This is a genomic window from Mucilaginibacter mali, from assembly GCF_013283875.1.
Lineage (GTDB): Bacteria > Bacteroidota > Bacteroidia > Sphingobacteriales > Sphingobacteriaceae > Mucilaginibacter > Mucilaginibacter mali.
Window position 1 is genome coordinate 1,667,322 of record NZ_CP054139.1, and the last position, 115,343, is coordinate 1,782,664.

A 115,343-nucleotide genomic window follows, 5' to 3' on the forward strand; every position below is an offset into this window, starting at 1 on the left:
GCCGTTTACCAGGACGATGTGCATACGCTTGCCATGCGCGAACAATGGTTTGCCGATAAACTGAAGTTAGGCCATCCGGTGTTTGTGGCTGCTGAAGCCGGAAAAGTGACCGGCTTCAGTACTTATGGCCCGTTCCGCAATTGGCCGGGATATCGTTTTACGGTAGAACATTCGGTGTATGTTGATACCGGCAGCAGGGGTAAGGGCGTAGGTAAAATGCTGGTGCAGGCAGTAATTAACCATGCAAGGGATAAAGGAATGCACGCGCTGATAGCCGGCATAGACAGTTCATCGGCGGGGAGCTTACATTTGCATCAATCGCTTGGTTTTACAGAAGTGGCTCATTTTAAGCAGGTAGGCTTTAAATTTGGTCGCTGGCTCGATCTGAAGTTCCTTGAATTATTGCTAAATGAAAATATTTGAAATATTTTTTAAAAAAGATGCGGTGGTAAACAGAAAATTCTTTTATTTTTGAGAGGTTATTTTAATAGGGGTATTGAATAACTATCACCGAAACCGGGCCACAAGCCCGGTTTTATTTTTTTTATGCTATTTCGTCATATCCCTGGGTACTCAGGTACTCGTTGGTGATGAGCATAAACAGGCGGTCGTCGTCTATACTTTCATCAAAACTTTCCAGCAGCAGTTGCTCCATATCTTCCAGTTTTAAAGCTTTGGCCAAAATGCGCAACATCCTGAACGCGTTGATATTGATATGTTCTATCAATTGCATATACAGCATAATGTTCATATCGCCCAGCAATTCCATGCCGATACCTTTTTTTTCCAGCGCGAAGGTTTCTTTAAAAATGGCCTTTACCGGGATGCATTCTTCGTCGGATGGCGTGATGTTCATCACCTTGTATATTTCTTCAAGACGGGCCAGGTGCTTTTCCACATCATCATGCAGTTCCTGCAAAGCCAGTTGCAGCGCTTTAAATGACGCTGTTTCTGTTAAATGCGGGAGATTGTTTTTGATGTACAATTTACCGTAGTATAACTTATTAAGATTATGGGTAAATAAATGCTTAAGTACAGCCGGATCGGTGCGATGTGAAGGTTCAATAGCCATTTTTATCAGGGTTGAAATTTGATAACAAATATATTCCTTGTACGAATAACTAAGCGCGCCTGTTACGTAATTATATTGCTACCGCCACAAATAACAATATGATAAACGCGCGATATTAAAGCCGCCCCATCGGTGTATATTTGCCGATTGAAATCTACAGGATATGAAATATAAATTAGGTGATTTTGTGCGCTTTGTTGATGAGAACATGGAGGGCTATGTTACCCGCATCATTAGCAATGATATGATAGGCGTTACCGGGGCCGATGACTTTGAAATACCTGTTTTAGTGAGTAAGGTAACATCGGTACATGGCCACCAGACTGCTGACGACAGTGTGCCGCAGGCAAGCAACGCTGGCGCCTCCGAAGACGCTAACTTTAAAGATAAAGGCATTTACCTGGCCGTAGTGCCCGACCCAAAAACCGGCGCCGTGGTGCACTTTCATTTAATTAACGAGACATCGTACCAGTTGCTGCTAACCCTTATATCGCAGCAAAACCAGCAATATAAAGGCGAGTTTGCCGGTATCATCGCCCCGGCATCGCAGCAAAAGATCTATTCGGCGCCATTGGCCGATCTGCAAATATGGCCGGCACTTAATTTACAGGTGTTGTATTATACCAATCAGAATAAGAAAACGCCCGATGCGTTAAACATCACCGAGAAGTTTAAGGCTAAGGACTTTGCCGGCAGCAAAAAGAACATCCCGCTGATGAACCAGCAGGGTTGGCTGATACGCCTGGATGAAGATGAGGTAGTTATAGATGCCGAAAAGCTAAAGGAAAGCTTTTTTAAACCCGCCGAAGAAAAGCAACTGGTAGATAAACCAACCGGCGAGGTTGACCTGCATATTGAAAAGCTAACGCCCGAACACCAGTTTTTAAGCAGTGCAACCATATTAAACATGCAGCTTACCCATTTTAAAAAAACACTGGATGCCGCTATTGTACATCAGCTGCCCGAGATCACTTTTATCCATGGGGCGGGTAACGGTACCTTACGGCATGAACTGCATAAACTGCTCGGTAAGAATAATCGCATACAAACCTTTATGGATGCCCGCAAGGAAAAATTTGGTTACGGCGCTACTAAGGTGATACTGAAGTAAGAGTGGTACATCAGCGTGCAGGCGGCAAAAAGTGTAGCCTGAAATTACGCAACCGGTTGATAAAGGCTAATTTTGTATGCTAATTGGTATATCAGACTGAATTTTAGATGTATTATATCTGATAATTTGGCCTTACCAATTTATTATATCGATGAAAAACTTCCTGACTACGGGCCTTTGCCTGCTTGTTTCGCTTGCCGTAAACGCTAAGGTTTACAAAGTGGCTAATCCCGATGAATTTCAAAAAGCGGCTGCCACCGTTAAACCGGGCGACGAGATCGTTATTGCTAATGGCAATTACAGCAATTGGGCGCTGGTTATCCCTACCAATGGTACGGCCGCTAAGCCGGTGATCATTCGTGCCGAAACTCCGGATAAGGTAGTTTTCTCAGGCGATGCAAGTAAAGCCATCTTTCAGCTGACGGGGAGTTATACCCAGCTATCAGGCATTAACTTTACAGGCTGTAATATTATTAAAGCAGCCGGCAGCAGCGGGATACTGGTAGAGATGGATAACAGCAAATACTGCCGCCTTACTAATTGTACCTTTAGTAAAAATGCCGCTAAAACGCAGTTTATGCCTATTGTGGTAGTAGGCGGTAACGGCGAGGGTAACCGGGTTGACCATTGCAATTTTATCAGTAATATAGATAACCAGGAAGTACAGATAAAGATAACCGATAAGGAAGTGCCTCAGCATACTTTGGTAGATCATAACGTCTTCCGTGATAAGGCGAAGGTTGCCTGGCCGGTATTTAACGGTGGCGAATGCGTGCAGGTAGGGCAGGATCCAATATTGCTGGGTAACCAGGCTGCCAATTCTTTAGTGCGCGATAACCGCTTTATCCACTGCGATGGCGAGCCCGAGGTGATCAGCAACAAAAGCACCGGTAACCGGTACATCAGCAATTATTTTGAAGATTGCCAGGGCGAACTGGTAATGCGCGGCGGGCATGATTGTTTGATAGACAGCAATGTATTTAAAGGCGGCCTGGGTGGCATCCGCATCAACGGAACGCATCATACCGTTACCCATAACCAAATTGATAATATCAAAACCGCCATCCGCCTGATGTATGGCATGGCCAAAGGAAAAGTGGAGACCGGCTTCTATATAGCCGCCGGCGATTGCGTGATAAAAGATAACCGCATCAGCAATGCAGATGTGGCGATATTGGTAGGCGATAAGAAGAACCAGGACTGGACCGGCAAGTTTGATACCAAACGCTACCCATCACGCACCATGCAGGATGTTGCGCCCTATGATAACAGCATTGGTAAAAATATCTTTACTAATGTGAAGACAGAGATGGTGACGAATTAGTTCCCTTGCTTGTCATTTGCGCGAGGAACGAAGCAATCGCTATCCTATACCGATCTTTGGGCGTGCGATTGCTTCATTACAACACTGACAAGCTCAATTTTAAGCGTTAGGGAGTGAAGCGGATACCGGCCAATGTCGTTAAGTTAAACGTTATGCAGCATCGTTAGCGGTTGTAGTTTTGTAGAAAACGATTACATTTCGCATCAATGCTTGGCCTAAGGCCTGTGTAGTATGAGCGGAAAGCCTGGCCGCAGGCAACGCCTGTGAAATCAAAAAATATAATTATTCCTTACCCTTATTGCCCAGCATCCAGGTAACCAGCTTAAAAATAGGGTAAACAGCTACCGGGGCTACCAGTACATCCATGGTATAATGCACGTGTTGAACCAGCAATAAAACCATTACAGAAGCGGTGGCTATAAAGCCGATGACCTTGTCCGACCGTTTCTCCAGTGTAAGATAGATCAAACACAAGGTAGCGGTATGGCCCGAGAAGAAAAGATCTTTGGTGATGGTGGCATTACCGTAAAAAATGCCGGTCAAGGGGTCTATCAGGTGGATCAGCCCGGCAGGCGGATCTAACTTTATTACGCTGATGGTGAAAAAGCGCAGTAAGATAATGGCCGAATATGACCATACATAAGTTACATACATGGCAGGCTTGCGCGCCGCGCGGTAAAAAGCCAGCAGGCCCATACCCCATATAATAGCGAAAATGGCTACCGATACATTATGGGGAGGGATTTGGTTAAGCACCCAATCATTTATCTGCAAACCTTTTCTTTGTTCGATAGTGTTGAAAAAGAAAGGCATTACAGCCAGTAATATAGCGATGAGGATAGAACCAAATATGATCTGGAAACGGGCCGCGGACGAGCTCCAAAGCATTTTCCAGCTTTCTTTGGTAGATATGGTAGTAGTTTTATTCAATGCAATAAATTATATAGTGGCCGCAAAAATAAGCGATATGTTTTAATTGTTAAACAAATTTTAAGCCATCATTATCAAAAAACGCCAAATATGTTAAGTTATTGCAAACAAAACGGGCCCGAGGTGGTATACCGCGGGCCCGTTTTAATAAAGGAGGCTTAAACTTAAGCCATAATAAAATTATTGTTTAACAAATTCAGCGTTAGCGTTCAGGGTAACTTCATCGCTTACGGCAGCGCTTGGGAAGTTAGCACCGATACCAAAATCCTTACGTTTAACGGTACCGCTTACTTTAAAGCCGGCAACAGTTTTCTTGTTCATTTGGTTAGTGTAAACACCACGGAAGGTAGCATCTAAGGTAACTGGTTTGGTAACTCCTTTTAAAGTAAGGTTACCGGTAACTTTGTAAGTTTTGTCGCCGGTTTTTTGGAACGAAGTGCTTTTGAAGGTCATTTTAGGGAACTGGGCAGCGTTAAAGAAGTCGGCACCTTTAATGTGGTTATCGCGGGCATCGTTATCAGTGCTTACCGAAGCAACGTCGGCGCTCAGGTCAACAACAGCATCGCTAAAATCATCTTTTGATGAAGTAATGGTAGCTGTAAAGTTTTTAAACGAACCTTCAACGTCGGATACCATCATGTGGGTAACAGTAAAGGCTAATTTTGAGTGGGCGTTATCCACGGTCCAGTTACCATCGGCAATAGGTTTAAATGCAAGTAAAGCTACTGCTGTAAATAGGGTGATCAGTGTTTTTTTCATTGTTTTGGTTATTTATATTTTAAATTAAATGTTTAAACATGCAAATGTTGTCATTTTTAGTTTATCGAACAATTGATATATATCAATAAATTGTAATAATGTCAGTTTGGTCAAATATACGGTTTAATAAACAGTGGGGTTGCCACGATAAGCCTTATGTATGTTAAATTAATAAGTAGAGCGTAAAACCAAAATAAGTGTATTTTTGAAGAAAGAAACCTGAAGCTAAATATGAAGATCGCCCTTTTCCCCGGCTCGTTTGATCCTGTTACCAAAGCCCACGTTGATATTGTAAAGCGTTCGGTTGGTCTGTTCGATAAACTTTATATAGGCATAGGGGCCAATAGCACAAAACCTGGTTTTTTGCCTATCGAAAAACGGGAGCAAATGCTGCGCGCCGTTTTCCAGGACGAGCCGCGCATCCATATTATCGCTTATGAAGGGTTAACGGTTAACTTCTGCAAAAGCATTAACGCTACATTCATGGTACGCGGTATCCGTACCGTATCCGATTTTGAGTATGAGAAAGCCATAGCGCAAATGAACCACGCGCTGGCGCCCGATATCGAGAGTATATTTATTGTGAGTAAGCCCGGCTATTCGTCCATCAGTTCAACCATTGTGCGCGAAATTATGAAGCACAATGGCGATGTAAGCCAGTTTATCCCTTCAGCGGCTTTGCCGTATCTTTAAGCAGGTCCACCTTTTCCAATACATCCATTATTGATGGAAAGGTATTGCTTTTTATCTCGTCCATATGGCTTTTATTAAACCATTGCACGTCGGTAATGCCTTCTTCAAGCTGTGGTTTTAGCTTTTCGCTGCCTTTATACTTCATGCTGTACCAGTAGGTTTTCTTCAATACAATTTCGCCTTTGCTGATATAGGTATGGTAGGTGCTGATGATCTTTTTACCGGCTTTACTAACGGTAATGCCGCATTCTTCCTCCACTTCGCGCACACCGCCTTCTTTTTTCTTCTCGCCTTTTTCAAGTTTGCCTTTTGGCAGGTCCCATTTATCGTTGCGGTAGATAAACAGGTAATCGCCGGCCGAATTTTTTACCAAACCGCCCGATGCTTCGATCACGAATGCCGTTTTTACCACCTTTTTCAGGAAAGCTTTGGCATCATCGCACAGGATAAAAAAGCGTTTATACTTATGCTGATTTGTAACTTGTGCATAAATTGTTTTGAAGTCAAAAAACTGATTGTCAAGCTTCTGGAAGTTTTCAGGATGGTTTGGTTGTACAGATGTAATGAGTAAAACCTTTTCGTTGATATAAATTCTGTATTTTTGAGCCATGTTTAATAAAACTGAGACTGAACAAAAAGTAGCCGAGTTTCTGCTGCAAATTAAAGCAATTAAATTACAACCTAATAATCCTTTTACATGGGCATCGGGTTGGAAATCGCCTATATATTGCGATAACCGGGTAACGCTTTCGCATCCGGCCATCCGTACCTACATCAGGCAACAGCTTACGCAAATTGTGCAGGATGAGTTTGGTTCGGTTGGTTGTATTGCTGGTGTAGCTACGGCCGGTATACCGCAAGGCGTATTGGTAGCGCAGGAACTGGGATTGCCTTTTGCTTACGTACGGTCTAAACCTAAAGAGCATGGTACCGGCAGCCTTATTGAAGGCGAAATTAAAACCGGCGAACGTATTGTGGTGATCGAAGACCTGATATCGACCGGAAAAAGCAGTTTGCAGGCCGTTGAAGCCCTGCGTGCCGCCGGGCATGATGTGGCAGGTTTGGCAGCGATATTTAGCTATGGCTTTGACGTTGCCGACGAGAACTTTAAAAAAGCCAAATGCCGCTTTGTTACATTATCAAATTATAATGCCCTTTTAAAATTTGCCGAAGAAGGCCAGTATATACTGCCCGATGATGTGGAACTGCTAAAGAAGTGGCGCGAAGACCCGGAGAACTGGGGCAGATAATAAAGAAAAAAATCCGCAGGCGCGTATGATGATATGCACTGCGGATTGAAATATATAATAGTCCATCAAAAGTTTAATGTGCCATGCGCCGGTTTAGTGGCGGTACGCAGGCTCATATACTTACTATCAACCAGGGAAAAACTCTTCTTCCAGCGGTCAATTAAAAAACTTTCCTGTTCTCAACGTTGCGGATTGTTAATACACCGTTGATGATAATTAAACTGATAATTAAAACTGCCATAACATTAAATCATTAAAAGGTTGTTGCGTTGCTATAACTAAGGCAAATGTTATACCAAGGCGTTATAATTGGTAAATTATAATCTTTTAACGCAAGAGCAGGGTAAATAGTTTCGTAATTAGAAAAAAATGTAGAACTAATTTCCCAAATCATGGGGAAAACCGGGAAGTTTACACAGATATTACACAGTGGCTCAGTATATTAATATTAGCTATTAATTAATCAAAAATAAACAGGAATAAGCGTACCTTTGCGCAAAATATTTTCGATATATGATAACGGTATCTAATCTTTCCTTACGTTACGGCAAGCGCACTTTATTTGAGGATGTTAACCTGAAATTTACACAGGGTAACTGCTACGGCATTATCGGCGCTAACGGTGCGGGTAAATCTACTTTTATGAAGATCCTTTCGGGTGAGATTGACCCGACAAGCGGATCGGTAGCATTTACACCCGGCGAGCGTATGGCCGTATTGACACAGAATCACTACGCTTTCGACGAGTTCCCGGTGATTGAGACCGTGATGATGGGCCATAAAGAATTGTACGATGTGCGCCAGGAAAAGGATGCCATTTACATGAAAGAAGATTTTACCGATGCCGATGGCGAACGCGCCGGCGAACTGGAAAACCTTTTTGCCGAAATGGACGGCTGGAACGCGGAAAGCAATGCCGCTACCTTACTCAGCAACCTGGGCATTAAAGAAGACCTGCATTATAAACTGCTGAAAGAACTGGACGGTAACCAAAAGGTGCGTGTGTTATTAGCGCAGGCCCTGTTTGGCAGCCCTGATATACTACTGCTGGATGAGCCTACCAACGATTTGGATATCCACACCATCAGCTGGCTGGAAGATTTCCTGGCCGGATATGAGGCCATTGTACTGGTTGTATCGCACGACAGGCACTTCCTGGATACCGTTTGTACTCATGTGGTAGATATCGACTTTAGTAAGATGACCATTTACACCGGTAACTACACCTTCTGGTACGAATCGAGCCAGCTGGCTTTGAAACAACGTGCCGACCAGAACAAGAAGATGGAAGACCGTGTGAAGGAACTGCAGGAGTTCATCCGTCGCTTCAGCGCTAACGCTTCAAAATCTAAACAGGCTACCAGCCGTAAAAAAGCGCTGGATAAGATCAACCTCGACGAGATCAAACCATCAAACCGTAAATACCCGGGAATTATCTTCAACAACCAGGGCCGCGAGGCCGGCGACCAGATCTTGCAGGTTGAAAAACTGGGCAAATCATCAGCCGGCGAGGTGTTGTTTGGCGATATTAACTTCACGGTTAATAAAGGCGATAAGATCGCTATCCTGTCGCAAAACAGCCTGGCCACGACCGCCTTTTACGAAATTCTGACCGGTCGCGATAAAGATTTCAAGGGCGAATTTAAATGGGGAGTAACCATTAACATTGCCGATATCCCGATGGATAACGCTGAATATTTTACCGGTAAGGATGATAACCTGATCGACTGGCTGCGTGAGTACTCGACAGGAGAGAAGGACGACCAGTTTATCCGCGGCTTTTTGGGCCGTATGCTGTTCAGCGGTGAAGAGGTAATGAAGAAAAGCAATGTACTATCGGGCGGCGAGAAAATGCGCTGCATGTTTAGCCGAATGATGCTGCAGCAAGCCAACCTGCTGCTGTTTGATGAGCCAACCAACCACCTGGACCTGGAATCGATCACCGCGCTGAACAACGGCATGAAGGATTTCCGTGGTACCATCCTGTTCACTTCGCGAGATCATGAATTAACATCAACTGTAGCCAATCGTATTATCGAACTGACCCCCGGCGGTATCATCGATAAACTGATGACCTACGACGAATACATCAACAGCGACGCCGTAGAAAAGCAACGCGCCGAACTGTATGCCATGGCATAAATTAACCTGACAAAGATTTGAATTTTATAAATTTCAATTTTAAAATAAAATTCGTTTCTTTGTCGCCCCGGTAATTTTACCGGTTACCCGACTCGGTAGCTCAGCTGGTAGAGCAAATGACTCTTAATCATTGGGTCGAGAGTTCGAATCTCTCCCGGGTCACCTGATGGGTCAAACGTGAAATTCACAGTTTGGCCCATTTTTGTTTTCTATAACAGACCATAGTCTGGTAGGTGAAATTTGCTCCCTATTTTGTGGTTCAGTATCAAATCATATATTTGAGTACCAATAATCTTTTTAAATGTCATTGAATCTGTGTCCAGCCTGTAACGGCGCTCTTAAGCCTAAATACAAGTTAAAGTTCGATATTTTTAAATGCCGCGAATGCGGATTATACATTTCTGATGCCAGTTTTGATCATTCCTTTGTTTCCGACATGGATAATGATATGCGGGCGGTGGGATTGGAGAAATTGCGTATTACTAATTTTAAATTTATTGCCGATAAAATAAAACAGGTTTTCGGGACGGGTATAAAAAATGTTAAAGGGCTGGAAATTGGTTGCGGCAACGGGTGGTGGTTAAAAACCTGTCGCGAGGAGGGCATAAACTGTTCAGGGATTGAGCCGGAACGGGCGTTCAGCCCCATATACGAGGCCAATGAATATGATGTTGCTTACGGGTTTTACCCGGCTACAAAAAGCGATACCCAATACGATTTTATTATAATGAATGATGTTTTTGAACATATTCCTGACGTTGACAGCCTTACGGCTTCCTTAAACGCCGACTTAAAGGATGGGGGATACCTGATCATTAACATCCCCATGAGCGATGGCTTTTTTAGCGTAACCGCGCGTTTGTTAAATAAATTAGGTGTTAAAAGCATTTTAAACAGGATGTGGCAGTTTGATTTTCACAGCCCGCATTATACCTATTTTAACGCGGCTAACCTAAACCTGCTGGTTAGCAAACACGGTTTTGTAAAGGTGAACGATTTTAGGCTAAATACGCTGGATCTGGGCAGTACAAAAGAGCGGATAGTAACGGACAAAAAATTCAATAAATTAAGCGCTGATATCATGGCGGGGGTGCTTACCCTGGCTATGCCTGTTATTAACGCCGCAAAGCCTGATGCTAAAGTATTCTTTTTTAAAAAAGTGGCTACAAATAACAATGCAGCCGGCAACAGGGAATAGTAGTATTAGCATCTCATGCGTCTGCTAATAATTTAATGCCATAATTTACAAACACGCAATTTCCCTCAAATCCACAAGGAGAAAAGTTTTAGAGATGGATGATATACAGATCATATAAGGAAACATCCTGCCCCGGATGTTTCCTTTTTTTAACCTCCTTAGCTTTGCTCTATCTCTTTTAAACTATTCATTTTTTTGTAGGCCAGGAACCCTTTAATATCCTCAAAGTGTTCGCGTACCCGCTTGTTCCCAAACTCGAATACTTTTTTAACCAGCCCGTCCAGGAAATCACGATCGTGCGATACCAGGATCAGTGTACCATCAAAGTCGCGCAGCGCGTCCTTAATAATGTCTTTGGTCTTCATATCCAAATGGTTGGTCGGCTCATCCAGTATCAACAGGTTTACAGGCTCTAACAATAACTTGATCATGGCTAAACGGGTACGCTCCCCACCCGAAAGTACCTTTACTTTTTTTGTCGTGTCATCGCCGCTGAACATGAACGCGCCTAACAGGTCCCTGATCTTAAGTGTGCCATCGCTTAAAGGGATCTGGTCAATGGTGTCGAATACGGTCAGGTTTTCATCCAGCAAGGCCGCCTGGTTTTGGGCAAAGTACCCTATCCTGGCATTGTGGCCTACTTTTAAATTGCCTTCAAAATCGATCTCGTCCATAATGGCTTTGATCATCGTCGACTTGCCTTCCCCGTTTTTACCTACAAAGGCTACTTTCTCGCCCCGTTCGATAGTCATGGACGCATTTTTGAATACCACATGATCGCCGTAGCTTTTACTCAGGTCTTCAACAATTAAAGGATATTGTCCCGAACGCGGCGAAGGGGGGAACTTCAATCTTAAGGCCGAGGTATCCACTTCGTCAATCTCGATGATCTCCAGTTTTTCCAGCATCTTAACCCGCGATTGCACCTGCAGGGTTTTAGAATAAGTCCCACGGAAGCGTTCGATAAATTCCTGGTTATCCGCAATAAAGCGTTGCTGCTCTTCGTAAGCTTTCAACTGGTGTACACGGCGGTCGGCACGCAGTTGCAGGTAATGGCTGTATTTGGCTTTATAGTCGTAGATACGGCCCATGGTTACTTCAATAGTGCGGTTAGTGATGTTATCTACAAAAGCACGGTCGTGCGAGATCACCATTACCGCCTTGGCCGAATTGACCAGGAAATCTTCCAGCCATTGGATACTTTCGATATCCATGTGGTTGGTTGGCTCATCCAATAAAATAAGGTCTGGTTTCTTCAACAGGATCTTTGCCAGTTCGATGCGCATGCGCCAGCCGCCCGAAAATTCGGAGGTTGGCCGGGTGAAGTCGCTGCGCTCAAAGCCCAATCCTTTCAGTACTTTTTCCGCCTCAGCTTCGTAATTGGTATCTTCAATAGTATAAACCTTCTCGCTCAGCTCCGATACGCGCTCGATCAGCTTCATGTACTCGTCGCTCTCGTAATCAGTTCGCGTATTCAGCTGCTCGTTCACCTCATCCAGTTCCTTTTGCATTCGGTTGGCCTCGGCAAAGGCTTTCATGGTTTCCTCAAAAACGGTAACCTTGTCTTCGGTTAGCAAATGCTGCGGTAAATAAGCGATGACCGCCTCTTTAGGGCCGGTTACATTACCGGTAGTGGGTTTGGCCACACCGGCTATAATTTTAAGGATGGTAGATTTGCCGGCGCCATTTTTCCCCATCAGCGCTATTTTGTCGTTCTCGTTTATCGGGAAAGTTACATCGCTAAACAGGGTGGTTCCGCCAAATGAAACCGAAATATTATTTACATTGATCACAATAGGAGCGTTTTAAATTGGCCGCAAAGATAAACACTGTTAGGGATTTCGCCGCTGTAGTTAAAAAATTAGTAGTAGCATAATAATTACTATCAAACAAATTGCTGTTAGTACTTTATGCCTGGCGCAATTTATTCACATCCCGTTTTTCACCACGCCGCTTTTGTACCTTAGCCGCTGATATGGAGAACCCTTTACTGGAACTTGCACGCGCCTATGTGGAAACCACAAACACCATTGTTTTCCTTACAGGTAAGGCAGGAACGGGCAAGACAACACTGTTGAGGGAAATTCGCCAAACATCAAAAAAACGACTGGCCATTGTAGCGCCAACCGGTGTAGCGGCCATCAACGCGGGCGGCATGACCATTCACTCGCTGTTCCAATTGCCTTTCGGCCCCATGCTGCCCAATCAGCCCGACAGGCCCGAGCAAAGCTATAACGCCGAAAAGCGCGAACTGCTGCAAAGCCTGGAATTATTGATTATCGATGAGATCAGTATGGTGCGGCCCGATGTGCTGGATCAGATCGATCTCATCCTGCGCAACCTGCGCGGTAACCGGTATTGCTTTGGCGGCGTGCAATTGCTGCTGATTGGCGATCTGGCGCAGCTAAGCCCCATAGTGCGTGGCGAAGAATGGGCGCTGTTGAGGCCTTATTACGCCACGCCCTACTTCTTCAGCGCGCGGGTGCTTGCGCAAAACGCCTTTGTGCGTATTGAACTGGATAAGGTGTACCGCCAAAGCGACCCCGTATTTGTCGATATCCTGAACGCCATGCGCGATCAGCAAGTATCGGCAGATAAGCTGGCCCGCCTGAACGAACGTTATATCCCGGCTTTTGAACCGGCGACTGATGAGCCGTATATCACGCTCACTACCCACAACCGCATGGCGCAGCAGCTTAACAGTGAGCGGCTTGGGGCATTGCCGGGTAATGTGATGGATTATAAAGCTACCATCCGCGGAGAATTCCCGGCTGATGCCTATCCCACGGAAACCAACCTGGAGTTAAAGACCGGCGCGCAGGTGATGTTTGTAAAAAACGATAGTTCGGCCGAGAAGCGGTATTATAACGGCAAGATTGGCACGGTTATCAAGCTTGAGCCGGATACCGTTTACGTGGCTACGCCCGATGGCCGGGAGATAGCCGTGCAAGCCCTGGAGTGGACCAACGTAAAATACCAGGCCGATGGCGAGCAGATAAGCGAGAGTAATGCCGGCAGCTTCGCGCAGATACCGCTGAAGCTGGCCTGGGCCATCACCATCCATAAAAGCCAGGGCCTTACTTTTGATAAAGCTATTATTGATGTGAGCGAGGCTTTTACGCATGGACAAGCCTATGTAGCGTTGAGCCGCTGCCGCTCGCTGGAGGGCCTGGTGCTGCGCAACCCGGTAAACGACCGCAACATAATAGCCGACCCGGCCGTGCTGCGCTTTAACCGCGAAGCCGAACAGCATCGCCCGGACCAGAATACGTTGGCGCAACACCGTGAGGATTACCGACTGTTTTTGCTGACGGAACTATTTAACTTTAGCGAGTTGAGATATCGGCTAAAAAAATTTGAAGCCCTGCTGCCCGATTTCGAACAGGCAGTTTTTGCCGTAGCTGAAAAGCTACCCGCCAAACTTCCGCAATATGCAGATGAGCGCATCCGCAACGCGGCGGGTTATTTCGACGATAAGTTTAAGACAGCTATTACCAAGCTTCATGAACAGCTGACTGCCTTTGTTGGTACATCAAAGGAAATGGCCGGCAAGGCTGATGAACTGCTGCGCTGGCTGCTGACGAGATCGGAGCAATTAGAAGTATTTTGCCAATTACCGTTTACGGCAGAGGCTTACCTTAATTTACAGCGTAAAGGCAAGGCCAGCCTCAGCTTTTCGTTACTGAAGCAACTAAACGCCAAGTCCAACGAAGCGCTTGCCGAACAACTCATCAACTGGCGGAATGAAGCCGCGCAACAGGAGGGGGTACTTGCCAATATGCTTTTCTCCGAACAAACGCTATTTGCCATAGCCGCTAAACTGCCGCAAAACCTAAAGGCGCTTGGCGCGATAAAGGGCGTTGGCGCGGAGAAGTCGGCCCGTTATGGCGCGGCCATTTTAACGCTTATTCGTGCTTACCAGCAGGAGGGGACCGGCGCGGCCGACCAGGTTAGCTTGTTTTAAAAGCGCGCCCGGCATTGCCAATCTTTTGATCTGTTATGGCGCGTGCGCCAATTTTTGAGCTATAACTAAATTTTTCTTATTGTATCATGCATGAACTAATTCTGCGTTTATTTGTTTAACTAAACATATCTACCATAATAATGAGCAAAGTATTTACGATAACAGACGGACTTGAGAATATGGGTGCCCTGCGCACCGGCGGACAAGGTTCTGTATATAAAGGGCGACGGATAGGCCCCATCATCTCGGCCGTAAAAATTTTGCCCACGCCCATACATACCGAAAGCACCGACGATAAAAATTATCGCAATTTTTTAAACGAGGTTGAAAAGCTGAAAAAGGTGAACGAAGTGCCCAACCCAAATGTGGTTAAAATACTAAACTCGGGCATTACCGAAAGCGGGTCGTTCCCCTTTATCGAGATGGAGTTTATTGAAGGGCCTGATCTGGGCGAACTACTGGCCGAACCGCACGATAAGATCTTTACCCTGAAAGAAGTGGTAAAACTGGCAGATCAGTTATCCTGCGCGCTGGCGCATTGTCATGGCGTGGGTGTTAAGCACGGCGATATTAAAAGCAATAATATCAAATTCAACGTGCACTCGGGCAATTATGTGCTGCTTGATTTTGGCTTGTCCATCATGAGCGACGAGCAGCGTCGCAGTAGCATGCGCCATGCCGGGGCTATCGAGTTTATGGCGCCTGAGCAAAACGAGGGCAAAATGGAGTTCCAAACCGATGTGTACAGCTATGGAGTGATCTTATACGAACTGATAACCGGTACGGTGCCCTTTCCGTTGCACGATAACGGGGAAACATCGCGCAATACGGTAATGCTGGCGCACATGGAGTCGCCGGTGCCCGATATGCTGAAGCTGCGCAAGCAAAATATGCCTAAAGATTGGCCTCAAAAGCAGCGCGACCGCGAAATGCGGGTGCCCGCCTGGTTGCTTGCTTTAGTTTATAAATGCCTGGAGAAAAAGCCAGAAAACCGTTATGCCAATGGCGATGAACTGCACGATGCTATTATTGAGAACAGCATTGCCGACATCCGCTGGGAGGAACCTGCCGAGGTAACTCCAACCGTTACCGAACAGGAGGCCAAAGCCGTTGTCGACGCTGGTTATGTGAATAATGAAGCGGACAGCAATATGATGCAGATATCCAAACCCGTGTTTTGGGGTTTGATGCTGTTGCTTATCGGTTTTATGAGCTTTACGGGCTATGCCTTGTTTAAAAACAAGTCGGGGCAAACAGACATGGTGGCTAAACTAAGGGCCGATTCGATACGGGTGGCCGATAGCCTGAACAACGAAAATAACAAGGCTTTAGCCGAGCAACAGCAAAAAGACAGGCGCGACTCGGCCATACGGGCTTCCATCAGGGCCGATATTGAGAAAAGGAAAAAGGAGATGGGCGAGGCCGATACCTCTACTGTCGACAGTTTGCAGGAGCAGCCGCCGCAATAAAACATCTTGCCGATTTTATTGGTATATTAAAGCAATATTTCAAACATCTGCGCCCCTAATGGGTTAAAACAATGTTCAACACAAAAAAACCTGATCAGGATACACATGGAACCTAAAACTTCTTTTTGGCAACGCATAGGCATACAGGATTGGTTTTTAACCAACGAAAACACCTCCGGTGCTAAAAAGCAGCAAGCGCTTACACCTAACGATGTTTACAACTACGTGGTAGATAAGTTTAACGATTCGGTGAGGCAGCTTTCCTTTGCCGACCGTATTGTTTTTTACCACGAATATATCATCAGCTTCAACCCCGAAGATTACCAGGAGTTTATGAATAATAAGCAGGGCATCCTGGGGCTTATCGTAAACGAAACGGTAAAGAAGTTTTACGAGCATCTGAAACAATACCGCCAGGCCGGCAAAACGGTTGTGCCGTCCAGTTCAAAATGGGTGTTCCGTTTGGTATCGCACCCCGATTATAAGCGCGGCGATATCGGCTTTATTGGTAAACTGCTGCCCGGCAGCACCAAAAAAGATGAGAACCTGCGGGTTACCTTTATCCCCCGGCAAACCGGCATTGCCCAAACCTTTGATGTAAGCCAGGACGTGTTGAAAGGCTTCACTTATTACAGCGAGGGCTATTATGAACTGCCTTATGTGGATGACCTGGGCGGAGAAGAAGCCCCGGTTGATAACAAGAAGAAAAGCTTTGCCCGTTTTGAAACCATTTTGCCCGAGCAGCAATTTGCCGGTAAAAAGGTGGAATACATCATGAAAGACCTGGAGATCATCGTATCGGGCGATGAGGAGGAACGCGACGACAGTAACATCTTTAAAATACCTACCGAATGGGTCAATACGCCGCACCTGCATATCCGGTATAATAAGTCTGACGGTAAATTTTACCTGGCATCCTTTGGCGAGCGGACCATACTGAACGAGAACGAGGTGCCCAAAAGTGATGTCAATTCGCCATCGTGGGTAGAGTTGCCCATGAACTCGAAAATATTACTGAACGGGATAGTGGGGGTTAATATTTTTAAACCGTAAACGTATGTCGCAACTACTATCCGCAGGTTTACTGGTTATTGTGGTGTTGCTATTGATAACTCATTTTTACGATATTAAAAACTCGCGCAAAAACAATGGCTGATCAATTTTACGGCCTGACCGATACCGGTAAGGAACGCAGCAACAACGAGGATGCTTTTATCGCCCGGCAAAGCCCCGACGGCCGCTTTATTATTGCCTGCGTTATTGACGGGGTAGGTGGTTATAAAGGCGGCGAAGTGGCGGCCGCGCTGGCCAGGGAGGCCATACTGCAAAGGCTGGCACAACCATCTGGCGAGATCATCCCCATGCTGCTGGATAGCTTTAACCAGGCCAACCAAAGTATACTGGCCGGTAAAAAGGAGGTAAAGGAGCACGATAGCATGGCCTGTGTAGCCACGCTTGCCCTGGCCGATACAGAAAAGAATCAATTTTACTACGTGCACGTTGGCGATACCCGCTTGTACCTGCTGCGCGACCGCTCGCTGGTGAAGATCACGCACGATCAATCATTCGTGGGTTTTTTAGAGGATTCGGGTAGATTGGATGAAAAAGCTGCCATGGCGCATCCCAAGCGTAATGAAATTAATAAAGCCCTGGGCTTCGAGATCAATTTATCGGGCGATACGGATTATGTAGAGACCGGGCAATCGCCGTTTTTACCGGGCGATATGCTGCTGCTTTGCAGCGATGGCTTAACAGATATGGTGCCCGCCGGCGAGATCTCGGATATCCTGAACAATAATGACGGTTTAAAAGACAAATGCCACGACCTGGTTGCCGCGGCCAACCATAACGGCGGCAAGGATAACATTACCGTGGCGCTGGTGAAAAACGCCAAACAGGCATCATCGCACGAGGCTACCAGGCCGGTAAGCGGTCAAAAAAAAACGGAGCTAAAAGCTGCTAACGAACCCGCCATAACCAATGTGCCCTTAACCGCCGAAAGGGGGGCGGCTAAAGTGAAAGGCAATATCCCGGTACTCATCTTCGCCCTGATGGCGCTGATATTTTTGTGTACCACCATTTGGCAATATATACAAAGGCAAAAGGCCACGCAACCCGGAGCAACGCCGGCACAAACAGATACACCCGTGATAAAACCGGCCAATGCGCAGGAGGCGAAATTGCAGGCCACTATTAATGGCTTAAAGGGAAATGTGCTGTTGCTGGTGGATACCGCCTTTAAATCGCCGGTTAAGATCAGTAGGGCAATTGTGATAGATAAGGATAGCCTGTTTATTAAAACAAAGGGAAATGTGCAGCTATTGTGCGATAGCGGCTACACCGGCGCGGCTATATCGCTTACGCCCAAATGTAAACTGGTGATGCTGGACAGCCTGGCCATCACTGGCTTTAAAACAGGGGTCGTTGCCTATAATACGGCCTTGTTGCTGAAGAATATGAGGTTTACCAATTGCGGCACTACGGTTCAAAACAGGTTTACCGCGCAGGGTAAGTACACCAACGGCGGTGTACCGGCCAATGTTTTTAAAGTTGATTCCATTCCTGTAACACCCCATAAGCAAAAATGATGGAGCAGGAAGCGAAGCCCTTAATTGGCCGTAAAAAGGAACGCATGTTCCTGTTGTTGATAGCCGCAGTATTAGGTTTGCTGTTTGTGCGCCTGTACATCATCGAACAAAAAAACTTTGCCGATGTAGACAAGCGCTTACAGGATGGCACCATGGTAAACCTGAACGCTAAAAAGCCCGCGAAAAGCATCCGTGGCCTTTTGGAAAAGGGTTATTATTTTGAAGATAAGCGGGATATAGACCTTGTTGAAGATGTATTTGCCGACCGCCTGACCGCCGGGTATCAGTTTGAAAATATTGGCGATATCAACAAAAAGAAGTTTTACGTAGATGCCGACGAGGCGATGGCTAAGGGCGGTAAATCGTTTCAGCAAAGGGTATTGGTATCAAGGTCGCTGCTGGGTTATACGGGCGATGATTCCCTGCGCTTTATCCAGGAAAAAAGAAAGCCGCCTGTTCTACCCGCGGTTACCGATGTGGAGATGGATGGGAATGCCATTAGTGGTAAGGTGCTGGAGAAGAAGACGCCGCTTGCTGGTGTGTTGGTGCGCCTGCAAATGATATTACCGCAGGACAGCACCTATAATGATGAGGAAGCCGGCGAATTAAATAAAAGAATAGAAAAGGGCGGCGGCTTTAAAAAAGAATACGTGCTGGATGCGCAAAAAAAGCCGCACCTGCAGGCCATGACTGCCTTTGCCCGTACCGATGAGCAGGGTAATTACACCTTTAAAAACCTGCCCGCTGGCAAAGCCTTCGAGGTTTTGCCCTTGCAGCCTGGTTTCCAGTTCGGCCGTTCATCGGGCACGCAAAATTTGGATAACGATGAGGTGTTCAACTTCTCGCGTTCACCACATACCATCAGGCTGTTTTCTACCCGCGATTTTAATATCCTGAAGAAGGAAAAGGCGCTGATTATCCGTACCCCGGCGCAGTTTAATTTTTGGTACCTCATGGTGGCGGCCTGCTTCTTCGCTTGCTTCGCGCTGACGCATCTAATATTAAGCTGGAAATTCAGCACCACCGACCAGTTGATATTGCCCTTTGTAATGGTGCTGACGGGTTTATCGTTTTTAACCCTGCTCAGCTTGCAGGACCCTCTGCGCGACCGCTTCCTTGCGAAAGATTCGCTGGTTTATCTCGGTATGGGTTTTGGGGCTTTGCTCATCACGCTGATATGCAACCTGCGCCGCTTCACGGTCGATTCGGCCTTGTACCGCCTGCTGGTATTTAAAAACAACCGCAAGGCGGCCAACGGCTGGCCCTGGGCGGTTATCGCTATCGGCTTGTTGGCTATGACTATCCGCTTTGGCACCGGCCCGGAGGGGAGCGGGGTTAAGGTAAATTTGATGGGCTTTCAACCCAGCGAGATCGTGAAGTACCTGGTCATCATCTTCCTGGCGGGGTTTTTTGCCACTAACGAGAAGTTCATCAGCGAATATGTTACCTGGAAAAAGCGCTTCTCGTTCTTTTCCTTCGCGGTTATCGCCATAGGGATAACCCTTTTCCTGTTCCTGATGCTGGGCGATTTGGGTCCGGCCATGGTGATCTGCTTTACGTTTATCATCCTGTTCTCTTTTTCGCGCGGCGATTTTATGTTCATGGCCGCGTCGGTCATTTTTTATATCCTCATTACCTGGGCATTTAAAAACGTATGGATCTCGGCCCTTGCAACTGTGGTGATGCTGGTTTTAGTGACGCTTTTACAGCGCAGGCAACTCAGCGAATCGGCCATCATGGCTTTGATCATCATCGCCGGGTTTTTAACTATCGATAAGATCCCGCATCTGGATAAACTGATCCCTGGCCCTGTGCAGCGTTTGGTCGACCGCAAGGCCATCTGGCAAAACGCCTGGGATAACGAAGTTTACGGCGGCGACCAGGTGGCGAACGGCCTTTGGGCCATCGCGGGTGGCGGCCTGACCGGGCAAGGCATAGGCGAGGGTTTTGCCAAAACCATCCCCGAAGCGCATACCGATATGATCCTGCCCTCCATTGGCGAGGAGTTTGGCTGGACGGGGATCGTCTGTATCTTCCTCATCTTCCTGCTCTACCTGCACCGCGCCATTATCATTGGGCGGCAAACGGGCACGCCCTTCCTGTTTTATTTATGCGCAGGCATTGGGGTGTGTACCTTTGTACAATTCCTGCTGATAGCCGGAGGATCAACCGGTGCCTTGCCGCTTTCGGGGGTTTCGTTGCCTTTCCAGAGTTATGGCGGCTCGTCGCTGGTGGCTAATTTTTTGGCGGCGGGCTTTCTGCTGTCAGCATCAAAGGTAAAGGGTACGCCTGTACAAATGAGTTTTATCACCAAACAGCAGGACCGGAATTTAGTCCCCGCGCTGATGGTGGCCTGTATCGGCATATTATTGTTAACCATCAATGTATCGCGCTATGTGCTTAGCAATAGTAAGTGGGTAGTAAAGCCATCGCTGGTGGCCGACAGGAGCGGCGCGCGCATGTTCAGTTATAATCCACGCATTACCATCCTGATGAATAAGCTGCAGGCCGGTACTTTGTTTGACAGGGACGGGCGTATCCTGGCAACCAGCGACCCGAAGCTGATACAAAAACAACGAAGCATGCTAAACGCCGCCGGTGCCGGTAATTACGATCTGGATTCGGCTATGCATAAGCGTTTGGATAGGTATTATCCTTTTGATGAGCAGATGTTCTTTTGGGTAGGCGATGCCAATACCGGCGTATTTAACGGCAGCACCAACGGCTATTTTGCAGAGTACGAGCACGCCGCCGAGTTGCGCGGCTTTAAAATGCCCATTACCAGTTATAATACCCACGCCAGCCGCTACCAGGAAGACCGCTTCCTGCCACGCGGGGTAAAGGAAATGTCGGTGGCGAAAAAGGATCACAGCGCGTTGGCGCCATTGCTGATTGCCGGTATCAACAGCAGCGAAGTGGAAGCCTTTAAAAAGCGCAACCGCGATGTGCAATTAACCGTGGATGCCGAATTACAGACCAACATCCAAAGATCGGTGGCTACAGATACCTCGCTGTATGATAACCGCGTATCGGTAGTGGTGATGCAGCCTAATACCGGCGATGTACTGGCCTCGGCTGTGTACCCGTTGCCACCGGTGCACAACTGGGATCAGATGACCATGCCCGTGAGCGAGCAAAACAAGCTGTCGCAATGGATCACCACTGCCGATCTGGGCTTTACTTACGCCACGCAGCCGGGTTCTACAGCTAAGGTATTAACCACCATGGCGGCCTTCAATAAGCTGGGGCTGGCCGCCGCCGATAAAAAGTTTACGGTGGAAAGTTGGGAGCGGATTCGTACCAAAGGCATCGAACCGGATGAGACCGGCGTAATTACTTTGGAAAGAGCGGTGGCAAAATCAAACAATGTTTACTTTATTAAGTTAGCTAACCAGGAACATTTAGAAGAAGACATGGCCACCTTATATCTTAAAACAGGTATGTTTTTGCACGGCGTGGGCGGCTACTTTTATGGTAAGCAAACCGATAATGCCGAGCAGGAAAATAAATGGCGCGAGCTATGGCGTAAAACCGAGTTTAACACCAAACCCCGGTACGATCCTAACAACATCCGCCGCACCCGTGCCAAGGGTATATCGGGTATGGCCTGGGGGCAGGGCGAATTGATCGCTACGCCGGCGGCGGTAGCAAGGCTGGTATCGGGCGTGGCCAACAATGGCAATTTGGTGGCCAACCGCTTTGTGCTGAAGGTAAGCGATACAGCGCAGGCGGTTAAGGGCAGTATTAAGCTGGCTAACGATCCGCAATACGCGTCGCTGATCACGCAATATATGATCGAACAAAGCGCGCCCAAGGTCCCGGTGTTAGGTTTAAGCGTAGCCGGTAAAACAGGCACGCCCGAACGCATCTGGAAAAAAGAGAGCATTAACGATGGCTGGTACGTATTCTTCGCGCCGATGGCTAAGGGAACGGGCAATATCGTGGTTTGCGTGCGTATCGAATCGACAAAGGGATCGGCCGACGCGGTGCGGTTGGCGGGCCGGCACGTGATCCCGTTTTTAGTGAAGAAGGGCTATATCAAAAGCATTGTTCCGCCAAAGGAAAAACCGGTAAAGGAAAAGCCAGCAGATGAAGAAGTAGTAACGGAAGCTAATTAATCCAATTTGCGGGTTAACAAATAGACGATTTAACCACAAAGCGCACAAAGATATGCCCGATGTTGAAGCACAAAGTTCACAGAGGTTTTGGTACTTAAAAGAAAAAGAGAGGCCACAAAGCTTTGTGGCCTTTAAAAAAACTTAATCTGCTGATTGATTTGCTCTTTGTGACCTTTGTGTCAATCGATATTGCAAATCTTTGTGCACTTTGTGGTTAAATAACTAACAACTGAAGTTAATTAAACAAAAAAAGGATGTTCAACATATTTAGTCAAAGCAATAGCCAGCCAACTGATGTAAAAGGTGTACGGGAGGCTTTGCTGCGCGCTGTAAAGGAGGAATTGCAAAAGGCCGAAGGTGGCGAAGGCCGCAATATTAAGGGCATCAATATATTTATCAACGCGCCCGCCGGTAACGAGCATATGTACGAATCGGCCGTGTACCTGGATGAACCGCAAAAGTTTAAGGACGAGATCCAGCGCATTGCCGACGACTTTGACCTGGGGCTGCCCGATAACTGGGAACTGGAAGTTAAGTTCGATACGGAATTTCCGCCCGAAGCCATTAAACTGAATGATGTTAACGCCGCTATTTTTATCCGCACAAAAGATCATGTCATCCAGCGATCGGGCGATGGTTACCTGCGGGTATTAAACGGCGTAGCCGAGCAGGCCGAATATCACATTACATCGCAGGATGGCAAACTGAATATCGGCCGCGACCGTAAGGCGCAAATTGAGGGCGGTTTTTTCCGCACCAACGATATCGCCTTTCCCGGCGACGCGGGCGATGAGGCCAATAAATACATCAGCCGGCAGCATGCCCATATCGAGTGGAACAATGAAAAGGGCTGCTTTATGTTTTTTGCCGATGAGGGCGGCATCCCGCCGGGTAACAAGGTAAAGGTGCTGTCGGCAGCTACGGGTACACTGTTCAAGCTGCATTCAAGCCATATCGGGCACCAGTTGGAAGAAGGCGACCAGGTGATATTGGGCGAAACCGCCGTAATGGAATTTAGTTATAAAACAGGGAAGTAAAGATAAATGAGCAAGGTATTTACCATAATGGAAGGGCTGGAGAACATGGGCGCCATACGCACAGGTGGGCAAGGCTCGGTTTATAAAGCCCGGCGCATGGGCCCCATTTTAAGCGCGGTAAAACTTTTGCCTACCCCCATCTTTACCGAAGATACCGACGATAAAAACTACCGCCGCTTTTTAAACGAGGTAGAAAAGCTGAAGCGGGTGAACCAATCGCCCGACCCTTATGTGGTGAAGATCCTCAGTTCGGGTATTACCGAAAGCGGCTCGCTGCCCTTTATCGAGATGGAATATATAGAAGGCCCCGATCTGTGCGAACTGCTGACCGAACCACAAAGCAAAGTATTTACCATACAGGAGGTGGTTAAGGTAGCCGATCACCTGTCGCGTGCGCTGGCACATTGCCATAAGGTAGGGGTGAAGCACGGCGATGTTAAAAGCAATAACGTAAAATACAATATCAATAACGGTAACTACGTGCTGCTGGATTTTGGCCTGTCGATAATGAGCGACGAGGAACGCCGCAGCAGCTTGCGCCATGCCGGAGCCATAGAATTTATGGCCCCCGAGCAAAACGACGGCGAGATGCTTTTTCAAACCGATGTTTACAGCTACGGGGTAGTGCTTTACGAAATGTTGGCCGGGCAGGTGCCGTTCCCGCTGGCAGGTAATGGTGAAACGGCACGCAATACGGTAATGCTGGCCCATATGGAAGTGCCGGTACCTGATGTTTTGGAAATAAGAAAACAAAACCTGCCCAAAAACTGGACCGCCGACCAAAAGGAAAGGGAAATGCAGGTGCCGGCCTGGCTGCTGAACCTGGTTTATAAATGCCTTGAAAAAATACCTGATAACCGTTATGGCAACGGTATGGACTTGCACGATGCCGTAGCATCCAACGGTGTAGTAGCGGCGGCTGATAGTTATACCGACACTTTAAAGGCCCAAAACCAAGACCTGCAAAACCAATTAACCCAATTGCGTGATGCAGAGGTGGCGACTCAAAGATCAAGCATAATCGTTTCCAAACCCATTGCTATGGCTGCCGTAGGTTTGATGGTTATATTGCTGATCTTCGGCATCTACAGCCATTCTTCAAAGGAGGTGGTATATTATCCAGCGCCTAAAACCTCAAATTATATACCCCTTGTTTTACAAAAGCCTTATACCCCGCCCAAGCCGGTAGTGCATACGGTTAAGCCAACCGATAGCATCGAAAAGGCGCATGCGAAGACTCCGGCCCAGGTAAAACCTAAACACAAGCGCAAAAAGTTTTTGGGGATATTTTAGTTAAGTTGTTCCCACAACTTTTACCCCGAAATAGCCATCAGATAAGCCATATCCTGTTTAGAACCACTCAGGCATAAGGTATCGGCATAAGGCTTTCCTGCTAAACGTACATCCTGTTCTGCCGAAATGCCTTTTAAACTTACAGTTTGCTGGCTCAATACCGGGCGACTGTTATCTAACAGGCTATATACTTTTTCCGATATCAGCAGGTCGTTGTTCAGCTCCTTTGTTTTGGCCTGTAATCGTGAAGCGACGTTTACCGGTAAGCCCATTACCGATAGGGTTGGTGCTGCATCAAGGCTAAACTCGCCAATGAACACCTTGCCGGCATGCAGGCCCGCCCCAATTTCCAGCGGTTGGCTGTTATAGGTGGTGGTAAAGGCATCGTTAAATAAATTAAGCGATTGGAATATGGTTTTAATAGCCATGTAAGCCTGGTTGGCCGCCTCGCGCACATCGGTTTGCAAGCCGAATACAGCGTAAAGGCTATCGCCCGCCATCTCCACCACGCGCCCCTGGTAGTTTTTAACAATGCGGTTAAAGCCGGTAAACAGGTAGCGCACCAGTTGTATAACCGACTGCTCGGCCCGGGTTTCCATCAGCCGGGTAAAGTTACGGATATCTAAAAATAAAATGGCCAGCTCCTTTTCAACCCCAACACCGGCCACAGTGTTTGGGAGGCTATCGTTTAATGTAATGTAATCGTTTTTCATAAGTAAAATATATCGCGTTTACCAGTTCAGACGAACGGGTGGGCGAAACATTTCAAAAGAAATTGAGATTTTGCACTTCGTGACATATTCATGACCTGCCAGTTCCGGAGGAGCCAAAGTATTGTAGAAAAGTGCAAGCCCTTTTTGAGAGTGTCGCAGGTATTCAACAAAAAGGAGTTCAACACCTACGGCGTTGATGGGAATGCTGCTGTTTTGCTACAAAGCTTCAGCCTCTAACGAAGTTGCGGCTGACTTTATCGACTATTTCCCCTTATCCAAAACCTCAAACCGGGTTTGCAGCCGGTTGCCATTGGCATCTACCAATGTTAGCGTGTGCTTGCCTGCAGTCGGGTTAAGGGCCATTTGATGATAATCCCGGGTCTGCCCGATGTACTGATCATCCAAATACCAAAATATCTTCATACCCGTTTGCCGGTGCGCCGCGTTGCAGATCATGCGGCCACGGGTGCCGTCTGCTTCCAGGGGGACGTAAACTTTCGACCCATCTTTGGGATAGATCTGCTCCATGGGCCTTTGCAATGTAGCCGCGCAATCGGGCCGGAAAGGGGGCAGGGGTTTATACTGATAGTTGCGGCTTTTATAATAATATTCCATGGATGGCGGTAACACAAACCAGGCGGTGTGCACCATGTTGGCCGGCGTTTCACAGGCCGACGTTACCTGCCATTTGCGGCTTGCATCTAAATGCACTAATTGGTGAAAGTGGCAAACAGGTGCCTTTAGTCCGCTTTTGGGCATGAACAAGGTATCGGGATGATCGCAATTTTCGCCCGCGCGATAACCGCTTTCGTGGCAAACCGACATCAGCGTCATCTCGCCCGATGGCATGGTGAACCAGTCGCGTGCTACGGGCAACTGCCTGAAGATATCGAACAGGATAGGGGCGGCGGTATTCACACCAATTAGCCCCAGGCGGCCTTCGCCGTTGGTATTGCCCACCCAAACGCCTACCACATATCGCGGTGTAACCCCAATAGCCCAGCCATCCCTGAAGCCGAAGCTGGTCCCGGTTTTCCAGGCGATGCGTTGGGTAGAACTGAACTGCTGCCACAGCAACTCATCGCCGGGGCGCATCACCTCCTCCATCGCCTGGAAGGTATAATAGATGGATCCCGCGTCCAGCAGACCGCCCTTCTCCAATTCGGTTTTGCGGGGTTCGGCGGCGGTGTATACGGGGTTATGGTAATCGGCGGCGTTGTACTGGCCTTTGTATTGATGATAATGGTTCAGCACCCGCGCCATATCCGCATAAGCGCCGCTGAGTTCCCAAAGGGTATTTTCGCTACCGCCCAATATCAGCGATAAGCCATAATGATCGGCTGGTTGGTTGAGTGTCGTCATCCCAATATTGCGCAACAACGAGTGAAACCGATCGTACTTATACTGCGACAGCATTTTAACCGCCGGGATATTCAGTGAACGGGCTAAGGCCTTTGATGCAGGTACGGCCCCATCATAACCCAGATCGAAGTTTTGTGGATGATAGCCGGCTATCTGCGTCGGGATATCGGGTATCAAACTATTGGGCAATATCAAACCATCATGCAGCATAGCAGCATAAAGCAGCGGCTTCAACGTACTGCCCGGACTACGGGGCGCGGCGATCACATCTACATCGCTCTCTATATCGCGGTTTTCGGGATGGGTAACGTTGCCTACGTAAGCCAGCGTTTGGCCCGTCTCTACATCCAGCACAATGGCGGCGGCGTTGCGGATATCGTTGGCCTTTAGCAGTTGGTGGTGTCTTTCGATAATATCCGTAACGTTTTGCTGCAATACGCTTTTGACAGATGTTTTGATGCGCCCGCCGTTGATATGCTTCGCCAGGTTATCCATCTTAAAGCGCTGCAATAAATGCGGCGCAAGCGAGGGCAAGGTTACCGGCTTTTCGGGCACGGGTTCCAGCTTGGCCAGTGCGGCGGTGGTGGCGTCGATGATATGCTGTTGCTGCAGGCGGTCGATCAGCAGGTTGCGCTTGCGCAAAAGTATACGGCGGTTTTTACCGGGATGCACCAGCGATGGTGAGTTAGGTAATACGGCCAACGCCGCCGTTTCTCCCCAGGATAATTTATCGGGACTGCGGCCAAAATAGCGCCAGGCAGCGGCATCTAATCCCACCACATTACTGCCGAATGGCGCGTTGCTGCTGTACAAGGCCAGGATCTCGCTTTTAGAATGCGTTAGTTCCAGCCGCATGGCTTTAAAGATCTCCGTAAACTTTTGCCAGATGGTGCGGTTCTTCCGGGTGGATAGGCGTATGACCTGCATCGTAAGCGTGCTGCCCCCGCTAACCACATGCCTTGCCCTGATGTTCTGCTTTATGGCCCTGCTAAACGCTATGGGATCGAACCCGATATGGTGCTCAAAGCGCTTATCCTCAAAGGCGATGATGCAGGCCTTAAATTTATCGGGCACCTTAGGGTTATAAGGGAAACGCCACTGCCCGTCGGAGGCGATGGCCGCGCCCAGCAGTTGTCCCTGATCGTCATCTATCACAAACGATGTTGGCGAATGGAATAACCGCCGGGGGATGCAAAACCAAAACAGCAATAGCAAAGCTAACAGGATGATTCCCGCTACCTTTGCCTTTGTGGATTTAAATATCGTTTTTAAGCGTGTTAATTTAAGCATGTCTTTTTCCCGTAGCTAATCATCCAGTTGTAGTCGACAGCCTCGCTTTTTAAATTGGGCTAAAGCCCCATCTCCCTTTTTAAAAGGCCGCCCCCTAAAGGGGACGGCAATGAATTTGGAAACTTATTTTTCTTCTATTCACCCGTTGGCTTTAGCCAACGGGTGAATAGAAGAAAAAATGGCTTTAGCCAAAATATCAACCATGATAAAAAACGACTTCCCCGCCTATTTCACCACCTCAACCCATTGCCCTTTGGCCAGCGCGCTGATGCTGTTGTTATACATCGCATCGCAATAAATGGCCGGCAGGTAATACTTGCCTAAGTACGATGCATTCAGCATTACATAATAGGTTACCTCCTTGTTTTCGGTCACGCTGAAATAGGTGTTCACCCGGTCGTCCCTGATGTCGCGGTAGTCGGATGGCGACGATTTGTAGGCTTCGTCGCTCTCCATCATCCGCGTATTCAGGATCTCCCAACCCGAAGGGAAGATCTGTGTAAGCGCCATATTATCATAATTGCCGCGCTTGCCGGGATTTTTGATATTCACCTGGGCAATAAAATCGGTACCCTGTTTTAGCTGGGCCGGGTTAACCGGCGCGCCCTTCAGCGTAAAGTAACTGATGCGCATTTGCAGCACATCGGGGTTGCTGATCGGCTTCACATCTTCACCCGTAACCGGCTGACCGTATTGGATGAGCCTCACATACAACTTCGCGCTGCTGTTATTCTTGATGCTGAGGTTACCCGAGTGATTGCTAACCGCTATTTGCGATATGTACGACGCCGAATTGACCGCACCCCGCGAAGCCCCCACCTGGTAATTGAACATCAGCTTGCTGCGCGATGTGTTTTTGCCGCAATATTGCGATATGGCAATGAGGCTGTAAGCCGTAGTTTGCGTGCTGTACCAGTCATCGTGCGACAGGTGTGCCGCTACCGTGCGCAACATGCTGGCCGCTTCGGCTTTTTTGCCCAGCAGCGTAAGGGTTTCCAGTATCATAGCCTCATCACGCAGGTCGGAGCCGAAAGTGCCCCACATGCTGTTGTATGGCTTAACAATTAAGGGCAAACCTTGTATCATCCGCAAGGCTATTTCCGGCTGACCGGCCAGTTTATAAGCCGCCGCCAACCGCCATTTAGCTTCCGGTGAAATATATGGGAACTCCTTTAAGCGGTTCATGGCACCTAACTCCGGCGCATGTGCAAGGGCCAGCAGGTACAGGCGATAAGCCTGATCAAGGTCGGCGCCGTAGAAGGTGCGGCTGTTTGGCGCCCATGATAAGGCTTGCTGGCGCTGGTACATTTTCCAATGCTCTATAAAGCCAACCGGCAGGGCATAGCCTGCGGCCTGCGCGGCCAGCATAAAGTGCCCGGCATAATTGGTACCCCAATCGTTAGCCTCGCCGCCATCCGGCCAGTAGCTCAGTCCGCCCTTTGGCAACTGGAAGCCGGCCAGCTTGCGGATGCCTGCCTGTATGTTGCGGTCTACAGTAGCTTTTTGCCCCGGCGAGAGGTCGGTCAGCTGCTCTAAATACAATTGCGGGAACACCGATGAGGTGGTTTGTTCCACGCAGCCATGCGGATATTCCATCAGGTAATTCAAGCGCTTGGCCAGGTTTAATGATGGGATGTTGGATGCCTCCAGCGTGGTTTTGTTGGTGCCGTTCATACCCACGGCAGTATACGGACTGCCCCAGCTTTGGCCTGGCTCCAATTCTTTTTCCAGCACACGGGTAATGCCCGGGTTGGGGTTGCGCACGGATAGTTCTACATCGTAAGCGGCGGTTTCGCTGCCGCTTTTGGCCACTACGCGCACCTTACCAATGCCAATAAAGTTCTTCACCTCCAGCGGGAAGGTCACCAATTGATCGCCCGGTTTGGTGAATGTTAAGGTTTGATGCGAGGTTACATTCGTAAACGCGTTCGACTGGATATCCACGCTCACCGTTTTGATATTATTCTCGGTAGCGAAAACGGTAACCGGTAGTTCTATCTTTTCGGTCGGGCCTAAAACCCGTGGCAGGGTAGCCAGTACCATCAACGGCTTTTTCACGGCCACGGCCTTATCGGCGAAGCCATAAGCGCCCTCGTGTCCGGCAATCACCATCACCTTAACCGAACCGATATATTGCGGCAGGGTAAAGGCGTGTGTTTGCTTTTCGCCCGCGCCCATGTGGAACGGCCCCATAAACTTCACCACCGGCTTAAAGCGGTTTACCGAGATATTACGGTTCAGATTGCGCCCCCCGGCATCACCACCGATGCTCAGGATGCGTTCCAGGTCGCCGCCATAAGCGCCGATCACGTAGTCGAACAGGTCCCAGGTCTTCACACCCAAAGCCTCACGGGCGTAAAAGGTTTCGTGCGGGTTAGGCGTATTATAATTGGTAATATCCAGCAGGCCCTCGTCAACAATGGCCAGCGTATAGGTCATCTCCTTGCCCGATGCTTCGGATACCGTTACCGCCGATTTTGTCTCAGGCCTCAGCTTATCCGGCATGCTGATCACCGGCTTCAGGATGGTGGCGGGGTTATCTACCAGCAGCGGTATCGCGCCGTACATGCGTATCGGCAGGTCGTTCACGGTTTGCGAATGGGGTTGCAGCAGCGTAACGTTCACAAAAACGTTGGGGGCCATGGTTTCATCAACCTTAAAATGATATTGCGTTTGGCCCTTATTGGTGTTTATCCAATCGGTTTTTAAAACCTTGGTGCCGTTCTCAAAGCTAATTAAAGCCCTGCCATTAGCCGGGGTAGGAATGGTGAGCGTAGCTTCCTCGCCAACCTTATAATTCTTTTTATCGGATGTGAACGATAGCATGGCCGCCTCGCTCGGGTTATCCTGTTGCAGGCGCTGCGCCCAGTTCGGCCAATCGATGTATACCTCGTGGCCGGTGGTATGGCCGGTCTCCTCGTCCTTAACCTTTACAATGTACTGGCCCCATTCGGGCTGATCGATGTGCATGGTCCAGGTGCCGCGCCCATTGTTAAGGGTGATGGTTTGGGTTTTGATCAGCTTGTTGTATTTATCCTGCGTAAAGTTGCTGCTTTGGTTACCGGTATTATCCCACCACCAATGCCAGCGCACCTTGTACAGCTCAACCTGCACCTCGCGCTTGCCCGGCAGCGGGTTGCCTTTGGTATCCACATCTACAATATCAAAAATATGGTCTTTGCCGGTTACCAGCATCCCAGAAAGGGCGTTACCCTTTGGCGCCTTAATACCCACATAGCCCGGGTACATATTATAAGGCAAACTGGTTTGGTGGATGCTGAAATTGCCGCCCGGTTCAAAAACCTTTACTAAAAAATTAGCGCGTAATTGTCCCGGCGCTTCCATCTCCGATGATATGTTGGCGTTGATGCTGGTATTGCCATCGGCATCTAAATGCCCATCGAACACGGTAGAGACTTGTGTCTTGAAATCGATCTTCGGGTCGTCAAAATCGTAACCGTCGAAGTTTTTAAAAGATGTTTTTTGCGATGACAGGTAGGCATCAACCTTGGCCTTAAGGTTTTGCGCCGTACCGCCGAACAGCCATTTGGCATTCAGTGTGCCGCGGGTATCCTTGTCTTTGGTCAACTCCGTTTGCCCGTTAAAATCGAGTTTCAGCTTCAGGCGGTTCGGCATAATGGTCTCCACCTTAATGTTTTTGCTAAAGGTAGCGCCGCCCACTTTTATCTTGGCTGTCCAGTTGCCGGTAACATCGGTAGTTTGCGTGCCGGTGTGGAAGCTGTAAAAGCCATCAACCGATTTGTTTTGCACCAACCTGCTGTATAATTGCCCCATCGGGTTGTAAAAATTGAACTCTACCGGCATATCCGCGGGCAGTTTCTTAGCCTTATCCTCCAATATAAATGATAGGTAGATGCTATCGCCCGGACGCCATACGCCGCGTTCGCCATAGATGAAGCCCTTTAGGCCGGTTTGCACCTGGTCTCCGCCCACATCAAAGCGGGTGAGGGGCAGGGCATTGCCGTCGTCAAGCTTCAGGTAACCGCGTTCATCGCCGCGTTTGGCCACCAGCAGGTAAGGCTTGCGCTTGATATCAAACTTGGCCAAACCGTAGCTATCGGTCGTGGTTTTCATGATGACCTGCCGCTGGTAATCCTGCAGATCAATTTCCACGCCCGATATTGGTTGCGCTGTTAAAATATCGGTAGCTACAACCATCATGCTGTTATCGGTACCGCGCTTGGCCACCAGGCCAATGTTTGATGCGATGATGTTGCGGGTAGCCCATTTAGTTTTGGTGAAATAAGACGGTGTGCAGGGATTATCCTTATCGGCCCAATTGTAATTGGTAGGGTAGTAGCTATCGTACTTACTCCAAAAGTCATCGTCTTCGTCGCTTACGCCGCGGCCACCGCCGCCTTCTTCGTCATCGCCATAATACTCGTTATCGTTATTATCGGTTTTTACAGGGCCACCGGCGCTGCAATTGTACAGCGAATACTCTTGCCTGAAGCCGATGATGACCCGGTAGATAGCGCCCGGCTCGGTGCGGATCAGCTTATCCAGATCAAGCATAAAGCGGGTCTTTTTATTCAGATTAACCGATTTGTCAGCATCCAGCCGGATGGTTTTCTGCACAACCGGCTTACCTACGCGGCGCAGTTCGCTGCCGCCATCGTAATCGTTCTCCTGGAAGTATTGCGCCACATTATCCTCGTAAACCTTAATAATGCTCACATCCACCGCGTTAAGGTTTACGGCTTCAAAAGGCATCAGCAGTTTACCGGCGCTTGGCAGCACCACGCCCTTGCCGGGGATGGTTACGGCAGGCAGCTTATTCTCGAAGAACACGTTGGCCTTATAGGTTTTGGTGATCTTTTGATGCGACATATTCTCGATGCCGGGATTCACAAACACATCGTAATTGCCATCCAAACGCTCGGCGCTGTATACTTTGACCATGCTGCCCTCAATGGTGTACGATGGTTCGGTGGTGTTACCGATACCGATGAGACCGTTCAGTTCCTGTCCAACCATTATCGCATCCGAAAACTGCACTAAAACGTATTGCTCCTGGTCCTGCACGGCACGCACATCCAGCACGCGGAAATCGCCAACGGCGGGTACGTCATAAGCTTTCGATCCCTTTTTATCCACGTTTAGCGGACTACCATCCCAGTTGATGGTGAGCGGGGTGATGTTATCCGCCGCGCGGGTGATCTTATCAATAGTGAATGTATGTGTATGATTATAAGCATTATGCTGCCAGCTGATATGCGTTTCGGACGGGTAGCTGACCGATATCAGCTTCTCTACCAGTTCGTTCTTCTCGGCATCGGCGGTTTGGATCACGCCGTCCAGCTTCATTTTATCTACCGAATTCCGGGGCGAGGTTTGCAGGCCGTTATACGTTACGGTAAAATCGGGCTTCATGGTTTGGAAGCCGAACTCAAATTCCTGGTAGCGCTCTGGCACGTCGATCACCTTGCCCAGCTTAAATTTCGCCTGGTAGGCTTTATCGGGGTCCAGCTTTTGCGCGGGGCGAAACTCGATGGTCAGCGCGTCCACCCAAAAAGCTTTGCCTTTTATGGCCGGACTAAAGCTAAAAATGCCATCGGGCAGGGCCTCGTTTTGCACGTGGGTGCCCTGTACCTGACGCACCAGTTTAATGCGGATGCTGCTCTCTTTGGAGATCATCCCGGCTGTGTACGATTCGATGTACTTGCTGAACGAGCGGTCGACAGGTTGAGGCTTTGAAAAATGTTTTACCGCGTAGGCAATAGCTGCCACGCAAACCAACGATACGGTGGTGATGATAATGCCTTTTTTACTTGAAAAAAAGCCTGTTATAGCTGACATGTTTTGGGGGGAGATTTGTATCGAAATTTATGAAATAAATTGCAAATCCTAATTTATTGCAAAATATTTTTTATGACGGATTGGTATGTTTTTAACCATTCATCACGGTTTTTAGCTAAGGTGTATTCACCCCAAAAATCTGTGGTAGCTACGGAAGCTCTTGCCGGAGGAGGTGGAGGCGGAAGGCCACCTGAATTCATGGGGCTTACCAGTGCTTCTACATTTGTATTGTTACTTTCTTTTTCCGCATTTAATTTAATATGATAGCTGAATGCATCTAAACCGTTATTAGGCAAGTCGAAATATCTTAAAGGAACAGCCAATTCGTAAACGTAGACTAAAGGTTTATCAAATTTCGAGACCGCTTTTATGCCCTCATCATTGTAAACAGAAATATCATCGTCGGGTATGTTTTTAATACCCTGTACATTGATGGATTTTGATTTGGTTGACAATAAATTGTTTAAGCCTTTAAGCGAATTATCCACTCCGGCAGCATCATTATGTGTGCCAATTTTACTATTAAGCAGGTTGGATACGGAGTTGGCATCAGCACGCTTTAAAACAGGATAGGTGATAGTAACCGGGGAATCATCTTTTTTCTTTAAGGTATGATTTATTGTAAGGCTAATATTGCCTTTAATTATTTTATCTATAACAAAGGCTCTTGTTATTTTCAGTATAAGGTAAATGTTTTCACTGTCATTTGATATGCTGTAATAAATATCAGTAGCGTTGTTGTGGGCTTGATATTGATCATTCCATTCATCCGCTTTTCCATCTATTTTAATATTGGCTGGCGCCCAAACGCTGGCCTTTTGTACGTTAGGTAATTTCTGGGCGTAAGTTGTGTTTATGGCAAACAAGCTGGCAAGTATGATAAATAGCCACTTCATTTTATAGTTATGGTTTTTTTGCTAAGGTGTATTCGCCATTGAAATACGTAGCTGATTGCCCAACCTGAGCATTGGCCCCCCCTTTAAAAAGTGTGATGTTTCCTGTTTCATCCCTGTTAATGGTCATGCCGCGTTCTTCTACCTCATTTATTTTTATTTGGTAATTAAATTTATCCACCTTATCAGCCGACAAGTTTAGGCGCTGCAATGATATAGCAAACTCAATGGTGTAAAACATTTTGTTATTAAATAATGATGCCGCTTTGATCCCTTCGTCATTATAAACGGATAATGTAGAATCCAGCCCCTCTATATTGGCAACCTTGATGGTTTTTGACATTTGCGTAAGGCGAAGATTACTTGCCCTGACAAAAGAATCCAATTGAAGCAGTTCGGTTTTGGAACTATCCAGCACTTTAGGTTTAGCCCGAAAATTTACATACATGGGTAATCGGGGATCATATACAGGGTAAGTAACGGCTTTCCCATAATCTGCTTTATTGCCAAAACTTTTAACCGCAATAGTTACTCCCCCACTAAACATGCTTGAAATAATATGCGGGTCTCTTTCCTGTATTACTATATACAGGTATTTGTCATCATTCGCCATAGTATAAAAAAAATCGGTAGCGCTGTTGTGTGCCTTAAAATCGGCAGGCCAATCCTTTATATTCCCATCGATTTTGATATTGGCAGGTGCCCACAGATTGGTTGTTTGCACATTTGGTAATTTTTGGGCAAAAGTTTTAATCTCGAACAAAATTAAAATATTCAAAATAATGTTGCATTTAAGAAATAAGCGGATAGCTTTTGGCTTTGTTAACTTCATTTTCGTATATAAAATAGTTTATTTAAAAAAAGTAAATGTGGGCCAAACTTGGCCCACATAACACAACCTGATTAAAGGGGCCTTTCGCAACCCCCATCGATGCTTCCGTTACAATGTGATCTCATTTCATCTTCTACATCCTTGTCAGACCAGCCACTGCAATCGGGAATTGCCCAATTTTGTCCAGTTTGATTACACCAACAAATTAAAATACAATCACTGCCACTTCCCCCTGTAACATTTTTCATTTGCTCTTTTGTTAGACTCTCTAAGCCCCACAATTTAGAATTTAATTTTTTCATTGTTTGTTAAATGTATTTTTGCCTCTATTATTCGGGTTTCGGCGTTTTTCCCTATCCTGTTTTACCCAAGACAGGCATCTCCCTTGTTCGCGAAACAATATTTTGATTTAAGTGAATGCCTGGATTTTTGATAAATGACAGTTAATAAAAAACGATATGTGGCACATGTGGAACTGTAGTTGTGAAAAAGGCATAGGTAATAGTTAATTGATATTAAACTCCCGGTGGAATTTTTTAATACTTAAACCTAAACAGGGAGGATATGAAATTGCAAATTATTTACACCAATTGTCGTAAAGTCGGGACACATAGTGTTTTGCTATAGATGAGTGATTTATTTTCATTGAAGACGTGAAATTTAAAAATTCATCATCCCAATTAAACTATAATTAAAAAACTTAATCAAATTGTGGATTGCGCTGTATTTGATTAAGTATGAAAGACTTCTACTACATCCTGGGCACCGAACGCGACTGTACACCGCAGGAGTTGAACTCGGCTTACCGCAAACTGGCCCGCAAGTTGCAGCCGCCCGGGCAGGAGCAGGACGATTTTCTTGACAGCCATTTCAGGGAGGTAACAGAGGCTTTCGAAATACTAAGCGACCCTGTTCGTCGCCGCAAGTACGATATGGCCTATAAAAAGCATTATCAGCGACGGTTATACTATTTCAAACTGAAGCACCTGAACATTGCCGTTACGCTTTCCCTTATTTTACTGACGGGCCTGTTCGGTATGTACGTTTATAGATCGATGAACGGCGGGAAGAAAAAAGCGGTGGTAAAACCGGTAGCGGCCGAAGTTGTCAAACCCAAATATCGCCATAAAAAGCATCGTTTAGTTACAGCCAAACCCATCGCCAAAAAAGCCTTTATAGCCCATGTTGATACCATAAAGCCTGTCGCTGTAAAGCAGGTGAATACTTCGGCCATGGTTAGCATGCCTGTCCCCGGTGTTGCCAAACCAAATGTCCCGGTAAAACCCGCGCCTGAGATTATCCCGCCACCAACTATTGCCCGCCAGGCAGATAAACAGCCACCTGTGGATGATAATACTTACACAACTTACCTAAAAGCAAATATGACGGGTGTAGTATCGCTGCACGAACAGGCCAGCTACCGGTCGGCGGTGCTGGCCAATATCCCTGGAAATGCCAAGGTGCAGGTGCTGGAAAAGGGCGCGGGGTTTTATAAAGTGGCGTTTAATAATCAAACAGGCTATGTGCCGAAATGGACGATAGGGGAGCCGTGATAACGGGTATACTCACCCCGAGACTACGCTTCGCTGGTCGGCCCTCTCTCCGCTGCGCGAAAAGAGGGCAGGAGCATTAAGATTGAAAGACTTACGAAGTTTTTAAAACTTCGTAAGTCTGTTTCTATACCGTAGCCGATTCCCTACTCATACCTCAACGCCTCTATCGGATCCAATCTCGATGCTTTCTGCGCCGGGTAGTATCCAAAGAAGATCCCCGTAATGGCACAGACAATAAATGATACGACGATGGATGTTTGCGAGATGATCGTCGGCCAGCTTAAGGTAAGCGTAACAATATGACTGGCCAGTATGCCCAGCAGCACGCCGATAATGCCGCCGATGATACTGATAATGATGGCCTCGATCAGGAATTGCAGCATGATATCGATCCCGCGGGCGCCAATGGACATGCGCAGGCCGATCTCCTTGGTACGCTCCGTTACCGATACGTACATAATATTCATGATGCCGATACCGCCGATAACCAGCGAAATACCCGCTATGGCGGTAAGCAGGGTAGTTAGCAAACCGCTGGTAGAACTCAGCGTGCTGATCAGCTCGGCCTGGGTGCGTACCTGGAAGTCGTTATCCTCGGTATCGCGCAAGCGGTGCGAATCGCGCAGGATATCGGTCATTTCGTTAACGGCCGCGTCGGTGGCATCGGCGCTGGCGGCAGAGGCGTAAATGTTTTGATAATAAATGGTAGCCAGGATCCGCTTCTGTACGGTGGTGTAGGGGGCGATGATGATATCGTCCTGGTCTTGCCCGAAGGCATTTTGGCCTTTTTGGTTCAGTACCCCGATGATCTGGAAGGGGATGCGGTTAAAACGGATCACCTTGCCGATAGGGTTCTCGCCGTTGGGAAAAATGTTGTCGATAACGGTTTGACCGATCAAACATACCTTGGCCGATGTCAATACATCCTGGTTGGTGAAAAGTATACCGTCCTTTAATGATAGTTTACGGATATCCAAAAAATCGGGACTAACGCCCTGTATCTGCGTTGGCCAGTTGAGCGCGCCGTTTATGGCCTGCCCGCGCGAGGTTACTGACGGCGATAACTCGGTGATATTTTCGGCGCCCCGTTGCAGGGCCTTTATATCCTTTTCGGTTAATGTTTGGAAGCTGGTACCGGCAATACGCACACCGCCATTGATATTACTGGCAGGGGATACGGTGATCATATTGCTGCCCATGCTGCTCAGTTGCGACTGGATACTTTCCTTTGATCCCTGCCCGATGGCTACCATGGCAATAACCGCCCCCACGCCGATAATGATACCGAGCATGGTGAGGAACGCCCTCAGCTTATTGCGAAGCAGGGCGCGGAAGGCGATGCGTACCAGGTTAAATATATTCATGGTTTAATAATCGTCTGTGGTTGGCAGGCTGGCCAATACCTCTTTGGCCGACTTTAAGTTTTCGTTGATGTTATCCTTCTGTATGATACCATCGCGCAGCATTACGGTACGGCTACTGAACGAAGCGATATCCGGCTCGTGTGTAACGAATACAATGGTCTTGCCCTGGTTTTGGTTCAGGTCCTGCATCAGGGCCATTATCTCGTACGATGTGCGCGAATCAAGGTTACCCGTAGCCTCATCGGCCAGGATCATCACCGGCTCGTTTACCAGCGCGCGGGCAATGGCCACACGCTGCTGCTGTCCGCCCGATAGCTGGCTGGGCGTATGGTCGTGGCGATCGGCCAGTCGCACAGCTTCCAGCGCATGGATGGCCCTGTCGCGGCGTTCGCTGCTGCTAATGTCTTTATTATAGAGCAGGGGCAGTTCCACATTCTCCAATGCCGACGTACGTGGCAGCAAATTATACGCCTGGAACACGAAGCCTATCTTGTGGTTACGCAGCGTGGCCAATTCATCTCGGCTTAGTTCCTTTACATTTACATTATCCAGCAGGTAAGTGCCGTCGCTGGGTTTATCTAAACAGCCCAAAATATTCAACAGGGTGGTTTTTCCCGAACCACTACTGCCCATAATGGTAACGAACTCGCCGGCGTTTACATCAAACGAGATGCCTTTTAGCGCGCGCACGGTTTCGCTACCTACCTTAAACTCGCGTTTCAGGTCGTGTAGTTCCAATATTTTTTTTGCGGTTTTGCTCATCGCCTGCCTCCTCCGCCACCACCGCCACGGCGTTGCGGCATAAACGGGCTACCTGCCGTACCGCCTGCTTTAGCAGTGGCCGCTGTTTCCGGCATGCTGGTCACCACCATATCGTTCTCTGTAAGGCCCGATAGTACCTCTACCTGGGTATTATCGTTCAGGCCTATCTTAATCCGTTTCTGGATCAGCTTTTTGCCCTGCAATACCCAAACGGTAGCATGCTGGGCGGCTACGCCGCTGCTGTCCTTACGGCTTTTGGCGGTATGCGTAGCGCCGCCGGCGGCATTAGCATTCATGCCACCGCCTGATGCGCCGCCTCCGCCACCACCCGGGCCACCGGCAGCTCCCGTACGCTTTTTGCCTTTCCCTTTGCCGCCAATTTTACCAACTATCTCGTAATCCTTCATCAGCGATGAATCTGGTGTAAATTTCAGTGCTTTGGCCGGTATCAGCAGGGCGTTGTTTACCTCTTTGGTGTAGATGATAATATTGGCAGTCATGCCTGGCTTCAGCTTTTCGTCATCGTTAGGGGCATCGATAATGGTGGTGTAAGTAACCACATTGGCCGATACGCTGGGGTGCAGGCGGATATCCAGCACTTTGCCCTTAAACTGATCGTTGATAAAGGCATCCACCGTAAAGCTTACACGCTGGCCGGCTTTTACATCGCCAATATCGGCCTCATCTACATTGGCCTGCACCTGCATTTTGGTAATATCCCTCGCGATGATGAACAGGGTAGGCGTGTTGAAGCTGGCCGCTACGGTTTGGCCTACGTTTACGTTACGGTTAAGCACCACACCATCAATAGGCGAATAAATATCGGTATATGATAAATTCTTCTGCGCCGACCGCAACTGCGCCTGCGAACTGGCCAGTTGCGCCTTTGAGGAGTTGAAGGTAGCCAGCGCGTTATCATATTCGGCCTTGCTGATGGCATCGGTTTTATACAGCAGGCTTTCGCGGCCAAAGTTGGCGGTTTGTAATGCCACCTGCGCCTTGTTGTTTGATACATTGCCACTGGCCTGGTCTACCGTGGCCTGTAGCAGCGAACGGTCAAGCTCGGCTAATTTCTGGCCCTTCTTTACCTTCGAGTTAAAATCAACATACAGTTTGCTGATAATGCCCGACACCTGCGAACCCACCGTAACCGTATCCACCGGCTGGATCCTGCCTGTGGCCGTAACGCTAAGGGCGATGTAGCCACGTGTAGGCTTTTCACTTTGCAGCACAATGGGTTTTTCGGGCTTGCGGATAAAGAACCACCAAATGAGCAGCAGGCCCGCTATTATGGCGGCAACTATCAATATTTTTTTATACTTATTGTCCATCTCTATAGGCGGTTATAAGGTAATGGGTATCCCTTTGTAAAAGTCATATATCTTTAAACTGAGCAGCGTGTTGTACTTAGATTGTATGTACGATTGCTGGGCCTGTATATACAAATTCTTCTGTTGCAGAAACTCCACCATGTTGGCCACGCCCACCTTCAATTGCTCGTTGGCAATGCGGTAGCTTTCCTGGTTAAATTTAAACTCTTGCTGGGCGGCCTCGTACTGGCCCTGCGCGTTTTGCACGTTAATGTAGGCCCGCTCTACCTGTTGCGATAGCGTGATCCTGGTATTGGTAAAATCCAGTTTGGCCTGGTCTACACCAATTTTAGCCTCTTCTACCTGCGTTTTTACCTGTCGCTTGGTGAAGATGGGGATCGATAAATTCAAACCTATCTGCTGGTTAAAATTGCGGTTCAACTGCGAAAAGTAATCCCCGTTACCGGTAACGTAACTGGCGCCAACGGATCCGCCTGCGCTGAGGAAAGGTTTATACCCGGCGTTGGCCTTGGCCACATCGTACTGTGCGATATCAACCGCCAGCTGACCGCTTTTTATTTCGGGGCGGTTCTTCAGGGCTATTTGCTCGGCATCGTGCAGCGGTGTGTTGGTGTTAACCGGGGCAATGGTATCGGGTTTTACCACGTCGAATGTGGCATCGGTTGGCAGCAGCAGCAGTTGCTTGAGTGTGAGCAGGTCTTGCCGCTCCTGGTTTTTGGCAGTAACGAGGTTGTACTGATCGGTAGCTACCTGGGCCTGTAATTGCACCAGATCCTTACGGGCGATGGCGCCTACATCAAATTTTTGCTGATACTGCTTCAGTTGTGCTTGCGATGTGGTAACCACGTCGCTATTGTAAACAATGGTCTCCTTATCCAGCAGTATGGTTAAATAAGCCTGGGTAATTTGCAGTGTGATATCGTTTTCCTGCTGCATTACGCTCAGGTTGGCTACCTGCTGGGCCAAATTCTTTTGGGCGATGTTGTTGTTGATGTAATTGCCGTTATACAGCGTTACAGATGAACTCAACCCATAATTGCCCGAAGCCGTAAAGCCCGAGCGGCCGCTACCTGAACCCGCGCTATTGCTATGCCCGAAATTTTGCGAAGCCGAGGCCGACAGATCGGGCAGGCGGGAGGCTTTGGCCAGCAAAAACTCCTGCTCACTTATCTTTTGACTAAGGCGCAGGCTATTGATCTGGATATTGTTCTTTTTAGCGTATTCGATACATTTTTGGATATCCCATTTCAGCGGAACACCGATCAGGGTGCTGTCCTGCGCCAGCACAGCGGCACTGCTGCAGGTGCAAATAAGGGCGGTAAGCAGGTATCGGCAAATATTCATCCTCATCTGTTTTGTGGAAGGCCCGGCTGAACAGGCTTTCCGCGTTTTTTGAATAGGATAATACCAGGATGGAGGAAAATGTTTGAGAGATAGGGGATTAGGGTTGTAAAATGTTTTTTACAAAGGGGAGCGAAAGACTTGCGAAGTTTTGAAAAATCGTAAGTCTGGGAGATCGGTCATAAAACCGCCAACAGGTTGAAATAACGTTTAAACATTACGAATTTTTCAAAACTTTACCGCCCATTGAAGCGTGGACGCTTACACCTTTTGGTATCTGGGCGTGGATGCCCGCCCGGATATGCGTTTAATACGCCATCACCGCTAAAGTGTTGCTTGGGACGCAATAACTTTCAGGACGAGACACCAAACAAAAAAGCCCTGCTGGGTTATAGGCAGGGCTTCTAAAATAGCAGGTTAAATCATTGATAAAGTATGTCGTTATAAATATAGCCAGGGCCTACTCCAATAAAGAGCCACACTCCCAAACAATCATGGCTCAAACCATAATCTGTTCCCCACGTTCCAAAAAAAGTAGTTACTGGTCCGTTATCATCTTCAAGGTACGTGACATTTCCTGCACTATCTCCATAAACATAATAATTTTGACCTGTAGGGGCATAATAAAACTCACCGATGAATGGATCAGTCTGTTTTTTTAACTCTTTGATTTGGAAATTTTTTGCCAGAACATAGTCCGACTTGAATGAGGATAGTGGCAATATAAAAAACACCACCATTACACTTAATAGTACTTTTTTCATAATTTATTGGATAAAGTTTATTAGTTAGATTGATTTGATCAAAAACCTTATTCAAATATAATAAAACATTTATATTTTAAAGTGTTATAAATGAATCATATAAACTACGATATAGTTACCGTTTAAACAGTTGTACCGCAGTTGTCATTCACTACACCTAATGCTGTTGAAGTAATAGCCCACAGGTCTCACTCACCGCTGGCTTACTTCACTATGTAAGTAAACGTTTTCCTCACCAGCCCGCCCTTGGTATCCATGCCTTCCAACGTAACCCGATAGCTACCTGTTCCGTCAGCATTGTAAAACGATATATTGGCTTTGCCGTCGGCCCCGGTAACCACATCGGGGTTCCAGTAAATGGTGGAGCGGAGATCAGCTTTGTTAGTTTGATCGTTTGGCGTATCGTAATTGGGCGAGTAGAACTCTTTCACCGTCGAATACCCCTGCGAAAGATTATGGTTGATATTAAAAACAAGGTTAGGCGCGTCATTTTCGCCGCCGCGCTTGGTGGTGATGATAATAACACCTTTATTGCCGGCTTCACCGTAAATTGTTTTACCTAAACCCGTTAATACTTCAACACCTGTCAGGTCTTGCGGATTAAGGGCTTTAAGCACAGGAGGGGCGGACAGCGCGTCTAATTGTGCCCCGTCTATCACAATCAACATACTTCGTCTTTTTTCGTCGGTACGCGAAAAAGATGTGCCGCTTGCCCGTACCGAATATATATCGATCCCGGTTTTGCCTTCAACAATATCAATACCGGGTATACGGCGCATGGCGTCCGAAAAATAAGTTTCCTTTTCCAGTTGCTCTTGTTTAAGTACATAATCGGCCGAGCCCGGATCAAGATTGGCGGAATTCGGTATCATTTTGGCCTTTACAAACTTATCACGGTCGCGTAAGCCTTTAACTGCCACTTCCTTTAGTAGGGTGTTGCCCTTTGTAAGCCCCAATTTATTAAGTTCGGCAAATTGCCCGCGGGTTTGCTTCAGGTAATTATCAAGCGCGAGGCCGGTGTTGTTAATTTGCATATTTCCATTGGCTTGCAGCCTGGCAAACCTTGGCTTAGGGTCTATCACCGTTTTTACCTGTGTGCCATTGTTGGCTTTTGTAGCTTTCACCACCACTTTAGCAGTATCGGCCAGGTACAGGTTGTTAAAAACAAAATGCCCCTTCTCATCAGCAACGGTATCTAAAATAAGCGGGCCATCGGCCGATTTGGCAAATAGCATCACCTTGCCGTTAGGCACCGGTTTATTTCCCAGCGTAAGGATCCTGCCGCTTACTGTAAGGCTTTGCTCGTGCGGGTATTTAATGGTTGGGAATTTATTGGCTTGCAGATCGGCCCAGCTAAAACGCCGCCAGCCCTGGGTTAATAACAGCTGATCCAGGTGCTTCAGCCTGTCGGGGTTTGCCGGGTTAAAGTAATACCCCGGCTGCTCTATATGTCCTTTAATGTCTGATGTTAGCAGCAAGTTTGTCAGGATAGAGTTACCGCTGTCCTCATCGGTTATCACCTTGCCCGCATCGGTTACCGCGACAGAGAAACTACCTGTTACCGGTTCGTCTAAAGCGTTTTTTACGGCAATGTCTAAAGCTACTTTGCCGCGTTTGGCATATTCAGCCTTGTCTGCCTTGATATCGGCATTTATGGTGCTGCCATGATCTATAAAAACCAGCCGTTCGGCAACCGGTAAATAATCGGGCGAGAAAAGGGTAAACTGCACGATACCTGTCCGGAAATTTTTAGCGGAGACATAACTGGTGTTAGATGCCTTATCCAGTTTTACCTTAGCTGCAAACTGTACCACGCCATTGCACTGAGCTATCACCACCGCTTCCCGGCTGTTAAGCAGATCGGGACTGGCGGATACCCTTATGGAGAGACTGTCCTTACCGGTATGATTGACATTTAATACGTATCCGCTTGCTTCGGCCGTAGGAAGGGGATAACGCTTTTCAACACCATCGGCATGTTTAATTACAGCCGCATAATTTTTACCTACAGCGGGCGCCAGGGCAAAAATACCCATACCCGCATGTCCCGATTTAAATTCGGCTACATGCTCGCTGCTCCCGTCTGCAATTACATAGCCCGAAACATCTTCGCCAAAACCATCGGGCTTTAGGGCTTTAAAGCCTATTTTGGTGCGAATGCCGGTAACCAAATGCCCGCCCTCGGCAAAAAATTGTATATCGGCAGCTGATACCGGCTTTCTGTTATTATCTAAACTGCTGCTCCCCGTGCTTTTCAGCGCGTTTACAATAGAGATATGCTGGGTGAAAAAATATTCGCTGCTAAAATTGGCCATCCATTTGGTGTACGCGCAAATGCGGTAATTACCGGCACTGAGCAGCGAATCGCTCAGGTACATATTGCCGCGCGCCAGGCCATTCTCTACCGGTAGCAGTAATGTTTGGCGCACCGAATCGCGACTGTCGATCAGATCGACATATAATATTTTGCTTTGGACGGACAGGTAATTTTGGCGTGCGTCAACAATATAAGCTTTAAACCACATATCCTCGCCTATGCTGTAGTATGGTTTATCCAGTTGCAGGTGGATCTTTTCCTGCGGATAATCGGCAGCCCGCTTTTCTATCTTTGCCAGCAACGCGTCTAACAGATCATCGGCCGGGCTAAATGCCGATAAAATAACTATCGATAAAGCGGTCAGCAACTTAACGCAGATGGTAAAGGTTTTCATGGTAGTTAAATCTACAAAAAAAATATTGAGGATTTTTTACCGGCGTATACTTGCCCCAAAATTAGTTGTTGAATATAAATTATTCATTCGCGCAGCATTGGCAGGCCACTAACAGCCAGTTTTGTGGTGGCATAAGGGCCTTTTCGTATCTCACTTCACCACATAAGTAAATGTTTTGCGTAACAAGCCGCCTTTAGTATCCATCCCTTCTATGGTAACCTTATAAGTACCTGTACCATCGGCATTGTAGAACGAAAAATTGGCTTTGCCATCGGATCCGGTAACCACATCGGGGTTCCAGTAGATGGTGCTGCGCAAATCGGCCATTTTGGTTTGGTTGGGGGTATCGTAGGCGGGGGAGTAGAATTGTTTAACTGCTGCGTAGCCCTGTGGGGTGTAGTGGGCAATGTTGAAAATATTGGGTGGAGAGTCGTTCTCGCCACCGCGTTTGGTGGTGATGATAATAACTCCACTGCTGCCTTCTGAACCATATATTGCTCTGGATGCCCCGACGAGCACTTCTATACCAGCCAGATCAAAAGGGTTGATGGAACTCATTACTCCCGCTGGGATTCGAGCTCCGTCAAGAATTATCGCCATTGGTTTCGCTCCACCTAACGAAGATGCACGCGTAGAATATATCCCATTTTTTTTGACTTCGAGACCCGGAATGGTTGCTAATGCGTCTGTTAAATAAGTTTCTTGCTCCAGTTTATCTTGTTTGATCACATAATCCGCATTTCCCGGATCGAGGTTTGAGGAGTGCGGAATCATTTTTGCCATCGTAAATTTGTCTCTTTCCCTCACGGCTTTAATATTTACCTCTTTTAGCGCGATGGCGTTTTTTATCAGCCCCAATTTAGACATTTCGGTAAATTGATTGCGGGTTTGTTGCAAGTAGTTATCCAATCCTGTGCTATTTATATAAAGAGCGCTATAATTCCCGGCATAATTTAAACGCGGTTTCCGGTCGATAACTGTTTTTACCTGGGTGCCATTGTTGGCCCTGGTGGCCTTTACCATTACCTTAGTGCTGTCAGCAATATCCAGCCCTGTAAAAGCAAAATGGCCCTGGTCATCAGCTACCGTATTCAGCATAATAAGACCACCGCCAGAACGCGCAATTAAGTTTACTTTGGCCTTGGGAACAGGTTTGTTACCGAGGGTAAGCACACTTCCGGTAACCGCCAGGCTTTGTTCAGGCTGATATTTAATTGCGGGGTATTTATCAGTCAGCAGATCGGCCCAGCTAAACCGTCGCCAGCCTTGGGTTAATAACAACAGGTCAAGATATTTTGACCTGTCGGGATTTTGCAGGTTAAAATAATAGTTGGGCTGTTCGATATAGCCTTTGATATCCGAAGTTAAAAGCAGGTTGGATAGAATGGTAGTTTCGTTATTCTCGTCCGTACTAACTTTGCCTTCATCGGTTACCGCTACCGAAAAGCTGCCTATAACCGCTTCCTCATAAACATTAGTTACATCCAAACCGATGTTTACCTTGCCTCGTTTAGGATATTCGGGCTTATCGGTCTTGACGTCGGCACTTAGCTGATCATTGTGCTGCACAAACACCAGTCTTTCCGCTACGGGTTTCATCTCTGGGCTAAACAAGGTAAACTGTACGATACCCGTAGGGAATTTTTTAGTGGAGATATAGCTAAGGTTGCCTGTGTTATCCAACTTCGGTTTGGCCGCCAATTTCACTATGCCATTGCACTGGGCGATCAGGATAGCTTCTTTATCGGCAATCAAGCCTGTACTGGTTGATATTTTTACCGAAAGGCTATCCGCCCCCACATGGTTCATGTTCAGCACATAACCACTTTCATCGGCTTTTGGTAGTGGATAACGCTTTTCAGAACCATCTGCATGTTTAATAATAGCGTTATAGGATTTACCGGTAACAGGCATCAGGGCGAACACGCCCATACCAGCATGTTCGGATTTAAAGTCGGCCACATGCCCGGTGCTACCTTCTTCAACAATATATCCGCTGATATCTTCGCCCAAACCATCGGGCTTTAAAGCTTTGAACCCAATTTTAGTGCGGATGCCTGAAACTAAATGCCCACCTTCGGGGAAGAACTGCACATCGGCAACGGTAGCCAAATTTTTGTTGTTTATGCGTTTCTCAGAAGCGCTATTGACCACTCCTTTCAGTGCGTTCACAATAGATATGTCTTTCCTGAAAAAATACTCGCTGCCGAAGTTCTGCATCCATTTGGTATAGGCGCAAATGTGATATTTACCCGCCGAAAGCAGCGAATCGTTTAAATGCACATTGCCGCTGGCAGTGCCGTTCATTAGCGGCAGTAACAGCGTTTGTTTTACACTGTCGCGATCATCCAGCAGATCTATGTATAATATCTTGCTCCGGTCGGATAACATATTGCCTGCCGCATCTACTACGTAGGCTTTAAACCACATATCCTCGCCTATGCTATAATAGGGTTTATCTAAATGCAGGTGGATCTTTTCCTGCGGATAATCGGCAGCCCGCTTTTCTATTTTTGCCAGCAACGCGTCTAACAGATCATCGGCCGGGCTAAATGCCAATAAAATAACTATTGATAAAGCGGTCAGTAACTTAACGCAGATGGTAAAGGTTTTCATGGTAGTTAAATCTACAAAAATTGTCATGATTTACTAATGCGCATTCCCCCAAAAAAACGGTGTGCTTGTTATTTTTTGTTTCAAGTAAATAAAACTTAATTTTTTACTAAAAATATTAGTAAGTTTATATATTTGTTGCAGAATTCATCCACCAACGATGGCGACAAAAACATACCTCTGCACGGAAGCAAAAGCGTGGCTAAAGCGCAAAGCCGGCCCCGATGAAGTGATAAAAGTGATACCCGATGTGATAAACGGCAGCAACGGCCTTTGCTACCACCTGTACACCGCTTTTGAAGACAACCCCGACTACCTTGGCCGCGTGTTGTTCGACACGCAGGGTTACTGGATCTACGATGGCAACGACCTTAGCATTACCGAGCAGGAGCAGGTGGCCCGCTTCATTATCAACTATGTGGAGGTGTTGTAGTTAAACAATAATATGAGATGATCTGAGCACATAGAAAGCCGGGGCGAGGACCTGTTTACTTGTTGACTCACCCGGTCAGCGCTTCGCTGTACCACCCTCTCTCCGCTACGCGGAAAGAGGGAAGCAGTAATGAAGAATGTGTAATGGAGTAAACATAAATTTTTCTACCTTCAACTGATATATGATCAGGAAGATATTTGGCGTAATTGCCGGCTATTTGATATTTGCGGTTTCGGCGGTGGTGCTTTTCCATTCAGCCGGGCTCGATCCGCATAAACCGCAATCCACCGGATTTGAACTGCTGACCGGCGTTTACGGTCTTTTCTTTTCTGTATTAGCCGGGATAGTGCTGCAATCCATAGCCCATACCCGCAGCCTTACGGTAAATTATGTGTTAGCGGGTATGATGGCGGGCTTCGCGGCATTATCTATGCTGATGTCGGGCGGCAGCCATTGGACACAGTGGATGGCAATACTCATCTTCGCGCCGGCATCATTAGTGGGCGGTTGGTTTTACCTGCGCCGCAGGGAATTTTAAGTTAACTTAAACGCCGTACACGCCGACTAAGTTTTGGATAGCCCGATTATTTTTGCTATATTGTATAGTCCTAAATGCCCGTTGGGCTTAAAAACCACCCCGATTGTTATTTTATTGTACTATCCTGCAAACCAATTTTTAAAAATCGATTAAAAAACAATAGCTTTTTTATGGAAAATGAGCGGAATAGACTCCTTTTTAGGCCGATGCATTAGTCGATTAATAAGTGAGATTTAGACATAGCCATTAAAATTAAGTTCAATAAATCGTTCTTTGGTATCCTAAACGCTCATCAAACCGGGAAGAAAGTACCTATAAAAGAAAGTCTTTTTAAAAACTTGTTTTAAAAGGACTTCATGATAAGATTCTACAATTGGCTATACCAGGCCCAAGGCCTTACTGGTGCGGTTACGTACTTCGGCGCTCAAAACGGCATCCTTAGCTAAAGATTGACCATAAGATGGGATCATCTCTTTTAGCTTAGCCTGCCACTCAGCTGTTTTAACCTGCGCTTTAAAGCAACGCTCTATTAATTGTATCATGATAGGAACCGAGGTTGACGCGCCCGGCGAAGCACCCAGCAGTGCGGCTATACTGCCATCAGCAGCGGTAACCACTTCGGTGCCAAACTCCAGTACGCCACCGCGCTTCGGGTCTTTTTTGATCACCTGCACACGCTGGCCGGCTATCTCCAGTTCCCAGTCTTCCTTTTTAGCTTCGGGATAATAATCACGCAGCGATTTCACCCGGTCATCCTGCGATTGCATTACCTCACTGATCAGGTATTTGGTCAACGGGATATTATCTATACCGGCGGCCATTAGCGGGCGGATATTGTTTAGTTTGATCGACCCGAACAGGTCCCACAGCGAACCACGCTTCAGGAAGCGGGTGCTGAAGCCCGCATAGGGCCCAAATAGCAGCGAACGCTTGCCATTGATAACCCGTGTATCCAAATGCGGTACCGACATTGGCGGCGAGCCTACCGATGCCTTACCATAAACTTTAGCCTGGTGGCGTTTAATAATATCGGGGTTGTTGCAAACTAACCACTGCCCGCTCACCGGGAAACCGCCAAAGCCCTTGCTTTCTGGTATGCCTGATTTTTGCAGCAGGGGCAAAGCGCCACCGCCGGCGCCAACAAACACAAATTTGGCGTTCACCTTGCGGCTGCCCCCGTTTACTTTATCTTTTATAGTTACCTGCCAGTCGCCGTTTTTGCTGCGTTTAATATTGGTAACATCATGACTTAGGTGCACATTAAAACCCGATTTGGTTTTAGCCACCCCGATCAGGTCCTTGGTCAGCGCGCCGAAGTTAACATCGGTGCCCAGATCCATTTTATTAGCCGATACCTTTTCGACCGGATCACGGCCAACCATTACCAGGGGCATCCAGGTTTTTAGTATGGCAGGGTCTTCAGTGTATTCCATTTCGGCAAAGAAATGGTTCTTCTTCAGGGCTTCGTAACGTTTGCTTAGGTACGATACGTTTTCATCGCCCCAAACAAAGCTGATGTGCGGAACGGTATTGATGAACGTTTTAGGATCGGTAATGTATTTTTTATCGATAAGATAAGCCCACAGTTGCTTTGAAATTTCAAACTGATCGGCAATTTTAATAGCCTTGCTGATATCAACCGAACCATCAGGCAATTGGGGGGTGTAGTTCAGCTCGCAAAAAGCCGAGTGGCCGGTACCGGCATTGTTCATGGCGTCGCTGCTTTCGGCGGCCATCACGTCAAGGCGTTCAAAAAGTTCGATCTTCAGGTCGGGCTGCAATTCCTTCAGCATAAAACCTAAAGTGGCGCTCATGATACCCGCGCCTATTAAAACTACATCAACATCAGAATTTTGACCGCTATTGCTCATCATTATTATATATGGTGACAAAAATTACAGGCGATAACCATGCAATTTTTGATCTTTGGCAGTATAAACACCAGGCGAATGCCCCCGTATCGCTCAGTCCCCGCGAAAACAGGGCAAGTTTACTGATTTTTTTTGAAAGCCTATTTGGATATTTTCAAAACACTAAGCCCTTGCGCCTGTGCAACCTATCTTTTACAAAATCAATTAACCGGCATTGTTCTTTTTGCCGCTTTTATGTGTGGATGCGCGGGTGATCAGTTGCGTTTCCAGCGTCTCGGTAACAAACTCGGTAACCGGGCGTTTGCTTTCTATCAGGTTGATCAGCATTTCGGTAGCTATCTGGCCTATCTGGAAAGCGGGCTGGCGCACTACCGAAAGCGGCGGATCAAAAAGTTCGGCAACATCGCTATTGGTAAAACCGGCAATGGCGATATCCTCGGGTACGCGTAAACCCAGTTTTTTTAATATATACAGGCAATTGGTGGTCAGCCTGTCGCTGGTGATGAACAGGGCATCGGGCTTATCATCCAGGTTTAGTAATTCCTGGATGGTGGTTTCCACCTCGTGCTGTATCATGCCACCATGGTTGCAATGTTTAAGGTATTCGGGGTTGAAGGGGATGCCATGTTTTTCTAACGCCGCCTTATACCCGTTCAAACGTTCCTTGCTGATCAGCAGGTTATAGGAATTGGTCAGATGCGCAATCTTCTTATAGCCGGTTCTGATCAGTTCCTCGGTAGCCTCAAATGCGCCCTGGAAGTTATTTACAGTAACCTTATGAGTCTCGATGTTAGGTGCTACACGATCGAAGAAAACAATAGGGAATCCCTTATCATGCAAATATTGGTAATGGCTCAGGTCGGTGGTCTCGGCTGATAAAGATACCAGCAAGCCATCTACATGGCGCGATATCAAGTGCTGCACGTTGGCCGTCTCCCGCGCGTACGATTCGTGCGTTTGGGTAATAATAACGTGATATCCCCGGTTATACGCGATGGATTCTATCCCGTTGATAGCCTGCGAGAAGTAGTTGTTGGCTACCTCGGCAACTACAACACCTATCGAGTGACTTTTTTGCTCCTTTAAACTAAGGGCGATAGGATTGGGGCGGTAATTTATTTTTTCGGCGTATTCCAGTACCAGTTTTTTGGTTTCGGCCCCGATCTCGTAACTGCCGTTTAAAGCTCTTGATACGGTTGAGGTAGACAACCCAAGTGCTTTTGCAATATCTTTTATAGTGTACGATTCGAACATTCTGCCGCTAAATTAGTATTTTATATAGTACAATATCCTAATAATTACTACGCTAAATTAGCTATTTAATCAGATTTATCGGCCTTCCTGTTTTGCGCAATCGTTTCCGGGAACGATTGCATTGATTTAATCGTTGATATACTTTTTTTATTTCCGGCTTGTCCTTAATCTTGCCTTTGTAATCGCCCTGTTTTAGTGATACGGGCCGATCTTTTGACCAATTTATAATTAAGTACTGAAAATTTTTTTAACCGGTGATATGCCTTTTACGGCATGTTATGGCTGTATGTTTTATGCGAAATAAACCGCTATCATTTATAAACCAATCCAAACTATGAATAAATTTCTACAACAGTTTTGCTTATTGCTTTTCCTGTGCGGAACGGCATTTGCACAAACCCGGCAGGTTACCGGCCAGGTAACAGAGAAGGGGACAAGCGATGGTATCCCGTCGGTTACTGTGCTTGTTAAAGGCGCATCGGGCGGTACACAATCTGATGTTAACGGTAACTACAAAATAACTGTGCCCGATGGCGCGGTTACGCTGGTGTTCCGTTCGGTGGGTTACAAAACCTTAGAGGTTAAGGTGGCCGCCGGCGCCACAAAGGCCAATGCCGGTTTAGAAACCGATGCTACGCAACTAAATGAAGTTGCTGTTGTGAATATCGGCTACGGTACGGTATCGCGTAACGCGGTAACCGGTTCGGTATCATCGGTTAGCGCTAAGCAACTGAAAGATCTGCCCATCAACTCAGCCTCCGAGGCTTTGGAAGGCCGCCTGGCCGGTGTGCAGATCAACCAGTCGGAAGGTTCGCCAAATACTACAGCTACCATTAAGGTGCGTGGTGGCGGTTCTATCAGGTTGGATAACGCGCCATTATATGTGGTAGATGGTATACAGGTTGAAGACGCTTTGACCGTGTTGGCCCCACAGGATATCGAAACCATCGACGTGCTGAAAGATGCCGCATCGACAGCGATATACGGCGCGCGCGGCAGCAACGGTGTAGTACTGATCACTACCAAAGGCGGCCGGGTGCAAAAACCAACTGTTACTTATAATGGTTTGGCCGGCTGGCGCCATATCCGCCGTAAGCTTGATGTGTTTAATACTTACGATTTTGTAAAATATCAATACGAACGCGCTTTGTTAAACGGCGGTACAGAGTTAAGCACCTTTACCAGTGCTTATGGTGCGTTTGCCGATCTTGATCTTTATAAAGAAGCCCCGTTTGTTGACTGGCAGGATGAAATGTTTGGCCGTAATGCTTTAATGCAAACCCATAACTTAAGCCTTACCGGCGGTACCGAATCTACCAAATATAACCTGAGTATTTCATCAAACGGCGAGCAGGGGATTCAGCAATTGTCCGATTATAACCGTAAGATCATCAACTTTAAACTGAATCAAAAGATAAACGACAAGTTAATGGCCGATTTTGCGGTTCGTTATAACAATACCATTGTAAATGGTGCCGGTACTTCAGATCCGGGTTCATCATCAAGCAACAGGTTACGCCAGGTTATCAGGTATAAGCCTATTTTAACTGGTGGTAAAGACCTGCTCGACTACGACCCCGATTATGCTTTGCAAACCAATGCCAATAGCTTATCGCTGGTTAACCCGCTGCTGCTAAACCAGGCAGAATACCGGAAGAACTACAATAGCACGGCTAACTTTAGCGTGAGCCTGGCCTACAACCCCATAAAAATGCTGACTCTGCGGTCGACCCTGGGCTACGATTTGATCAATAACCGTATGAACGCGTTTAACGATACTATTACTTCGGTAGCGCGCCAAAATTCCAATCAGCCAACGGCATCTATCAACACGCTAAACCGCTACACGCTGGATAATGCAAATACCATTACTTTTGATATGAATAAATCGGGCAGCCGGTTTAGCAAACGCAATAACCTGACTATACTGTTAGGCGAAGAGCTTTATCAGAACATTGCCCGTAATTATGGTACCAGCGCTTTGTTGTTCCCAATAGGCATATCGGCTAATAGCGCCATTAATAACTTTAGCCTGGGCACAGTGCCGGTGGGCGGCGCAACTTCGTCCGAAGCTACCAACCGGGTGTTCTCGCTGTTTGGCCGTATCAATTACAGTTTTGATAATAAATACCTTATCAACATATCTATGCGCAGCGATGGTTCATCGTTGTTTGCCAACGGATATAAATGGGGCGATTTTCCGGCCACCTCGTTCGCGTGGCGTATATCTGAAGAGAAGTTTTTCAGTAAGCTGAAAAATACTTTTGACGATCTGAAGTTCCGTATCAATTACGGTAAGGCAGGTAATAACCGTGTAGATCCGTTCCTGTACCTTACCCAGTTTAATGCCAACTCTGGCGGCAACACTTACAGCCAAAACGATGTGAATGTGGTAGGCTACCAGCCAAACGCGCTGGCTTTTAACAGCCTTACCTGGGAAACCACCACATCTAAAGGTTTGGGTTTAGATTTTGCCATCCTAAAAAACCGTTTGCAGGTAACGGCTGATGTTTATGATAATTCGATAACCAACCTGTTGTTGCAAAACCAATTAGGTACACAAACGGGCTACGGCGAACAATTACGTAATTCCGGAGCTACATCAAACAAAGGTTTCGAGCTGCAAATTAACGCTACCCCAATAAGCACTAAGAAATTTACCTGGACCGCCAACTTCAACCTATCGCATAATGATAACAAAATTGTTAGCCTGGGCGGTATTTCTACTTCAAGGTTATATTCATCGGGTTGGGCAGGCGGCAACCAGCCTTCAGACTACCTGACACAGGTAGGCCAGCCGGTAGGTGTTATCTGGGGCCTGCAAAGCGATGGTTTTTATACCATAGATGATTTTAATTACGCTTCGGGTGTATATACTTTAAAATCGGGCGTGGCTAATAACCAGTCGGTTACTTCAACGCCTCCACAGCCTGGTGTTATTAAATATAAAGACCTGAATGGCGATGGCGTTGTTGACGATAAAGACCGTACCAACCTGGGCAGTACGCAGGCGAAAATTTATGGTGGTTTAAACCAGCAGTTTAGGTATGGCGATTTTGACTTCAGCGTATTTGTAAACTTTCAATACGGCAACAAGGTATTAAATGCCAACAAGTTGGAGTTTAGCAGCGGTTATACCCCCAATGCCAACCTGTTATCGGTAATGGAAGGCCGCTGGCGCAATGTGAACGACCAGGGCGTGCGTGTTACCGACCCAACCGCTCTGGCCGCGTTGAATGCTAATGCCACTATCTGGTCGCCGCTTACTACAGCCAGCTCATTTTATGTAAACTCATGGGCGGTAGAAGACGGATCGTTTTTACGCTTAAGCAATGTTACACTGGGTTATACCATCCCCAAAAGCTTGTTAAGCCGTGTAAAAGTGAGCAACTTAAGGATATACGGTACCGTAAATAACGCGGCGGTGTGGACTAAGTACAGTGGTTTTGACCCGGAGGTGAATACCCGCCGTTCAAGCCCTGTTACCCCGGGTGTAGACTACTCGGCCTACCCGCGCAGTACAGCGTTTATTTTCGGTGTTAACCTGACATTGTAAAAGCATTAAAAATTTAAAGAAATGACAACAAATCAAATCATAAAATATACATCGGGCATTTTGCTGGCGGCAGGTATCATTGCCGCGATACCGTCGTGCAAAAAATCTCTTGAAATAGACCCGGTTTCTACCTTCGGCCCCGATTACGTTTTCAGTAATACCGGTAATGCCGAGAAGGCTTTAATAAGCGCCTATGCATGCCTTGGCGGTGATGCCGGTTACGGTATCAGGCTCAGCATGTACTATCCGTTAGATAACGATGAGATGATGGGGCAGGGCGCTACGCCGTACCCGGATAACGAACGACGCGATATTGCCCACTACAATGTGCAGCCCAGTAACACGCAGTTGCCTAACCCGTACGCCCAGCTTTATGCAGGAGTGGAACGCTCAAACCTGGCTATTTACTACATTCCTAAAATGGATATGTATAACAATGGTTCGGCAAGCGATAAGGCTTTACTAAAGCGTTTTTATGGCGAGGCGCTTGCTTTGCGCGCCCAGTTTTATTTTGAATTGATCCGTAATTGGGGTGATGTACCTGCCCAGTTTAACCCATCGGCTTTTGAGGATAACTTATTTAAACCCAAAACCAATCGCGACAGCACTTACGATCATATCCTGGCCGACCTGGCCATGGCCGAAACCTTAGTGCCGTGGCGTACCGAAGCTACCCAATACACCAACGAAAGACTTTCGCAGGGAGCAATCCGCGCGCTTAGGGCACGTATAGCTTTGTTTAGAGGTGGTTACGCTTTACGTTCAGACGCTACAATGAAACGCGATGAAGCTAACTACAAAAAATACTACCAGATAGCACGCGACGAGTGCAGCGCCATCATGGCCCGCAGCGATCACCGCCTGAATGCCAGCTACCAGTCGGTTTGGAAGGATTATATCTGCCAGCATAAGCAGGAGCCTAATGGCGAGATACTTTGGGAAGTAGGTATGTCTGGCGGTAACAGTTCGCTGGGTGATAGCAAACTGGGCTATTACAACGGCCCGCGCTATAATGGCACAGGCAACGGCGCTTTAACAGTGTTGCCTACTTATTTCTATTCCTTCGACCGTAATGATACCCGCCGCGACGTGATGTGCGCACCATATGATATTAGCCCCGGCCCTGTATTGGTAGCCCGCACATTGCAATCAATGGTTGATGGTAAATTCCGTAGAGACTGGACCACCCAGTTAACATCGGCCGCGCAGTATTTCGGTACCAACTGGCCGATCGTCCGTTATTCAGACGTTTTGCTAATGTTTGCCGAGGCTGATAATGAAATAAATGGCTCGCCAACCGCCGCTGCCATTACCGCTTTCGAAACTGTTCGCAAAAGAGCTTTCGGCGCTGCTGCTATTGGCACTACGCCAACAGACAAAGCGGGTTTCTTTACCGCCATTGTGAATGAACGCTCGTGGGAGTTGGGTGGCGAAGGTATCCGCAAATACGATTTGCTGCGCTGGAATATGCTGAAAACCAAGTTGGACGAAGCTAAAGCACGTATGACGGCTATGTACCAACGGCTAAGGTATAATAACGAAACTACACCTGTAGATTATTCAACACTGCCTACCACCATTTATTATAAACCAAGTTTGCCGGCCCCGCTTACATTCTACACCACCACATCTTTTTATGATGCGACTGTAACGCCTGCACCGGCAGGTTATACCGCTGTATCCTGGGTGGGCACAGGTATTAATACTACCATATTAACCTATTTTGCGGTAGCATTTACACCGGGTAAAAGCGAGTTGATGCCATTCCCGCAAAATCAGATAGACGTTAACCCTAACCTGGTACAAAACCCCGGTTATTAACAGAACAGCATATTTTTTTAAATAGATATGAAAATGAAGATCAATAAAAAATATATCGTGTGGCTGTTGTTGCCGGCTTTAGGGGCAACAATGCTCACCTCGTGCAAAAAGAACGATACTGCGACAACTTTTACCCCATCGCGGGCATTTACCCCGGCAGGTTTAAGCACTACGCCATCGGGCGCCACGGTGAAAATAGACTGGAAGGCTTCCCTGTTTTCAAATGGCACCGGCCTAACTTATACGGTTGATGTATCAAAGGATAACACCTTCGCCACGGTAGATTACACCACCAGTACCAGCGCGGTAACGCTTACGCTAACCGATCAGCAATTATTGGTAGGGCAGCCTTATTTTGTGCGCGTTAAAGCTAATGCAACAGCAACAGCAGCCGGTTCAAACGCTTATGTGGTTACCACCAGTAGCTTTACTATGCCAGGTATCCTGCAAACAGTACCTAATGCCGATCTGTCTTCAAAAACAGCAACGCTTAGATGGCTGGCGGACGCCGGCGTAACCAAGATCACCATTACACCGACAGCTCCGGCAGGCACCCCGTTTGACGTAACACTTGCGGCTGCCGATGTTACCGCGCAATCTAAACTGGTTACCGGTTTAACCGCTAACGTAACTTACCGTGCTGATTTGTATGGCGGTACAAGGGTAAAGGGCTTCACTACATTCACCACACCTTTATATACCCGTGTGCTGAGCGCTACCGAAAGCATTGTAGACGCGGTTACCAACGCGGCTAATGGCGATATCATTGGCTTAAATGCTGGTACTTATGATGCCAAGGATGCTACATCGGCCTTTGTAAACTTTACGCTTGCGCAAAAAGCCATCACCCTGCAATCAATATCAGGTAACCCTGCCGATACTAAGATAAACTTCAAAGAGTTTACCCTGCGCGGTACCGGTGCAGGTATTACCCTTAAAAATATCGGTCTTGATGGTACGGCAGGCGCGGCTGCATACTTAATTAATTTTACCGGTGTAGCTGCCGATGCAGAGAAATGTAACTACGCTAACGTTAGTGTTGACGGTTGTACCGTAAGCAACGTTACATCAGCCCTGATGAGGGGCAACCGTGGCTCTGCCGCTACTGATTATAAGATCGGCAATATCCTGATCAACAACTCGGTTATTAGCAGTATCAATACAGCAGTTACCGGTTTCAATACCATCGAACTGAGCAAAATGCAGTTTACCCGTATCGATATTACTAACAACACTTTCTACGATTTTGGCCGCGCTCTGGTGGTAGCCAGCACTGCGCTGGGTACAGGCGTACCGATCCCGGCAGTAAATATCGACAAGTGTACATTTAACTTCTTTGGCGGTAACAATATGTATACCCTGGTTGACGGCAATACCAATCCGCTTGCTGTTACCGTTACTAATAATATTATTGCCAATACACCAAAAGCGGGTAATACCACTGCAGGTTTATTAAGGGGTTCTGGTTCGGGAAGCACCTTCTCGTTCAATAATAACAATACATTCGGTTTAAATAATGGTTCGGGCGGTGCTGCGTTGATTAATGCCACAAATACCACCGTTACTACCGGCGCCAATACCACTACCGATTTGGGCTGGATAGCAACCACCACCAACTTTACCTTACCTGCGGGATCATCCTTACGCACAGCCAGTACAACCGGCGGCGCCATAGGCGACCCACGGTGGGCTAAGTAAAATCAGGATACTAAATAAAAAGGCTGCTTCGGCGGCCTTTTTATTTAATGGTATATAGGTTACGCAAACGATTGCATTGATTTATTAGGGCAGTCCCTTTTTTTATTTACACGTTGTGCTTAATCTTGTATAGCGTATTTAGTGGTTGTGATACCTTGTATTAACCATGATGGCTTAGGAAAGAGATGTGCATAATAATATCATATTTTAGCCGGGAATTAACCAACCTGTTTTAATAACCAATTATGAAGAAACTTTTTTTTAACAGGAATGCTGTTTTAATAATGCTGATTTTCAGCGTTTTTACGCTGTTCTCGTTTGCTTTAAAGCCCGATAATATTACTGTTTATATGGCCGGCGACTCCACCATGGCCGATAAGGATGTAAGGACTTATCCCGAGACCGGCTGGGGCATGCCGTTTAAATTTTACTTCGATAAAACGGTAACCGTGGTTAACGTAGCCAAGAATGGCCGCAGCACTAAAAGCTTCATCACCGAGGGCTTATGGCAATCGATTGTGGACAAACTGAAGGCCGGCGATTATGTACTGGTGCAATTTGGTCATAACGATGAGGTGCCGACCAAGAAGACCGCCACTACTGAAACCGAATTTCACGATAACCTGGTGCGTTATGTAACCGAGACCCGCGCTAAACAGGCCATCCCCATATTACTTACCCCGGTAGCTCGCCGCAAGTTTGATGCAAACGGCAAGGTGCAGGGTACGCACGATGTATATTCGGAAATTGTGCGCAAGGTGGCCGCCGAACAGAAGGTGCCGCTGATAGACCACGACCGCGAAAGCCAGGCCCTGCTGCAAACGCTTGGCCCGGAAAGTTCAAAGCTGCTTTACAATCATTTGCAACCCGGCGAAAACCCTAATTATCCTGACGGTAAGATTGACGACACTCACTTCAGCGAAACAGGCGCGCGCAAGATGGCGCAAATTGTGCTTAACGATATCAAAGCCTTAAAATTAGACCTGGCCGACAGGATTGTAAAAGGGGCTAACGCGGCCACCGTAGCGCCGGCAGCGAAGTAAATTATTAAACAGATACCAATAAAAACCTATATATGAATATCAACGCGACTAAAAATACTTGTTTGGCCATTATGCTTGCGGCTTGCGGCTTCGGCGCATCGGCACAGCAAAAAGAATATAGCTGGACAAACTTGCCTAAAATTGCAAAGACTGCATTTAAAAAGGATACCATAAACATCCTTAAATACGGGGCCAAAGCCGATGGCATCACCCTGAACACCAAAAGCATTAACGATGCGATAACCGCCTGCAGCAATAAAGGCGGCGGCGTGGTTTTGATTCCACAAGGTATCTGGATGACAGGCCCCATCGTATTAAAAAGCAATGTAAACCTGCATGTAAGCCGCGCGGCCCTGCTGCAGTTTACCGATGATAAAAGCCAGTACCCATTGGTGGCCGGCAATTACGAGGGTCATCCGTCTCCGCGTAACCAATCGCCTATATCGGGCACTAATCTAACCAATATCGGTATCACCGGCGAAGGTATCATCGACGGTGCCGGCGGCGTATGGCGGGCTATTGGTAAAGACCGCCTGAGCGAGAGCGAATGGCGGAATTTAGTGGCATCGGGTGGTGTGGTAAGCGAAAATGGCAAAACCTGGTATCCTTCGGCCAGTTATGTAAAAGGGCAGAGCGAAAAGGACGCCATTTACCTGAAACCCGGTAAAGCACTGTCTGACTACGAGAGCATGAAGGACTTCTTCCGCCCGAATATGGTGGTGCTGACCAATTGCAAAAGGATCTTATTGCAGGACGTAACCGTGCAAAACTCACCAGCCTGGTGCCTGCACCCGCTACTGTGCGAAGACCTGACCCTGCGCAACGTGCACGTGCGCAACCCGTGGAACGCCCAGAATGGCGACGCGATAGACATCGAATCGTGCCGTAACGTGTTGTTAGAGGGTAATACTTTCGATGCCGGTGACGATGGTATCTGCATTAAATCAGGTCGTGATGAAGAGGGCCGTAAACGCGGTAAACCAACTGAAAACGTAATTGCCCGCAACAACGTGGTATACCGTGCGCACGGCGGCTTTGTAATAGGCAGCGAGATGAGCGGCGGAGCGAAGAACATCTTTGTAACAGACTGTACGTTCATCGGTACCGATATCGGCCTGCGTTTTAAAACTACCCGCGGCCGCGGTGGCGTGGTAGAGAAGATCTACGTAAAAAACATTGCCATGCGCGATATTTTAGGCAGCGCTATTTTATTTGATATGTACTATGGAGGTAAATCCGTAGCCGAAGGCGAAGGCACTAAAACCACTGCCACTAAAACTTATACCGCTGATGTAAGTACCCCACAGTTTAAGGATTTCTATGTAAATAACGTAGTATGTAACGGTGCAGCCAGTGGTCTGCTGATCCGTGGCTTACCGGAGATGGCAATCAAAGGTATCCATCTGGAGAATGTGATCCTGAAAACCACCAAGGGTGCCGAGATCTCTGAAGCCAGCAACATCACCCTTAAAAATGTGCACTTTGAAAGTAAGGATACCAAGCCGGTAATTATTGTAGAAAACAGCAATAATGTAAAGCTTGACGGTATTAAATATACCAACGGCGCCGATCTGCTGTTCAGCGTTACCGGCGAGCGTACCAAGGATATCAGCGTAAGCAATACCGATGTATCGAAGGCTAAGGATAAGGTTGATTTTAAATCGGGCGCGGATAGCAAGGCCATCAGCTTTAAATAATATATCGATATGAAAAAATTGTTGCTGCTTATTGGTGGGTTGGTGATAGGGGCGCAATTATTAGCGCAGCCAATTAGTAAGGTATATACAAAGATTACCGTTGCCCAGGATGGCAGCGGCGATTTTAAAACCATACAGGAGGCCGTAAACAATGTGCGCGACCTGGGTAAAGTGCAGGTGCCTATCTATATAAAAAAAGGCGTTTATCACGAAAAGCTGGTGATCCCCTCGTGGAAGACACATATTTCGCTGATAGGTGAGGATAAGAATAATACCATCATCACTAACGATGATTTCTCGGGTAAGGCAGTACCGGGTGGCAAGGATGCATTTGGTCGGGATAAAATGTCGACCTATACCTCCTACACCGTTTTAGTGGCGGGAGATAACTTTGTAGCCGAAAACCTGACCATCGCCAATACAGCCGGCAGGGTAGGCCAGGCCGTTGCTTTGCATATCGAGGGTGATCGCAGCGTGATAAAGAACTGCCGCATACTGGGTAACCAGGATACGCTTTACACCGCAACCGCCAGTTCGCGCCAGTTATACCAGGATTGTTATATCGAAGGTACTACAGATTTCCTTTTTGGTGAAGCTACAGCGGTTTTCCAACGCTGCACTATCAAAAGCCTGGTTAACTCGTACGTTACCGCCGCCGCTACTACCGACCTGCAGCCCTTTGGCTATGTACTGATGGATTGCAAACTGATAGCCGATACAGGTGTAACTAAGGAGTTTTTAGGCCGGCCATGGCGGGCATACGCGAAAACGGTTTATATCCGTACCGAAATGGGCGCGCACATTATACCTGAAGGATGGAACCCATGGAAAGGCGATGCCATGTTCCCTGATAAGGAAAAGACGGCTTATTATGCCGAATATCAAAGTACCGGTCCGGGTGCCAATGCCAGGGCAAGAGTAGCCTGGTCGCACCAGTTAACGGATAAGGAAGTGAAGCAATACACACTGAAAAATATTTTAGGCGGCAAGGACAACTGGGATCCGGAAGCGAAGCAGTAAACAGCTTGCAGGATACGACAGGACGGTTAGCTTATATATAAATATAAACTTTGATACCGGTTTGACGGTACGATCTATCGGTAACGTTGCCGGGAACGTTTGCATAGTTTTAACCGGGCAGAATTGGTTCGATAAAGCTAAAATCTGCTTAAAATTGTATGCTGAAATATTTTTTGAACAATTAGGTTAAGGCTGAATTTTAATAACGACCAACACAAAACCAACATAAATGAGAAAAGTATTTTTAACCGGCCTGCTGTTAGGCACAATGCTAAAGGCCTCGGTTGCACAAGAGGTCCCTTATTCGCAGCGCATGGCCGCGACGGCAATGAAGCTATGGCCTGATACGGCAGCTAACATGCGCTGGACGTATGAACGTGGCGTTGTATTGAACGGTATGGAAGCCGTGTGGGCACAAACCGGTAATGCCGATTACTTTAAATATATCCAGCACAGCATCGATAAGTTCGTTGCCCCCGATGGTACCTTGAACGGTGGCTACAAAGCCGATGTGTATACACTGGATAACTTGCTGCCAGGTCGCAGTGTGGTGCTATTATATAATATATTAGGCAGCGAAAAATATTACAAAGCCGCCAATACCCTGCGTGCACAGCTGAACGATCAGCCGCGTACGGCTTCGGGCGGTTTTTGGCATAAAAAGATCTATGTTGACCAAATGTGGCTGGACGGTCTGTACATGGGCGATACGTTCTACTCAAGATATGCCACCGCCATGGGCGAAACGGCTGACTTTGACGATATCACCAAGCAGTTCATCCTGATGGAAAAAGCCGCCCGCGACCCTAAGACCGGACTGATCTATCATGGTTGGGACGAAAGCCGCAAACAAAAATGGGCTGATCCTAAAACCGGTCTGTCGCCAAACTTTTGGGCCAGGGCAATGGGCTGGTATGGTATAGCACTGGTTGACGCGCTGGATGATATCCCTAAAGACCATCCAAAACGCGCGGAGATCATCGCCATTTTGAACCGTTATGTGGCAGCAGTGCAAAAATACCAGGATGTAAAATCGGGTACATGGTGGCAGATACTGGACAAGCCAAACGAGAAGGGGAACTACCTGGAATCGTCGGCATCGTGTATGTTTGTTTACACATTGGCTAAAGGCGTGCGCGAGGGTTATATCCCTGCATCCTACAAAGCCGTGGCCGAAAAAGGCTTTAACGGTATTATTAAGGAATTTATCACAACCGATGCTAATGGTCAGATCAACCTGAACAAAACCGTTAGCGTAGGCGGCCTTGGCGGTAACCCGTACCGCGATGGTAGCTACCAATATTACCTGAGCGAAAAGGTAGTAACCAACGATATGAAGGGCGTAGGCGCATTCATCTTGGCGGCTACCGAAGTGGAAAGACTGGCTACAGCGCCGGTAGCTTTGGGTAAAACGGTGTTACTGGATAGCTATTTTAACAATGAGCACCTAAAGGATAAACTGACCGGCAAATCTGTTTCGTTCCATTACAAATGGGAAGAGATGGATAACAATGGCTTTTCGATGTTCGGGCATATTTTTAATACCTACGGCTTTAAAACTCAAACGCTTTACAGTGCTCCAACGGCTGATAACCTGAAAAAGGCGTCGGTATATGTAATTGTCGATCCGGATATCCCGAAGGAAAACCCTGATGCTAAATATATCGAAGAACCGCATATCAAATCGATAGCCGATTGGGTAAAAGAAGGCGGTGTATTATTGGTATTAAACAACGATACCGGCAATGCCGAGTTTGCGCACCTGAATAAGCTGATGAGCAAATTTGGTATCACCTTTAACCTGGATAGCCGTAATCACGTAACCACTCCGCATTTTGAGACTGGCGCAATTATGGTGCCTGCCGATAACGCCATCTTTAAAACCGCTAAGAAGATCTACATTAAAGAGATCAGTACTTTTAAAGTACAGGCGCCGGCTAAATCGGCCCTTACCGACAAAGGCGACATTGTAATTACCACGGCCAAATATGGCAAAGGCACCGTGTTTGCCGTTGGCGACCCATGGTTTTATAATGAGTATACCGATGGCCGCAAGTTGCCGGCCGACTATGATAATTATAAGGCAGCGACTGACCTGGTGAAATGGGTAACGCAACAACTGCCCGCAAAAAAGTAATTGAACACCCCCCTGATTAAATAAACTAAAGAGACAACAGCGCACATGATATTATCTAAATATAATTTAAAGAAGGTTAACGCCCCGGGTTTGATAGTGCCCGACGAGCGTTTGTTTAACCTGCCCGAAAAGGTACTGCAATTTGGCACCGGCGTATTGCTGCGCGGCCTGCCCGATTATTTTATTGATAAAGCCAACCGCCAGGGCATCTTCAATGGCAGGGTAGTGGTAGTAAAATCTACCGATACCGGTTCGGCCGATGAGTTTGATAAGCAGGATGGCTTGTATACCTTATATATTAAAGGTATAGAAGAAGGTAAAGAAGTGAACGAGCAAATGGTATGCTCGGCCATTAGCCGTGTACTTTCTGCCGGTAAGGATTGGGAAGCGATATTGAAGTTTGCGCACAGCCCGCACCTTCAGGTGGTAATATCAAACACTACCGAAGTAGGTATTCAACTGGTTCAGGATGATATCCGTAAGCACCCGCCGGTTTCGTTCCCGGGAAAATTATTGGCTGTACTGTACGAGCGTTACAAAGCTTTCAACGGCAGCGAGAAGAGCGGTTTGGTGATCGTACCGACTGAACTGATTGTTGATAACGGTAAAAAACTGGAATCGATCATATTAGAGCTGGCTCATCTGAACAAACTGGAACCTGCATTTATGGATTGGCTGGAAAACTGCAATCATTTCTGCAATTCGCTGGTAGATCGTATCGTGCCTGGCAAACCGGATGCAGCTACGACTAAGGAGATGGCTGCCGATTGCGGTTATGAAGATGATCTGCGCATCGTATCGGAAGTTTACAGTCTTTGGGCTATCGAGGGTGGCGAAAAGGTATCATCTGTATTAACTTTTGCCCAGGCAGATAAAGGCGTGGTGATCACCCCGGATATCGAAAAATTCAGGGAGCTGAAATTACGATTGCTGAATGCTACGCATACGTTGAGTTGCGCGGCGGCTTTCCTTTCAGGTTTCAATACCGTTAAGCTGGCTATGGATAATGATGCATTTTCGAATTTCATTAGTCAACTAATGAAGAGCGACATCGCTCCGGCTATCCCATACGAGGTTTCAGTTGCCGAAACCGATGATTTCGCGGCTAAGGTATTGGATAGGTTTCGTAACCCTAATATCGAGCACCAATGGATCAGCATATCGGCCCAATATTCATCTAAAATAAAAATGCGTGTATTGCCTTTGCTGCTGAACCATTATAAAAAATCTACATCAGTTCCTGAACTGATGGCCCTGGGTTTCGCGGCTTTCATCAGGTTTATGAAAGTGAATAAAATTGATGGTAAATTTGTTGGCGAAATAAACGGCAGCGAATATACCGTGACCGACAGCCAGGCCGATATTTTTTACAAAGCCTGGACAAATGCCGATGCACAAACCGCCGTTAATAACGTTTTAAGTAACAAAACACTGTGGGATGCCGACCTTACCCAACTGCAAGGTTTTGAAACCGCGGTTACAGGCTACCTTGCTGCGATAGAAGAACAAGGTGCGCTGCAGGTGTTAGAAAATATCGAATTGAAAAGTTTGGCTAAATAAAAATGAAACAAAGCATTTTAAAAGTACACCCTAAAGATAATGTATTGGTTGCCCTGCGCGATCTGCAAGCCGATGAGCAGGTACATTACGAGGGTGTGAACTATACCGTAACCGAGTTTATCCCGGCTAAGCATAAATTCGCGATAAATACCATTGCCCAGGGCGCCGATATTATTATGTATGGCGTTTTGGTAGGTAAAGCACAAAGCGAGATACAAGCCGGTGGCCTGTTATCGACCAAGAACGTGAAACACGCGGCCAATAGCTTCCTAACCGAAGGCCATCACCACGAATGGCATACGCCGGATGTAAGCAACTGGAAAGACCGCACCTTTAACGGTTTCCACCGCGCGGATGGGAGTGTGGGTACCGCCAACTACTGGCTGGTGATCCCAATGGTTTTTTGCGAGAACCGTAACGTTGAAGTGTTGCAGGAAGCGCTGGTGAAACCTTTAGGCTACGGACGTAAACAGGTTTACGAAGTGAAAGCCCAGCAACTGATCAACATGGTGCAAAAAGGCGTAAGTGTTGATGAAGTATTATACACCGAAATTGAAAGCGAAGCCGAGGGCGAGAAAACGCCAAAGGTATTTCCCAATGTAGATGGTATCAAATTCCTGACCCACGAAGGTGGCTGCGGCGGTATCCGCCAGGATGCGGTTACCCTTTGCGGATTGCTGGCCGGGTATATCACGCACCCTAACGTGGCAGGTGCAACTGTTTTAAGCTTAGGCTGCCAAAACGCGCAGGTAAGCATTTTGCAGGAAGAAATTTCTAAACGGGATGCTAATTTCAGCAAGCCGCTGTATATTATCGATCAGCAAAAAACCGGTAAGGAATCGGTAATGATAGAGCAGGCTTTACGCCAAACCATGGCCGGTTTGATCCAGGCTAATCAGAATGAACGCAAAGCTGCACCACTGAGCAAGATTACTATCGGTTTAGAATGCGGTGGTTCGGATGGGTTTTCGGGGATCTCGGCTAACCCGGCTATCGGTTATACTTCAGATTTATTAGTAGCACTTGGCGGCTCAGTTATTTTGGCTGAGTTTCCTGAGTTGTGTGGAGTGGAGCAAAACATCATAGACAGATGCGTTGATAGCGAAAAAGCAAGTCGTTTTACCAGTCTTATACGCACGTATGCCCAAAGAGCCGAAGAAGCAGGTTCCGGATTTGATATGAACCCGTCGCCAGGCAATATTAAGGATGGTTTAATTACCGATGCCATCAAATCTGCTGGTGCTGCTAAAAAAGGCGGCACATCTCCGGTGGTTGACGTGTTGGATTATCCTGAAAAGGTGACCAAACCCGGCCTTAACCTGTTATGCACCCCGGGTAACGATGTGGAATCGACCACCGCTGAAGTAGGTTCGGGTGCTAACGTGGTGTTATTCACCACCGGTTTAGGTACCCCAACCGGTAATCCTATTACCCCTGTAGTGAAGATAGCCAGCAACACGGCCCTGTTTAACCGCATGAGCGATATTATGGACGTAAACACCGGCGGCATTATTGAAGGTGACGAAACCATACAGCAAGCCGGCGAACGCATATTAGATTATGTAATTAAAGTAGCCAGCGGCGAAATAGAAGTAAGCGCGGTAAGCCACGGCCAGGATGATTTTATCCCCTGGAAGCGGGGAGTGTCGCTGTAAACCGCAAGTCCGAAAGTCGGAAAAGACCGAAAGTCCGGGAGAGAATTTCTTTTTCTTCCGGACTTTCTTTTTTGTGTCGATAAACAACTTCCGGACTTTTCCGACTTTCCGTCTTCCGGACTAAATTACTTCACACTTTCTTCATAAAGAAACAGCAGTTTTACAGCGATTAGGTTTTGGTTAGTATGTTTTGTGCAAAGAACATACTATGATTCCCCCGCCGCCCGGTGGGGGATTTTTTTTGTCGATTTTATAAAAGTTCCGATAATTTATGTTTTTGATGTCTTAAAATTCTGTGTTTTGCTGATTTTGCCCTTGTTTGTGGTTTATTTTCCACATTTTCTATAATTATTTAACATTATCTGATTTTTTTTAAAAAAAATACAACAATTGATAAAAATTTTATAATTTAGTCGAAAATATCAGGTTTCAATATTTAAAAAGCTAACTAAACTTATAAAACCTTAGAAAATTAGATTAAAAAATGGCAAAATTAGAGTACATCTGGCTGGATGGCTACAAACCAACCCAAAGCCTGCGCAGCAAAACAAAAATTGTTAAAGATTTCGGTGGTACACTGGAAGAATGTCCGGATTGGAGCTTTGATGGTTCATCTACCGAGCAAGCATTAGGCGGTTCGTCAGATTGTATCTTAAGGCCGGTATTTATTTGCGCAGATCCTCAACGTAAAGATGGTTACCTGGTGATGTGCGAAGTTTACGCAGCTGATGGTACTCCACACGAGTCTAACGGGCGTGCAACCATCCAGGATGATGATAACGATTTCTGGTTTGGTTTTGAGCAGGAGTATTTCCTGTGGGATCCAAAAACTAACAAACCACTTGGTTTCCCTGAAGGTGGCTACCCTGCACCACAAGGCCCATACTACTGTTCGGTAGGCGCTAACAACGCTTTCGGCCGCGAAATTGTTGAAGAACACTTAGACGTATGTTTAGAAGCTGGCCTGAACGTTGAAGGTATCAACGCTGAGGTTGCTGCCGGTCAGTGGGAGTTCCAGATCTTCTCTAAAGGCGCTAAAGATGCTGGCGACCAGATTTGGGTTGCACGTTATTTATTAGAGCGTATTGGCGAAAGCTACGGTGTATCAATCAACTGGCATTGCAAACCGCTGGGTACTTTAGATTGGAACGGTTCGGGTATGCACGCTAACTTCTCTAACACTACGCTGCGTACTGCTGCAAGCAAAGAGAAATTCACCGCTATTTGCGAGTCTTTCCGTCCGGTTGTTGCTGAATGTATCGCTGTTTACGGCGCCCATAACGAGCAACGCTTAACCGGTAAACACGAAACCGCTTCTATCCACGATTACAGCTACGGCGTATCAGATCGTGGTGCTTCTATCCGTATCCCGCTGTACTCGGTACAAAAAGGATGGAGCGGCTACCTGGAAGATCGTCGCCCTAACTCGGCTGCCGATCCATACAAAGTAGCTTCGGTTATCATCAAAACTGTAAAATCAGCAAAATTATAATTTAGCTGTCCAGCAGATACAGAAATGCCCTTGTGAAAGCGAGGTCACTGAAAAAGTAGCTCAATAAAACGGCGCACTTAAAGCGATCAAGAGAAAGGCAACCTTTACTTGGTCGCTTTTTTATTTGAGTTTACAGGAGGAAGATTATTTGTCGTTGATGATACAGGCCAGTTAGGGTAGCGATGTGCGGCTAAGCGCTATTTTAGCTAAGACTTAGCTCATCAATTTGATGATCCTTTTCAGATTGACGGTGAAGATAGCCAAGGCGCCCTGCATCTGCATATTTTCGATTCCGTAGGCTATTGCCCGGTCATAACCATGAGCATTTTTCAACTCGCTGTTCTTGGCTTCGATCTTATACCTGTGTTTGCTGCTTTGTTTATACTCGTCAGTTTCCTGAAATGCCATTTGCTGTTGGTGCAGACCTGATTTAATGCTAACGGAATAGGTTTTGGTTTTGGCCCCAGGCTTATAGCAACCATCTCTCAATGGACATACCTTACACTTTTCAACATCAAAGTAATAAGTATCAACCTGATTCTCTCCGATATCCTTTTTACCCCCGCGCGCCTTCCGGATAGCCAGATGCCCGGCCGGGCAGACGAACCGATCAGCATCTTTATTGTAATCAAACTTATTTTCATCTTTTCTGAAGCCCTGGGTGATCGACGGGTTGAGTTTAGCCACCAGTTTGATATCTTGTTCATTTGTCATTTCAAGGTTCTCTTTCCCTGAATAAGCAGAATCCCCGATGATCGTTTTTACGTCAATGCCATTCTGCTGACTGATCTCCAAAAGCTTAGGGAGTTCCGGGCCATCGCCTTTTTCACCCGAGGTGACCACCGCTGCGGTAATGATGCGTTCTTCGGTCATCGCCAGATGGGTCTTATAGCCAAAGAAGGAGCTATCAGCCGATTTATGGCCGGTTTTAGCATCCTTGTCTTTGGATAACGTATAGTGCTCCTGCGTGTCTGCTACCGTCTCCTTCAACAGGTTCAGCTTTTCTTTTACCGCAGGTATCTGGCTTAACGGCGGGTCGGCTTCAATATACTTTTCCAATGCACTGCAATAGGCAAGTTCTTTTTCCAGTTCATCCGTGGTGTTCTTTTCCGGCATCCCTGCCTTCATATCTTCATCTATGGCATACACCGCTTTGCGAAGCCGTTTCGAGCGCTCCCTTAATACTTCTAAGGCTGAATACGGATTTGATCTTGACAGGGAATGTGTAGCATCAACTGTAATGGACTTTGACCGGATGATCCCCTTTTCAATGGCGATGGTTACCGTTTTATTGATGAGCAGGTTTAACAGATCGTTATCCTTCAGCCGAAGCTTTCTGAACTTGGTCAATGAGCTCGGATCGATAACCCCTTCCTCTGGAGACATCTCCAGAAAATATTTGAAGGACATGTCATACTGCGAACGTTCCACCACATCTACATCTGAAACCGTATAGATCGTTTTCAACAGCAGATATTTGAACATCCGTACAGGGCTTTCGGCTGTCCGCCCATTGGTTGTGCAATATTTGCTGATCAATTCCTCGTAGATAAACGTAAAATCTATCAGGTCATTGATCTTCCGCAGAAGATTATCTTTCGGAACGATCAGGTCATATAACCCTGAGTATGCACTGAACTGGATCTGCTGTTGCTGAATGAGCATCTTAGTGTCTTTCTTTTGACACTTTAATATACTAAAAAAGGAGCAGAAAACTTTCGCCTTCTGCTCCCTTTTCCCTATTGGACTTTTTCAGTGCCCTCGTGAAAGCAAGGGCATTTTTTATGGCTGATATTTTCCGGATGGGATCAGTGGGAAGCCGTCAAGCGGTAAGTTATACAGGTAAATCCAGCAGTCAACAATACCCTGGCCGGTATTTATGGCAAGCATTTTCCTGATAAACAGGTTGGGTTGTTCCTCATCTTCGCCGAAGCCCTCGTACGCATCTATCGTTTTTAATACGACCGGATCATTGTTTAGTTTAACAATGATTCCGTAAACGCGGCTGTTTGTCTGGGGTTGATGGATGGCGCCGGGATACTCGCCTAAATCATACAATAAGCCGGCAAAGTTACCTTTAGCAAAAGGTGTAGAGTTGGCCCTTAAATACGCGCCAAACTCGTTACCGGCCACCAATAAGGTGCCGTAAATAAACAAGTATTTGCAATTGCTGTTCATTTATTAGTTTTGCCGCCCATTTAAGCAAAATAATAAATAGGATACGGCAACACAACATTGCGGCTTTATTTTTATTTTGCCTAATTAACTCAAGTTGCGGGTTAAAAGAAGGATAAAGAGTAAGCATCAAAAGTAAGAACTTTGGTTTACCACAACTAAAGGATACAATGATGCTTACCAAGGATAAAATTATAGGAATATTTTGTTTTATAGATGACCTGTTGAAAACGAGCGGTCATCATGAAGATAGCCGCAGGCAGGTTAGTGATAGCGAGGTCATCACAACGGCGATAGTTAGTTCTTTATATTTTGGAGGGCACCAGGATAGGTCGCGGTGTTTTATGAAGATGATGAATTTCGTTCCCCGGATGCTGGACAAGAGCCGGTTCAACCGCAGGCTGCATGCACTGGCCGAATTGATCTGCAGTTTGTTCATGCAGATCGGCTGGTATTTTAAATATATCAGCTGTGAGATGAGTTACGTATTGGATTCGTTCCCAGTAGCGGTTTGTGATAATATCCGGATCAGTAATTGCAAACTGCTCCAAGGCAAACAATGGCGGGGTAAACAGAGCAGTATGCGAAGGTATTTTTATGGCATCAAGGTCCAACTGCTGGTCACTAAAGACGGCATACCGGTAGAGTTCGGTTATGTACCGGGGAGTGAGAACGATTCGGTAAGCTTGAAGAAGTTACCGATGAACCTGCCTGCTGAAAGTGAGGTATTTGCAGATTCGGCCTATACCAACTATGAGATCGAAGACCAATTAATGGAGTGCGACCAGATCGCATTAAAAGTGCACCGTAAATCAAATGCAAAAAGAAAAGACAGCGCAAGCGCTGCCTTTATTAAAGAATATATGCGTAAAAGGGTGGAGACCACGATCAGTGAGATCAAGGGCTTGTTCCTAAGGAAAATTCATGCCGTTACTTTCAAAGGTTGGCTACTGAAGATCACCCTGTTTATCTTCGCTTTTACGCTAAATAAAATTGTATAACTAACAACTTGAGTTAATTAAATATTTCAGCCTTTACAGCTATGGATAAGCAACAGATAGAAGCCTGGATACAGGATAAGGATATACAAAAAATAAAATTCGCATTTGCCGATATCGACGGCGTACTGCGCGGTAAACTCATCAACAAGGAAAAGTTTTTAGGCGGATTAAAAGATGGCTATGGCTTTTGCGATGTGGTTTTCGGCTGGGATAGCGCCGATGCCTGCTACGATAATGTGCAGGTGACCGGTTGGCATTCTGGCTACCCGGATAAGTACGCCCGTATCGATCTGTCGACCATGCGCAATATCCCATGGCAAAACGATCAGCCTTTTTTCCTGGCCGATTTTACCCAGCCCGATGGCAGCAGCGTGGCGGCCTGTCCGCGCAGCTTACTAAAACGCGTAGCTGCCGACTGCGAAGCGATGGGTTATCATCCCGAATTTGCCCAAGAGTTTGAATGGTTCAACTTTAACGAGACACCGCAAACGTTACAGGATAAGGAATTTACCAAGTTGCAGCCCATTTCGCCGGGCATGTTCGGATATTCCATACTCCGCCCATCACAGCACAGCGATTTTTATTACGATCTGTTTAACCTGTTAAAAGGCTTCGGCGTACCGCTGGAGGGCTTACATACCGAAACTGGTCCGGGGGTTTACGAAGCCGCCATAGCGCACGATCATGTTTTGGTTGCTGCCGATATGGCCGTTCTGTTCAAAACCGGCGTAAAGGAAATAGCATCCAAACACGGTATCACCGCCACCTTTATGGCCAAATGGAACGCCAACCTGCCGGGCTGTAGCGGGCATATCCATCAAAGCCTGTGGAATAAGGATAAAAGCGAAAATCTGTTCTACGGCGCCAGTGATGCCAATAAGATGAGCGACCTGCATAAGCATTATCTCGCCGGGCAATTATACTGCCTGCCCCATGTCCTGCCCATGTATGCGCCAACAATCAACAGTTACAAACGATTAGTAGAAGGCGCCTGGGCACCAACCACCATCACCTGGGGCCTGGATAACCGTACCACCGCCATCCGTGTAATTAACGATACGCCAAACCACACCCGCTTAGAAACCCGCATTCCTGGTTCGGATACCAACCCGTATTTAGCCATGTCGGCCGCGCTGGCTTCGGGACTATACGGCGTTAAACATAAACTGGAATTAAACATCCCGAACACCATCGGTAACGGTTACCAGGATAAAACGCATGGTCAGCTGGCTGCCAATTTGGAGGATGCAGCGACGGCCATGCAAAACTCAACAGTAGCCAAAGAACTGTTCGGCGATGATTTTGTACAGCATTTTACCAATACCCGCCTGTGGGAGTGGCGGCAGTTTATTAAGCAGGTGACGGATTGGGAGTTGAAGCGGTATTTCGAAATAATATAAATTGCGGTGATGGTGGCAATTTAACCACAAAGGACGCGAAGATTTTTTTCACAAAGAGCACAAAGCTTTTATGACTGAACAAGAGATTTCTAACATTGTTATTGGATTAGGTATAGAAGTTCATAAAGCTTTGGGGCCAGGGTTATTGGAGAGTGCTTATAAAGAGTGCTTGTATTATAAGATATTAAAGTCAGGGTTGTATGCTGAAAAAGAAAAAGTGATGCCTTTGATTTTTGAAGAAGTTAAATTAGACGTTGGTTATAGAATAGATATTTTAGTTGATAATAAACTCGTGATAGAAGTTAAAAGTGTTGAAGAATTGACCGACGTACACATGGCACAAACACTTACTTATATGAAACTTGGGCAATATAAGTTGGGATTACTGATGAACTTTAACGTGATCAAATTAAAAGATGGTATAAAAAGAGTGATAAACGGCGCATTATAAATGTAGCTTTGTGCCTAAAATAAACCTTATAAAACTCGCAAAGCCTTTGTGTTCTTTGTGAAAAATCTTTGTGCCCTTTGTGGTTAATTTGCCACCAAGGAAAAAAATGAGCGAATGGACTACGATAATATCATAAAAAAAGCCTGGGAAGGATACGACGCCTCTAAAACCATCAAGAAGATAGAGGATATCAGCGCGATGGTTTCTACCAACCATGTGTTCAGGATTACTTTTGATGACGACGACATCATCATTGCCAAGCTATCAAACTTTGGTAAGTACGAGTATTTTAAGGAAGATCACCGCATCATCCATAGCTTATCTAACAACCTGCTTTACCCGTTCGAGAATCTGCTGGCTAAATCGCTGCTGAAGAATAACCGGGTATATGTTTACCGCCACAAACAGGCGGGCGAGGAAGCATGGGTGGTGTTTTACAATCCTACCCGCATTATGGACAGGTTGCCGCGACGTTTGGGCGAAGAGCATATCAAGCGCTTCGGGCAGCAGATCGGGAAGTTTCATAAAGCCTGCGCTAAGTTGCGGCATGTGCTGCCTAAGTCATCCAAAACCTTGCGGACGGATATTAATGCCTTGCTGCAGCAGATCGATCAAAATGAGCAGAGCTTCGGCTCGCGCATGCAGGCTGATTACCTGAAGTATCATTGCGAGCAATTCATTAAAAACCGTACGAAGTATAATGTAAACACGTTCGAGATCATCCCCGTGTTTATCGACTGGAACATCGGCAACTTCTCGGTAACTAATAAGCAGGAGTTATATTCGCGCTGGGATTACGATTGGTTCAGGATGAGCTACCGCATGCTGGATTTCTACTTTTTCAGCAGGGTGGTGTCCGACGCCGGCGACCGTACGGTGTTCAGTTACCGTATCGACCCGATGAACGAGCCGCGGTTTATCCTGTTTCTGCAGGAGTATCACAAAGTGAACCCTATAAAAGCCGATGAATTACGCTTTTTAAAGGAAGTATACCGGTTTTTTATCCTAAATTATGTGATTAAAGACGGTAAGTACTTTTTTAACGACCAGTACGCTGATAAGCTACAAGCCGAAGCTTATGATATTTACCTGCCATCGGTTGATCGGGATTTTAACGCCGATTTGTTGATAGACGCTTTAAAAATTAAATAATACATGCAGATCAGTTGCGATTTTAAGTCGATAGTAGACCGTTACGATATTATTTTCTTCGATGCCTTTGGCGTTATTAAAAACTATAAAGGTTTGGTGCCGGGTATCGAGGGCACATTTGCCTATCTCGAAGCACAAAACAAAGAGTACTACATCGTTACCAATGATGCTTCGCGCAGCCCGTTTCAATTGGCTGAGTCATACCATAACAAAGGATTGCACGCCATTACGCACGACAGGATCATATCCTCAGGCATGCTGGCCAAAGATTATCTTGATTTGAAAGTGCCTCAAGGGATTGTTGCCTACCTGGGTACGCCCGATTCGGCTCATTATATCGAAAGCCAGGGCTTGCATACCTTGCCCATCAGCCAGGTAAATGATGATAATATCAACGAGGTAAGCGCGCTGGTGTTTTTAGATGACGAGGGCTTCGATTGGTTTAGCGATCTGAATAAATGCGTTAACCTGCTGCGAAAACGCAATATTCCGGCCATTGTGGCCAATACAGACAGGGCGTACCCCCTCAACCTGCACGATGTTTCCATCGCCATTGGCGGGTTAGCCAACATGATCGAGAATATCGTCGGTAAAAAGTTTATCCGCTTCGGTAAACCCGATTCGCAAATGTTCATGTTCGCTTACGACCTGATCCGCGAGCGGCGCCCCATCGACAAAAAAAATATCGTAATGGTAGGGGATACCCTGCAAACCGATATTATGGGCGGCAATAAATTTGGGTTCGATACAGTGTTGGTACTATCGGGCAATACCCAAAAAGTGGATGCCAAAACCCGTATCAATTCCACGGGCATCGTACCCACTTATATCTGCGAGTCGGCTGTTATTTAAACCGCCGGCCTAAAATGATTTTAATAATACCGCTGTCGCCGCTTTGAGTAAGACCGACGCCGTAGCCGGCATTAAACTCCCAGTTCTCGCCAAAGTTAAGATCGGTAGCCAGGTAAACCGCATGTTCCTGCTGTTGGATGGGGGAATAATGAAAGAAGCGGCCTGTAGCTCCATAATATTCAAAACCCAGGGCCACAACATTGCTTACATCGTAGCTGGCCTTAAGGTTGGGCTCAAAAACAAAGCCGATATCCGAATCTTCGCCGGCAAAACTTTTACCCAGGGTGGGGTTGAATGAGACATACAGCTTGTTCCATTTTTTATCAACTATCGGCCTGATCTCCAAATCGAACGTACTGCCGGCAAAGGCCGCCTTTTGAAAACCAAATTCGGTAGAGAGGCTAACACCAACAGGCCAGTGCCATGATTCGGGTGCGGCAACGCGCGGGCGCAGGTGAGAGCCTACATAGGCCGTGCGTCCATCGTTACCAACCGAATTGAAGATATAAAAGCCGGTTTCGAAACAGGAGGTCCAGCCGTGGGTGATCTCGATGGTTTCGTGAAAAACGTGATTAGTTGGTAGTACACCATTTACGGTAGTCTTGCTGCCATCGAAGGTAAAGTTACTATGAAGTTCTACCATCGTTTGCCCTTTTTCTACTGTGGACGATCCGTAAACCTGTATTTCGTAGTTATCCTGGGCCTGGCTGGTGCTTATAAAAAATAAAATAAAAATAATTGCGGTTAGTAAAGGTTTGATCATAGTTTGATTAATGGGGTGATATATAATTGGTTTAAAGGTAATTATAAACCACAATCAATACTATTTGTAAACGATATTTTGCAAAGAGGGGCAGCGAAAATAAAAATAATTGATACATCAGGAAACCAAACACAATTTTACATCGTTATATAAGTGTGATAAGGTTTAGGTTGGTCGCAGCCTGAGGAGGTTGCGACCGAAACCCCTGCCGCCAGGCAGGGGTTTCTTTTTTTATAATTATTCCACAATTGTTGTTAAAATGTCATAGCTTTATGACTTTATGATGATATTACATTAGTTTAACATAGCAATAATATCATTGTAGCAGCAAGGAATACTTTGAACTTACCCCGCCAAATTATCTCCCGCTATTTTTTTAGATTATTCACTGATTGTTAAATGCTTTGATGGATGTTAATTTTATATTAAAATATTTTCTTAAATTTTAACCCTGAATACACTAAGCACAAAGCGTTAACGTTCTTTTAAAGATATATCCTAATCAAAACCAAGTATTATACCCTAATTTATGGCCATTAAAAAAACAGATTTTACCTATTCAGCACATTCCGAACCACACAAGATCCGAACTAAACAAATTTTAAAAGAGCATCCGGACATGCGGAAACTGATAGGCAAAAACCCGTATACCATATTTGCCATAATAGGTTTAGTCGCTTTTCAAATCACAGCCGCGTGGCTGGTATCGGCACAATCGTGGTGGGTGGTGTTCGCCGTAGCTTATTTCCTGGGTGCCTTTGCCGATCACTCGTTGTTTGTAATGATACACGAGTGTACGCACCAGTTATTATTTAAAAACCGTGCTGCTAACCGTTGGGCCAGTATTTTGGCCAATACACCACAAATATTCCCAAGCGCTATCTCGTTCGAACATTTTCACCTGAAGCACCATTCGTTCCAGGGTGTGCATGAGCTGGATGCCGATCTGCCCAGCAAATGGGAGGCAAAACTCATCAATAACAGTTTTTTAGGCAAGGCTATCTGGCTGCTGTTCTTCCCGTTGTTTCAATTCTTCAGGTTGCCGCGTTTAAAGGAAATTAAAAGTGTTGATGGCTGGGTGATCACCAATTTTGTGGTACAGGTTGTCTTCACAGTAGCTATCTGCTACTTCTTCGGCTGGCATGGTTTGGCTTATCTGTTGTTAAGCTTCTTCTTCTCGGTAGGCTTGCACCCGCTTGGTGCCCGCTGGATCCAGGAACATTATCTAACCCATAACGAAGAGCAGGAAACTTACAGCTACTACGGTGTGCTGAACAACGTGTCATTCAACGTAGGCTACCATAACGAACATCACGATTTCCCATCCATCCCATGGAATAAATTGCCACAGATCAAATCGACAGCTCCGGCTTATTACGATTCGCTGCAATCGCACAAATCGTGGACGAAGCTTTGGCTGCGCTTTTTGTTCGATAGGGAGATCTCGCTGTTTAACCGGATCCTGCGTAAAGAACGTGGCAGCATTAGCGTAAAACAATCGTACAACAGCACGCTGCAACAATAATTTATTTGTGATTATATTTGGCATAACAGCTTTGTTATGCCAAACAGATCATTTCTTTCGTTAGCCGGTTTTATCCTGTTGATAGCCGCTACCTATTGCCCGCTCATCAAGCCTTTCGGGATCTTCCCGGCTATGGATATTTACGATCTGAAGCAGGCCTTCGGTATTACGCTTTTGCTGGTAGGTGTCATCGGCATTTTGGGGATCGTATTGCGTCAGCGGGGCATCGCTAAATTATGCGCATGGGCTTCGCTATTGTTGATCGTAATATTTTATGCGGGTGTGCAATTCCAGGTACATCATTTCTTTACGTTTATTCCCTTTGGTTCGGTAGCGCGGTTTTTAACCCGGCAGATCCGGCTTAAGTGGGGATGGTATTTATTATTTGCCGGGCCTGTTTTGGCAATAGCCGGAATTTATACAACTAAACGAAGTAACACAGCTTCAAATAATCAACAAAAACAAAACTGATTTGACAGCAACTTGTATAAATACTTAATTTGCGATAAGTATAAGCTATCTTTATCATCGTTTGTATTTAAAGCAACATCATTAAACCGCTGTTAAATGTTTAAATTCTCTTTTCGTAATCAGGTTCTTTTAGGGTTTGCGATATCTATTCTATTGGTATTTGCCGTTGGCCTGTTATCTAATAACAGCATTAAAGAGTTAGAGGGCGACATGGGCATGGTTGAGCACACCCAACAGGTGATCAATACATCCGACGAACTTTTACAAAACTTAATTGACGCCGAAACAGGGATGCGTGGGTATTGCGCATCGGAAAGGAAAGTGTTCCTGGAGCCCTATAACCAGGCACTACCCACCATTAACGAGAATTTGCGTAACCTGAAGGGGTATATCAGGGATAACCCTGCACAGGTACAACGTACAGATACACTTGCCAAATATGTAAGCGGCGAATTGGCGATTTTAAAAGAAAATATCGAGACCCGCGATTCCAAAGGCTTAGAGTACATGGTTCAAAACCAAATGTTTTTGAACGGAAAACGAAATATGGACATGATCCGCAGCGTGCTTTCGGAGATAAAAAAGACCGAGAGCAAGCTGATGACCGACAGAAAGAACAGCACCCAATCTGCAGCTGATGCCGCCATCAAAATTATTTTCATGGGTTCGGCAGCGTTCCTGGCCATCATCATCATGCTGTTTATCTTTATCCAAAAAACGTTTAACCAGCAGCGCAAAGCAGAGGAGACGATAAGGGTAGCTAATACCCAGCTTGAAGCAGTATTGGCTGAAAACGAATCCAAAAACTGGCAACTGACCGGCACAAGCCAATTGAATGATAAAATGCAAGGCCAGCAAAGCGAAAAGGAACTATCTGAAACTATACTGGCCGAGGTTTGTAAATATACCAACGCTATCACCGGTACACTATACCTGTTTAATGAGCAGGAACAGGCGTTAGATCTATATGCTTATTACGCCTTCCACGATCTTTCGGTAGTTAAAAAACGCATCTCATTATCCGAAGGCTGGTTGGGTCAGGTAGCAAAAGATCAGAAGCCGGCTGTTATACAGGGTACGCTTAATGATAAACTGGGACTGGAAACTTCCATCATTAGCCAGGAACTGGCCGAGATCATGATCGTGCCGTTCTTCTTCGATAGGAAATTGAAAGGTGTTGTGGAGATCGCTTTCCAAAACCAGTTACAGGCAAACGTTAAAGATTATATCCTTGCCGTTGCAAATACCATGGGTATTGCTATCAATACCGCGCAGGCCCGCACCATTATGCACGATCTGTTTGAGGAAACTCAACAGCAGGCCGAGGAACTGGAAGCGCAACAGGAAGAAATGCGCGTAACCAACGAAGAGTTACTGAACAAAACCGAAATGCTGCAGGCGTCGGAAGAGGAACTGCGTGTGCAGCAGGAGGAATTGCGTACCATTAATGTTGAACTGGAAGAAAAAGCCAGCCTGCTTGAAGAAAAGAACCAGGCCATTGAAGAGGCCCGCGCGTCTATCAACGTTAAGGTGCAGGAGCTGGAAACTACCGGCAAATACAAATCGGAGTTTTTGGCCAACATGAGCCACGAATTACGCACACCGCTGAACAGTATTCTGGTGCTTGCGCGGATCCTGAAGGATAACAAGAGCGATAACCTGTCGGACGATCAGATCAAATACGCCAGTGTGATATTTAACGCCGGTAACGACCTGCTGACCCTGATCAACGATATCCTCGACCTGTCGAAGATAGAATCGGGCAAGCTGGAGATCATGAACGACCAGATAGCCGTGAAGGATATCCTTGATGATATGGAAATGCTGTTCTCGGAAATGGCGGCCAACAAAAAGATCAACTTCACAAATACAGTTACCGACGTTCCGGCTAAGATATTTACCGATAAGATGCGGGTAGAGCAGGTGATCAAGAACATGCTTTCAAACGCGTTTAAGTTTACGCCTGAGGGTGGTTCGATAGCCATTAACGTTACCCCGGGCGCTGTGGCCAAAACCATCAACTTTACTATAAAAGATAGCGGTATTGGTATAGCTCCTGAAAAACAGAAACTGATCTTCGAGGCGTTCCAGCAGGCGGATGGTTCAACCAGCCGCAAATACGGCGGTACGGGCCTGGGCTTATCCATCAGCCGCGAATTGTCGTCGTTATTGGGCGGCCGTATCTCGGTAGCAAGTGAGCCGGGTAAAGGCAGCGAGTTTACGTTGACCATCCCTTTTGAAGCCGAAGTTAATCCCGGCCAGGAAGAAGCCTTGCCAACTGCCGAAACCTTTGTACCATCGAAAGAATTTTTAAAACCGGCGGCACAGATAGAACGCAGAGACCCTAACAAGGAGCCCTTAGTGGTGATCGTAGAAGATGATAAAAACTTTGCCGAGATCCTGAAGGATTATGCTAAAGAACACGGCTACCGGGCTATTACCATTAACGAGGGTACACATGCCTTTGAAACCATTAAAGAGAACCAGCCCGACGCGGTAATACTGGATATTATGTTGCCGGGTAAGGATGGCTGGCAGATACTGAAAGAACTGAAGAGCGCGAGTGAAACATCGTCAATACCGGTACATTTAATGTCGGCGGGCGAGGCTGCGGCCAATAGGGTACGCAGGGAAGGCGCCATCAGCTTTATGAAGAAGCCGATAGATACCGGTACGCTTGACAAACTATTTGGAGAGATGACAAAGCAGAGCGGGGTTGTATTTAAGCAAATATTGCTGATCGAGGACCATAAAGCACAAAGCGAAGCTTTGAAGCAGATGATGGAGAAGCAGGGCATCACGGTAGACCAGGCTTTTGATGGCGCGTCGGCATTTGAGATGCTGAATGAGCACGAATACCAGTGTGTGATACTGGATTTGAACCTGCCCGATATCTCAGGGCTCGACCTTTTAGATAAGATAAAGGCGGTTGATAAATTCGCGGGCTTACCAGTGATCGTAAATACGGCGATGGAACTGGATAAAACATCGGTAAACAGGCTGATGCAGTATGCCAATGCCATGGTGGTAAAAACTACCAAATCATCAGACAGGCTGATAGATGAGGTAAACCTATTCCTGCATAAAATAAGCAGTACCCAGCAACAGGCACCGGCTGCAGGCGGCAGGCCAAGCCCGGTATCGCAGGGTAAGGAAAAACTAAAAGGCAAAAAAGTACTGGTGGTTGATGATGATATGCGTAATATCTTTGCGCTGACAAGCGCCCTGCAAACCTTTGATCTGGTGGTGGAAATAGCCAACGATGGGGAAGAGGCCATAGCTAAATTAGAGGAAAATAGTGATATAGATATTGTGCTGATGGATATCATGATGCCAAAAATGGATGGCTACGAAGCCACACGTTATATCCGCAAGCAAAACAAATGGGCTAAGCTGCCTGTAATAGCATTAACAGCAAAGGCAATGCGGGACGACCGGGAGAAATGCATTGCTGCCGGCGCCAGTGATTATATCACCAAACCGGTAGATATCGACAGGCTGATATCCCTGATGCAATTGTGGCTGGAAAAATAATATATGGATGATGCTAACCCTTACGGCAACATAACTACGCCGCAACTACTCGAACTTATTGACCTGGTAAAACGGGTGCATGGGTTCGATTTTTCTCAGTATACCAAGGCCTCGCTGAAGCGCAGGCTGGCCCGTATTATGCAGTTTAAAAAACTGTCGTTTTACGATTTGAAGCATGTGCTGGTGAACGATCAGCAGATCTTCCAGGATTTTTTGGAAGAGATCACCGTCAATGTTACCGAAATGTTCCGCGATCCATCGTTCTATAAATCGCTGAACAACCATGTGCTGCCTTATCTGTCGTCATATCAGCATATAAAAATATGGAGCGCCGGCTGCTCGTCGGGCGAAGAGGTTTACTCGCTGGCTATTTTATTGAAAGAAGCCAATTTGCGCCAAAAATCATTTATATACGGCACCGATATCAATACCGAAGTACTTAAGGAAGCGCGCATGGGGATATATAGTTTGCGCAAAATAAAAACCTATGCCGAGAATTATTCGTTTACAGGTTTGCCGGGCACGATAACCGATCATTTTACCATTATGTACGATGCGGCCAGCATCCATAGCGAGTATAAGCAAAACACGCTGTTCTCGGTACATAATTTAATATCGGATACGGTGTTTAACGAGTTTCAGCTCATCAGCTGCCGAAACGTGTTTATTTACTTCGAATCGGAGTTGCAGGAGCGCATACTGGAACTGTTTTACAAAAGCCTGTGCCCGCTGGGTTTCCTGTGCCTGGGCAGTAAAGAGGCCATACGGTCGGACTTTTTCAGGAAGCGGTTTAAAGTAATAGACCAAAAAGAGAATATATACCAAAAAATTGGCACTTAATAAAGATATCGTTCAACGCTGGCACAACTCGCAGGTTGTGCTGATCGGCGGCTCCGCCGGGTCTTTCAAACCTATATTTCGTGCTGTTAAAAATTTTACCGATAGCCTCAACAAGTCTGTAATTATCGTCATCCACCGGAAAAAGAATTTTTTTAGCGAAATAGAAAAACTGTTTGCCGAAAATAGTCGTATGTTGCTGAAGGAGATATCGGATAAAGATGTGATCAGGAATAATACCGTTTACATTGCGCCGGCTAACTATCATGTACTGATAGAAAGTGAAAAGGTGTTCAGCCTGGATGTTTCAGACGCGGTGTGGTATTCAAAACCATCGATAGATGTAACATTTGAAAGTGCCGCCGATGTTTATGGCAGTCAATGTACGGCCATACTATTATCAGGTGCTAACCAGGATGGTGCCGAAGGCTTGCTGAAGCTAAAAACTGCAGGAGCTTTAACCATAGTGCAGGATCCGGATGAAGCCGACATGGCAGAAATGCCGCTATCAGCCATTCATTTAGGTGCTGCCAGGTATATCCTGTCAAACGATGAAATATTTGAATTATTAAAAATATAATACACTTACATAGCTCAATCCTTACCTCACATTAGGAATATTCACATGGCCCCTGTTAATATTTTAATTGTGGATGATCGCGAGGAGAACATTATTGCCCTCGAGGCTTTATTGAACCGCGACGACATCCGCATGTTTTCAACCACCTCGCCCAACGATGCTTTAAAGATCGCGTGGGAGAACCCCATTGCTATCGCGCTTGTCGACGTTCAGATGCCCGAAATGGATGGCTTTGAACTGGTGGAGATGCTGAAAGCTAATCCCAAAACAAAGGATATATTGGTAATATTTGTAACCGCTATATCAAAAGAATCTAAATACGTTGTAAAGGGTTTAGGCACCGGCGCGGTAGATTACCTGTATAAACCATTAGATCCGTATATCACATCGGCCAAGGTTGATGCATTTATACAACTGGCCCGCAACCAGGCCGAGATAAAGGAAAAGAACATCGAGCTTCAGAATTTTGCCATTGTTGTAAAAAACTCGGCCGATATGATTTGCGCTATCGACGCGCAAACCCTGCGCATTGCCAGCATAAACCCCGCTATCGAAAAAATAATGGGTTTTAAGCCCGATGAGGTGATTGGCAGGGGCGTGGTGGATCTGGCAATTGACGAAGATCAGGTTCCGTTCAGGAAAAAATTGGGTGAGATCATAAAAGATAACCTGCAATTTGCGGTTTTTGAGTACCGCTTTGAAACCTTTGAAAAGCGTGTGATCTGGGCTGAGTGCCGGATGTCGTACCGTAACAAAACTATTTTCCTCAATATCAGCGATATCTCCCCGCAAAAAAGTTTCCAGGAGCAACTGATCAAATCGAAAGAAGCGGCCGAGTACGGCAAAAAAGTGAAAGAGACTTTTTTGGCCAACATGAGTCATGAATTACGTACCCCGGTAAACGGTATCATCGGTATCACCAACCTGCTGCGTAAAACCAATATCGATGAGCAGCAAAAAAGTATGCTCGATCTGCTGGAAACATCCTCACAGTCGCTTTTAGGGGTGATAAATGATGTGCTGGATATCTCGAAGATAGAGGCCGGTAAATTCAGCATTGTACGCACGCCAAATAACCTGCGCGCTATTGTAAAGGCTGTTTACGATTTGCTGAAGTTTAAAGCCGATGAACACAATATTGAGTTTTTACTGGAAATAGCCGAGGATGCGCCCCAATACATACAGGTAGATTCGCTGCGTTTGAACCAGATACTGATGAACCTGCTGAGCAATGCCATTAAGTTTACCGACAGGGGGCACGTGAAGCTGAAGGTTACGGTAATGCAAAAGCATAACAATAAGGTAAAGCTTAAATTTAGTATAGAAGATACCGGTATCGGTATCGCGTCGGACAAGATCGCTACCATATTCGAATCGTTTGAACAGGCCGAAGACGATACGACCGCTAAATATGGCGGAACGGGCCTGGGGCTAACAATTGTAAAGAAACTAATTGAGTTAAAAGGCGGCGACCTGACGGTGAGCAGCCAGGTGGGCAAGGGTAGCGTATTTAATTTTACTAACTGGTACGAAGTGGTAGACCAACCAAAGGAAAAAGCAACTGTGCGCGATGTGCCGCGGGTATTAGCGCCGTTTAAAGAGAATATAAGCGTTTTAGTGGTAGAAGATAACCTGGTGAACCAGTTTATGCTATCGAAGATATTAAAGGAGTGGAACGTTAGCGTTGATATGGTTGACAATGGCCGCAAAGCATTGGACAAACTAAAAGAAAACGATTACGACGTGGTGCTTATGGATACCCACATGCCCGAAATGAGCGGTTACCAAACTGCCAAAACCATCCGTGTTGATTTTGAGGAGCCGAAGCGTAGCGTTCCTATTATCTCGTTATCAGCCGCCTCCTACGATCATGAGCAACAGCAGGCCATATCTGCCGGTATGAATGATGTGCTGGCCAAGCCTTTTATGCCGTATGAATTGCATGAGAAGATATTGAAGCTACTTAAGTAGTGATTAATGATCAGTTAATCAGACATTAGTATCCAAATATCTGCTAATCTCTGATCACTTATTAACTTAAGTTGCGGGTTATTTAACCACAAAGTGCACAAAGATTTGCAAAATCGATTGACACAAAGGTCACAAAGAGCAAATCAATCAGCAGATTTAAGTTTTTTTAAGGGCAACAAAGCTTTGTGGTCTCTCTTTTTCTTTTGATTATCAAAGCCTCTGTGAACTTTGTGCTTCAACATCGGGCATATCTTTGTGCGCTTTGTGGTTAAATCGTCTGTTTTGTTAACCCGCAACTTGGGTTAATTAACTAATCACTAACCTAAAACAAACTCGTTTGCCCTACGCCTTGTACGCGGGCTTCCAGTTCAAGCAGGTATTGTTTGCGCCACAGGCCGCCTGCATAACCGGTAAGGCTGCCGTCTGATCCGATGACGCGGTGGCAGGGAACCACTATCCACATGCTGTTTCGGCCATTGGCCGACGCGATGGCGCGGATGGCTAACGGGTTATTCATCCGTTTGGATAAGGTAGCATAACTGATAGTCTCGGCATAGCTGATCTGGAATAGATGCTTCCAAACCTCCTGCTGAAAATCGGTACCCTTTTGTTGAAAGGGGAAATCGAATATCTTTCTTTTACCTGCGAAATATTCATCTAACTGTTTTGCCGCATCGTTAATGGCCGGTGAGGTATCAGTCGCGTCATCGACCGGTATCTCGTGCACGGTTACCGAACAGATCATGCCATCCTCGTCTTCAATGCGGGCAAGGCCAATAGGTGTGGTGTGGTAAATAACGGGCATGGGGCTAAGGTAGTGATTAGTAATCAGAGATTAGTTAATCAGTGATTAGTAACTCACCAGAGCACAATTAAAACTAATCTCTGATTAACTAATCACTAATCACTAATTTAGCGCCCAATGGGATTTATCAAACAAACACGCCACTTGCTGCAAAAGGAAATACTGATAGAATGGCGGTCGAAATATGCCTTTAACAGCGTGCTGCTGTATGTGGCTTCGACGGTGTTTGTGTGCTATATATCGTTTAAGCTGAGTCCGGGCTTTAAGGAGAGTGAGGGTTACCCGATAGTATGGAACGTATTGTTTTGGATCATCATGCTCTTCGCCGCGGTAAACGCCATCGCCAAAAGCTTCGCGACGGAAAGCAAAGGCCGGATGTTGTACTATTATGCCATCACCGATGCCCGGGCCATTATCCTATCGAAAACTATTTATAACGGGCTGCTGATGTTGATCATCAGTATCCTTACGCTTGTTATCTACCTGCTATTCTTTAATAATACTATCGGTAACCCGGTTTATTATTTTATAGCGGTATTGCTGGGCAGCATCAGCTTTTCAACGGTTTTTACCATGGTATCGGCCATCGCCTCTAAGGCGGGCAACAGCAGCGGGTTAATGGCGATATTAAGTTTCCCGGTGATCATCCCGGTTATACTGGTACTGATCAAACTGGCAAAAAACGCCATGGATGGCATAGATAACAGCTTTAATTACGAGCAGATCATTTTACTGGTGGCTATTAATGTTATTGTGGTAGCTACATCGCTGTTGCTGTTTCCCTATTTGTGGCGGGATTAACCCAAACCGTCATCCTGAGCGATAGCGAAGGATCCCCGGTAAGCAGAAACGGAATTGCTTAGTCTGGGATCCTTCGCTATCGCTCAGCATGACGATCTGATAATGAAAATAATCGTTACAGATAACACGGATTTAAAATAACCGTTATTTTTACCCATGCGTTTTTATATACCCCTGTTATTTTTACTGTTCCCGCTGATGGTGCTGGCCCAAACCGGCAGTATTACCGGTAAGGTTATCCGCATGGATAATAAAAGCCCCATGGCCAAGGCCAGCGTTTTCCTTAGCAACTCATCATACGGAACAATAACTAACGACGACGGTACTTTTACGCTTAGCGGGCTTAAACCCGGTCAGTATGAGTTGGTGGTGACATCCGTAGGCTTCGAAGATTTCAATAAAACCATTATGGTGCCGCGCGACGCGAAGGAACCGGTGCGGGTTGATGTGGAAATGATTGTTAAAACCACGCAATTGCACGAGGTGGTGATCACCACGCCCGAGAACTGGAAGCGCAACTACGAGCAGTTTGTGAAGTTGTTTTTAGGCGAATCGGCTAACGCGAAGAAGTGCAAGATCTTAAATCCGCATTCGCTTAGTTTTTTAAATCATAAGGCAAAGCAATCGCTGGAGGCATGGTCGGATGAGTTTATCGAGATAGAGAATAAAGCGCTGGGCTACAAGGTGAAGTTTTTGCTGAAGGAGTTTAATTACAATGGTATCGATAATATCATATCCTGGGAGGGAAAGATCTTGTTTAACGAGTTGCCGGGCAGTGTATCGCAAAAAAAGCAATGGGAGGAGAAGCGCAACGATATCTATTACGGATCGAACATGCACTTTTTCCGTTCGCTGCAAAACGCTAAGCTGAGTGAAGATGGCTTCGCGGTGATGATTCTGGAACGTAAGCCAAACCCAAACCGCCCGCAGCAGGAGATGCTGATGAAGAAGATAAACTTTTGGGGACAGAATAATATTGACTCGGCAAATAAATACCGGCGGCTTTATAATTTGCCTAAATACGATGAGAACCTGATCCGCCAGCCCTTAAAGGAAACCGACATTGCCCGTGCTACCGAACAACCCGGCGTGTTTGTCATCGGCTTCCCCGAGCATTTGTATGTAATGTACACCAAAAAGCGCGAGGAAGAATATATGGCCGATATTTACCGCCCGCTGGATATGCCCAATTACCAGGTAAGCATTATTACCCTGCATACCCAATATTCAATGTTTGATATGAATGGTTCGATCATATCCACACCACCGCCATTATTTGAAGGCACCTGGTCTAAAAATAAAGTGGCCGAATTGCTGCCTGTAGATTATGTTCCGGGCGAACTGGTATTAAAGGAAAAGCTGTAAGATTCAGACGTGAGCTGTTAGATATGAGATTTGAGACAGGCAGGCGTATAAAATCAGTGTAAAGTACACATTGTATCTCAAATCTCATATCTAACATCTCATATCTAATACCTAACTTTGCTTCATCAAAAAATGGCGATAATTTATAAAACGTGGTGGAAAGTGCTGGCTGTTGTACTGGTACTTTACACGTTGGTAGCCGGGATACTGATACCTGTGCCTGCCAAATACATCCTTAACGAAACGATACGCAACCTGTATTTCCACGTACCCATGTGGATGGCTATGTTTTCGGTATTTACCATATCGGTTATTTACAGCCTTAAATATTTACGATCGGGCAAGATAGAAGACGACCTGGTGGTGGTTGAATGCGTAAACACCGGCATGATGTTTTATGTGCTGGGTTTGCTAACCGGTATGCTTTGGGCCAAATACACCTGGGGCGAATATTGGAGCGGCGACCCTAAACAAAACAGCGCGGCCATTGCCTTTTTACTGTATTGTGCCTATTTGGTACTGCGCAATTCGATAGATGAGGAGCAGAAGCGGGCCAAGATATCAGCTATCTACAACATCTTCGCGTTCCCAATAATGATCGTGCTCCTGTTTGTGCTGCCGCGTATGACCGACTCGCTGCATCCCGGCAATGGTGGTAATCCTGGCTTTAACAGCTACGATCTGGATAAGAATATGCGCTTTGTGCTGTACCCCGCATTCATCGGCTGGAGTTTATTAGGGGTGTGGATAGCAACCTTACGCTACCGTATGCGTATAATAGAATATAAGAACGAATCTGTATAAGTATTTATAATGAAAAAACTGGTGTTTTTGTTGATGTGCCTTTTAAGCGGCATCGCGGCCTTTGCTCAGCAGGCTGGTCCGGGTATGGATGATACCTTCCGCAGCTCGGGTAAAATTTATGTAGTAATTACAATTATCGTAATAATCTTTGTTGGATTAGCCCTTTATTTATTTTCGATGGACAAAAGGCTTAGGAAAATTGAGAAATTTGAAAAAAATTAATAAGGCGAAAAAATAGCCCTATTGCGTTTAAACATAGATTATGGGCTGTTTGTTATGATGTGTAATTAAAACACCAACCCTTAAAGCATTTGCAACTATGGATAAAAATACCGCACATTTGCACACTTTTTCAAACCAATTATTTACATAATACTATGGCTAATACCAACAAAGCTGCTATGCAGGACGGGCATTTCTTTGCCGACGTATGCAAAAACTTCGACTATGCGGCTCAATTTACCAATCACGATGCCGGCTTATTAGATCAGATCAAATCTTGCAACAGCGTTTACCGCTTTCGCTTCCCTATCCGCAAGGGCAATGGTTTCGAGGTGATCGACGCGTGGCGTGTAGAGCACTCGCACCACCAGTCGCCAACTAAAGGCGGTATCCGCTACAGCGAAATGGTGAACGAGGACGAAGTAATGGCGCTTGCCGCGCTGATGACCTACAAATGCGCCATTGTGAATGTGCCATTTGGCGGTGCAAAAGGTGGTATCTGCATCAACCCTAAAAACTATACCGTACAGGAGTTGGAGAACATTACCCGCCGTTACACGGTAGAGCTTGTTAAAAAGAATTTCATCGGCCCAAGCATCGACGTGCCTGCACCTGATTATGGATCGGGCGAGCGCGAGATGAGCTGGATAGCCGATACCTATGCTACCATGAACCCGGGCCAACTGGATGCCATGGGCGTAGTTACCGGTAAACCACTGGCCTTACATGGTATTGCCGGCCGCCGCGAAGCTACCGGCCGTGGTGTGGCTATTGCCGCCCGCGAGTGCGTAAGCTTTGGCGAGGATATGGAAAAAATTGGTTTAACCGCCGGTTTAGCAGGCAAAAAGGTTATTGTACAGGGTTTAGGTAATGTAGGTTACTACTCTGCAAAATACCTGGCCGAATTTGGCGCTACCATTGTTGGCCTGTGCGAATACGAAGGCGCTGTTTACAATGCTGATGGTTTGGATTACGACGCGGTATTCCAGCACCGTAAAACTACCGGTTCAATACTGAACTACCCCGGTGCGCAATCATTCACCCGTTCGGGCGAAGGTTTAGAGCAGCCTTGCGATATCCTGGTACCGGCCGCGCTGGAAAACCAGATCACTATCGAGAACATCCGCAACATTAAAGCAAAAATTATAGTAGAGGGCGCTAACGGCCCAACCACCCCTGAGGCTGAAAAAGTATTTTACGAAAACGGGGGCATCATCGTTCCGGATATGTATGCCAACGCCGGCGGTGTAACCGTATCGTACTTCGAGTGGCTGAAAAACCTGTCGCACGTAGCCTTTGGCCGTATGAACAGACGCTTTGAAGAAAACTCGAATATGAACCTGGTGAACATGGTTGAAGGTATCACCGGCGTATCGCTGAACGCTCAGCAACGTGCTACCATTGTTAAAGGCGCATCAGAATTAGAACTGGTTAACTCGGGTTTAGAGGATACGATGATCCGCTCGTACCACGAGATCCGCGAAACCTATCTGACCACACCTAAAATTGATACCTTGCGTACTGCCGCGTTTGTGGGCGCCATCAACAAGATAGCTGTATCTTACTCAAACCTTGGTGTTTGGCCGTGATATATAACTAAACTAAAACTGATCTTGAAAAAGCCATCCGAAAGGGTGGCTTTTTTGTTTTTGGCTTATATTTAAGCACTGTAAATAGTAATATGAATCGGGATATCCGTCAAAAAAATGAGCGAAGAATAAAAGCGGCGAAGGAAAAGAATTTAAACTACGTTAAGAACAGCTTATATGTTCTGGGTTTTCTTTCGTTATTCTATACCTACAACGTTTATGATGCTACGTTTATTAAATGGCAAACAATATTATGTATAGGATTGATCCCCGCTTTACTATGTATTATTTTCTTTCGCATAAAGTTTAAGGAATACGGTTTTACATTATTTCTTTGGGGAAGTTTATTTGCCGGGGGATTCTTTTTCATCAATAGCTTTTCGGCGGAGCAACCTACTAACGTTAAGTTAAATATTTTTAACAGGTCGAGGCACCTAAAATCGCGTAGGCCCTATACATCTGTTGATGTAGAATACGACCGCGTTGAAAAAAGTATCGAAGTAGACAAAAATATCGGGCTAATATTTTACGAGATGCCATATCTGTCCGTTACGGTTAAAAAGGGATGTTTAGGATATTATACCATCGAAAGCCAGAAGTTGGTGATGAAGTAAAATATCGCAAGATTGCTTGCACTGGTCGAAGTTTTTAAACCTCAACCAGTTGTTCTTTATCAATAACAATTCTAAATAAGAAACATCCCTTGCAATAACCTTTATTAGCTTAACGTTTTGTATTTTTGCATCACTTTTTCATAACCAATAAAATACAATGAAAAAAAGCTCAATATTTGGTTTGGTGGTTATTGCTATCGCTATAGCGGTTATCATCAGTACCTATTCAAGTTCAAGTACTTACGGTTCGTTTAACGATGCTAAGAAAAGTGAAGCTACCCTGCAGGTAGTGGGCCACCTGAATAAGCAAAAGGAATTATATTACGATGCCACCAAGGATGCCAACTATTTCTCGTTCTACATGAAGGACAATAAGGGGCAGGAGTGCAAAGTGATCTTCACCGGCACTAAACCACAGGATTTTGAACGCTCGGAGCAGGTGGTGCTTACCGGCAAGATGGTGGGCAGCGAGTTTCACGCGTCTAAGATCTTGATGAAGTGCCCATCTAAATACACCCAGGATAAAATTGAAGTAACAGAGGTCAACGCTAAACAGGCCAGCATATAAACACTTAATGGATACAGCTTTTAAAGGTGAACACCTTGTGCCGGGCCACTTAGGCCAGTTCTTTATTATTTTGGCCTTTGGCGCCGCATTATTATCAGCCATCAGCTACTACTTCGCGGCAACCAGTACCGATAAACTCGATAAATCCTGGTTGCGGTTGGGGCGTTTAGGCTACTGGATCAATACCGCTTCTGTTATTGGTATCGGTGTCTGCCTGTTCTATATCATCTACAACCATCTTTTCGAATATCATTATGCCTACGCGCATTCATCGCGCGCGCTGCCGGTATACTATATCATTTCCAGCTACTGGGAAGGGCAGGAGGGCAGCTTTTGGCTGTGGACCTTTTGGCAGGCCGTGTTGGGGAATGTGCTGATATGGAAGGCAAAATCGTGGGAGAAGCCGGTAATGACCGTCGTTTCCCTTTCGCAGGTGTTGCTGTCATCTATGCTTATCGGTGTCGAATTATTTGGCACACGTGTGGGTAGTTCGCCATTTATTTTGCTGCGCGATGTGATGCAGGGCGCGCCAATATTCAGCCGTCCCGATTATATGGCTTATATAAAAGACGGTAACGGCCTGAACCCGCTGCTGCAAAACTACTGGATGGTGATACACCCGCCAACCCTGTTCCTGGGTTTCGCGTCGATGGTGGTGCCATTTGCTTACGCCATAGCCGGCCTTTGGCAAAAGAAATATAAAGACTGGGTAAACCCGGCCATTTCATACGCCCTGTTCGCGGTGATGGTGTTGGGTACCGGCATTATCATGGGTTCGTTCTGGGCTTACGAGTCGCTTAACTTCGGCGGCTTCTGGGCTTGGGACCCGGTAGAGAACGCCTCGCTGATCCCGTGGTTAACGCTGATTGGCGCGGTACACGTAATGATCGTGTATAAAAATACCGGCCACGCTTATTTTACCGCTCTGTTCCTTACACTCATTAGCTTTGTGCTGGTGCTTTATGCATCGTTCCTTACCCGTAGCGGTATCCTTGGCGAAACCTCTGTCCACTCTTTTACCGACGCGGGCATGTTTTGGCACCTGGTGGCCGATGTAGTGCTGTTCCTGCTTTTAGCTATCGTACTGATCGTTATCCGCTGGAAGGAATTGCCTATCAGTCAAAAGGAAGAAGAAACCTATTCGCGCGAGTTTTGGATGTTTGTGGGTTCGGTGTTTTTGGCCTTGTCATGTTTACAATTGGTGTTCGTGACCTCGATACCGGTTTGGAATGCCATGTTCGGTACCAAGATAGCGCCGCCAAATGATAAGGTTACGCTGTACAACGTATTCCAGGGCGCTTTCGCTGTAGTGATTGCATTGTTTATGGGCTTTACCCAGTTTATGAAGTATAAAAAGACGGATACCACCCGTTTCTTCATTACATCGGGCATATACCTGGTAACTTCATTGGTAATCAGTGCCATTATAATTTATATTACGGGTATTTATAAATTGCACGTAGTATATATGCTGCTGATGTTTACTGCTACTTATTCGGTAATGTCGAACGCGAAAGTACTGTCGGATGCCATCAAAGGAAAGTTTAAACTTGCCGGTTCGGCAGTGGCGCATATCGGTTTTGGTTTGTTGCTTATCGGGGCGTTGATCTCGGCCGGTACCAGCAAAGTAGTATCTGAAAATACTACGGGTGAACAGTATAGCGCCGAGTTTGCTAAAGCCAACGATCCGCGCGAGAATATCATTATGTACAAGAACCAACCGGTACAAATGGGAGGGTATGAGGTAACTTACATCGGCGACTCGATCTCGTTACCTAATCACTATTTTAAGGTTGACTACAAAAAACGCGATAAGAGCGGTAAAATTACCGAAGAGTTTGTGCTGAAGCCAAACTCGCAGGCTAACCGCAAGATGGGTTTGGTTTCATCGCCGGATACCAAGCACTATCTTTTCCACGACTTGTATACCCACGTAAGCATGGCGCCCATTAAATATGATGATGAACTGCGCGAAGAATCGATGGGGCACGAGGGTGAGGCTAATGACGATAAAAACTACGACGCGCCGGTAGCACACGCTGTACAGGTAGGGGATACCATCCGCTTTAGGGAGGGTTTTATGGTATTGAAGGCGCTTAACAAAAACGCCCACGTGCAGGATATTAAACTAAGCGGTAACGATGTTGCCATCGGTGCCGACCTGGAAATTGTATCGCACGGAAAGACCTATATGGCCGAGCCTGTTTATATGATAAAGGGCAGCAACGGTTACGATTTTGCCCGCAAGGTTGATGATGTTGGCCTGAAGCTGCGCCTATCGCAAATATTGCCTAAGGAAGGTAAAATAGAGATAACCGTTTACCAGCAACCCGAAAGCAAGAAGCCCTATATTGTAATGCGTGCTATATCGTTCCCTTATATCAACTTCTTCTGGTCGGGTACTATCATTATGGTTATCGGCTTCCTGATGTCGATATTCAGGAGGAATAAGGAGTTGAAGACAGTTTAGGGGCTTATGGAAGCCAGGCCTGTGCGATTCCCTCCCATGGGGAGGGTGTAGGGAGGGGTTATAATGGATAAGGGTTTTACCATCATAAACAATGTTTACACCGCTGCCGACGTTGAACAGATCATCAACTGTATCAATAAGGCCGATGCTGATAAGCCAACCTTCCGTAAAAGCGACGACCTGTTTGCCATCCGCCAGTTTTTAAAAGAAGTGCCGGGAGTTTTCCCGTTGATCTTTAACGACAGGCTTAAGGCAATCATTAATGAATTCGGCTCCGGCTATTTCGTTACAAAATCCATTTATTTTGATAAGCCCGGCCTATCGAATTGGTTTGTAGCGTATCACCAGGACCTGACCATCTCTGTATGTAAAAAAGCCGATATTCCCGGTTATGGGCCATGGACAGTTAAACAAAATCAGTTTGCAGTACAACCACCACTGGATATCCTGCATAAAAACTTTACGATACGCATTCACTTAGATGATACCGATCAGTATAACGGCGCGTTAAAAGTTGTTCCTGGCTCTCATCTGAAAGGAATTTATCGCCCCGAAACCATCGACTGGACAATGGAGCAGGAGCACATTTGCAAGGTAAAAGCAGGCGGTGTGATGGTTATGTCGCCATTGTTGCTACACGCGTCAAACCGTACCACCAATCAGCAAAAGCGGCGTGTTATCCATATCGAATTTAGCAATGTGGACCTTGCCGGCGGCTTAAACTGGTCGGAGCGTATAGATCTAAACTAAAGCAAATTATTTAGCTTGCAAAAAAGCCAGTATCCGTTTATTCACTATACCAGGCTGCTCAACCGATGGCAAATGGCCTGCATCGTCAACAGGGAAAAACTGAGCATTCAATACCGTGCGTATCGAATCGCTATAGCTAAACGGATCGGTGGTATCCTCACGCCCCCAAATTAATAATACAGGCTTGTGTTGGTTATTCAAACGTAAATTGCTTGCCCGGCCATCGCACTGGTAATTGTACATGGTTGATATCAATGCATTAATAAAGCCTTTATACTGCATTTGTACTTTGTATTTAGCTATCCAGTCGGGATGTCGTTCGGGATATTTAAAATCGGCCATTTGCACCTCTGCGCGTTCGCGCGGGTGTATGGTTTCGTAATAGCGGGTTACAGCCTGTGGTTTATCGGGTTCCATTTCATGGTAGCCGGGGTCAAGGAGTATTACTTTATCTACCAATGCCGGGTATTGCGAGGTGAAATCGGTAGCCAGGCGGCCGCCAAAAGATATGCCCGCCAAATGAAACGGCGTTTTTAAATGCAAGGCGCTTATTAATTGGTTGATCTGGTTAAAGTAAAAGGCCTTGTTATAAACACTGTTGGGCCTGTCTGAGTAACCGCGACCATAATAATCGTATCGTAAAACCCGGTAACCATGGCGGGCCAGGTACTCAAAAGTGCCGTCCCAGATATAGTATGGCACACTAAAGCCCGATAATAAAACCACTACTTTACCAGTATCGGGGCCTGCAAGCTGATAATGGGTAAAGCCATCCTTCAGCTTAATAAAGCTACCCGGCACATGTTGCCGTTCGGCGGCAGATAAAGTTTTTTTCTCGGTATTCCGGTATAAATAAAGGCCGCCGAGTATAACAGTGGTAATAGTTACCAAAAAAAGTATGGCAACAAAAATCAGTCGGAAATAGCGCATCCGTATAGTTTATAATTTGGTGATATAAATATATATAATTTATATCTCAATGTTTTCAAACCATTTTATACGAAATTTGAAGCTTTCTGTTAACATATGCGTATCACCCTTATCGGATCGGGCAACGTGGCCACACATTTAGGCGCGGCATTTAAAAATGCGGGCCACCAAATAGTACAGGTTTATAGTCCAAATTTGCAAAATGCCGCATTATTGGCCTATCATATCAAAGCCGAAGCTATTGACGATCTGCAACAAATTAACCCCAATACCGAAGCTTTCATTATTTCGGTAAAGGATGATGTTATTGAGGGTATCGCGCAACAATTGGCAGCACATGATAAGCTGATCCTGCATACATCAGGCAGTACAGATATCAGTGTGCTGTTGAAGTACAATGTAAAAGCAGGCGTATTTTATCCGCTGCAAACCTTCAGCCGTACTAAGGAACTTAACTTTTGGAATGTGCCGCTTTGCCTTGAGGGTGCTAACGAAAATATTTTTAAGATCATTACCGAACTGGCCCAAACCGTAAGCAACAACGTTTACCCGGTTAATTCAGCCCAGCGCAGGGTGCTGCATTTGGCGGCCGTTTTTGCCTGCAATTTCCCCAATTATCTGTACAGCATAGCACAAGGGCTACTGGCAGATAACCACTTGGAATTTGACATGCTGAAGCCGCTGATTTTGGAAACTGCCGATAAGGTACAACAGCAATTACCCGCCGCGGTGCAAACCGGCCCTGCAGTACGTAACGACGAAACAACCATGAACAGGCACCTGGAAATGCTGCAAAACCAGCCCATGTTACAGCAGATTTATCAATTGCTTAGTCAGGGTATTATCAAAATGGACAAAGGCACTAACGGCAAAGCGTAATTTTATTACTTTTGCTTTGATGAATATTTTTAAAGTTAAAATAAACTTTGAGGAAAAGGACCACGAATCGGTGGAACTACCGGGTGCCGAGGGCGAATCGGTGCTGGATATTTGCCTGGAGAACGGTATAGAACTACAGCATAACTGTGGCGGCGTTTGCGGTTGCAGCACCTGCCACGTTTACGTAAACAAGGGCGAGGACAATATCCAGGAAATATCTGACAAGGAAGAGGACTTTATCGACCGCGCGGTTAACCCCCGCATCAACAGTCGCCTGGGTTGCCAGTGTGTACTGATCGACGGCGATATCGAGATCACTATCCCGGATCAGTCGGATTTTATGGGCCATTAACAGCCGCTTACAGTTTTTAAATAAGTACATCTTACAACCTTAAAATGATACAAGACAAATTCGCGTTACCCATCCACTGGAATGACTATGAAGACATTGCCATGGGGCTTTATGAAAAGTTTGGTGATGATTTTAGCGAATCGAAAATATACCGCATCCGCTTCACCGACCTGCTGGAGTGGGTATTGAGCCTGCCCAATTTTAAAGGCACCCGCGAAGAATCGAACGAAGGCCACCTGGAGCAGATCCAAAGCGCCTGGGTATACGAATGGCGCGATAACCAATAATATTCCTGGTGAGATCAGACAAACCATTTCTCCAACAGCTTCACACCATCACCACATTTGTTTTTGATGTGGATGGCGTGCTGACGGATGGCGGTGTGTTTGTATCTGATAGCGGCGAGCGCATGCGCCAATACAATATTAAGGATGGCTATGCCCTGCAACTGGCTGTGAAATGCGGTTATAGGGTATGCGCTATATCCGGCGCCGGTTCTGAAAGCATCCGCATCCGCCTGAACGGACTTGGAATCAACGATGTTTTTATTGGCTGTAAAGATAAGGTAGCTACACTGAACGATTATTTGTCTGCCAATCAAATCGACCTGCAAACGGTTATGTTTATGGGGGATGATATTCCCGATTTGAAAATAATGCAGCAAGTTGGCCTGCCTGTTTGCCCGGCCGACGCTGTTGAAGATATCAAAGCCATCAGCACCTATATTTCGCCTATTGCAGGCGGTAAGGGCTGCGTACGCGATGTGATTGAAAAAGTGCTGAAGGTGCAGGGCAAATGGCTTAATGCCGAAGCGTATAGCTGGTGAGAAAATCCGCAAGACCGGAAGTCGGTAAGTCCGAAAGATGGTTTTAGGTAGCAAATCAATCCCAATAAGATCTTCCGGACTTCCGGTCTCTCCGACTTCCGGACTAATGACAACTGACCAATGACTAAAATCATTCTCGCATCAAAATCACCACGCCGGCAGGAACTCCTGACGCAAATGGACGTAGATTTCCGCATTGTACTGAAGGACGTTGATGAAAGCTATCCCGATGGTCTCACCCCAACCGAAATTGCTGTTTACATTGCCGAAAAGAAAGCTTTAGCTTTTGACGAAGAAGCCGGTGATGAAATTGTCATTACCGCCGACACTATTGTAGAAATTGATGGCCTGATACTGGGTAAACCCGAAACTCCCGAACATGCTGTGGAGATGTTGAAGCTATTATCGGGCAGGGTGCACCGCGTGGTGACCGGCGTTTGTTTGATGTATAAGGGCCACGTCAATAAATTCTTTGATGTATCCGAAGTGTTCTTCCGTAAGTTAACCGATGCTGAGATCGTTAATTACGTGGAGAAATACAAGCCGATGGATAAGGCCGGATCTTACGGTATCCAGGAGTGGATAGGCGTAACCGCTATCGAACGTATCAACGGTTCGTACACCAATGTAGTTGGCCTGCCTACCGAAAAGGTATATCAGCAACTACTTAAAATGGCCGCCCTGTAAGCATGAAATTTAACACCATTATTTTTGATTTGGACGGCACCTTAGCCGATACACTTCCGCTTTGTATCGCCGCTTTTAAAAAAAGTGTTGAGCCATTACTTGGAAAGGAGATAAGCGATAAGGAGATCATCGCTACTTTTGGCCCGTCTGAAGAAGGAACTATCCGTAGACTGATCCCCACGCAAGAGGAAGCAGGCGTGCAGGCTTATCTGCAACACTATGCTGATATGCACCATATGTGCCCAGCTCCATTCCCGGGTATTGCCGGTCTGCTGAAATATTTGAGGGCTAATGGCGTTCGGTTGGCCATGGTAACCGGTAAAGGTATCCACAGTACAAGGTTATCGCTTCAGCAATTCGGGTTGGCGCAATACTTCGAAGTTTTGGAAACCGGCAAGCCGGAGGGGCCTGATAAGATAAATGGCATCCGCCGCGTGCTCGCAAAATTGAATATGCCGGCTGCGGAATGCCTGTATGTAGGCGATGCGCCAAGCGATATAAAATATTGCAAGGAGGTAGGCATCCCCATAGCCGCGGTAACCTGGGCCAGCACAACAAATGCCGAGGAACTGCTGCCCTTAAATCCCGAATGGATGTTCAGTTCGGTAACGGAGTTTAAGAATTGGTTAGCTGAATAGTTTTATCGTTTAATTGCGTCTGTCGGTCACGGGATGTTATGGTGAGCCTGTCAAACCATGGTGGGCAAGCCTATCGCGCACAGTCTTCGACAAGCTCAGACTGACAGTCCACCTAACTATGACCCATTCCCCACACGCTGTATCACATCACCCGCGCTGCCATCCGATCGCTTGGAGGCCTTATAAGCCTTGCCGAAGCGATAGGTGAACGATAGGGTTACCACCCTTGTGTCCCTTGTCAGTTTAAAGTATTCGGTGGCGTTGGGGAAGGTGGTTAATCCTTCGTAAGCTACAGTGTAGAAAACATCGCGCGCAGTCAATCTCAAAGTCCCCTTCTTTTGCATTACCGGCCGGGAAATACCTAGTGATAACTGTCCTGATGGATAAACCAGTTCTTGCAGATCCACCCGCATTTTGGTGGTGTAATTGCCCGATACTTCGGCGGTATAGGTTTTGGATAAGGTGAGCTGGTTATTCAGGTTAAGGTTTAGCTGATCGATGGTGGTCGTGTAGTTGTTCCCGTTAAAACCCTTCATTTGCTTGTGGTTATAAACCGCCTGCCATGTAAACGACCACCAGTGGGCCGGCGAAGCGATAATCATGCTCGACAGCCCGAAGTTATAAGCATGCCCCACGTTACCCTGGGTGTAAAGTAATATGCCCTTGGTGGCATCTTCTAAAAATATCTGCGAAAAATAATCAGAGATATCGGCAAACGATACGGTGTTGGTCAGCCAGTTTTTGTATTGATGGCTCAGTTCAAAATTAAGGCTGTATTGCGGCAGGATGTAGGCGTTACCGGTTTGGTAAGTATACTTATTAATGATCTGGTAAAACGGGTTCAGCTTTTGAAAGGCAGGACGGTCTATGCGCCGACCGACGGTCAGCGTAAAATTATTAGCGGTATCGGCCTGATAACTCAAATAACCGCTGGGGAACAGGCTGCCGTACTTACGCGAAAATGCCGAATCTTTTTGTATGGCATTACCCAACTGGTGTGCATGGTAGCTGGTATACTCGTACCGCAAGCCAAACTGCCCGCTGAATTTCCCCTTCTTTTTATCCCATGACGCGTAGGCTGCGCTCACGTTCTCGCTGTAAATAAAATGGTTGCTGCGGTTGTTGTCAACCGTCCAGGTGCCGCCGGTAAAGTTTTGGTAATCGGCTGAGTTATCGGTACTGCTGTGCGAGGCCTTGGCGCCAAATTGCAGCGTAGTGTTGCTGTTCTGCTTCAGTGTATAATCGATCTTACCCGATGTGATATTGATGGTCGTTGGAATTTCAGATTGTGATAACTGGTTATAGCCGCCCGGTGCCAGCAGGTGATTATTGTAATCCTGGTTGGCACCTATGCTGTAGCGTAGCAGGTCAAGGTCGGCAGACAGGTCCTGCGTAGCCGATATGGTATGCCGGGCATTCAGGTTAATGAGGCCGTTTTTAAAGGTATTGTCGTTTTTATTAGTAGTGGCAATGGCCGAATCCACACCGCCGCCGCTATTTAGCCAGGTGGCGGTGGCCGTGTTATTGCCATTACGGGTATTGGTGCTGCCGGTAAGCGCTATGCCTATGGTTGTTTTTGGGGTGATATAATAATCGAGCCCGGTTTTTATGGTGTTGTTAAACAGCTTGCCTGCAAAGTACGATGGCTGATCTAAAATAGCTGTAACAGTGTTGCTGTTGTTATAATACCTGCGGTAGGCATAAATATCTGTCAGGTATTTTACGTAGCCTAAGGTATAGTTAAAAAAGGTGTTCACCTTGCCCACGCGGTAGTTCAGCACCAGGCTGTTGTTGCTTTTGGGGTAAACGCCCTGTCCTTCGGCCGTAGTGAACGAGCCGTTGAAGCCAACCTGTTTGTTCTTCTTGGTTTTAATGTTGATGATACCGGCATTGCCGCTGGCATCGTACTTGGCGGTTGGGTTAGTGATCAGCTCTATCTGCGCCACCTGTGTCGAATTCATGCCGTTCAGCATATCATTCAGGTCCGAGCCGGATAGGTAGGTAGGTTTATCGTCAATCATTACCATCACGCCCGATTTACCTTGTAGGCTGATGCCGCCATTCTTATCAACAATTACACCCGGCGATTTCTCCAATATCTCCAACACACTTAAACCGGTATTGGTAACCGACGCCTCAACATCCAGTACCACCTTACCATCTTTATGTTGAATGGGCGGGTTGCGGGTAACTACGCTCACTTCCTGCAACATGGTATTTAACGGCTGTAGCCTGATGGTGTCACGCTTTTGGCCTGATGGTAACCGGTAAACTTTAGTGGTTTGTGGTTTATAGCCTGTATGACTTATAAGGAATGTGTAATTACCGTTTTGCAGGTTTTCAAACAAGGCCATCCCCCTGGCATTGGCGGCTACGCCCTTGATGACCTGGTTATCCTTTAATAGCTTCACGGTAGCGCCATCTACGGGCTGCGATTTGTCATTTATCACCACAATAGCAAACGACACGGTGCCTGGCCGCGACCAGGAACAGTTAAAAAAAGCAAGGTGGCAAGGACGATCAGTTTAATAATGCGCATAAGGTGGCACTAATATAATTAAATATATGCAGCCGTGCTTAAAGCCTGTAAATAAGTGATTTTCGCATATTTAATACCGCGGGATTACTTATGATATTTATGGCTAATAAACTAAGCAGTATCTTAATGTGCGTGCTAATAATGCTCGTTAATATAAAGTTGCTTACGGTGTAAACTATATTAATTACACCTTTGATGATGTAATGGCTGATGTCGTAAGAATTTCTGAAAAATATTTGTGACATGAGCGCTTAAATTATCAAAAGCCATTTTAAAAAATTATCTTGGCTCTTATATCTATTAAAAAGCGCTATGCACTTCTTATACCCGGCTTTCCTGTTTGCTTTAGCGGCCCTGGCCATTCCTGTAATTGTGCATTTGTTCAATTTCCGCCGTTACCAAAAGGTTTACTTCAGCAATGTGCAGTTTCTTAAGGAATTGCAGGAGCAGCAAGCATCGCGCCGTAATTTAAAGGAGCGCCTGATACTGGCCGCGCGATTACTATCGGTATTGTTTTTAGTTTTTGCTTTTGCCAAGCCGTTTATCCCTGCAAACCAGGCCGCTGTGGTAAGCAAACAGCAGATCGTAAGCATTTTTGTAGATAATTCTTACTCCATGCAAACCCTAAGCAAGGAGGGTTCGCTGTTAGATGAAGCCAAACATCATGCTAAAGAAATAGCTGCTAACTACGGTATAAACGATCGTTTTCAACTGCTCACACAGGATTTTGAGGGGAAACATCAACGCCTTTTGAGTCGCGATGAGTTTGACGACGCGGTTGATGCCGTAAAGATCAGTCCGCAAAGCCGCAGCCTGCAACAAGTGATAGACCGGCAGCAAAGCCTCATCAAAACGCAATCGGCTACATCATCCATATACATCCTTTCCGATTACCAGGCCAATATGGGCAAGCAGCATGCGCTAAAGGTAGATTCGGCCGTATCGTTAAACCTGGTGCAATTGAAAGCCAATAAATTGCCCAATATTGCTATCGATTCGGTTTGGCTGTTAAGCGCGGTGCATCGTCCGGATGAAAATGAAAAACTGATTGTACGCCTGCATAACTACGCCGATGAAAAAGCCGAGCGTATTCCGTTGAAATTGAGCATTAATAAAGAACAAAAAGCTTTGGGTAGTTTTAGCCTTGGCCCGCGCGCGGTGCAGAATGATACGCTTTCGTTCTCGGGCTTGAAGGCCGGATGGCAATTAGGCGAATTACAATTGCAGGATAACCCGGTAACCTTTGATAACCAGTTCTATTTCACCTTTAATGTGAAAAGTCAGATGCCGGTCTTGCTGATAAACGGCGGCACTGTTAACCCATATTTAAAGGCCGCTTTCGCTACCGATCAGTTTTTTGTGGTGAATAACGTGCAGGACGGTAATGTAGATTACGCGGCCATGAACAGCTATCCGCTGATCGTTTTAAGTGATATCAAAGCCATTTCAGCCGGGTTAACCCAACAGTTAAAAACTTATGTAGATAAAGGTGGCTCGCTGATGGTATTCCAATCGCCGGATGAGGATGTGAAGACCTACCAGGCACTGCTTCAACCCCTGAACGCTGCTTATCCCGAAAAGCTGATGAACGAACCGACTAAGGTTTCGGGCATTAATGTGCAAAGCCATGTGTTTAAAAACGTGTTTGAGCAATTGCCCGATAACCCCGATCTGCCCGTGGTTAAAAAATATTACCAGCTAAATACATCCACCCGTGGCATCAGCGAGAACCTGATGCAGTTGAATGGTAACCAGCCATTTTTCGCATCATATAAAAGTGGCCGTGGGCAGGTATATGTGTGCGCTGTTCCGCTGAATGAAGATTTTAGCAATCTGCCGCGCCATGCCATGCTGTTGCCCATGATGTTCAGGATAGCATTATTAAGCGGGCACGATCAGCCTTTATTTTACACCCTCGGGCAGGATGAAACCATCGAAGCGCCGACCATTCAGCTAAACGAAAAGCAAATATTGAAGCTGGTTAAGGGTAATACCAGCATCATTCCCGATGCCCGGCAACAGGAGGGAAGCACGCTGTTGTTCGTGTCGGACCAATTAAAAGAAACCGGTAATTACGAATTGCGTAAAAAGGATAGTGTGCTGAGCGTCATCGCTTTTAATGATAACCGTAAAGAATCGGATCTGAGTTACCTAACCGAAGCCGAATTGAAGACCATGGCCCCGAAAGGTAATTTTATTAATGGTGCGACACCCTCCTTACGGTCGGAGTTAAGCAGTGTGAGCCTTGGCCTGCAATTATGGAAACTTTGCATAATTTTGGCGCTGGTATTTATTGCCGCCGAGATATTACTGGTGCGTTTTTACAAAGTTGATGTGCAGCGCGCCACAGTTCAGGTATAATGCGTACCTTTGTATCATAAAGCAACAACTATGAATTTGCTTATCACTTCTGCCACTATTATCGATCCCAATTCTCCGTTCCATCAACAAAAAGCCGATATTTTAATTGAAAATGGCGTCATCAAACAGATAGCCGCGGGTATCACCAGCGATCATGAAAAGTTTGATGGGACCGGCAAATATGTTTCTCCCGGCTTTTTCGACCTGAATTGCAACATCGGCGAACTGGGCAAAGAAACTAAAGAAGATCTGGAAACCGGCACCAGGGCCGCTGCCGCAGGTGGTTTCACCGGGCTGGCGCTGATGCCCAATGCCAATGCCGTACATTCAAAAACTGAGGTGGAATATTTGGTAAACAAAGCCAAAAACAATCTGGTTGATGTTTATCCGCTGGGTACAATTTCGCAAAAGCGCGAGGGCAAGGATTTGGCCGAAATGTATGATATGCACCTGAGCGGCGCGAAAGCTTTTACAGATGGTAACCGCCCCGTGCAGGATGCCGGCCTGATGGAACGCGCGCTGCTATATGCGCAGGGTTTTGACGGCCTGGTATTCTCGTACCCGGAGGATACCGCCATAGCTGGAAAAGCCAAGGTACATGAAGGTGAAGTAAGCACCCTGTTGGGCATGAAGGGCATCCCGTCGCTGGCCGAGGAACTGATGATAGCCCGTGATCTTTACCTGGCAGAGTACACCGGTTCGCCCATACATTTCAGTACGATATCGACAAAACGCTCGGCCGAACTGATCGGCGAAGCGAAGAAGAAGGGCTTAAAGGTAACCTGCGATGTTGCCGCTCACCACTTAACCCTTACCGATGAAGCCCTGGTTGGTTTCGATAGCCAGTATAAGGTAAAGCCACCCCTGCGTACCCAAAGTGATGTGGATGCGCTGATAGCCGGGCTAAATGACGATACCATAGACGCTATCGTATCCCAACACACCCCGCACGAAGTAGAGTTTAAAGATGTAGAGTTTGAAATAGCCGAATATGGTATGATCTCGCTGCAAACAGCATTGTCTACCATATTGCGATCCGGACTTGCTTATGAGAAGATCGTACAGAAAATGGCTGTCGCTCCACGCCAAATATTAGGAATTGAAGCTGCGGTTATAAACGAGGGGCAAAAAGCTAACCTTGTAATCGCAGATACTGCAAGCGAGTGGGCGTATAACAAAGAAGGCAATATGTCAAGATCGTACAATTCGCCGTTTATGGGGCAAACCTTAACGGGAAAAGTATTGTTGACTTGTAACAATAATCAGGTATTTAAATCTTAATAAAAACATGATCGATCCAAAGATACAGACCTCCATTGGAGCAGCGCTGAGCGCTTTTACCAAGTATGGCAGCTATAACGCGGTACCCGCCACAGATAAGCTGATCGCTGTTTTTTCTACCGATAAGCCCTTTATGGACAAGGTGGACGACCTGGACGAAGTATTTGATAACGAGCCCAAATTGGAGGAACTTCGCGAAGTGTTCTTTGATCTGTTGATGATCAACTTCTTTAGCGCTGATGCTATTAAGCTGGAAGATGACTACCTGGAAAGCCCGGAATGGGAGGCCATCGAAGAAGAAACGCTGGATAGAGGCACCGAATTGCTGAACCTGCTGTTATACCTTACCGAATGTATCGATGAAGAGATCGAACCCGAACTGGAAGATTACCTGAAAGAGTTTTTACTGGTTGATGATGACGAGTTTCAGGATGAATACAGCATTTACGAACCGGTTATCGAAAACCAGATCTTAATGGAAAGTCCGTTAGCCGAGATAACTAAGGTGGCCCAAAAGCTGCCGGCCGACGCGGAACTGAAAGCCCTTTTCTACCCGATGATGGCTTTCTTTCAGCATATCGATGCATCCGAAGAAACAGAAAAAGCGGTGGCACAGCACGCGGTGGCCAGGGATTTTGATATGGCAGTGTATGGAATTTTAATTAACTTTAAATAAAAACCACAATGAACCCATTTGACCCAAAACCTAACTCCACTAAAGTGGCCACAAAGTGGGCGCTTATTTACACCGCGGTATCTATTGTACTGACGTTCACTTTCCAATTTTTAAATGTCGATCAAACGTCGCCTATAAAATATGTGTCGTTTATACCATTTATCGCTTTCCTGGTGCTTGCCCAAACCGAGTACAAGCAGCAGCTAAAAGGTTTTATTACTTATGGTGAGGCCTTTTCTGCCGGTTTCAGGTATGCCTTATTTGCCGGCCTGATACTGGGTGTTTTTATGTACATCTATTTAGGCTTCATTAATCCAAATATGCTGGTTCAGGCAATGGAGGCTCAGCATGATAAGTATGTTGAAGCGGGTATGAGCGATGAACAGATTGAAAAAGCTACGGCAATGGGCACAAAATACGGTGCTATCTTCGGCGCTTTCGGCGCGGCTGTAGGATCAGCTATTTCAGGTGTCATCGTAAGCTTGATCTCTGCCGCGATCGTTAAAAAGGAAAAATCGCCAATGGATATTGCTGATGAGTTAGATTCGACCCCAACCGAATAATCGAAACGGAATGATATCTAAAGCATCCCCGGGGCCATCAGGCTTTTGGGGATGCTTTTTTTCTGGAGAATATTCTAAGAATCACCGGCTTGCTATCGCTTGTTGCTTCGTTAGGGTAAAGTTTCCTTACCACTACACCATTCACTACACCAAAAAACGCCATAATATATATATACAAAAGCGGTGGTAACTCGAAGTAATTAGCTAATATCAGCACAAGGAAGAAAAAGCCAAGTGAGCCGATCATAAACTTTGTCGATTTCCATCGTAGTTCATTCTCAATTTTGTCGGGGGCTACGCATAGCGTATTTTTATTTAAAACCAGGTACCTGATCAGCAGGGATTGAGTCAACGTACCTGCAAAGAAGATGGTGATATAAGTGGTCATCCCCCAGCCATATTGCACCGAACCTGGCTTAAAAGTACCGGTGATTAAAGTTACGCCAAACGGAAATAACGACACGCAGAACAAGAAGGCAAGGTTCAGCATCAGCAATTTGTTGTTATAATCCTTCAGGAAGCTGAAGATCTTCAAATGCGTCATCCAAAAGCGGGCAACTATAAAAAAGCTAACCAGGTAACCGGTAAATTTCAACACCACCTCGGCAATCGCGTGATGCAGCTCTGGGCTGTGGAGCTTCATTTCCTTTATGGTTTCGGGAAACTTCAGCTCAATCACCATAATAGTAATAATGATGGCAAAAACGGCGTCGCTAAAAAGTATAACCCGCTCTAACTGAAACTCTTTTTTAATTTCCTGTTCTTCTTCTAAATTCATAGTTCCTAATTTAATATTTTTGCACAATGGCTAACAAAAAAGAAGATTATTCCTTCTGGACCAAATACAAGCGCTTCGCCCAAAACGAATTACTGCTTTATATTGTAATGGTGGTGGGCATTATATTGGGCATAGTTATCTTCAGTTATTTTTAACCAAAGCTACCGTATAGCTATCCGCATCGGCTACGGCCTGGTAAAAATCAACCAGATCCTGGTAGTTATCCTTACTGTAAGTGCCATCGTTCATTTGTAAATGCCTTTTGTACACCAGGTGCTGTCCGTTCACCTGCATGCTCACCGTATACTTGCCAAAAGGCTTTTCAATGCTCTTATTTAACAGCGATTTATCCGAATGGTAACCGACGGGCAAGGTATAGCTGATCTCGTCTTCCTCCACATACCCGCGGTTAATATAAACATCGGTATTGCGATTGCGCACTTCATCGGGTACGTGGTTTATGCGATTGGCCAGGTTAACCTTAAAATAATACTTCCCCGAATTAAGCGAGGCAAATTCCCGGGCTTTTAGTTTAATGTTCTCGGTAGTTACAGCTTCGGTACTTTTGGCTTTGGTGAATTCCAATTTTTCGATATCGAGATTACTGATAGGGTAGGCTGCCTTGATGCCTTTTAACTGTTCGGTATAGGCCTCGTCGATAAAGCTGTCGCGGACATCATAATCCGTACCGCCAAATTTGGTGATCATGGTACCCGAAAGCTCGCCCGCCGCGTCGATATTCAGATCGGCTTTGCGGCTGGTAATGTTTGCCGCGGCTGTATATTTTGGCGTATGCATCAATTTGCCGCCGTTGGGCGTACAGGCCAATACCCAGCGGTCATCGGTAAAATCACCTAAAAAACCAAACGGGATAGTTTGGCTGGTGCACTCCAGCCAGGTAGTATCGCTTTTAAAAGGCACGCATAGTATCACATGGTCTCCCTGGTCCATGCTGGCAAAATCAGTCATAAAGCTTTTCTTTTTCGAGCCTGATTTTACCACGCAATACCACGATTCGATATCTACCGCCTTCAACAGCGCATGCGTGTAATTTACTAAAGCCTTGCAATCGCCATAACTTGACTGATCTACATCCGAAGCTAAAAAGGGTTGGTACCCGCCAATGCCCACTTGTATGCTTACATAGCGGGTTTTTTGCTGCATGTATTCGTATATCTTTTTCGCCTTTAGTTTGGGGTCGGTAATGCCGGCCGTCAGTTGCTTCATGTTTGCCACGGTCTCATCCGGTAACTTATCACGGTTTAACAATAGCTTATCGTAGATCCATTTGCCCAGTTCCTGCCAGTTGGTGAACGAACCGCCGATACCCTCATAGCTGAATTTCTCCGGCGCTATCTTTACCATGGTCAGGTATTTGGATGCATCTGGACTATAAGGCTCGTACTTAACCGATTTTAAATTGCCCAAATGCCAGGCATAGGTTTTAAGCCCCTCTTTGTTGGTGCTTATTTCAACAGGGTTAGGGCTGTTGATCTCTTTATAATTGATCTTAAAACCGGGCTTGGCGGTAAACGAGAAATAGCTTTTCTCTACCGATACGCCGGTGCCTGGGTTGGGCTCCCAATCGTAAAAGTTAAGGGTTTGTTTCGATCGTACCTCATATTCGTACTCAACTGTGTACGGATAATCAATAACAGCAGGCTGGTAATGCTTCACACGGGAATCTTCAAACAGCGAGGAGTTGCTGGCAGCGCTGGCATCCTCGAAATCCTTTTCGGCAAATTTGCCTGTTAGTTTGCCGGCCGAATTATAAACCGCGCCTTTAATATACCTGATGGTACAGCTTTTATTGTGCCAAACGCCAATTTCGGCATGCTGGTCGCCATTTTTGTTAAGGATGGTAATGGCCTCTTTGATATGATAGATCGTATTATCCAGATCCTTTACCTCAATCTCCTGGTCGCTATAACGGATCACCGCGCTTGAGTAAGCCAGCAGTGGCTGGGGGATAAGTGATGCATCATAATTTTGCTGCGCCCGTGCCGAAATAAAATACAGGCATGCGCCTGCTAATAACAAAAAGGCTCTCATCTATTTCTTCTTCAAAATAACTTCGGTGTTCTCAGCCTGGATGATCTTATTGAAAATTTCCTTCAGGTAAGGATACTCACTGGGCGAATAAATAGAGCGATTAAACTGGGTGCTATGCGAAAATGTTAAGCCATCCTCCAGTTTCTCGTACGACACAATAAAGCGGCCACCACTTAATGGCATAGACAGCGCCACATTTTGCGGCATGGTTTCCACCTCAAAATCCTTGGGGAGGTGCAGTGTTAAGATAAATTTATCATCGTACATGGCACCCCTGTCTACCGGGTAATTACGTTCCTGCAGCTTGAATGGATTCTCGCCAACACGGTCCACAATGAATGGATTAAAAGAAAAACGCGAGTTGTTCAGATCGCTATAAGCATCTATCTCGATCTCGTATTTTTCGGACAGTGGCTTATCGAGACTATCAAGGCCAATTATTTCCGATTTTAAGATCTTTATCTTCTTCAGTTTGTTATCCAGGTTCTCTACATACTCATCAACCGAGTTGAATTTTTTAATGGCCCTGCGTTTATCAAGGGCTTCGTAACCAAACGAATAATTCATCATCGTACCCTTGATCTTACCATTATCCTGCAGGGTAAGATCAAATGCATAGGTCCTTGTTTTCTTGGCCGGCGCTACCAGGTCTATCCAGTACGATGGCTTATCCATATTCATCACCCGGCCCTGGTCGTTAATACAATCCATAGGGATCAGGCCAAAGGGCAGCAGCGGATCGGTGGCATCCAACAGGTAGCTTTTATCGCCGATGTTGGCTTTTGCTATCACATAGTTAAAGTCGCTTTCCACAGGATATAGCTTGTTTACCACACCATGATCACGCGTAGACAGCAGTACCGCCTCTGTGTTGATATTGGCGGCATTTAAAGCGGCTATCAGCGATAAGTTAATATCAGCCACGCTGCCCGAGTGGCTTTCAAAAGCCTTTTTTATACCATCATCGCTGCCCCAGCCGTAAAATTTATTCCATTTGAAGTTTTTTTGCACCAATTGATAAATCGCCTGCGCTTTGGCTAAGTCGTCTTTTTTACCAGCTATTGCATCCTGTATCTTATCCTTCATAGCCCCGGTGCGCCTTACCTGGTTGCCAAAATTCTCGTCGTGCTTCATGTCATAATCAACATCTTTCCAATCTTTGGTTACCCGCATTTTCGCGCCGGTATTTAAATCGGTGTAATCAGACATTTCGAAATAAATGGCCGACATGAAATTCTTCGGCGCGGTCATATAATCCTCGGGGATAAACGCCGGGATATCGGCCATAATATAGTTGATCTTCGAACAATCGCACTTGATGCCGCCACCCGGCGAAAAGCACTCCCTTTCCAGCTCGGCTGGGTTTTTGGTGAGCTTGAGCGAGCCGCGTAACGATACATTGTAGTTGTAGATGGCCGGCAAATGCGCCTCGTACTCCGAATATATTTTGGGTATGGTAGACTGGAAGTGCCAGGTCCTGAACGTAAAGCGCAGCGGCGTTTCTAAATGATATTTGTATTCGATAATGCTACCCTTACGCAGGTTGGGCATGGTGAATTTTACGATATCCCAATACCGGTTCTCCTTAACGTGGAAGATCTGCTTCGGGTCGAGTTCGGTTTTATGTACTGCCCCGCTTTCGTCCTGGTAATAGGTTACCGCTTCAATTTGGCTGACTTCCTCGTAGCTGTTATTGTCGATCTTATAAATGGGTATTTCGATGGTCCCCTGGGCAAAGGCGGTATTGTCGAATATTTTTATCTTGCTGTGATATTCAAATACCAGCGGGATGTGTTCGCCGCTGCTGATCCATGCCTTGCCAAACTCTTTCAACACCACCGCGTGCGCTGATGTGTCTTTGGCATATTTCTGCATATTTATTTCCTCAAGACTGTATTGGCCAAATGGGAAATCCTGTGCCTTAAGCACAAAAGGGGCTGTGAATAGGAGTAATAATAGTAAAGGTTTTTTCATCAAGGTTAATATAATAACGGGTATTAAGTTATCAATTAGTTTAATCAAAATAAAAAAAAGGGAAAAATAGACACCCGTATTATGCATACTTTTGCTGACCTTTGCCATCGAATTTACTGCCTGAATGAAATTAAAACTAAAAAGACCGCTCGCGTTTTTCGATATCGAAGCAACGGGAATTAATATAGGTGCCGATCGTATTGTTGAACTGTCTGTTATTAAGCTACACCCCGATGGCAGCGAAGAGGTAAAAACCTGGCGCGTTAACCCGGGTATGCCCATCCCGCTGGAATCATCGTTGATACATGGCATTTATGATGAACATATTGCGAACGAGCAATTGTTTAAGGCCTTAGGTACCGAAATAGCCGAATTTATTGGCGATAGCGACCTTGCCGGATATAATTCAAACAAGTTTGATATCCCCATGCTGATGGAGGAGTTTATGCGTGCGGGGATTGATTTTAGTTTAGATAACCGCCATTTTGTAGATGTGCAAAACATCTTCCACCAGATGGAGCAGCGCACATTGAAGGCCGCCTACCAGTTTTATTGCCAAAAGGATATTATAAACGCCCACTCGGCCGAGGCGGATACCCGTGCCACCATGGAAGTTTTGCTGGCGCAGATAGAAAAATACGAACTGACGGAGTGGGAAGATAAACAAGGCAAACGCAGTATCCCGGTTGTAGGTGATGTGGAAGCATTGCACAAGTTCACTAACCTTAACCGCACAGTTGATTTTGCCGGCCGTATGGTTTACGACGAAGAGGGTAACGAACTCTTCAACTTCGGTAAGCACAAAGGTAAAAAGGTAGAGGAGGTGTTCAGCATCGAACCAAGTTATTACTCATGGATGATGCAGGGCGATTTTCCTTTATATACCAAAAAGCAACTGGAAGGTATTTATAACCGCTGGAACACCAAGCGCCAGGCCGAACGCCAGTCGCGCCCGGCGCAGCCACCCAAGCCATCTGCCGAAGTTCAGCAGAAAAAGGAAGCCGTAAGGGATTTTAAGAATAACAATAACTATCAGCAAAAGCCTTTTAAACGTAAGGATGACACCCCGGCCAAACCGGTTAACGACGATATGCTGGCCGCGCTAAAGGATAAGTTTAAAAAAGGTTAAGGAATTTCTTAGCCGGATAGTAAGGTTTATTGATCGGTCCCTCGTCGCTGAGGAGTACGTTGAGCGTTGGTGATGAAAGTACTTTCCGAATATCCATCTTTTTGCCGTTCACCCAAACATCGCGCTGAATGAGGCGTATGCCGTGGCTGTAATCGGCCCAGGTGTTTAAGTGTTTGGCATACACCAGCTGTATAGCCTTGCCGTTTAACCTATGCCAGCCGTATATAACTACATGATAAGCAGAGGTGTCGTTGTAGATGCGATTAGATATAATTACATCCTTTTTATCACCTGCCGTTAAATTGCCTTGTGTATACCTGTTACCCAAGCTATCCAATTGAGACCGTACCATTTGGTTGTGCCTGATAAATATCGGCATCGTTGTCATTGCCTGTGTGGGCGGAATTGGCAAAGGTGAAAGCTTAATTTGGGCATACTGATAGATCGTGTCTGAGAGTTGTCTCGTCGGCAGGCTGCACTTTAACTTATTGGCCACACGCTGCGCCAGGCCGGGCGTCATCGGGCAATAAAAGTAATCGGCATCGGTACCTATAGCAATATAATCGGGCAACACATAATAACTGATCACCATTCGCTGATAATTAACCTTCATCGAATCGGTTATTAATACCAACTTCCGGTAAAAATTGGGGATATTGCCTTGTTTGATGGCTTTGTAGATAATGTTCTCCCTATCCTTTAAACTTAACGCGGTGTCGCTTACCGACTGAGCGAACTGGCTGCCAGTCAACGCGTCAGGCCTTCTGTCCCTTATTTTTAAAACCTGGGCATTTATACAGATGGGGATAAACAGTGCGAATAGGAGCAGGCGTAACATCATTTTATAAAATCAATATTACGCTTTAATCCGGCAAATTTGGTACGCTTTACCGCCGATCCTTTAAA

At 46.3% G+C, this 115,343-nt stretch carries 89 protein-coding genes and 1 tRNA gene (2 of these 90 cut by a window edge); 59 read left to right on the forward strand and 31 right to left on the reverse strand.

Translation table 11 applies throughout. The features are described from left to right. A protein-coding gene (locus HQ865_RS07120) for a GNAT family N-acetyltransferase (RefSeq protein ID WP_173414224.1) crosses the window boundary here: on the forward strand, nucleotides 1-423 show its 3' portion. 90 nt of this gene lie to the left of the window's left edge; only the last 423 of its 513 coding nucleotides appear in the window; its start codon lies beyond the left edge, outside the window; its stop codon occupies nucleotides 421-423. Nucleotides 424-544: 121 nt separating this feature from the next. On the opposite strand, the gene HQ865_RS07125 is transcribed toward HQ865_RS07120, so the two are convergent. Next, nucleotides 545-1,072 (reverse strand): DUF892 family protein, encoded by a 528-nt coding sequence (locus HQ865_RS07125; RefSeq protein ID WP_173414225.1) that lies wholly within the window; start codon nucleotides 1,070-1,072, stop codon nucleotides 545-547. 163 nt (nucleotides 1,073-1,235) lie between these two features. On the opposite strand from HQ865_RS07125, the gene HQ865_RS07130 reads away from it, so the two are divergent. Together HQ865_RS07130 and HQ865_RS07135 are read left to right on the forward strand one after the other, a co-directional pair. Further along, complete coding sequence (locus HQ865_RS07130) at nucleotides 1,236-2,183, forward strand: DUF2027 domain-containing protein (protein ID WP_173414226.1); 948 nt, start codon at nucleotides 1,236-1,238, stop codon at nucleotides 2,181-2,183. Nucleotides 2,184-2,334: 151 nt separating this feature from the next. After that, the gene (locus HQ865_RS07135; RefSeq protein WP_173414227.1) at nucleotides 2,335-3,507 is read left to right on the forward strand and encodes a chondroitinase-B domain-containing protein; all 1,173 of its coding nucleotides are present in this window, start codon (nucleotides 2,335-2,337) and stop codon (nucleotides 3,505-3,507) included. 282 nt (nucleotides 3,508-3,789) lie between these two features. Here the strand turns inward: HQ865_RS07135 and HQ865_RS07140 are convergent, their stop codons facing one another. Together HQ865_RS07140 and HQ865_RS07145 are read right to left on the reverse strand one after the other, a co-directional pair. Further along, nucleotides 3,790-4,437: a phosphatase PAP2-related protein gene (locus tag HQ865_RS07140; protein ID WP_173414228.1), complete on the reverse strand. Its 648-nt coding sequence runs from the start codon at nucleotides 4,435-4,437 to the stop codon at nucleotides 3,790-3,792. Between the two features lie 180 nt (nucleotides 4,438-4,617). Then, entirely contained in the window at nucleotides 4,618-5,196 is a 579-nt protein-coding gene (locus HQ865_RS07145) for a YceI family protein (protein ID WP_173414229.1), read from the reverse strand. A 231-nt stretch (nucleotides 5,197-5,427) separates the two neighbouring features. Between HQ865_RS07145 and coaD the strand changes: the two genes are divergently transcribed. Continuing rightward, on the forward strand, nucleotides 5,428-5,889 hold the full coding sequence (gene coaD, locus HQ865_RS07150) for a pantetheine-phosphate adenylyltransferase (protein ID WP_173414230.1): 462 nt from the start codon (nucleotides 5,428-5,430) through the stop codon (nucleotides 5,887-5,889). Here coaD and HQ865_RS07155 read toward each other — a convergent pair. Continuing rightward, nucleotides 5,858-6,499, reverse strand: a complete 642-nt coding sequence (locus tag HQ865_RS07155) for an NUDIX domain-containing protein (protein ID WP_173414231.1) — start codon at nucleotides 6,497-6,499, stop codon at nucleotides 5,858-5,860. The genes coaD and HQ865_RS07155 overlap by 32 nt on opposite strands. On the opposite strand from HQ865_RS07155, the gene pyrE reads away from it, so the two are divergent. From pyrE to HQ865_RS07175, 4 genes are all read left to right on the forward strand, one after another. Continuing rightward, nucleotides 6,498-7,139 (forward strand): orotate phosphoribosyltransferase, encoded by a 642-nt coding sequence (pyrE, locus tag HQ865_RS07160; RefSeq protein ID WP_173414232.1) that lies wholly within the window; start codon nucleotides 6,498-6,500, stop codon nucleotides 7,137-7,139. The two genes, HQ865_RS07155 and pyrE, sit on opposite strands and share 2 nt — an antisense overlap. Before the next feature lie 513 nt (nucleotides 7,140-7,652). Continuing rightward, the gene (locus HQ865_RS07165) at nucleotides 7,653-9,281 is read left to right on the forward strand and encodes an ABC-F family ATP-binding cassette domain-containing protein (protein ID WP_173414233.1); all 1,629 of its coding nucleotides are present in this window, start codon (nucleotides 7,653-7,655) and stop codon (nucleotides 9,279-9,281) included. 89 nt (nucleotides 9,282-9,370) lie between these two features. Continuing rightward, nucleotides 9,371-9,443: transfer RNA gene (locus HQ865_RS07170), tRNA-Lys, on the forward strand. A gap of 139 nt (nucleotides 9,444-9,582) precedes the next feature. Continuing rightward, nucleotides 9,583-10,479: a class I SAM-dependent methyltransferase gene (locus HQ865_RS07175; protein WP_173414234.1), complete on the forward strand. Its 897-nt coding sequence runs from the start codon at nucleotides 9,583-9,585 to the stop codon at nucleotides 10,477-10,479. Between the two features lie 158 nt (nucleotides 10,480-10,637). Here the strand turns inward: HQ865_RS07175 and HQ865_RS07180 are convergent, their stop codons facing one another. Beyond that, a complete protein-coding gene (locus tag HQ865_RS07180; RefSeq protein ID WP_173414235.1) occupies nucleotides 10,638-12,272 on the reverse strand; it encodes an ABC-F family ATP-binding cassette domain-containing protein in 1,635 nt (544 codons plus the stop codon). A 101-nt stretch (nucleotides 12,273-12,373) separates the two neighbouring features. Here HQ865_RS07180 and HQ865_RS07185 point away from each other — a divergent pair, with 101 nt between their 5' ends. From HQ865_RS07185 to HQ865_RS07215, 7 genes are all read left to right on the forward strand, one after another. After that, complete coding sequence (locus tag HQ865_RS07185; RefSeq protein ID WP_173414236.1) at nucleotides 12,374-14,443, forward strand: HRDC domain-containing protein; 2,070 nt, start codon at nucleotides 12,374-12,376, stop codon at nucleotides 14,441-14,443. A 140-nt stretch (nucleotides 14,444-14,583) separates the two neighbouring features. Beyond that, the gene (locus tag HQ865_RS07190; protein WP_173414237.1) at nucleotides 14,584-15,912 is read left to right on the forward strand and encodes a serine/threonine-protein kinase; all 1,329 of its coding nucleotides are present in this window, start codon (nucleotides 14,584-14,586) and stop codon (nucleotides 15,910-15,912) included. A gap of 105 nt (nucleotides 15,913-16,017) precedes the next feature. Beyond that, nucleotides 16,018-16,965, forward strand: coding sequence for a hypothetical protein (locus HQ865_RS07195; RefSeq protein ID WP_173414238.1), 948 nt, complete (start codon nucleotides 16,018-16,020; stop codon nucleotides 16,963-16,965). Nucleotides 16,966-17,060: 95 nt separating this feature from the next. Continuing rightward, nucleotides 17,061-18,500: a PP2C family protein-serine/threonine phosphatase gene (locus tag HQ865_RS07200; RefSeq protein ID WP_173414239.1), complete on the forward strand. Its 1,440-nt coding sequence runs from the start codon at nucleotides 17,061-17,063 to the stop codon at nucleotides 18,498-18,500. Further along, complete coding sequence (locus HQ865_RS07205) at nucleotides 18,497-22,618, forward strand: FtsW/RodA/SpoVE family cell cycle protein (RefSeq protein ID WP_237073765.1); 4,122 nt, start codon at nucleotides 18,497-18,499, stop codon at nucleotides 22,616-22,618. The genes HQ865_RS07200 and HQ865_RS07205 overlap by 4 nt, the downstream gene beginning before the upstream one ends. Before the next feature lie 254 nt (nucleotides 22,619-22,872). Beyond that, nucleotides 22,873-23,655, forward strand: coding sequence for an FHA domain-containing protein (locus HQ865_RS07210; protein WP_173414240.1), 783 nt, complete (start codon nucleotides 22,873-22,875; stop codon nucleotides 23,653-23,655). 6 nt (nucleotides 23,656-23,661) lie between these two features. Further along, nucleotides 23,662-24,948: a serine/threonine protein kinase gene (locus tag HQ865_RS07215; protein ID WP_173414241.1), complete on the forward strand. Its 1,287-nt coding sequence runs from the start codon at nucleotides 23,662-23,664 to the stop codon at nucleotides 24,946-24,948. A gap of 20 nt (nucleotides 24,949-24,968) precedes the next feature. Here HQ865_RS07215 and HQ865_RS07220 read toward each other — a convergent pair whose 3' ends face one another. The 6 genes from HQ865_RS07220 to HQ865_RS07245 form a co-directional block, all read right to left on the reverse strand. Next, complete coding sequence (locus HQ865_RS07220; protein ID WP_173414242.1) at nucleotides 24,969-25,661, reverse strand: adenylate/guanylate cyclase domain-containing protein; 693 nt, start codon at nucleotides 25,659-25,661, stop codon at nucleotides 24,969-24,971. Between the two features lie 261 nt (nucleotides 25,662-25,922). Beyond that, nucleotides 25,923-28,313 carry a penicillin-binding protein 1C gene (pbpC, locus tag HQ865_RS07225; protein WP_173414243.1) on the reverse strand — a complete coding sequence of 797 codons (2,391 nt, stop codon included), beginning with the start codon at nucleotides 28,311-28,313 and terminating at the stop codon, nucleotides 25,923-25,925. A 225-nt stretch (nucleotides 28,314-28,538) separates the two neighbouring features. Then, nucleotides 28,539-34,133: an alpha-2-macroglobulin family protein gene (locus tag HQ865_RS07230; protein WP_173414244.1), complete on the reverse strand. Its 5,595-nt coding sequence runs from the start codon at nucleotides 34,131-34,133 to the stop codon at nucleotides 28,539-28,541. A 53-nt stretch (nucleotides 34,134-34,186) separates the two neighbouring features. Next, nucleotides 34,187-35,029 carry a hypothetical protein gene (locus HQ865_RS07235; protein WP_173414245.1) on the reverse strand — a complete coding sequence of 281 codons (843 nt, stop codon included), beginning with the start codon at nucleotides 35,027-35,029 and terminating at the stop codon, nucleotides 34,187-34,189. Between the two features lie 7 nt (nucleotides 35,030-35,036). Continuing rightward, nucleotides 35,037-35,858 (reverse strand): hypothetical protein, encoded by an 822-nt coding sequence (locus tag HQ865_RS07240; protein WP_173414246.1) that lies wholly within the window; start codon nucleotides 35,856-35,858, stop codon nucleotides 35,037-35,039. 71 nt (nucleotides 35,859-35,929) lie between these two features. Beyond that, nucleotides 35,930-36,160, reverse strand: coding sequence for a hypothetical protein (locus HQ865_RS07245; RefSeq protein WP_173414247.1), 231 nt, complete (start codon nucleotides 36,158-36,160; stop codon nucleotides 35,930-35,932). 435 nt (nucleotides 36,161-36,595) lie between these two features. Between HQ865_RS07245 and HQ865_RS07250 the strand changes: the two genes are divergently transcribed. Continuing rightward, nucleotides 36,596-37,411: a DnaJ domain-containing protein gene (locus HQ865_RS07250; RefSeq protein WP_173414248.1), complete on the forward strand. Its 816-nt coding sequence runs from the start codon at nucleotides 36,596-36,598 to the stop codon at nucleotides 37,409-37,411. 143 nt (nucleotides 37,412-37,554) lie between these two features. On the opposite strand, the gene HQ865_RS07255 is transcribed toward HQ865_RS07250, so the two are convergent. The 7 genes from HQ865_RS07255 to HQ865_RS07285 all read right to left on the reverse strand — a co-directional run bounded on the left by HQ865_RS07255 (nucleotide 37,555) and on the right by HQ865_RS07285 (nucleotide 48,300). Beyond that, nucleotides 37,555-38,775 carry an ABC transporter permease gene (locus tag HQ865_RS07255; RefSeq protein ID WP_173414249.1) on the reverse strand — a complete coding sequence of 407 codons (1,221 nt, stop codon included), beginning with the start codon at nucleotides 38,773-38,775 and terminating at the stop codon, nucleotides 37,555-37,557. A 3-nt stretch (nucleotides 38,776-38,778) separates the two neighbouring features. Continuing rightward, nucleotides 38,779-39,537, reverse strand: a complete 759-nt coding sequence (locus HQ865_RS07260; RefSeq protein WP_317170046.1) for an ABC transporter ATP-binding protein — start codon at nucleotides 39,535-39,537, stop codon at nucleotides 38,779-38,781. After that, nucleotides 39,534-40,868 (reverse strand): efflux RND transporter periplasmic adaptor subunit, encoded by a 1,335-nt coding sequence (locus HQ865_RS07265; RefSeq protein WP_173414250.1) that lies wholly within the window; start codon nucleotides 40,866-40,868, stop codon nucleotides 39,534-39,536. Before HQ865_RS07265 ends, HQ865_RS07260 begins: the two co-directional genes overlap by 4 nt. A gap of 12 nt (nucleotides 40,869-40,880) precedes the next feature. Beyond that, nucleotides 40,881-42,212: a TolC family protein gene (locus HQ865_RS07270; protein WP_237073766.1), complete on the reverse strand. Its 1,332-nt coding sequence runs from the start codon at nucleotides 42,210-42,212 to the stop codon at nucleotides 40,881-40,883. Between the two features lie 419 nt (nucleotides 42,213-42,631). Next, nucleotides 42,632-42,973, reverse strand: coding sequence for a hypothetical protein (locus HQ865_RS07275; protein WP_173414252.1), 342 nt, complete (start codon nucleotides 42,971-42,973; stop codon nucleotides 42,632-42,634). A gap of 203 nt (nucleotides 42,974-43,176) precedes the next feature. Then, a complete protein-coding gene (locus tag HQ865_RS07280; RefSeq protein WP_173414253.1) occupies nucleotides 43,177-45,684 on the reverse strand; it encodes a TonB-dependent receptor plug domain-containing protein in 2,508 nt (835 codons plus the stop codon). A gap of 150 nt (nucleotides 45,685-45,834) precedes the next feature. Continuing rightward, a complete protein-coding gene (locus tag HQ865_RS07285; protein ID WP_173414254.1) occupies nucleotides 45,835-48,300 on the reverse strand; it encodes a carboxypeptidase-like regulatory domain-containing protein in 2,466 nt (821 codons plus the stop codon). Between the two features lie 157 nt (nucleotides 48,301-48,457). Here HQ865_RS07285 and HQ865_RS07290 point away from each other — a divergent pair, with 157 nt between their 5' ends. Both HQ865_RS07290 and HQ865_RS07295 read left to right on the forward strand, forming a co-directional pair. Then, nucleotides 48,458-48,730: a hypothetical protein gene (locus HQ865_RS07290; protein ID WP_173414255.1), complete on the forward strand. Its 273-nt coding sequence runs from the start codon at nucleotides 48,458-48,460 to the stop codon at nucleotides 48,728-48,730. Nucleotides 48,731-48,911: 181 nt separating this feature from the next. Next, nucleotides 48,912-49,268 (forward strand): hypothetical protein, encoded by a 357-nt coding sequence (locus tag HQ865_RS07295; RefSeq protein ID WP_173414256.1) that lies wholly within the window; start codon nucleotides 48,912-48,914, stop codon nucleotides 49,266-49,268. A 377-nt stretch (nucleotides 49,269-49,645) separates the two neighbouring features. On the opposite strand, the gene HQ865_RS07300 is transcribed toward HQ865_RS07295, so the two are convergent. Beyond that, entirely contained in the window at nucleotides 49,646-51,139 is a 1,494-nt protein-coding gene (locus HQ865_RS07300) for a malate:quinone oxidoreductase (protein ID WP_173417744.1), read from the reverse strand. Between the two features lie 204 nt (nucleotides 51,140-51,343). After that, on the reverse strand, nucleotides 51,344-52,393 hold the full coding sequence (locus HQ865_RS07305) for a LacI family DNA-binding transcriptional regulator (protein ID WP_173414257.1): 1,050 nt from the start codon (nucleotides 52,391-52,393) through the stop codon (nucleotides 51,344-51,346). Between the two features lie 334 nt (nucleotides 52,394-52,727). Here HQ865_RS07305 and HQ865_RS07310 point away from each other — a divergent pair, with 334 nt between their 5' ends. The 10 genes from HQ865_RS07310 to HQ865_RS07355 all read left to right on the forward strand — a co-directional run bounded on the left by HQ865_RS07310 (nucleotide 52,728) and on the right by HQ865_RS07355 (nucleotide 70,072). Then, complete coding sequence (locus HQ865_RS07310) at nucleotides 52,728-55,949, forward strand: SusC/RagA family TonB-linked outer membrane protein (RefSeq protein ID WP_173414258.1); 3,222 nt, start codon at nucleotides 52,728-52,730, stop codon at nucleotides 55,947-55,949. Between the two features lie 21 nt (nucleotides 55,950-55,970). Continuing rightward, complete coding sequence (locus HQ865_RS07315; RefSeq protein WP_173414259.1) at nucleotides 55,971-57,770, forward strand: RagB/SusD family nutrient uptake outer membrane protein; 1,800 nt, start codon at nucleotides 55,971-55,973, stop codon at nucleotides 57,768-57,770. A gap of 33 nt (nucleotides 57,771-57,803) precedes the next feature. After that, nucleotides 57,804-59,468 (forward strand): hypothetical protein, encoded by a 1,665-nt coding sequence (locus tag HQ865_RS07320; RefSeq protein WP_173414260.1) that lies wholly within the window; start codon nucleotides 57,804-57,806, stop codon nucleotides 59,466-59,468. A gap of 245 nt (nucleotides 59,469-59,713) precedes the next feature. Then, on the forward strand, nucleotides 59,714-60,511 hold the full coding sequence (locus HQ865_RS07325) for a rhamnogalacturonan acetylesterase (RefSeq protein WP_173414261.1): 798 nt from the start codon (nucleotides 59,714-59,716) through the stop codon (nucleotides 60,509-60,511). Between the two features lie 32 nt (nucleotides 60,512-60,543). Next, nucleotides 60,544-62,208 (forward strand): glycoside hydrolase family 28 protein, encoded by a 1,665-nt coding sequence (locus HQ865_RS07330; protein ID WP_173414262.1) that lies wholly within the window; start codon nucleotides 60,544-60,546, stop codon nucleotides 62,206-62,208. 9 nt (nucleotides 62,209-62,217) lie between these two features. After that, nucleotides 62,218-63,228 carry a pectinesterase family protein gene (locus HQ865_RS07335; protein WP_173414263.1) on the forward strand — a complete coding sequence of 337 codons (1,011 nt, stop codon included), beginning with the start codon at nucleotides 62,218-62,220 and terminating at the stop codon, nucleotides 63,226-63,228. Nucleotides 63,229-63,457: 229 nt separating this feature from the next. Next, nucleotides 63,458-65,365 (forward strand): glycoside hydrolase family 88 protein, encoded by a 1,908-nt coding sequence (locus HQ865_RS07340; protein ID WP_173414264.1) that lies wholly within the window; start codon nucleotides 63,458-63,460, stop codon nucleotides 65,363-65,365. Between the two features lie 45 nt (nucleotides 65,366-65,410). Further along, the gene (locus HQ865_RS07345) at nucleotides 65,411-66,925 is read left to right on the forward strand and encodes a tagaturonate reductase (RefSeq protein WP_173414265.1); all 1,515 of its coding nucleotides are present in this window, start codon (nucleotides 65,411-65,413) and stop codon (nucleotides 66,923-66,925) included. 2 nt (nucleotides 66,926-66,927) lie between these two features. Next, nucleotides 66,928-68,580: a UxaA family hydrolase gene (locus HQ865_RS07350; protein WP_173414266.1), complete on the forward strand. Its 1,653-nt coding sequence runs from the start codon at nucleotides 66,928-66,930 to the stop codon at nucleotides 68,578-68,580. Between the two features lie 484 nt (nucleotides 68,581-69,064). Beyond that, entirely contained in the window at nucleotides 69,065-70,072 is a 1,008-nt protein-coding gene (locus HQ865_RS07355; RefSeq protein WP_173414267.1) for a glutamine synthetase beta-grasp domain-containing protein, read from the forward strand. Between the two features lie 213 nt (nucleotides 70,073-70,285). On the opposite strand, the gene HQ865_RS07360 is transcribed toward HQ865_RS07355, so the two are convergent. Beyond that, nucleotides 70,286-71,737, reverse strand: coding sequence for an IS1182 family transposase (locus HQ865_RS07360; protein WP_173414268.1), 1,452 nt, complete (start codon nucleotides 71,735-71,737; stop codon nucleotides 70,286-70,288). A 117-nt stretch (nucleotides 71,738-71,854) separates the two neighbouring features. Continuing rightward, a complete protein-coding gene (locus HQ865_RS07365) occupies nucleotides 71,855-72,250 on the reverse strand; it encodes a gamma-glutamylcyclotransferase family protein (RefSeq protein WP_173414269.1) in 396 nt (131 codons plus the stop codon). Nucleotides 72,251-72,420: 170 nt separating this feature from the next. Here HQ865_RS07365 and HQ865_RS07370 point away from each other — a divergent pair, with 170 nt between their 5' ends. The 5 genes from HQ865_RS07370 to HQ865_RS07390 all read left to right on the forward strand — a co-directional run bounded on the left by HQ865_RS07370 (nucleotide 72,421) and on the right by HQ865_RS07390 (nucleotide 77,103). Further along, entirely contained in the window at nucleotides 72,421-73,248 is an 828-nt protein-coding gene (locus HQ865_RS07370) for an IS982 family transposase (protein ID WP_173417745.1), read from the forward strand. Nucleotides 73,249-73,289: 41 nt separating this feature from the next. After that, nucleotides 73,290-74,648, forward strand: coding sequence for a glutamine synthetase family protein (locus HQ865_RS07375; protein ID WP_173414270.1), 1,359 nt, complete (start codon nucleotides 73,290-73,292; stop codon nucleotides 74,646-74,648). Between the two features lie 70 nt (nucleotides 74,649-74,718). Next, the gene (locus HQ865_RS07380; protein WP_173414271.1) at nucleotides 74,719-75,099 is read left to right on the forward strand and encodes a GxxExxY protein; all 381 of its coding nucleotides are present in this window, start codon (nucleotides 74,719-74,721) and stop codon (nucleotides 75,097-75,099) included. Nucleotides 75,100-75,213: 114 nt separating this feature from the next. Next, nucleotides 75,214-76,251 carry a hypothetical protein gene (locus HQ865_RS07385; protein WP_173414272.1) on the forward strand — a complete coding sequence of 346 codons (1,038 nt, stop codon included), beginning with the start codon at nucleotides 75,214-75,216 and terminating at the stop codon, nucleotides 76,249-76,251. A 3-nt stretch (nucleotides 76,252-76,254) separates the two neighbouring features. After that, nucleotides 76,255-77,103: a TIGR01459 family HAD-type hydrolase gene (locus HQ865_RS07390; protein WP_173414273.1), complete on the forward strand. Its 849-nt coding sequence runs from the start codon at nucleotides 76,255-76,257 to the stop codon at nucleotides 77,101-77,103. On the opposite strand, the gene HQ865_RS07395 is transcribed toward HQ865_RS07390, so the two are convergent. Next, a complete protein-coding gene (locus HQ865_RS07395) occupies nucleotides 77,096-77,866 on the reverse strand; it encodes a hypothetical protein (protein ID WP_237073768.1) in 771 nt (256 codons plus the stop codon). The two genes, HQ865_RS07390 and HQ865_RS07395, sit on opposite strands and share 8 nt — an antisense overlap. Nucleotides 77,867-78,395: 529 nt before the next feature. Between HQ865_RS07395 and HQ865_RS07400 the strand changes: the two genes are divergently transcribed. The 6 genes from HQ865_RS07400 (at nucleotide 78,396) to HQ865_RS07425 (ending at nucleotide 86,784) form a co-directional block, all read left to right on the forward strand. Beyond that, nucleotides 78,396-79,391, forward strand: coding sequence for a fatty acid desaturase (locus tag HQ865_RS07400; RefSeq protein ID WP_173414274.1), 996 nt, complete (start codon nucleotides 78,396-78,398; stop codon nucleotides 79,389-79,391). 36 nt (nucleotides 79,392-79,427) lie between these two features. Continuing rightward, nucleotides 79,428-79,862, forward strand: coding sequence for a hypothetical protein (locus tag HQ865_RS07405; protein WP_173414275.1), 435 nt, complete (start codon nucleotides 79,428-79,430; stop codon nucleotides 79,860-79,862). Nucleotides 79,863-79,958: 96 nt separating this feature from the next. After that, nucleotides 79,959-83,396, forward strand: a complete 3,438-nt coding sequence (locus HQ865_RS07410) for a response regulator (RefSeq protein WP_173414276.1) — start codon at nucleotides 79,959-79,961, stop codon at nucleotides 83,394-83,396. A 3-nt stretch (nucleotides 83,397-83,399) separates the two neighbouring features. Continuing rightward, nucleotides 83,400-84,236: a CheR family methyltransferase gene (locus HQ865_RS07415; protein ID WP_173414277.1), complete on the forward strand. Its 837-nt coding sequence runs from the start codon at nucleotides 83,400-83,402 to the stop codon at nucleotides 84,234-84,236. After that, on the forward strand, nucleotides 84,226-84,813 hold the full coding sequence (locus HQ865_RS07420; protein ID WP_173414278.1) for a chemotaxis protein CheB: 588 nt from the start codon (nucleotides 84,226-84,228) through the stop codon (nucleotides 84,811-84,813). The genes HQ865_RS07415 and HQ865_RS07420 overlap by 11 nt, the downstream gene beginning before the upstream one ends. A gap of 45 nt (nucleotides 84,814-84,858) precedes the next feature. Beyond that, nucleotides 84,859-86,784, forward strand: coding sequence for a hybrid sensor histidine kinase/response regulator (locus tag HQ865_RS07425; RefSeq protein WP_173414279.1), 1,926 nt, complete (start codon nucleotides 84,859-84,861; stop codon nucleotides 86,782-86,784). A 322-nt stretch (nucleotides 86,785-87,106) separates the two neighbouring features. Here HQ865_RS07425 and HQ865_RS07430 read toward each other — a convergent pair whose 3' ends face one another. Continuing rightward, complete coding sequence (locus HQ865_RS07430; RefSeq protein WP_173414280.1) at nucleotides 87,107-87,589, reverse strand: methylated-DNA--[protein]-cysteine S-methyltransferase; 483 nt, start codon at nucleotides 87,587-87,589, stop codon at nucleotides 87,107-87,109. A gap of 117 nt (nucleotides 87,590-87,706) precedes the next feature. Here HQ865_RS07430 and HQ865_RS07435 point away from each other — a divergent pair, with 117 nt between their 5' ends. The 8 genes from HQ865_RS07435 to HQ865_RS07470 all read left to right on the forward strand — a co-directional run bounded on the left by HQ865_RS07435 (nucleotide 87,707) and on the right by HQ865_RS07470 (nucleotide 96,772). After that, nucleotides 87,707-88,390: a heme exporter protein CcmB gene (locus HQ865_RS07435; RefSeq protein ID WP_173414281.1), complete on the forward strand. Its 684-nt coding sequence runs from the start codon at nucleotides 87,707-87,709 to the stop codon at nucleotides 88,388-88,390. A 156-nt stretch (nucleotides 88,391-88,546) separates the two neighbouring features. Further along, nucleotides 88,547-89,755: a carboxypeptidase-like regulatory domain-containing protein gene (locus tag HQ865_RS07440; protein ID WP_173414282.1), complete on the forward strand. Its 1,209-nt coding sequence runs from the start codon at nucleotides 88,547-88,549 to the stop codon at nucleotides 89,753-89,755. 132 nt (nucleotides 89,756-89,887) lie between these two features. Then, the gene (ccsA, locus tag HQ865_RS07445) at nucleotides 89,888-90,559 is read left to right on the forward strand and encodes a cytochrome c biogenesis protein CcsA (protein ID WP_394353369.1); all 672 of its coding nucleotides are present in this window, start codon (nucleotides 89,888-89,890) and stop codon (nucleotides 90,557-90,559) included. Nucleotides 90,560-90,568: 9 nt separating this feature from the next. Next, the gene (locus HQ865_RS07450) at nucleotides 90,569-90,781 is read left to right on the forward strand and encodes a CcmD family protein (protein WP_173414283.1); all 213 of its coding nucleotides are present in this window, start codon (nucleotides 90,569-90,571) and stop codon (nucleotides 90,779-90,781) included. 155 nt (nucleotides 90,782-90,936) lie between these two features. After that, the gene (locus HQ865_RS07455) at nucleotides 90,937-92,370 is read left to right on the forward strand and encodes a Glu/Leu/Phe/Val family dehydrogenase (protein ID WP_173414284.1); all 1,434 of its coding nucleotides are present in this window, start codon (nucleotides 90,937-90,939) and stop codon (nucleotides 92,368-92,370) included. Nucleotides 92,371-93,141: 771 nt separating this feature from the next. Beyond that, a complete protein-coding gene (locus tag HQ865_RS07460) occupies nucleotides 93,142-93,552 on the forward strand; it encodes a cytochrome c maturation protein CcmE domain-containing protein (RefSeq protein WP_173414285.1) in 411 nt (136 codons plus the stop codon). 7 nt (nucleotides 93,553-93,559) lie between these two features. Further along, nucleotides 93,560-96,022, forward strand: coding sequence for a cytochrome c biogenesis protein CcsA (gene ccsA, locus HQ865_RS07465; protein ID WP_173414286.1), 2,463 nt, complete (start codon nucleotides 93,560-93,562; stop codon nucleotides 96,020-96,022). Nucleotides 96,023-96,085: 63 nt separating this feature from the next. After that, nucleotides 96,086-96,772 carry a phytanoyl-CoA dioxygenase family protein gene (locus tag HQ865_RS07470; RefSeq protein WP_173414287.1) on the forward strand — a complete coding sequence of 229 codons (687 nt, stop codon included), beginning with the start codon at nucleotides 96,086-96,088 and terminating at the stop codon, nucleotides 96,770-96,772. Between the two features lie 6 nt (nucleotides 96,773-96,778). Here HQ865_RS07470 and HQ865_RS07475 read toward each other — a convergent pair whose 3' ends face one another. Further along, complete coding sequence (locus tag HQ865_RS07475) at nucleotides 96,779-97,702, reverse strand: alpha/beta fold hydrolase (protein WP_173414288.1); 924 nt, start codon at nucleotides 97,700-97,702, stop codon at nucleotides 96,779-96,781. 96 nt (nucleotides 97,703-97,798) lie between these two features. Here HQ865_RS07475 and HQ865_RS07480 point away from each other — a divergent pair, with 96 nt between their 5' ends. The 6 genes from HQ865_RS07480 (at nucleotide 97,799) to HQ865_RS07505 (ending at nucleotide 101,084) form a co-directional block, all read left to right on the forward strand. Next, complete coding sequence (locus HQ865_RS07480; RefSeq protein WP_173414289.1) at nucleotides 97,799-98,581, forward strand: Rossmann-like and DUF2520 domain-containing protein; 783 nt, start codon at nucleotides 97,799-97,801, stop codon at nucleotides 98,579-98,581. 19 nt (nucleotides 98,582-98,600) lie between these two features. Then, a complete protein-coding gene (locus HQ865_RS07485) occupies nucleotides 98,601-98,933 on the forward strand; it encodes a 2Fe-2S iron-sulfur cluster-binding protein (RefSeq protein ID WP_173414290.1) in 333 nt (110 codons plus the stop codon). Nucleotides 98,934-98,977: 44 nt separating this feature from the next. Continuing rightward, a complete protein-coding gene (gene iscX / locus HQ865_RS07490; protein ID WP_173414291.1) occupies nucleotides 98,978-99,220 on the forward strand; it encodes a Fe-S cluster assembly protein IscX in 243 nt (80 codons plus the stop codon). Between the two features lie 8 nt (nucleotides 99,221-99,228). Beyond that, nucleotides 99,229-99,759 (forward strand): KdsC family phosphatase, encoded by a 531-nt coding sequence (locus tag HQ865_RS07495; RefSeq protein WP_173414292.1) that lies wholly within the window; start codon nucleotides 99,229-99,231, stop codon nucleotides 99,757-99,759. Nucleotides 99,760-99,879: 120 nt separating this feature from the next. Continuing rightward, the gene (locus HQ865_RS07500; protein ID WP_173414293.1) at nucleotides 99,880-100,446 is read left to right on the forward strand and encodes a Maf family nucleotide pyrophosphatase; all 567 of its coding nucleotides are present in this window, start codon (nucleotides 99,880-99,882) and stop codon (nucleotides 100,444-100,446) included. 2 nt (nucleotides 100,447-100,448) lie between these two features. Beyond that, nucleotides 100,449-101,084 (forward strand): HAD family hydrolase, encoded by a 636-nt coding sequence (locus HQ865_RS07505; protein WP_173414294.1) that lies wholly within the window; start codon nucleotides 100,449-100,451, stop codon nucleotides 101,082-101,084. A 116-nt stretch (nucleotides 101,085-101,200) separates the two neighbouring features. Here the strand turns inward: HQ865_RS07505 and HQ865_RS07510 are convergent, their stop codons facing one another. Beyond that, nucleotides 101,201-103,552, reverse strand: coding sequence for a TonB-dependent receptor domain-containing protein (locus HQ865_RS07510; RefSeq protein WP_173414295.1), 2,352 nt, complete (start codon nucleotides 103,550-103,552; stop codon nucleotides 101,201-101,203). A gap of 383 nt (nucleotides 103,553-103,935) precedes the next feature. Here HQ865_RS07510 and HQ865_RS07515 point away from each other — a divergent pair, with 383 nt between their 5' ends. Genes HQ865_RS07515 through HQ865_RS07530 form a run of 4 tightly spaced genes read left to right on the forward strand, consistent with a single transcriptional unit; the run spans nucleotide 103,936 to nucleotide 108,504 of the window. Further along, nucleotides 103,936-105,984, forward strand: a complete 2,049-nt coding sequence (locus HQ865_RS07515) for a BatA domain-containing protein (RefSeq protein ID WP_173414296.1) — start codon at nucleotides 103,936-103,938, stop codon at nucleotides 105,982-105,984. Between the two features lie 30 nt (nucleotides 105,985-106,014). After that, nucleotides 106,015-107,265, forward strand: coding sequence for a dihydroorotase (locus HQ865_RS07520; protein WP_173414297.1), 1,251 nt, complete (start codon nucleotides 106,015-106,017; stop codon nucleotides 107,263-107,265). A gap of 7 nt (nucleotides 107,266-107,272) precedes the next feature. Then, nucleotides 107,273-107,941, forward strand: a complete 669-nt coding sequence (locus tag HQ865_RS07525; protein WP_173414298.1) for a hypothetical protein — start codon at nucleotides 107,273-107,275, stop codon at nucleotides 107,939-107,941. Between the two features lie 8 nt (nucleotides 107,942-107,949). Then, nucleotides 107,950-108,504, forward strand: a complete 555-nt coding sequence (locus HQ865_RS07530; protein ID WP_173414299.1) for a DUF4199 domain-containing protein — start codon at nucleotides 107,950-107,952, stop codon at nucleotides 108,502-108,504. 37 nt (nucleotides 108,505-108,541) lie between these two features. Here the strand turns inward: HQ865_RS07530 and HQ865_RS07535 are convergent, their stop codons facing one another. After that, a complete protein-coding gene (locus HQ865_RS07535; protein ID WP_173414300.1) occupies nucleotides 108,542-109,282 on the reverse strand; it encodes a TMEM175 family protein in 741 nt (246 codons plus the stop codon). Between the two features lie 26 nt (nucleotides 109,283-109,308). Between HQ865_RS07535 and HQ865_RS26040 the strand changes: the two genes are divergently transcribed. Continuing rightward, entirely contained in the window at nucleotides 109,309-109,437 is a 129-nt protein-coding gene (locus tag HQ865_RS26040) for a hypothetical protein (RefSeq protein ID WP_262889721.1), read from the forward strand. Here HQ865_RS26040 and HQ865_RS07540 read toward each other — a convergent pair. Next, on the reverse strand, nucleotides 109,424-111,334 hold the full coding sequence (locus tag HQ865_RS07540; protein WP_173414301.1) for a DUF3857 domain-containing protein: 1,911 nt from the start codon (nucleotides 111,332-111,334) through the stop codon (nucleotides 109,424-109,426). The two genes, HQ865_RS26040 and HQ865_RS07540, sit on opposite strands and share 14 nt — an antisense overlap. Then, entirely contained in the window at nucleotides 111,335-113,308 is a 1,974-nt protein-coding gene (locus HQ865_RS07545) for a DUF3857 domain-containing protein (protein WP_173414302.1), read from the reverse strand. It abuts the gene before it with no gap. Nucleotides 113,309-113,432: 124 nt separating this feature from the next. Between HQ865_RS07545 and HQ865_RS07550 the strand changes: the two genes are divergently transcribed. Then, nucleotides 113,433-114,437, forward strand: coding sequence for a 3'-5' exonuclease (locus HQ865_RS07550; protein WP_173414303.1), 1,005 nt, complete (start codon nucleotides 113,433-113,435; stop codon nucleotides 114,435-114,437). Here HQ865_RS07550 and HQ865_RS07555 read toward each other — a convergent pair. After that, nucleotides 114,424-115,278: a hypothetical protein gene (locus HQ865_RS07555; protein ID WP_173414304.1), complete on the reverse strand. Its 855-nt coding sequence runs from the start codon at nucleotides 115,276-115,278 to the stop codon at nucleotides 114,424-114,426. The genes HQ865_RS07550 and HQ865_RS07555 overlap by 14 nt on opposite strands. Then, nucleotides 115,275-115,343 carry the 3' end of a tRNA epoxyqueuosine(34) reductase QueG gene (gene queG, locus HQ865_RS07560; RefSeq protein WP_173414305.1) on the reverse strand. It continues 858 nt past the right edge of the window, so 69 of the gene's 927 nt are visible here — the last part of the coding sequence; its start codon lies beyond the right edge, outside the window — the gene reads right to left on this strand; it ends in the stop codon at nucleotides 115,275-115,277. Before queG ends, HQ865_RS07555 begins: the two co-directional genes overlap by 4 nt.

What these genes read in the sequence shown, in the direction of transcription:
- HQ865_RS07300 (WP_173417744.1), bottom strand. Translation starts at nt 51,139, where the DNA reads ATGAGCAATAGCGGTCAAAATTCTGATGTTGATGTAGTTTTAATAGGC.
- HQ865_RS07455 (WP_173414284.1), top strand. Translation starts at nt 90,937, where the DNA reads ATGGCTAATACCAACAAAGCTGCTATGCAGGACGGGCATTTCTTTGCC.
- HQ865_RS07480 (WP_173414289.1), top strand. Translation starts at nt 97,799, where the DNA reads ATGCGTATCACCCTTATCGGATCGGGCAACGTGGCCACACATTTAGGC.
- HQ865_RS07390 (WP_173414273.1), top strand. Translation starts at nt 76,255, where the DNA reads ATGCAGATCAGTTGCGATTTTAAGTCGATAGTAGACCGTTACGATATT.
- HQ865_RS07295 (WP_173414256.1), top strand. Translation starts at nt 48,912, where the DNA reads ATGATCAGGAAGATATTTGGCGTAATTGCCGGCTATTTGATATTTGCG.
- HQ865_RS07265 (WP_173414250.1), bottom strand. Translation starts at nt 40,868, where the DNA reads ATGGACAATAAGTATAAAAAAATATTGATAGTTGCCGCCATAATAGCG.
- HQ865_RS07520 (WP_173414297.1), top strand. Translation starts at nt 106,015, where the DNA reads ATGAATTTGCTTATCACTTCTGCCACTATTATCGATCCCAATTCTCCG.
- HQ865_RS07145 (WP_173414229.1), bottom strand. Translation starts at nt 5,196, where the DNA reads ATGAAAAAAACACTGATCACCCTATTTACAGCAGTAGCTTTACTTGCA.
- HQ865_RS07325 (WP_173414261.1), top strand. Translation starts at nt 59,714, where the DNA reads ATGAAGAAACTTTTTTTTAACAGGAATGCTGTTTTAATAATGCTGATT.
- HQ865_RS07175 (WP_173414234.1), top strand. Translation starts at nt 9,583, where the DNA reads ATGTCATTGAATCTGTGTCCAGCCTGTAACGGCGCTCTTAAGCCTAAA.
- HQ865_RS07395 (WP_237073768.1), bottom strand. Translation starts at nt 77,866, where the DNA reads ATGATCAAACCTTTACTAACCGCAATTATTTTTATTTTATTTTTTATA.
- ccsA (WP_394353369.1), top strand. Translation starts at nt 89,888, where the DNA reads ATGGCGATAATTTATAAAACGTGGTGGAAAGTGCTGGCTGTTGTACTG.
- HQ865_RS07535 (WP_173414300.1), bottom strand. Translation starts at nt 109,282, where the DNA reads ATGAATTTAGAAGAAGAACAGGAAATTAAAAAAGAGTTTCAGTTAGAG.
- HQ865_RS07310 (WP_173414258.1), top strand. Translation starts at nt 52,728, where the DNA reads ATGAATAAATTTCTACAACAGTTTTGCTTATTGCTTTTCCTGTGCGGA.
- HQ865_RS07440 (WP_173414282.1), top strand. Translation starts at nt 88,547, where the DNA reads ATGCGTTTTTATATACCCCTGTTATTTTTACTGTTCCCGCTGATGGTG.
- HQ865_RS07485 (WP_173414290.1), top strand. Translation starts at nt 98,601, where the DNA reads ATGAATATTTTTAAAGTTAAAATAAACTTTGAGGAAAAGGACCACGAA.
- HQ865_RS07245 (WP_173414247.1), bottom strand. Translation starts at nt 36,160, where the DNA reads ATGAAAAAATTAAATTCTAAATTGTGGGGCTTAGAGAGTCTAACAAAA.
- HQ865_RS07195 (WP_173414238.1), top strand. Translation starts at nt 16,018, where the DNA reads ATGGAACCTAAAACTTCTTTTTGGCAACGCATAGGCATACAGGATTGG.
- HQ865_RS07415 (WP_173414277.1), top strand. Translation starts at nt 83,400, where the DNA reads ATGGATGATGCTAACCCTTACGGCAACATAACTACGCCGCAACTACTC.
- HQ865_RS07130 (WP_173414226.1), top strand. Translation starts at nt 1,236, where the DNA reads ATGAAATATAAATTAGGTGATTTTGTGCGCTTTGTTGATGAGAACATG.
- HQ865_RS07525 (WP_173414298.1), top strand. Translation starts at nt 107,273, where the DNA reads ATGATCGATCCAAAGATACAGACCTCCATTGGAGCAGCGCTGAGCGCT.
- HQ865_RS07165 (WP_173414233.1), top strand. Translation starts at nt 7,653, where the DNA reads ATGATAACGGTATCTAATCTTTCCTTACGTTACGGCAAGCGCACTTTA.
- HQ865_RS07345 (WP_173414265.1), top strand. Translation starts at nt 65,411, where the DNA reads ATGATATTATCTAAATATAATTTAAAGAAGGTTAACGCCCCGGGTTTG.
- HQ865_RS07215 (WP_173414241.1), top strand. Translation starts at nt 23,662, where the DNA reads ATGAGCAAGGTATTTACCATAATGGAAGGGCTGGAGAACATGGGCGCC.
- iscX (WP_173414291.1), top strand. Translation starts at nt 98,978, where the DNA reads ATGATACAAGACAAATTCGCGTTACCCATCCACTGGAATGACTATGAA.
- HQ865_RS07200 (WP_173414239.1), top strand. Translation starts at nt 17,061, where the DNA reads ATGGCTGATCAATTTTACGGCCTGACCGATACCGGTAAGGAACGCAGC.
- HQ865_RS07545 (WP_173414302.1), bottom strand. Translation starts at nt 113,308, where the DNA reads ATGAAAAAACCTTTACTATTATTACTCCTATTCACAGCCCCTTTTGTG.
- HQ865_RS07155 (WP_173414231.1), bottom strand. Translation starts at nt 6,499, where the DNA reads ATGGCTCAAAAATACAGAATTTATATCAACGAAAAGGTTTTACTCATT.
- pyrE (WP_173414232.1), top strand. Translation starts at nt 6,498, where the DNA reads ATGTTTAATAAAACTGAGACTGAACAAAAAGTAGCCGAGTTTCTGCTG.
- HQ865_RS07435 (WP_173414281.1), top strand. Translation starts at nt 87,707, where the DNA reads ATGGGATTTATCAAACAAACACGCCACTTGCTGCAAAAGGAAATACTG.
- HQ865_RS07540 (WP_173414301.1), bottom strand. Translation starts at nt 111,334, where the DNA reads ATGAGAGCCTTTTTGTTATTAGCAGGCGCATGCCTGTATTTTATTTCG.
- HQ865_RS07235 (WP_173414245.1), bottom strand. Translation starts at nt 35,029, where the DNA reads ATGAAGTGGCTATTTATCATACTTGCCAGCTTGTTTGCCATAAACACA.
- HQ865_RS07530 (WP_173414299.1), top strand. Translation starts at nt 107,950, where the DNA reads ATGAACCCATTTGACCCAAAACCTAACTCCACTAAAGTGGCCACAAAG.
- HQ865_RS07320 (WP_173414260.1), top strand. Translation starts at nt 57,804, where the DNA reads ATGAAGATCAATAAAAAATATATCGTGTGGCTGTTGTTGCCGGCTTTA.
- HQ865_RS07270 (WP_237073766.1), bottom strand. Translation starts at nt 42,212, where the DNA reads ATGAATATTTGCCGATACCTGCTTACCGCCCTTATTTGCACCTGCAGC.
- HQ865_RS07375 (WP_173414270.1), top strand. Translation starts at nt 73,290, where the DNA reads ATGGATAAGCAACAGATAGAAGCCTGGATACAGGATAAGGATATACAA.
- HQ865_RS07275 (WP_173414252.1), bottom strand. Translation starts at nt 42,973, where the DNA reads ATGAAAAAAGTACTATTAAGTGTAATGGTGGTGTTTTTTATATTGCCA.
- HQ865_RS07305 (WP_173414257.1), bottom strand. Translation starts at nt 52,393, where the DNA reads ATGTTCGAATCGTACACTATAAAAGATATTGCAAAAGCACTTGGGTTG.
- HQ865_RS07405 (WP_173414275.1), top strand. Translation starts at nt 79,428, where the DNA reads ATGCCAAACAGATCATTTCTTTCGTTAGCCGGTTTTATCCTGTTGATA.
- HQ865_RS07450 (WP_173414283.1), top strand. Translation starts at nt 90,569, where the DNA reads ATGAAAAAACTGGTGTTTTTGTTGATGTGCCTTTTAAGCGGCATCGCG.
- HQ865_RS07125 (WP_173414225.1), bottom strand. Translation starts at nt 1,072, where the DNA reads ATGGCTATTGAACCTTCACATCGCACCGATCCGGCTGTACTTAAGCAT.
- HQ865_RS07515 (WP_173414296.1), top strand. Translation starts at nt 103,936, where the DNA reads ATGCACTTCTTATACCCGGCTTTCCTGTTTGCTTTAGCGGCCCTGGCC.
- HQ865_RS07430 (WP_173414280.1), bottom strand. Translation starts at nt 87,589, where the DNA reads ATGCCCGTTATTTACCACACCACACCTATTGGCCTTGCCCGCATTGAA.
- HQ865_RS07250 (WP_173414248.1), top strand. Translation starts at nt 36,596, where the DNA reads ATGAAAGACTTCTACTACATCCTGGGCACCGAACGCGACTGTACACCG.
- coaD (WP_173414230.1), top strand. Translation starts at nt 5,428, where the DNA reads ATGAAGATCGCCCTTTTCCCCGGCTCGTTTGATCCTGTTACCAAAGCC.
- HQ865_RS07355 (WP_173414267.1), top strand. Translation starts at nt 69,065, where the DNA reads ATGGCAAAATTAGAGTACATCTGGCTGGATGGCTACAAACCAACCCAA.
- HQ865_RS07135 (WP_173414227.1), top strand. Translation starts at nt 2,335, where the DNA reads ATGAAAAACTTCCTGACTACGGGCCTTTGCCTGCTTGTTTCGCTTGCC.
- HQ865_RS07385 (WP_173414272.1), top strand. Translation starts at nt 75,214, where the DNA reads ATGGACTACGATAATATCATAAAAAAAGCCTGGGAAGGATACGACGCC.
- HQ865_RS07280 (WP_173414253.1), bottom strand. Translation starts at nt 45,684, where the DNA reads ATGAAAACCTTTACCATCTGCGTTAAGTTGCTGACCGCTTTATCGATA.
- HQ865_RS07555 (WP_173414304.1), bottom strand. Translation starts at nt 115,278, where the DNA reads ATGATGTTACGCCTGCTCCTATTCGCACTGTTTATCCCCATCTGTATA.
- HQ865_RS07550 (WP_173414303.1), top strand. Translation starts at nt 113,433, where the DNA reads ATGAAATTAAAACTAAAAAGACCGCTCGCGTTTTTCGATATCGAAGCA.
- ccsA (WP_173414286.1), top strand. Translation starts at nt 93,560, where the DNA reads ATGGATACAGCTTTTAAAGGTGAACACCTTGTGCCGGGCCACTTAGGC.
- HQ865_RS26040 (WP_262889721.1), top strand. Translation starts at nt 109,309, where the DNA reads ATGGCTAACAAAAAAGAAGATTATTCCTTCTGGACCAAATACAAGCGC.
- HQ865_RS07410 (WP_173414276.1), top strand. Translation starts at nt 79,959, where the DNA reads ATGTTTAAATTCTCTTTTCGTAATCAGGTTCTTTTAGGGTTTGCGATA.
- HQ865_RS07335 (WP_173414263.1), top strand. Translation starts at nt 62,218, where the DNA reads ATGAAAAAATTGTTGCTGCTTATTGGTGGGTTGGTGATAGGGGCGCAA.
- HQ865_RS07315 (WP_173414259.1), top strand. Translation starts at nt 55,971, where the DNA reads ATGACAACAAATCAAATCATAAAATATACATCGGGCATTTTGCTGGCG.
- HQ865_RS07425 (WP_173414279.1), top strand. Translation starts at nt 84,859, where the DNA reads ATGGCCCCTGTTAATATTTTAATTGTGGATGATCGCGAGGAGAACATT.
- HQ865_RS07470 (WP_173414287.1), top strand. Translation starts at nt 96,086, where the DNA reads ATGGATAAGGGTTTTACCATCATAAACAATGTTTACACCGCTGCCGAC.
- HQ865_RS07285 (WP_173414254.1), bottom strand. Translation starts at nt 48,300, where the DNA reads ATGAAAACCTTTACCATCTGCGTTAAGTTACTGACCGCTTTATCAATA.
- HQ865_RS07240 (WP_173414246.1), bottom strand. Translation starts at nt 35,858, where the DNA reads ATGAAGTTAACAAAGCCAAAAGCTATCCGCTTATTTCTTAAATGCAAC.
- pbpC (WP_173414243.1), bottom strand. Translation starts at nt 28,313, where the DNA reads ATGCTTAAATTAACACGCTTAAAAACGATATTTAAATCCACAAAGGCA.
- HQ865_RS07290 (WP_173414255.1), top strand. Translation starts at nt 48,458, where the DNA reads ATGGCGACAAAAACATACCTCTGCACGGAAGCAAAAGCGTGGCTAAAG.
- HQ865_RS07340 (WP_173414264.1), top strand. Translation starts at nt 63,458, where the DNA reads ATGAGAAAAGTATTTTTAACCGGCCTGCTGTTAGGCACAATGCTAAAG.
- HQ865_RS07330 (WP_173414262.1), top strand. Translation starts at nt 60,544, where the DNA reads ATGAATATCAACGCGACTAAAAATACTTGTTTGGCCATTATGCTTGCG.
- HQ865_RS07460 (WP_173414285.1), top strand. Translation starts at nt 93,142, where the DNA reads ATGAAAAAAAGCTCAATATTTGGTTTGGTGGTTATTGCTATCGCTATA.
- HQ865_RS07190 (WP_173414237.1), top strand. Translation starts at nt 14,584, where the DNA reads ATGAGCAAAGTATTTACGATAACAGACGGACTTGAGAATATGGGTGCC.
- HQ865_RS07255 (WP_173414249.1), bottom strand. Translation starts at nt 38,775, where the DNA reads ATGAATATATTTAACCTGGTACGCATCGCCTTCCGCGCCCTGCTTCGC.
- HQ865_RS07505 (WP_173414294.1), top strand. Translation starts at nt 100,449, where the DNA reads ATGAAATTTAACACCATTATTTTTGATTTGGACGGCACCTTAGCCGAT.
- HQ865_RS07500 (WP_173414293.1), top strand. Translation starts at nt 99,880, where the DNA reads ATGACTAAAATCATTCTCGCATCAAAATCACCACGCCGGCAGGAACTC.
- HQ865_RS07350 (WP_173414266.1), top strand. Translation starts at nt 66,928, where the DNA reads ATGAAACAAAGCATTTTAAAAGTACACCCTAAAGATAATGTATTGGTT.
- HQ865_RS07380 (WP_173414271.1), top strand. Translation starts at nt 74,719, where the DNA reads ATGACTGAACAAGAGATTTCTAACATTGTTATTGGATTAGGTATAGAA.
- HQ865_RS07365 (WP_173414269.1), bottom strand. Translation starts at nt 72,250, where the DNA reads ATGAACAGCAATTGCAAATACTTGTTTATTTACGGCACCTTATTGGTG.
- HQ865_RS07360 (WP_173414268.1), bottom strand. Translation starts at nt 71,737, where the DNA reads ATGCTCATTCAGCAACAGCAGATCCAGTTCAGTGCATACTCAGGGTTA.
- HQ865_RS07230 (WP_173414244.1), bottom strand. Translation starts at nt 34,133, where the DNA reads ATGTCAGCTATAACAGGCTTTTTTTCAAGTAAAAAAGGCATTATCATC.
- HQ865_RS07205 (WP_237073765.1), top strand. Translation starts at nt 18,497, where the DNA reads ATGATGGAGCAGGAAGCGAAGCCCTTAATTGGCCGTAAAAAGGAACGC.
- HQ865_RS07400 (WP_173414274.1), top strand. Translation starts at nt 78,396, where the DNA reads ATGGCCATTAAAAAAACAGATTTTACCTATTCAGCACATTCCGAACCA.
- HQ865_RS07475 (WP_173414288.1), bottom strand. Translation starts at nt 97,702, where the DNA reads ATGCGCTATTTCCGACTGATTTTTGTTGCCATACTTTTTTTGGTAACT.
- HQ865_RS07260 (WP_317170046.1), bottom strand. Translation starts at nt 39,537, where the DNA reads ATGAGCAAAACCGCAAAAAAAATATTGGAACTACACGACCTGAAACGC.
- HQ865_RS07370 (WP_173417745.1), top strand. Translation starts at nt 72,421, where the DNA reads ATGCTTACCAAGGATAAAATTATAGGAATATTTTGTTTTATAGATGAC.
- HQ865_RS07220 (WP_173414242.1), bottom strand. Translation starts at nt 25,661, where the DNA reads ATGAAAAACGATTACATTACATTAAACGATAGCCTCCCAAACACTGTG.
- HQ865_RS07210 (WP_173414240.1), top strand. Translation starts at nt 22,873, where the DNA reads ATGTTCAACATATTTAGTCAAAGCAATAGCCAGCCAACTGATGTAAAA.